Source organism: Photobacterium profundum (assembly GCF_003026285.1).
In the GTDB taxonomy this organism is placed as follows: domain Bacteria; phylum Pseudomonadota; class Gammaproteobacteria; order Enterobacterales; family Vibrionaceae; genus Photobacterium; species Photobacterium profundum.
The window spans coordinates 1-95,018 of record NZ_PYOD01000018.1; the positions used below are offsets into that span (position 1 = coordinate 1).

A 95,018-nucleotide genomic window follows, 5' to 3' on the forward strand; every position below is an offset into this window, starting at 1 on the left:
ATATAAAGATGTCTACATATCTGTTTTAATTCAATTTTTATTTATTCTGTGTTAAGCTTTTGATATGTTTGATAAATTCATGATGTCAATATATTGACTTGAAAGGTCAGGTTAGAAAGTGTTACTTTACGCCGGTGAATGGTTATTCCATTGGAAGAAATAACGCATGACTTATTCAAGGATGGGCATAACAAAATAGGAACAAGTGTGGAAATATCTCGCAATCAATTGAAGCAGACGTTAGATGTATTGAGCCAAGGTTATGTATGTTTAGATGAAAATCTAAGACAGGGTGTATTGGTTTATATAGAAAGTCAGTTGATAGAGCAAACGGTTGAAAGAGATAAGTACTTGTCTTTAGAATGCTTTCATTGTGAGTATCCATATGCGCGTATGGGCTCTGCAACAGATATTGATTTCTTCGACGGTCAGGCTATGACGAAAAATGATCAAACGCCTATTAACGATCGTTTCAAAACAATCGATATACGCATTTGTTCTGTTGTTGGAACTCACCATTCAAAACCTATTTACCGCTGGAAAACTATCGGTCGCTTTCAAGAAAATGAGATATTAGAGGCAATCAATGCTTTGATAGTATCGTTAGGCTCTGATGAATATTTTAGTTACTGCGCAAGCTGTCACGAAGTTAAACCGACTGGTCATTTAAATAATAATGCTTGTGAGTGTGGTGTTGAAACAGTGCAAAACATCACTGATTTTAAAGCCAGTAATTTAAGCGCTGTGTATTAACTTGCTACGTTCCCTTTATCTTTCTGAAAGAAAAGCTCTCTGCTCTTTTGTATAAATGATCTAGCAGAGATCTTTTTTTTCTTTGATATTTATATTCAAGCTACCTTAAGATAATCAGTAATTAGTAAGACGTTCTGCTAATAAGTCGACAAAACCTTGACGGTTCACATCAAACAGCACCGTTGTATTGATTGGGTTATCGGTTAACTGATAGCGATCGACGACTGTCATACCTAATGTATGGTTTCCTTGTGTTTCAATACCTACCCAACAATTAATAGATGCAAACAGTTCTGGTTCTAATAACCAAGCAATAGTACAAGGATCGTGCAAAGGCGCCCCTTCAAATCCCCATTTTGGATCGCGATGATAAATCATAAAGAAATCAAGTAATTCAGCAGTCACTTGAGCAACTGGATTGTTTATCTTACGAATTCTCTCGATATCTTCATCCATGATTTGTGCTCTGTGGGTAACATCTAAGCCACACATCGCGATGGGAATACCCGATTTAAACACAATATCGGCCGCTTCGGGATCAACGTAAATATTAAATTCAGCGGCTGGGGTCCAATTGCCGACTTCCGCAGCCCCTCCCATTAATACAATACTATCAATCTGGCTGTGCAGTTCACGATGGGTTGCTAGTAACAAGGCAATATTAGTCAGTGGGCCTGTTGGTACAAGCGTTACGGGTTCTGTCGCTTCTTTCAGTATTTTAGCCATTAGCTCAACGGCGTGACAAGGCTGTGGGTCAAATGCAGGCTCGGGCAGTACAGGTCCATCTAATCCTGTTTCACCGTGTACGTTATCTGCAATGATCAATTCACGAGAAAGAGGTTGTAGAGCGCCACCTGCGACAGGAATATCAGTTCTGCCAACTAACGTGAGAATGCGTAATGCATTATGCAGGGTTTTTTCTGGCGTTTGATTACCAGCGCTGGTAGTAACCGCTTTTATATCAAGCTCTGGACTAGCACAAGCAAGAATAAGTGCGATCGCATCGTCATGACCAGGATCACAATCGATAATGATAGGGCGAGACATGTTATTTTCCTTTTTAAAGCGAAACCACAAATAAATTCTCACATCACTATATCGAGAATAATTAAATCTACTGTGATCCCATTGGCAATAACACATCTTTTAAATCATGGGGTTAGAGTGATAGTTCGATTCTGTGTATTGTAATGCATTTCACAAAAACTGATAAAGAACACAATAGCTCGTATTATATATTACAGAAAAATACTAAATCTTATTCATTTGCCCTATCACTTTTCTATATTCCGTCTCTGTTGCAACATCGAGTTTGTCTGCTCGATCAAGAAAGACAATACCATTTAAATGATCGAGCTCGTGTTGGAATATTCTCGCAATAAAATCAGTGAATTCAGTTTCAATGACATCACCTAAGACATTGAGATAACTAACTCGGATGTGTGTGTAACGATTTATCTTTGCCCTAATACCCGGAATACTTAAACAACCTTCCCAGTCTTTTTCCATTAAATCACTGTGCCACAATAGTTCAGGGTTTATCATGATGGTTGGCTCCATCAGTGGTGCATGTGGGTAACGATCATTAGGGCGAGAAGCGACAATAAAAGCACGAAGTGACTCACCAACTTGTGGTGCAGCAATGCCAACGCCTTGGTGTGAAAGCATAATCTGTTCAAGTGATGCAAGCAGAGGTAATGTAACGTTAATTTGTGTGGTTGATAAGGCTTCGGCCGGAACGCGTAAAAGTGGATTGCCGAGTTGAATGATTTCGAGAGATGCCTGCATGCTCTTATCCTATTTATAAGCGAGTCTATGACGACAAGTTACCGTGTATTTTCTAGTGATAGCAAGCAAAGAAAAGGGGAATGCAGTAGAAGTAGCAGCGGTAGCCTGTGTCTTTTTATGTGTAAAGAAGACTATATTAGTACCGCTGTACTTGGATCAGACCGTTAAGCTGATTGAAGTAATATTTGACCAAGGTGGTTTACTACAAAGGCGGCATCTTGTGCTGCTGCATTGACTTTGGCGATGATTTTTTGAGCGCGCTCATCGTCACCTTGAAGACTAGCGACTACTTTTTGATTCATGGCTTCAGCCATATCTGCTTTTTTCTTACAGTCGTTAAATAGCGCAGAAACAAATGAAACTTCTACTTCACCACCTTTGGTAAATAGCTCACCTGCAATGTTGTAAACAGTGTGAAATTTCTTTGCCATATCCTTTTTATCTGATTGAACATCTTTAGCCCAATCAGCCGCCCAGCCTTTGAAAATTACTGCAATTTGTGAGTTAGGTGCAATGTTAATTTGTTTCATCGAGTGTTTGTCCTTGGGTTTTCAGAGTAGGCATAATAAAGTAGCGATGAGGCTGTTTAAAGCAATACTATATTCAGGCTATTTAGGTGGTTGAAAAACAAACAGCATAACTTCAAATCAGAGATTTAAGAATATCTTCTCCCCATTAAACATCAATATTGCGAACTAACTTTTTAAGTAGACCGAGCATTTGTTCTTGCTCTTCACTATCTAGAGAGGACAGCATTGATTCATTTATATCAACAGGGATATGGATTAGTGTACTTTGTAACGCACGCCCTTCATCGGTTAGATAAATACGAAATGAACGGCGGCTTTGTGGATCATCACGGCGTTCGACGAGGTGAAGTCGCTCAAGCTTGTCGATAGTGCGTGTCGTTGTCGAGCTTTCAACTTTAGATTTGATAGCTATTTCTCGTTGAGTTACGCCTTCTTCTTCCCATAAACACATAAGAGTCGGCCACAGCGCGATGGTTAAACCATGCTTTTTGAGTTCAGTATCAAAATCATTTTTTAGTTTATTGGCAACGACATTAATAAGCCAACCAAGGCTTGATTGACGATCGAATGATGTACTCATTATTATGTTCTATCTTCTGAGTTATAGGTGAAACCACTACCTGTACTATAAGGAATAAGTGGATGATAAGCCATATTAAATGCTATGTGTTACTACATGATCCCCGTCATTTTTAACAACGAATACACTATGCCTACACAGATTAAAAAGCAGTAGAAGGCTAGCCTATTTTGTTTAAATGCAACCATATGTGAACTTGTTACTTGGGCTGAATTGGTTGTCTTGCTAAGATCTGTGCTGGTTGATTGCTTTCCTGTAAACATGGCTTTGACTAAAGGAACATGTTTTAGCTTATAAGAAATGATTGCTAGTAAATGTAAGCCTATTAGAGCAATCAGTAAACGAGCCGTTAATGCATGAACAATCCCTATCAAGTCACTATCAGCTAAGAAAGACGACTCATTTATCCATATGTCGAAGACACCCATCAAAATAAAACCCGTTAGGCTTTGAATTAATAGGCAGGTTAGTAGGGTGACAACCATCCAGCCGCCGGCGGGGTTGTGACCGATCGTATGTTTAATTTTACCTGTTAGGTAATACCATACTGTAAGTGGTGAACGTAAGAAGTGGCTGAATCGACTCGTATCACTACCGATAACTCCCCAGCATAAACGCCATAAGATTAAAATAAGCAGCGCTATACCTATAATCTCATGTGGACCATTTCCACTAAAACCTGAAGTTAATAACCCTAAGCATAGTAGCGCCTGAAGCCAATGGTATAAGCGTGTTGGTAAATCCCATACTTTCATAAAATTGTTCCGATAATGAATTTCTGGTTAATTTACACTGCAACTATTGCGCATGCAACTATTGCAGTGTAAATTAAGTGTAAATCGAAGGATTAACCAATCGTTGCTAATACATGCACAGATGATTGACAAAAAGAGGATAAAAAAATGTCTACTCAAACAATAGCGAAGCGCCTGCCGATAAGTATCAAATTTTTATTCGCTATGGTACTGGGAAGTATCAGTGCGGCTGCAATCGCTAATAGTGAAGAAAGTAAGAAGCAAGTAATCGAAGCTCGTCAGCAGAATTTTAAAACGATAGATCAAAATATGAAGCCGTTGAATAGCGCTTTAAATGCCGACCTTATTGATTGGAGCCAAGTAAACACATTAGCTGCTACGAGTCATCAAGCTGCAATCGAGCTACAAATCGCGTTTCCAAAAGGGAGTGATGCTGGTAGCCGCGCCAAATCATCAATATGGAGTAAGCCCGCAAAGTTTAATACCTTGATGACGCAGATGGAGCAGGGGTACGCCGATATGCTTGAGGGGGTTGAACGTGAAGATACAGCGTTAGTAAAACGAGGCTTAAAGCAAGTAAATGGAACGTGTAAAGGTTGCCATAGGCAATATCGCTCAGCTTGGTAAGGTTTATTTCAATTTATTTTAAGCGTCGTACTAAGGTTTACATTAAGGCAAAACAGTAAGGGGATGTGATGAATAGGGTAATAATGAAACGTATACATAAAACAGCAGCGATCATAGCTTTTCTTCTAATCGTTTCCTTTTTTTCAAGTAGCCTTTTAACCGATATATTTGGTGATTATGACGCTATTTCGCAAGTGAAAAATACTATTTTATACAGTGTTGGGTTATTAGTTATCGCAATGATGACGACGGGAATAACTGCGAACAAACTGTATGGCGCAAAAGCTCAAGGGGCTTTAGCGGTTAAGCAAAAAAGAATGAAAGTTGCGGCTGCTAATGGTGTAGTTATTCTTATACCTGCTGCGATATTTTTAGCGCGTTGGTCGGCAGCTGGTCAGTTTGATTCGGTGTATTGGACGGTACAGGCCATTGAATTAATTGCTGGAGCGACGAATGCCATTTTATTAGGGTTAAATATTCGTGATGGTATTCGGTTATCATATGCAAAACCTCGATAATATACATTTTCCACGTAGAATCTCTGGTTCATTTAAATCTCGTTGAAATGAACACCTTTAAGTGATTGAAGTATTTGTATCGACAAATTGTTAATAAAAATAGCTCTATCTAATTATTAACATAGAAGCATGATAAGATTTTTGGCATACAGTTTAGGGAAGAGCTGATGCTCTGCTTCTTCGATAGATTACGGAGAAATATAATGTTCCAAAGGTGGGTGTTCGTATTATTCATTTCAGTGTTTGTTTTTTCGCATAACGCTACAGCAGGCAATAACTTTGAGATTGTAACCTTGGGTGATCGTGGCGGTATTCAAGATGGTAACTTAACCGCATTTTTGCTGAAAGCGTCAAAAGATAAAAACTATGTCACGCTTGATGCGGGTACGTTGGTGAATGGACTTATCGTCGCAGAACAAAAGGGTACGTTTGAACACGTTAAAGTACCTGATAGCTCACCGTATAATAAAGTGGGTTACCTTCTAAAAGAACGAGTGAAAGGCTATTTTATTTCACATGCGCATCTCGACCACGTTGCAGGAATGATCATTGCGTCACCTGATGACAGTGGTAAGTCTATCTACGGTTTGGCATCAGTTAATCAGGCATTATCATCAAGCTATTTTAATTGGGTTTCATGGCCAAATTTTGGTGACCGAGGGGATGGATTTCAACTGAAAAAATACAAATATAACGATATGCCACCTAAAAAATGGTTGGATGTAAAAGGTACATCGTTACGAGTTAAAGCCTTCCCTCTTAGCCATTCAGGTATTGAATCAACGGCCTTTTTGTTCAGTAATGAAGATGCAGCAATGGTTTATTTGGGGGATACCGGCCCTGATAAAGTGGAAAAAAGTGATTCACTTAATCAAGTATGGACATCGTTGGTGCCTTATATTCAAGCGGGAAATTTAAAAGGTATTATGATTGAAGTCTCTTTTACTAATGCAGTAAAAGACACAATGTTATTTGGTCATTTAACACCAGATTGGCTAATAACAGAATTAAAACAGTTAGAAAGAAAAGCGGGTGGTAAAGGTTCACTTGAAGATTTAAAAATCGTGATTAGTCATGTGAAATACAGCCTGAAAAAAGGAGAAGACCCGAAAGTGGTTATAAAACGTCAGCTAAAAGAAAAGAATGATTTAGGTGTCGAGTTTATTTTTCCTGTTCAAGGTGAAGGGCTAATTTTATAAGGTAGCAATGCTACTAGATGTTACGGCTAACTATTTACAAAAAAGAAAAGGCAGGTGGGGGAACCTGCCTTTGAATATTGTCTAACGTTATTTCCTATCAGGAATCACTGATGTTTAATATTACTCTCAGCCTTAGCCTCAGGGTTTATGCATTTGCCACTACTGCTGAATCACTTTTAGCTTGAGCTAGATTAGCTCGAATTAGTTGCTCTGCATTATTCATTGCTTCTTTGGTTTTTGTATCGACAATATGCATGCCATCAAAGCGTTGAATCTCTTTAATCGCAACATCATGAGCAAAGATAACCAGCTCTGCATTCGCGACATCTTTTGCGGTTAATCTGTTTACAATACCATTAGCACCTTGGGTTTCGACTTTAATTTTAATGCCTAGCTTACTTGCTGCTTTTTCTAAACTTTTTGCTGCAAGGAAGGTGTGTGCAACACCTGATGGGCATGATGTAATAGCAAGTACCTGTGCTACACCTTCTTCAGAAATTGATTCAACAGGCGTGTAATTCATTGTTTCGCTGTCATCTTCTTCAGTAACAGGTTTCTTCAGTAAGTTAACGATAAGTGCAGTAACAACAGCACCTGCAATCGTACCTACAATATAGCCAATTTTACCGTCTACAACGGGTAGTACAATCCAGCCACCCCAAGGTGCGTGGTTCAATACGTTAAACATGAAGCCAGTGACGTTACCCACAATACCACCTACAACAATGGCAGGAATAACACGTATTGGGTCTGCTGCTGCAAATGGAATCGCACCTTCGGTAATACCAATCATACCCATGATAGCAGCGGCTTTACCTGCTTCACGTTCATCTTTCTTATAGCGTTTAGGTGATAAAATAGTCGCAAGTGCCATGCCTAGCGGTGGAACACAAATTGCGATGCCTACACCACCCATTAACCATGGCTGTGTATCAACTTGAGTTTGCGCAAACAGTGTTGCAACTTTATTGATTGGGCCGCCCATATCAAATGCTGTCATACCACCAAGTATTGCACCGAGTAGTACCTTACCGCTGCCAGCCATGCCTGCTAGCCATTCATTCATTGATGTCATCATGTGTGCAATGGGTTCACCAATGCCCCACATTACGATACTACATACGATGAATGTACCAATCAGTGGGTAGATAAATATCGATCCAAGTGACGTCATACTATCAGGCAGCTTAATACGTTTAAGTTGCTGCACAACAAAGCCTGCGATAAAGCCGACGACTATGGCTCCTAAGAATCCGGTATTGTATTGTTGAACTGCAATCCATGAACCAATCATTCCGGGTGCTAAACCTGGTTTATCAGCAATTGAGTAAGCAATATAGCCACCCAAAATAGCGGTAAATAAGGTTAACCCTGCAATACCCATTTCAGCGATGTCTTTTAATACACCGGTTTCTGGTACTGCACCTTTACCTGAAATCATTACTGATAAAGAAAGTAAAACACCACCGGCAACAATGAATGGAATCATATGTGATGTACCAAACAACAAGTGTTGTTTCATTCGGCCCAGTGATGCTTTAAAAGAAGAGGTAGGTACTTCAGGCTGTGTAGGTTGCATAGTTGGTTGTGCTTTTTTCTGTGGTGTTATTTGCGTTAATAACGTGACGGCTTCTTCTGCGGTTTTTGCTGCACGAAGTTTATCTGTGAATCCATCTTCAATTAATTTACTAGAAATTTGTGCTAATACTTCAATGTGGTGATTATCGCCACCATCGGGTGATGCAATCATAAAGAATATATTAGACAGTTCACCATCATCTGCGCCGTACTCTATGCCAGCACGGCTAATACCGACAGCAACAGCGGGTTTAATAACGGCTGAACTCTTTGCATGAGGAATTGCGATACCATCTTCAAAGCCTGTGCTACTAATGTTTTCTCGTGCCCATACATCTGATAAATAAGTGTTTTTATCAGAGATGCATTGAGTGTTCTCAAGAAGAGTAGCCATTTCTATCAATACATCTTTCTTATTTGTTGCTTTCAGATCTAAGCAAATTAATTGATTGGTTATTAGGGATTCAATCTTCATGATAATTCTCCGTATTAGTCATGCTTGTCTATATATTGAGGCAAAATCTAGAACTCAGATATAGGATAATTCATGCATATACTGGATTTTCGTACCCACAAAATTAAAGTGTGATTGAAGCCCTAAATCGTTTAATAGTTAATCGCCAAAAGGCAGGTGTGCTTTTTTATCGAATAAAGTGACTCGTAACTAAAAGTGCGACAGTGTTCTATAAAATATTATGACTTTACATAAGTTGAATACATTTGTTCTTTTGATTATTAAAACGTATCTTGTCATCAATGGGTGCTTTGAAAGCATAATTTGCAGAACGAATACTTTTTCGATTATTAACTGACTTGTCTTGTAGAATGTATGGATGAGTCGTTTAAATGGAGAGAACAAATGACAATTGAAGTTTGGTTAACCTTTTTGCTTGCAGCCATAGTGTTGAGTGTTTCGCCGGGTGCAGGGGCAGTGAATACGATGGCAAATACAATGAAGTATGGTTTCAAAGCAAGTTTAATCGCAAATTTAGGCTTACAAGTGGGCAGTGCATTTAATATCGTGATGGTTGGTTTGGGGTTAGGTGCATTGCTTGCACAGTCAGAACTGGCGTTTTCGGTTATTAAGTGGGTAGGTGTCGCTTATCTTATTTTTTTGGGTTATCAAAAGTTTAATGAAGTTAGCAAACTCGATTTAGGTGAAGTGAAAGCGCAAAAACCTGAACCATTAAAGTTGTTTACTAAATCCGTTATTGTGAATATAACTAATCCTAAAAGTATTGTTTTTTTGGTCGCATTATTACCGCAATTCATGAATACCAACGAACCTCAAATTAATCAAATTATGCTGTTGGGAACGACAATGTTAGTGGTGGATACAATGGTAATGATTGGCTACTCCTTACTGGCAACGCGTTTATCACACTTAATTAAAAATGAGCATCATGTGCGAATTCAAAATAGAATTTTTGGTAGTATGTTTATGGGCGCCGGATCTTTATTAGCTGTTGCAAGCCATAACTAATACATCGTTTACTATTAGCTGTTTTTAATATGAACCACACCGAGCATCTTGAGGTAACCAGGGTATTATACTCGGTGTAATTTTATTTAATTATCGAATGTACATTCGCTAGGTATCGCCTCGGAAATAATGGTTGATTCCAAAATATCAATAGCACCATTAAAGTCGATGGCGAATCCACCTTTAGGCTGCTCTACATGCTCAGCGGTGATCTCAACATAAACAGGCTGGTACGATTCATTACGCGCATTTTGTAGTGCGATTGACAAGGCTTTCATTGGTTCTACAATAGCCGAGTTTTGTATTACCCAATAATAATTAGCAGAATCACAAGGTTGAAAGCTGCGTATGCCATCTCCCCAAGTATAGATACCTTTATAGTTAACGATGTCACCTGTTTGTGGTTCAGTGCTACACCCAATTAAACCCGTAGCTAAAAGCATGGTAAATACTCGTTTTGCAAGGCGAGCAGAAAACATCATCAATTTCTCTATTAATTATTTTTTGTGACTAAATAATACCAGAGCCTCAGTTTGTGTCGTATTGATAGTGTCAATTTTTCTCATTCTTTTTAGGTATTTTTCAAAAGAATTACCGTTTCTATTCTGTTATGAGCAAAGATTAACCAAACCATTGTTTTCTGACGAAACATATTCACGTTTAGGTAACATTTATGATGTATATCAATGTCTAGAGTACGAATAAACTTGCGCGCTACCCTGTAACGTACTACTGTGGTTATAACCAGTATGTTTGGGAGGTACTTATGATTAAAGTTAACTTCGAACTGGCAAAGCAAGCCTACGCCAAGGTGTTAAAATATCCTTATGGCGGTGAAATAGAGCAATACGAATATATGACACTCCGTGTATTTCGTTGGGATTTAGCTCGAGCTGGAATGCCTATTGATAAAGCATTCGACTTACGATTAGTTGCTTCTGGCTACCGCAAGATTATGGCGCCTGCAGCAAAGGCGCACCGACCTCTTCCTGAGTGTGTTACAAATCAAATGAGCACGAGTTGGAAACATGAACATGGCTATCGTTAGCGTTTCTTTCGAATGATATATACGGCGCTTATTATTTATAAAAGGTCTTGGTAGAGGCCTTTTTGAGTATTGTGTTATTTGCGATTGGATAAGCGTCATCCATTATCATTGGTGATATTTATATATGATTAAATTCAATACCATTGACCGTAACAGTACGGTTCTTATTTATTTGTTCTAGCAAAACATTCGCTGCTGCTAAATGAGAATATGTTATGCGAGAACCGTTAGTACAGTATTGATTTGCATGATAAAGATCACCGTCATGATTGAGTGACACTTTTTGAGATGAAGGGCTACATTCTTTATTCGTTTCTATTAATCCAAATATACCTTTAGTCTCATTGAAAAATAAAGCGCTGCTATTATCTTTAGATTCTATCTGCATCGAATTGTTATTTATTGTGTCAACAAAATTGACTGATGCACTAGCGATACTTGATGTAAGTACAAATACGGCAATAAGTGGTTTCTTATACATAATAATCATACCTTCAGTAATGAATTTAAATCAGAGCAGCCAAAATATTTCAGGCTAGAGACAGTAAATATACGTGTTTTTTGTCTGTTCATAATATCAACATGTGCTGAATCATTACTGAATGTTATGATTTATTATTTAAACATACGTCCGGTCTACTCGTTAAGTACATTATTAATCTTGAGGTCGCTTGGATATTGAAAATAAAAAAGCCAGTGCGATTGCACTGGCTTTCTTGTTGCTTGTGTAAGTCAAACGTTACTGATCTTAACTATGACTTCACACGTGCTTCTTTCATTGTTTCAGGGTGCCATGCACCATCTAACTCTTCTAATTCAGGGAACTTAGAGCGATCAAATTCTGGTATTTTCCCAGCTTTAAGCTGTGTTTCGTAGTCTTTGATAACTTTGAATGCCAACTTAGAGAGTAGAAGCAATGCCACAATATTAATCAGTGCCATCATGCCCATTGACGCATCAGCTAGATTCCATACCACAGGTAGAGAAGCGACAGAGCCAAACATAACCATACCAAGAACAGCTAAACGGAAGATAAATAGACCTTTCTTCGTATTACCGTTCAAAAACATGATGTTCGTTTCTGCGTAGCTGTAGTTAGCTATAATAGATGAGAAGCAGAAAAGAATTATTGCTGCTGCCATGAAGTAAGTTGTCCAGCCACCTAGCTCACTCGTTAGTGCTTGTTGTAGTAGACCAATACCAGAAGCTGCATCAGGTTGATCCATTACGCCTGAAAGCATAATCATTGCAGCTGAAGCCGTACAAATAACGATAGTATCGGCAAATACGCCTAGCATTTGAACGAAACCCTGTGATGCAGGGTGGTTAGGATTTGGTGTTGCACTTGCTGCGATGTTTGCAGCAGAACCCATACCCGCTTCGTTAGAGAATAGACCACGAGCGATACCACTCTGCATTGCTTGAGCAATTGTATAAGCAACACCACCTGCGGCAGCTTCCTGCCAACCAAATGCGCTCTTAACAATTAATGTTAGTGCCGCTGGTAATTCAGTGATGTTCATTACAACAACAAGTGCTGCAACAGCTAAGTAGCCTACAGCCATTACAGGAACGATACGAGCAGAGGCTTTAGCAATTTTAGTTAAGCCACCCATGATGAAGAAAGCAGAGGCAATAACAATAATGATGCCCATTGTTGTTTCATCAAAACCAAATGAATGGTTCAGCGCATCTGTAATTGTGTTTGCTTGAACAGCGTTGAAGACTAAACCGAATGCAATGATAAGGAATACAGAGAATAGGGAACCCATCCAGCGCTGACCTAAACCTTTCTCCATGTAATAAGCAGGGCCGCCACGGTATTGACCGTCGACGTCTTTTACTTTGTATACTTGGGCAAGGGTTGATTCAACAAAAGCGGTTGCCATTCCGAATAGGGCAATAACCCACATCCAGAAGATTGCACCAGGGCCACCGACTGTTAGTGCAACTGCTACACCTGCCATGTTACCAGTACCGACACGAGCAGCCATTGATGTACAAAACACTTGGTAAGAACTAATACCTGTTTCGGTATTCTTACCACTTTTAAGCACGCCAACAGCGTGTTTGAATTGACGAATTTGGATGAAGCCTAAACGTACAGTAAAGTAAACACCGACACCTACAAGTAGGTAAATAAGTACTTGGCCCCACAAAACACCGTTAACCGCGTTGATAACCGTCATTAGACCGTCATTCATTGATGTTAAAACACTCATAAAATTATCCTGTAACTAAGTCTCATTCAACGGACGTTGATGAGCGAACTGAAACATCCATTTCAGTTATTGTTCATGAATACGATTCTTAATTTATATTTTTTATTTTCCACTATTGCATGGTGTTGAAACCAGTTGCATTTACAATTGTGAAACATTGAATCGATAGCATTACCCTAATAAGGCGCTGAAATTTAGCATGAAATTCCAAAATATCAGCGTGATGTAGATCACGTTTTATGAATGATTTATATGAGATGTGGGTATATGGTATTATGTTCTGTTTAATTTTTAATTATATAACAATGATTTAGGTAATCCTCGTATTGTTTTAACGAGACTGGTAAAGTACGGTGTACAATTGTAAATAAACAGATATTTAACCTACTGTTAACGTTTAATGTGGTTAATAAAGCTGCATTTCTGGTTATATTTGACTTCATGTTTGTAACAAACACGTAATAACATTATTTTATTGTGGATTTTTTAGCAGGGTATCTGAATAAAGAGTGAATCAACACAATGCTCTTTCGGGTTGAAAAAGTTGATACCAATATTAGGTACTTAAATGTGTCGTTCAATAGACATAATTTATAGCGTGGTCAGATGAAGTTTGATTATGGGAAGTTAAAACTCCCCAAAGGGAGTTTTAGAATTATCTACAGTAAACTGTGAATGCCAGTGCCTAGTCTTAATTTTTATATTATGCAGAGAAGTGTTAAACCTCAAAGGAGTTGGCGCTGTTGTTGCTCTTAGTGAATCTGATAAGAATCTTCTTTCTGATAATTCATTAAATCATGGTGTACATCATTACTTTCTAGGGTCGATTCTGTAATTTTGATCTCATGTCCACATATACAAATGTATTTGTTTTCATGGCTAACCAAATATTCATCAGATTGCCCGCATTTGTTACATGTAGGGTATATTTCCATTTTTGTCTCCTCAAGGAATCTGTTTAATGTTACTACGAGTATTTTTGGTTTGTCTCTAATGTAAAAATAGAAATGAGATTCATAGTTGATTTTTTTTACCTTACGCCAAATTACCAGTTGTTGTACTTGCTTAGAGGTTAGTTATCGACCAGATTCTTCTATATGGATCAAACTGTTACAATTACCTTGAAAACGGCTGCTTTTCGGTGCTCTTTCTAACTGGCTTAACAAGTTGTCACTAGGGTTAAAATCTCGTTCTAGGTTTAATTGAACTTCTGTTAGATAACGACCTTTACTGCACGATAAGCGTATGCGATTAACCGCATTGGTGCCTAGTGTTTGCGTCAGTTGATTTTTGAACTCAGAAACAGAGACTGTTTTTCCAATGTTTTGCTCTATATAAAGGCCAATAGGGGACGAATTTACTTTTTTCACTAGGTCAATCGCTGTTAAAAAATAGTCATCATCGTTTAAATTCTGACATGCGCCATGTTTTTTCCATTGATACTCACCAAAGCTATTTTGATAAAAAAAGTTAGGCATCCACGGCGAGATTGTTTTGATTGTTGCAGATGATAGGTTAAGTGTTGCCTGACTATCGCAGTAACCATAGTTAATGCCACAGCTTCTTTTATTTGGCCACAGGCCATGAAGCGTTAAATGTGATATCGTTTTTTCCCCACTGTTAATAGCATTGCACTCGGGTTTACGCCCTTTATAGTTAGCATGCTCGCAAAAGCCTGGTTGCCACGTAACAGCTAACACATAAGAGTCAAAATCATTGGGAATTTGGCAGCTATTTGGATTCTTTGTATTGTTTGCTGCATTACTGTTAAGTTTAAAATCTGCAGTACCACAGTCTTTGTTAACCCAACGAACAGCTGGAGATGCGCCAGGAATACGAAGCTGAATCCACTGCCCGTTTATTTTATTTATCGATAATGCTTCATAGCGTCGGTTACTGATCAATTGGATATTATCTGGATTTGTTTCTTTTCGAAAAGATTGAAAGGCAGGGCAGGTAGCCGATGCTGTAAAATTACCAGAAACAGGAATGGATCCAAATGCTGAGAAACTGGTTATTCCGACTAAAAGCAAGAATACACGAATGGTGGATACACAAAACTGATGATGTTGAGTCTGTTGAATGATAAACGTGGCAGTTTGTTGTAAGTGCAAATGAGCTTTTAGATACAGTGGCATGAGGGGAAATTCTGAGATGTAATCGATGATATTATTATAGTCTATTGAAAACAAAGAATAATAATAATTGTCAAAAAAGAATAAATTGTTTAAAATTGCGTATCTGTTACTTTTGAGTGTATTATTAGACTAAGTGTTTGTTGTTAACTTAATGCATTTATTAGGTTGCACCTATGTAGTGGTTGCTTGGTTATGTTGAATCATAAAAGGCAGTAGACGAACATATTTGGCGATATATTTAGGCTAATTATTCTGTAAAGATAAATTTATGTTCACATAGATGCTTTCTACAGGTATATTTAACATTCAAGTCGTCATCTATGACATCTAAATCGCGAATTTCAATTATAATTAAACTATCCAAGTATCATTCTTGGTGTGTTAGTTGGTAGAACTGATTTCAATCTCGTCTTTCAGATGGGTTGCTAATTGTATGCAACCTACGTAATGAACGAATGACCTATACAGAAATTTTTCTTGTATGGGAATTATTGTTAATACAATCCCCTGAGTTTTACCAAGCTCAGTGATTGATTCGTAAGATCTCCTGAGGTAATTCATGGATAGTTTTGCAGCTGCAGAAAAAGCGCTGAGTGAAATGTTAAAAGGTGTTGAATCTGGCACAACTGTTGTTGATTCAAGCACTATTATTAAAGAACCACAAAAAAACGTTAAAAGTGAAGAGCGTTTTGATTATCGTCAAGCATTGACTGACTTTGCTGATGAAGTACCAGGTCGTCAAAAAGCTGTAATTAAACGTATGCCTCTTTATAAGATCAATAACCTTATTGCTGTATTACATGAATTTAAAGAAGAAGCACGTCTTGTTCGTATGAATGAGATATTGGCACTAATGGAAAAAGATGGCGTTCATCCTGAAGAGTTAATGGGAAAGGATATCGTTTCAGAAGACGATGTTGCGGAATAATTTATCATAAACTTCTGATTATTAAGACATCTCACGAAAAACAACCCTTAGGGTTGGTTTAAGTATTCCTGACGTCAGCAATTGAATGTTATCGATTGCTGATTGAAATTCTATGTTTATAGTAATATTATTTGCCTAATTTAATATACATACCAGCCTGACTATTTTGTGTAACTATATATGTGATTGATACAAAATTTAAGTCAACATTTTCACTATTTCGAACTCGTTTTTAAGTGGAACTATTAACTGTCGTTATTTAAATTAGGTTTATAATTTAGTAAGCACTATCGACCGCCTTTCTGAATATTGAGGAAGTGCGGTTGTATCCTTTTGGCTCCATACCCTGTAATCCTTCCTTATAAACACTTTATTGCTCATAACATTCCTTATCCTTTTTTAATTGTAGTTCTGGCTAATTCGTTTTGGCCATATCATTCATATGTCTTTGCTTCAGTGGCGTAGCTCTATTCATTCTAATATTTTGCGAATTGAATCAATGATACATGCGATGAAGCTTGGCATTTCATTGTGTTGGTGTTATATATCACTATAACAGTGAGTGCGATGAGTAAGTGATCGGTGAATGACTGGAATGATGAGTTACCAATATATAAACAGTTGAGCCAGCGAATTATTGAGCAGATAGCTGATGGCACATGGCTAGAGGGTACGGCATTACCATCGGTAAGGGCTGTTGCCGCTGATTTGAAAATTAACCATTTAACCGTAATGAAAGGCTATCAGTTATTGGTTGAACAGGGGTTAATTGAAAAGAAGCGAGGTCAAGGAATGTATGTGTTACCTGGTGCTATGGATGTTATTCAAGAAAACCAGAGATCATACTTCTTACATAAAGAGTTACCTGAACTTGTAGATAAGTTAAATAGAATTGGTTTGTCGATTGATGAGCTTGTTATTGAATTAGAAAAGAATGGTAGAGTGAAAAGTGGAAGTATTGATTAAAGCTGAAAAGCTAAGTAAGTCTTATCGCCAGCAAAAAGCTTTATCGAATATAAGTTTCGAACTTAAAGCAGGGCAAGTTTTAGGTTTACTCGGTCATAATGGTGCGGGCAAATCGACATTGATTAAATCTATTCTTGGTGCCCAAAATTATATGGGTGAAATGAGTGTTTTTGGATTAAATCCACAAAAAGATCGTGCACAAATAGTTTCACAACTTGCATATATTTCTGATGTGGCAGTATTGCCCGAGTGGATGAAAGTCTCTCAACTTATTAAATATACAGCGGGTGTTCATCCTCATTTTGATCGAAAAAAAATGGATGAATTTTTATCAAAAACAGACATAAAGAATAAAAGTAAAATCGGCAGTCTTTCAAAGGGCATGAAAGTACAGTTGCACCTTGCATTGGTGATGTCGACTGATACGAGAATACTGATTTTAGATGAGCCAACGTTAGGTCTTGATTTGATTTACCGCGATACATTTTATCGTTATTTAATGGAGTGGTTTCATGATGGTGACCGAGCATTAATTATTGCGAGTCATGAAGTGTCTGAAATTCAGCACCTGTTAACAGATGTATTAATGCTTCGAAAAGGTGAAGTAGTATTACAAGCTCCATTAGCTGATATTGAAGATAACTATACAGCTGTAACTGTTGAGCAAGCGAATTTGTCTTCAGCAGAGGCATTATTTCCTATTTATGAAAAGTCAGGATTAGGGCAACATTATTTATTATTTGAAAATATTGAACGGGAGTTACTTGTACCATTAGGTAAGTTATCCCAGCCTAATCTAGCCGACATTTTCATTGCAAAGCAACAGGAGGGGCAGCTATGAGCCCTGTTATCTACATGCTTGAGAAAGAATTCTTAGAGCATAAATTGGTTACACGTTTGCCCTTGTTCTTGGCTATTTTTGCCGTTGTTAATTTTATGCTTGTGATGAGTGGTGGTGATAATTTAAATATCAGCTATCAAATTTCAGGTATGGATGAGTGGGCTGGTTTTTCTAATGTGACGGGTTATGCGGGTATTATAGGAAAGTTAAATATTATTGTAGCTGGTATTGTCGCAACAATTACCTTCTTTTCTTATGTACCGAAAACACTACGTAAAGAACGCCAAGAAGGAAGTTTGATGTTTTGGCGTTCAATGCCAGTATCAGATAACCTTGCGATAGCCGTGAAATTGATTTTTGCATTAGTAGTTATTCCTTTAGTTGCTTCTGTATTATTGCTGTTTTCTGATGTTATTGTTTGGGTATTGGCTAGTTGGTTTATGCCTGCTGATATGCTGGCGACATCATCAATCAGTTTTGCTAGCTTGATTATGCATTGGTTTGATTTTTTAGGACGTATGGTATTAGTGAGCCTAGCATTATTACCCGTTGCTTGTTTGTTGATGGTTCTGTCGCAAATCACAAATCACCCGTTAGTGACCTTATTTATTGCGGTCGTTATGATTAAATTAATGACTTATATGGTATTTGGTAGCAGCGTAGTAGGGGATTGGATTAGCCAGATTTATAATCTGCCGTTTAAGATTTTAACCAGTGATAGCCCAGTTACAGTCTTTTTTAGTCTGGGAATAGTGACATTAATCGCTTTATTAGCGGCAAGTATTGGACTCTTTTGGATGTGTGCGAAGCTACGTTCGTCAGATGACTTTGCTAGAAAGTTAGGTATGAATAGTTAATTAGACACTACCTAGAACTTTTACCTTAGAGTTATTGTTAATATAGAAAACGGAGAGCATAAGCTCTCCGTTTTTTTAAACTCAATTCGACATTTAAGCTGCAGCAACGTTCGTTATGTAATGAACTTCACTTTTGTACTTACGTACATTACGAGACAAAGTGCCTTTCGGTAGTTCAAAACGTTTTTCTGCTTCATAGCTTGATAATCCATCAAAGATTACTGCTGCAACGGCAGAACGTTGCTCTTCAGATTTAAAGATACGTTGAGCAATTAACTTAAATTGGGAATGTGTCATAACTCTACTCACTATTTTCTCTAAACTCAGATCCAATAGACTTACTATCTATTGAACTTGGTAAAAATGATTTATATGAGCTTATGATAACAACATTTACCCTAACGAAAGCTTAACCGATGAGCCTTAATCCTGTTGGAAGTGCATCACCGAACACTCGCTTAGTTTCTGCTTCTGTTAATACTTTTACTTCAGATACCATTTGAATCCAACTTTCAGGTGCTTTACTTGCTTTCAGTTTGTTAACGACTTTGGTTCTATTTGCGTCATTAATATCGAGCGTACGGTCGCCAGTCATTCGGCTCATCATTACTGCGGCAAAACCAATATTAGGATCTTTGCGCCAATCAAACTCCATGAGTTCTGGTAAACAGTATGAAATATGTTCTGACGATAGCAAGTTATGCGTACTACCATAGAAAGGGCTACGTGTGCCTATACGTCCAAGAGCCCACCAATGTGCCTGTGAGTATTGCGGTTTTTGTAAGCGGCCAAATAACGATTCGATTAGTTGTAGCTTGTTTTCGAACGGTAAATGCTCAAGAGATGCTGCTAAACGTACCATATCTTCGTAACTGCGTTCTTGCATTTCTTTGCTTAGTTTACTGTTACGCGTTGCATTCGGACTAATATATTTAGCGATATCTTTAAAAATAATAAGCTGCTGATCTTGGGTTAGCCCACCAGCGATGCGACGCCAAAATGTCCACCAATCGCTCCATGTTTGCGTATTGGAATCAAATTGTACACCGTGTTGATATAATGCCCAGATTTGTTCCATACGGAATTCATCTGCTGGGTAGCCAAAACCAGGGCGCATTGTGAAACCAGTCAGTTTCAACCAATTACGCTCATGTATATCAGAACGACGTCGGCGTTTACGACTGTCGATTAAGGTATCAGCTAATTCACGTAAACAAGGTACGTCCCAGTTATCACGCTTACCAATCATTTTTTCTAGATCACTACGCAGCGTTTTGATGGCTTTACCGCTGTTGATCGCTTGGTTATTCGTATTTTTACTGCCGCCATAAACAAGTTTAATGGCAGATTTTGCTTCATCGATACGATTAGGCAATAATTGCTCAGCAAGTGTTGAATTATCTTTATCTCGATTAAGGCGTGCTAAATTCTTACGAATCGCGAATTCGACTTTCCAACGTTTAGTTTCATCTGTCACGCTGACACATTCAATTTGTAGCGTACCCACTTCTGTTAGTTGGCAAGCTAGCGTCACTTCTTCGCGATCTTTTTGGTTTGCGGCTAATTCTGAACGATCTCGTTCACTGTCTAGCGTTGCAATAAACGGAGGAAGATCAACATAATTTCCTTCGTTATTCTCTTCATCAATTGTTAATAATCCTCCCGCTTCAATCTGGCTATCATCAGTTGATGAAATAAGATTGAAACGAACAGGTTCACCCAGAGTTAGAGCAAATTTACGTTGGGTTAAGCGAACTTCAGTACCTTCTTCAATACCTTTAGGTAGTAAACAAATACCTTGTTGGTTTGTCTTTTTATCACCCAGCATTAGGAAGAAAGAACGCGCTGAGCCACCACCAATTTTTAACTGCGCCCCATGTCGTGCTTTTGCATACGCAACGGCACCATAAGCAACGGCTAAATCAGGGTGGGGGTTACTTAACTCCGTGACACTGTCACCACGCCAATGTGAGAAAATATCAAGTGCTCGGTTGGTCAATAATGGACTATTGAATACGCCACCGTTCAGCAATACAGCTGACGGAATAATTGGCTGACCATCGATGATGTCAATCTTTGTCTCTGCATGTTGATTATGAGTCAGTAATGCATCGCGACAAACACTGTCGTGCAGATCTATAAATTGCGCAAGGTGTTTACTAATAGCAGGATCTGCCGCATACGGTAAGCCAAATTCAACAACCGCCGCTTGTCTATGACTCGGTTGGTCGTCAAATTCTGTTTCAGGAAAGAAACCGTTTAAGGCAATGTCGTGCACTTCTTGTCGCGTTAGTTCTATTGTTTTGGCTCCACCGATTAAACGTGAACCACTACCCAGTAACGTGACTTTTGCAGTATCAGGTGCGTTGCCAGACAACAGCTGTTCTTTTACTTTTCGTGTTTGCTGAATCAGCTTAGATAAACCTGCTGCACTTAATTTTTTAGTGTCACCGTGTAAACGTTGTTCTGCTTTATGGGCGAGGGCTAAATCAAGGTTATCACCCCCTAGCATAAGGTGATCACCTACACCTATACGGTTAAGGGATAACTTGCCTTTTTCAGTTCCGACTTTGATTAAACTTAGATCGGTTGTACCACCACCCACATCACACACCATTAATAATGGAATGTTTTGGAGTAGTGTTTCTGCGTTCTCTTTATTTTGAGCATACCAGTCGTAACAAACGGCTTGTGGCTCTTCTAATAAAAGTACATTGGGTAAGCCTGCCATAGCAGCAGCTTCGATAGTTAATGCGCGAGCACCTTCATCAAAGGATGCAGGTACAGTGATCACCACTTCTTGGTGGCATAATTTGCTGTCAGGGTGGTGATAATCCCATGCTTGGCGTACATGATTTAAATAACTGGCACTAGCAACAACAGGTGAAACTTTTTCAATATTACCGGTAGAAGCAATAGAAGATTGGCGGCTTGAAGACCAAGGAAGAATTGCTTCACTGCGATCAACACCAGTGTGGGATAGCCAACTTTTAGCACTAACAACTTGGCGACCTTCAACTTTTGCACCTAAATCGCGTGCGAATTCGCCAATAATAGCGTTGCTGACTTCGCCTTCGACAGGCTGAATGTCCCAAGGTAGAACAAGTTCAGCTTCATTCATTTCCCCTGGTGCTGGGTGGTAACGAAAAGATGGCAATAAGGCTTTACGCGCCACTTCACCGGGGGCAATTAGCTGATCAATTTCAAATATTTGTATCGGGCTTGATTCCAGTCGCTGTGTTTTTTCGGCAAGAAATGCAGTTTTATCTTGCGCATGATCTGATGAATGCGGTTCAGAATCTTGGGGAATTGGCGAGTAAGCAACAACTGTGTGTGTCGTACCTAAATCGATACCGACAAGAAAGCGAGGTGAAGAGGGTGAAGACATTTTTTGCTCCAGAGTCAGTCCTGAGATCATTGCACAATAGTGTGATGAAATTGAAATAAGCAATGAGAATGTTCAGGAAATATTGTGTTATAGGACAACTGGTTCAATACCATTTGATTTAAATTGATGATCAGATGTTTATTTGAAGATCAGCTATTCGTATAGAGTGGTATATAGAGACCTAAAATTACGGCGCATCGTATGATGCGCCGTATGTGTAGGGTTTTAAGCTTCGCGAACGTCGAATTCAACTTGCCATTTCTGGCCGCCATCGCTTGGAATTGCTTCTAAGCAAAGCGTGCCTAATTCTGTAACACGAGAGGCTAAGCGTACGGGAACAATCTCGCCAACACTACGACCATCAGAAACAGGAAGTGTTACCTGAATCGCGGGTAGTTCTTCTAATTCTTCTGGTTGCCACCAATCTAAGTGAGTACCAGCTGGATCTTCACGACGAACGGTTGAACCGAAGAATTTAAATTGTACTGGCTGACCAATAACAAGCCCGAACTCTTGGCTAGGTACTTCAGCATGAGAGCCTTCTTCCATACCAAATGGTGCTACACACAATGCTTCTAGTGGTGGCTCCATTCCTGGAATTGCAGGCATAGAACTTTCGATACCCACATAGTAGCTACTTGCGATACCACCACGAATACGTACACCTTGGCCTTTACGAACTGAGCCATAGTAAGACGCGCCACTTGCAACCGCTAGATCAAGATCTAATCCTTCAAGTAATTTAGCTTCTTCACTACCAGCCGTTGTTAGCCAGTTATTCATGATAGAAAGTAAGCGTTCTGAAATCAGCGATGATTTAAGTACACCACCGTTGAATAAAATCGCAGTCGGGCGAATAAAACCATCGTGAAGTTGGTCGTACTTCTCAAATAACTCATCAACCGCAGTAGACTGACGGCTTAAGAAGTGCGCTACATGGCGAGTAACCGCGGCATCTTGTGCATATGGTAGGCCCATTTGCGTTAGTGCACCACGTGCAGTTTGTACTGGGTGCTCTTCTACGCTTGTGCGAGGGAAGAAGCCTTCAACCAGTGTTTGTTGCACTTCTTCTTGTGTTAGTTCGGTTTGAAGGGTGCCACCAAGCAGTTTAGAGCCGCGGCTAGGTACAACAATTGGTACTGCACTTAATTCAGCATCGCTTAATAATGCTTCTTTAGCATCACGACAAGCATGAGTAATGGCTTGTATTTGCCAAGGTTGTAACTGTTTACCATCTTGAGCGAGTTTCATCTTTAAACGATAAGCGAGGGCAAGGTCCATGTTGTCGCCACCCAGTAAGATATGGTCACCAACTGCAACACGGTTAAGTGTTAGGTTTCCATCTTCTTCAGTTACAGCAACTAATGAAAGGTCAGTTGTACCGCCACCAATATCGACAACAAGAATAATATCGCCAACATTGACTTGGTCACGCCATGTAGCATCGTTGTTCTTGATCCAGCTATATACTGCTGCTTGAGGTTCTTCAAGCAATGTAAGGTGTTTAAGACCAATGCTGCGTGCAGCATCAGCCGTTAAATCACGTGCTGCAGGGTCGAAAGATGCAGGAACAGTAATCGTGACATCTTGATCACACAGTGGGGTGTCAGGGCGTTGATTATTCCACGCGTCAGCCAAGTGCGACAAATACGCACAGGTCGCATCAACAGGGGATACTTTTGCTACTTCTTCTGGGCTATTTAGCGGCAAGAATGCATCGCGACGGTTTACACCACCGTGGCAAAGCCAGCTTTTAGCGCTAGAGATTAAGCGAATAGGGGTTTTGCTACCTAGCGTGCGCGCCATTGCACCGACAATAGCATTAGGCTGGCTATTCCAAGGTAATGAAGTATCACCTGATGCAAGCTCAGACTCGTGTGCTTGGTACATAAATGAAGAAAGTTGATCTTTCTCTTCAACATTACCTGGCGTAGTTAGTTGAGGGATTGGCATTACTTGAACGCTTGCGTCTTCATCGTGCAAATCAACATAAGACAATACGCAGTGCGTGGTACCCAAGTCGATACCAACGCTAAATTGATGTTCTTGATTATCTTGCATTATAATTCTACCTCAGCGGCTGCTACGATACGTACATCGTGACCTTCTGCTAGTTTAGGCAGTTTAACATCAGTCACTTTCCAACCACGGTGGATTAGAGTGCCATTGAATGGAGCCTCGCCAACTACGTTACCAGTAAGGCGTACTTCTGACGCATTAAAGCCAGCAGGTAGTGAGATACGGCTCTCTTCGTCTTCTGAACGGATTGGGGCAAAACTAAAGTATTCGTTTAGTACTTTATGGCCGCCTTCGTGAATAACACGGGCAGCAGCACCGATTTCAGCATCGGCGAAGCCTTTAAGGTCTTCTTGCATAAAGTCAATAAAGCGAGCTTCTTGTTGAAGCAGTGAAAGCAACTGAAGTGCAGCGTCAGGTGCCGATGTTTTTAGTTTTGGTTCAACTTCAACAATCTTTTCCACTTCAACGATTTTTTCTACTGGGATTTCGACGATCTTCTCAACAATCTTTTCGACAGGTTTTTCAACCTCTACGATTTTCTCTACTTCGACTTGCTTTTCAACAATCTTTTCCACTTCTACTGGCTTGCCTTTTTTAGCAATATACAGCACCAATAAAACCAAAACTAAACCACCTAACCAAGCATGACCTAAGTCAATCGTGGTTGGCATCGTTGACAGATCAACAGTCATACTAGAAAAATCAAAAGCCATAATTCGTTTACTCTTAACAGTGAAAAATCGATTCACTATGAACAATTTGGGATAAATACTACCATAACAGCATTGCATTACATCTAATCGAACAGCAATTTTTGTCCCAAAACTAATAAGAATCGGTGTCTTAGTCTATTTTACAACCAATCACGAGATTGACATAACTATGTCATAGCTTGATGTTGATTTTGTTAGACTTCTAAACCCAATAAAAAGCCAAGTGATATGCGTGTTTATTATTCATTTTTAGGCTCAATGTTGGTTACTTTTTAATATATTTGATACGCCATTTCTATTTGTGTCTGTGACTATCTCCATATCCTTGTGACTTCTGTATTGCACTACTACCCGTGTCAGTGTTTCAATGGGTATATTACTGGTTAGTGTGAATGCATTTCAGGTGCTGTTTTTGATGAGTATTGCTAAAAACAGTGATTTGAATTTATGCTAAATAGAGCTGATTAAAGAAATACAGGTTGAGATATGTCGTCTGATCATTATGGCACAAGTGCCAGCTATGCTCGTAAAGAGCAAGGTTACCGAGAAAAAGCACTGAAAATTTACCCTTGGGTATGTGGGCGTTGTTCTCGTGAATTTGTTTATTCTAACTTGCGTGAATTAACGGTTCACCACATGGATCATGATCATACCAATAATCCTCAAGATGGTAGTAACTGGGAATTATTGTGTCTTTTCTGTCACGATCATGAACATGAAAAATACACTGAACATGATCAACAAAGTGGCAGTGTTATTGTGGCGGGTGAAGATGATCACCAAGCTGCGACGTTTAATCCATTTGCTGATTTAAAAGCAATGATGAACAAGAAAAAATAAATTAAGCCGTAATATCGAGCGATTAGATACTTGATGTTAACGATACAGTAAAGACAAAAAGAGCGGGGCTTATACAAGCACCGCTCTTTTTTTAGGACGGAACAACAATGTTGAAGCGCTCTTATTTTATCGTTCCGCTCTAAGTGCCAAGAATCTGCATTGGTAATCGTAGTAGCTCATCACCTGTGCTCGCGAAGTACCATATAATGCCAATAAGCGAACTTACTAAGCCAACATACCAAGCGAACGAGAAGATTTGGCCATAACGATCTAATGGCAATAAATGACTCTGATGGCGGTGTTTCCATTCAAATAGAATTTCAACACAGCCCATAATCAATAAGAAACCGAATAATGTTAAGCCTAATGTATAGCTTAATACCACGCCCCCAATCGCAGCAGATAGGCATAAAGCGATACCCACTTTACTGTTCATCGAAAAGCTGATGCTTTTAAGTACATGCCCACCATCTAAAGGTAGGATCGGTAACAGGTTGAACAGGTTTAATAGGGCATTAAAAACAGCAAGCCCAGCAAAGAACATGTTTCCGGTTACCCAATAGGCAATGACGCAGGCAATTGACATGATTAAGCCAAACAGTGGCCCCATAATCGAGATAACAACATCTTGCCAACGTGTATTAATTTTTTCATCACTTAATGCTAAACCTCCCAAGAATGGGATTAAGTAAATGCCTTTCGTTTTCATGCCAAAGTACTTCATCGCACGAATATGACCGTATTCGTGAAACACTAAACAAGCCAGTAATGCTAAGGCGAACTGAATTGAGAATAACCATGAATAAGCAGCAAGACTGGCAGAAGCCAATACCACTTTAATTAACTTCGCACTTTTTAGTGCTTTCATTCCTAACGATGCAAGACCTATTAAGCTGAAACGGCGTTCTGCTTTAGGTGCAACTTGTGGGGTCTGTTGTTCAATGTCTTTTTCATTACGCGAGCCGTCAGCAACGAGCTGATCATTTACAGTCGCTTTATATTCAACCAAAAAAGGTTGCCAGCTAAGATTCACCTCTACACTGCATTTAATGATTTCATCGCCATTAGTCAGTTCAAATTCATGCAGGTGCTTATCGTTATGGTCGGTATTTGCGTTAAGTTGTGAAACTAAGGTGTTATTCCAAAATAGTTGTTGCCAGCCAGCCATAGAGCCTTCTATGCGTAAAGGCTGGCCAAGAAAATCAATTGATAGTAATTCCAAGAGTCATTCCGTTTGTCGAAGATAAATCGATGAGGATTATTGCGCGTAATTATGCCGAGGTGATGTAAAGGCGTAAAGATAAATGATGAACGAGCGTGCTTTATGGGTAATCTAACGCTGATTTAATATCGGTTAAGTTCTCTTTAATCCATTGCTTATTAATGGCACCCCAGTTGGTTATTGTGTAGTGGCCACTGTGGTTTCGCTCTCCTTTTGTTTGCTGAAAGACACATTCGATGTCTAATTCAGCAAGGCTTTTTATCGTATCTTGTGCTGTACGACGCGGCATACCCGTGTACTCAATAAGTGCTGGCACACTGGCTATACCTGTTTCTATTAAATGTGCAACGTACAGGCGGCGATAATAACTGGATTTTGTCTTACTGATTGTCATGAGAATTTAACGTCCTTTTAGAATGTTTGCTTTGAATATTAAGAGCAAAAATCCCTATATATCTGAATGGTATGTACAAATAATAGCATTAATTATCTTTCGCTTGTATTGGCAATTATTTCAATTTATGTCGTTCAAATTGTATTGATTGTTCAACTATTCGTTTTCTTAGTAATGATAAGCAGACAGTTATTGCGAATATTTTTTCACTTACTTATCAAAATTCTCATCTATGACTAGAGTTAACAGTAACTCAATGAACATGGAGTAGGCGTATGGAACACGAAAACCAACGTCGCATCGAACTAAAAGCCTTTATTTTTATCACTGTTATTTTATTTCCAACCTTGGCTTTTGCTGCTGTTGGTGGCTATGGCTTCTTTGTGTGGTTCCTACAAGTTGTAACGGGGTGAGGGGATGTAATACAGCCTGTACACAGATGCCATTAATGAAGTAATAAACGAGTAACGCTGGAGAAGTAATAATGAAAGTTTCTCGACGGAAGTTTATTAAAGCACAGGCTTTTGCCTCGGCAGCTGCTGCGGCAGGTATGTCGATACCAATAAGTGCTAGTAATGTTGTGACTGATGCTTCACTAACAAAGTTAACCTGGGAGAAAGCACCTTGTCGTTTTTGTGGAACAGGTTGTTCGGTTAACGTGGGCACGAAAGAAGGTAAAGTAGTTGCCACACATGGTGACATTAAATCACCTGTTAATCGTGGATTGAATTGCGTGAAAGGCTATTTTTTATCAAAAATCATGTATGGGCAAGACCGCCTGACTCAGCCACTGTTAAGAATGACTGATGGTAAGTATGATAAAAACGGTGAGTTTTCCCCAATCAGCTGGGATCAAGCATTTGATATCATGGCTGAAAAATGGAAGAAAACATTAAAAGAAAAAGGACCAGAAGCGATAGGCATGTTTGGTTCTGGTCAGTGGACGATTTATGAAGGCTACGCGGCTTCTAAGTTAATGAAAGCAGGTTTTCGTTCAAATAACCTTGAACCGAATGCTCGGCACTGTATGGCGTCAGCGGTTGTTGGTTTTATTCGGACCTTTGGTATTGATGAACCTATGGGCTGTTACGATGATATAGAAGCAGCCGATGCGTTTGTTTTATGGGGGTCAAATATGGCAGAAATGCACCCCATCTTATGGACACGAATAACCGATCGTCGCTTATCAGTACCTGATGTGAAGGTGTCTGTGTTATCCACGTTCGAGCACCGTAGTTTCGAGTTGGCTGATCTTCCTATTATCTTTACTCCCCAATCTGATTTAGCCATTCTTAATTATATTGCCAATTACATTATTACCAACGATAAGGTCAACAAAGACTTTACCTCTAAACATGTAAATTTCAGACGTGGAGCAACTGATATTGGTTATGGGCTACGCCCTGAAAACCCACTACAGCAAGCGGCGAAGAACCCAGATAGTGGTGATTCAACATCAATGACGTTTGAAGAATTCAAAGAATTTGTGTCGGAATATACCGTTGAAAAAGCCAGTGAACTTTCTGGTGTTAAACCAGAGAAGTTGATTGAACTTGCCGAGCTTTATGCGAATCCAGAGATCAAAGTTACCTCGTTCTGGACTATGGGATTCAATCAACATACGCGTGGCGTATGGTGTAATAATTTGATTTACAATATTCACTTATTAACTGGGAAGATATCCACACCGGGTAACAGTCCATTCTCACTAACGGGTCAGCCTTCAGCGTGTGGCACAGCACGAGAGGTGGGCACTTTTGCCCATCGATTACCCGCCGATCTAGTGGTTGCTAACCCTGAGCATCGTAAAACGGCAGAAAAAATCTGGAAACTACCCGATGGAACAATACCTGGCAAAGTAGGGGCGCATGCGGTATTACAATCTCGGATGCTAAAAGACAGTAAGATCAATGCGTACTGGATCCAAGTGAATAATAACCTGCAAGCGGGTGCCAACATAAACGAAGAAACCTTACCGGGCTACCGTAATCCAGATAATTTCATTGTGGTTTCTGAAGCCTATCCAACCGTCACATCACAAGCTGCTGATTTAATTTTGCCGACAGCAATGTGGGTAGAAAAAGAAGGTGGGTACGGTAATGCTGAACGTAGAACACAACTTTGGCATCAAATGGTGGAAGCACCTGGAGAATCAGAATCAGATCTTTGGCAGTTGATGGAGTTTTCAAAACGCTTTAAAACCGATGAAGTTTGGCCTAAAGAATTGCTTGATGCCAATCCCGATTACAAAGGCAAAACGTTATTCGATGTTCTGTATGTTAACGGTAAAGTGAACAAATACCCGCTTAGCGATCTTGCTGAAGGGAAGTTGAACGACGAAGCTAACTATTATGGATTCTATGTTCAAAAAGGTTTATTTGAAGAATATGCCGAGTTTGGTCGTGGCCATGGGCATGATTTAGCACCTTTCGATATGTATCACGAAACACGCGGTCTACGTTGGCCAGTTGTTGATGGTAAAGAAACCTTGTGGCGTTATCGTGAAGGGGCTGATCCTTATGTGAAAGAAGGGGCTGGTTTTGAGTTTTACGGCAAACCTGATGGTAAGGCGGTTATCTTCGCATTGCCGTATGAACCGCCTGCAGAAAGCCCAGATGAAGAATATGACATGTGGTTAAGTACGGGGCGTGTTATTGAGCACTGGCATTCAGGTTCAATGACACAACGTGTGCCTGAATTGTTTAAAGCCTACCCCGATGCACAAGTATTTATGCACCCTGAAGATGCAAAATCACGAGGGTTACGTCGTGGTGATGCGGTAAAAGTGGTGTCTCGCCGTGGTGAGATTATTACACGGGTAGAAACGCGAGGCAGAAATAAGCCACCAATAGGTTTGGTGTTTGTTCCATGGTTTGATGCTAGCCAGCTCATCAACAAGGTGACATTGGATGCAACCGATCCGTTGTCTAAGCAAACTGACTTCAAGAAATGTGCAGTCAAGATTGTGAAGGCATAAGGGGGAATGAAAATGAAACGATTAATGTCGGCGGTTTTATTCGCGGCGGTAGTGATTGTAGGAATAACGGTAAGTGTGGCCGCTACCGTTGATTCTGATTTAGCGACGCTCAGAAAAGCCCCGCTAAATAAAGAGCCAACCCCGCCGCCCATGACCAAGACACTCAACACAGACATAATACCTGCGCGTAGCTATCCAATGCAGCCTCCACTTATTCCTCACAAAATCGATAACTATCAGGTCGATATAAAGGCGAATAAGTGCATGTCTTGTCATGCAAGAAGTCGTGTGGCAGACACGCAAGCAACCATGATCAGCGTAACCCATTTCATGGATCGTGATGGTAATTTTTTGGCAGAGCTTTCACCTAGACGTTATTTTTGTCAACAATGCCATGTAACGCAATCAGATGCCAAATTGCTGGTGGATACTGATTTTACCGATCTTGACTCGTTAATAGGTCAAGAGCAGTGAGGGAGAAACCAGTATGTGGAATTGGATTAAAAAATGGTGGAGTGTTATCAGGCAACCCCCTAAATATTTTAGCCTTGGTTTTTTAACATTAGGCGGATTTATTGCGGGTATTATTTTTTGGGGCGCATTTAATACAGGAATGGAGTTAACCAATACTGAAAAATTCTGTGCCAGTTGTCACCAGAATGATGTGTACCAAGAAATACAAAGTACGATTCACTTTACGAACCGTACTGGTGTACGTGCTATTTGTTCTAATTGTCATGTACCACATGATTGGACAGATAAAATGGCGCGTAAGATGCAAGCTTCTAAAGAAGTGTTTGCTTGGCTTACTGGGGCAATATCGACACCTGAAAAATTTGAAGCCCGTCGGCGTGAAATGGCTGAACGGGAATGGACTAGGATGAAAAAGAATGATTCATTAGAGTGTCGTAATTGCCATGAGTTTGTTTATATGGATTTCACTCGTCAATCAACGCGTGCATCAAAGCAGCATTCAACGGCGCTCGCCGATGGCAGTAAAACGTGCATAGACTGTCATAAAGGTATTGCGCACCATTTACCAGAAATGAAAGGGGTTGAAGGCTTTTAAAATAAAAATCGTGTTTTAGTGGAAACCAAAATTGAAATGAAACGAGCTATGATTGTTCATGGCTCGTTTTTTATATTGCAAATCAGAGCCTGTAAATCAATCAGTGTAATTTGCTTAATTTTTATCATAAAGTGTGCTCTTTTCGCCACAAAGTGACGCCTTCATTGCACTTCATGTAACTAACGGCTGCTATTTCTTCCACAATACAAATATTGGTAATACAATGCTGAGCGTCAAAAAAAAACAGCTTGGGTGCTTGTCTGTTGCATACCAAATAACAAATATAACTAGGTTTCACTTTTTTATTTATGAGTAATTTTACGCCTCCCACATTTACAAAAGCGCTTTTACATCCACGTTATTGGCCAACATTATTTTTTGTTGGGCTTATGTATTTAATTAGCTGGTTACCTTATTTCATTCAATATCGGATGGGGCAAGGGGTAGGGCGTTTAGCATTACGCTTTATGAAAAAACGCCGTAGAACCATTGATCGCAATTTAGAGCTTTGCTTCCCGAATATGTCGAAAGACGAACGTGAGGTGATGATCAAGAAAAATATAGATAATACTGGTCTCGCGCTATTCGAATCCGGTATGGCTTGGTTTTGGCCTGATGTACGTGTTAACCGTCACGTTGATATCAAAGGTTTAGAGCACATGCAAAAATTGGAAGCTGAAGGGAAAGGGGCATTACTCGTTGCTGTACACTCAATGAACCTTGAGCTAGGTGCACGTGCCTTTGGTATTAAAATGTCAGGTACTGGTGTTTACCGCCCAAACAGTAATCCGTGTTATGACTTTTTTCAGTATCGAGGTCGAGCACGTTCAAACCGTACATTGATTGATCGAAAAGACGTGAAAGGTATGTTGCGTTCTCTTCGCCGTGGTGAGCGTGTTTGGTATGCACCTGATCATGATTACGGACGCCGTCGTTCAACGTTTGCCCCTTTATTTGCCGTTGATAATGCATGTACAACAACAGGCACGAGTTTATTAGTGGATGCGACAGATTGTGCCGTTGTCCCTTTTACTATGGTACGAGACAGCGCTTCTGGTAAGTATACGTTAACCATGTACCCGCCAGTTGAAGGTTTCCCTCATAAAAATCCTGAAGAAGGTGCAGCTTTTATCAATAAGATTGTAGAAAACTCAATTATGCAGGCACCAGAACAGTATATGTGGCTACATCGACGCTTTAAAACTCGCCCAGAAGGCGAAACGTGCTTATATGCACAATAATTTTAATCTGTTATCACTACGTTAGATATTTTAAAGCCCACTAGAGTGGGCTTTTTTATAGCAACTTTTAATTAACGTGCCGTTTTGATAGTTTTGCCGTGTTTGGTCTATTTCAAATCATTCTCATATAGCAGTGTATCATTTCGTTAGTTCTATTTATTATTTCGAGCTTCAGCGAGTTTGTTTTGCATTTGGATATAGCTACCTAAATGCATTGACGCAGGTTTACCACGAAGAATATATGGAAGCTCTGTTTCAGTTCTTGCATAGTTTGCTGGGCGCATTCTTACAAAAAGTGTACCCAGCATATTTTTTGCGACGGCTTGGCAACAACTATCTACCCATGATAAAAAACGACCAAACAATCCGATTTTTACCCACAATACGAATTGGCTAAATCCAAACATGGCAGCTAAAGACCAATGTACTTCAATCATTCTACATACTTCCCTTACAGTTTTTCTCATCTGTGTGAGATAAAAGGCTGAATAAACTAAGTAGTAATATGCCTATAAAAGAATGAAGATGAAGCCTCATGGTGTAACTGAATCTAACTTTAATTGACCGTAATATAACCAATATGGCCATTTTCGAAATCAAAGATTTCATTTTCGGTTGTCATGGTAGAGTGAAACAGTAACGCAACATTATCGTCTGTATTCATACTAAGTAATTGATATTTTGATATGGAAATGCATTGCGGAACGAGTAGTTGCAACGGTTTGATAACATGGCTGCCCGTGATTTAGCATTATGTTGATTCAGATCAAGGGTGTCAGTTTTAATTTTTAATAACAGATAGATATAATGTTTTACAAATATAAATACAAAGATAGGGGACGTTTAACATTAATATGGATATATTTACGATGACTAAAAGCCCACGGCAGTGGGCTTTTAGTGTCAATCATCAATTAACGTGCCGTTTTGATAATCCTGAATGGTTTGGTTTATTTCATCCATTGTATTCATCACGAAAGGTCCATAGTGCACAATAGGCTCGTCAATTGGGATGCCTGAAAGTAGCAATACGCCACTGTCTTCTAAGGCTGAAAGCGCTAACCCTTCTCCCTGTTCTAAAATCGCCATTTGCCCAGCAATAACGGTTGTGCCTTCCACTTCAATCATTCCTTTATATACATATAGCATGGCTTGGAAGTCAGGGTTTAAACAGCTGCCGAAGGTTTCGCCACTACCAGCTTGCCAATCTGCAATTGTGGTTGGCACACCTGTTTGTTGTAATGGACCAGTTAGGGTTTCCCCTTTAATGGTTAAATCACCGGCAATAACACGAATAAGGTTTTGTTCATTAAATGCTTTTTCTGTTATCTCTTCTGGCTGAAAATCATGATATTGCGCGGGTAGCATTTTTTTTGTTGCCGGAAGGTTTATCCAAAGTTGAAAGCCATGCAGCTTTCCGTCTGACATAACTGGCATTTCACTATGAATAACTCCGCGACCTGCCGACATCCATTGTGCCCCGCCATCACGTAACTCACCTGTGTTACCCATATGATCTTTATGCTGAAAGTGACCTTGCAGCATATAGGTTAACGTTTCAATTCCTCGGTGAGGGTGTGATGGAAAGCCGCCAATATAATCATCTGGAGTGTCAGATTTAAGTTCATCAAGCATTAGGAATGGAGAGAATAATCCGTTATCAAAGCCATGAATGCGCTGAATTTTAACGCCATCACCATCAGATGATGGGTGTGATTGAAGAATCTGTTTAATACGTCTAATCGCCATAAGGCCTCCGAACTGATACTCAGGTTTTGAATTCAACTGAGTGATGCAATCAGTGTAGAGCGGCGATGGAGCAGTTAACAGACAGTAGAGGTGAACAGCTTATTAGAAAAATTCGAATGAGTTGTATGCTTAAACGAACTAGATATTCAAATGTTCTTGTATTCTTTGCCATGCTTCACAAATTATTCTGAATTGATGCGCATCGCCATTAGGTCTATCTGGGTGCCACCGCAATGCAAGTTTACGCCACTGACGACGAATCTCGTTAGGCTTTGCGTTGATAGTTAGTTCTAACGTCATTAAATCTTGTTGATTGATGGTGTGAAAATTGTGTCGTGAACTTGATGGATTCTGTGCTGATTTTTTTGAAGAGTGGATGCCAATATGATCTTGATAACGATGCCAAAAAGAAGACAGTAAATTTTGAATAGTTACAGTATCAGCATCATAATTCTTCCAATTTAAATAGTATTCACGCAGTGGGTCGTTGAACGCTATTTGATTATTGTTCGAGCTAAGGTTATGAGAGAGCTGAATGTCCATTGCTTGTGCTTGCAGCCATTGCTCTGGCAGCAACATTTCTTGCAATTGGTATAGTGCGTTCATCAATAGAAAATTACGCTTAAAAAGGTCTTTTTCTGGCTCACTATCCAGCGTTGATAGTATCCCTCGTTGTTTTAATTCTTCTGAAAGGGTATGGATCATCCAACCTGTTGGTTGCTCTTTTAATAGCGTAATGATGGGCCAAATAAGCGGATTATCGTGGTGTGATTGGCAATATGATTGCTCACTATTCATTTGCATATAAAGGTCACGTCCTTGATTGCTACATTCGCAATGAATAAAGCTTATCTATTGTTTACTATAGTGAAAATTTAGAGTAATTCAATCGATTAATCAGCAGATGATATGTGAAATGATTGGCAGGTTCGTGAACGTAGACATCAAAAAGTAGGGGGAATAAATAAAAACGAGACCTTAACAAAGTCTATTTTGTTATCGATCTCGCTATGTTTTTCTAGGTACTTACGCAGTATTAGTCGCGGAAGTTATCAAACTGGAAGGGTTGGCCTAGTTCTTCATTATTACGAACTAACGCCATTGTTGCTTGTAGATCATCACGCTTTTTAGCGGTTACGCGCACTTTGTCACCTTGAATAGATGCTTGAACCTTAAGTTTTGCATCTTTAATTGCTTTCACAACTTTTTTCGCAGTGCCAGATTCAATGCCTTGCTTGAATTCAACATTACACGCCCACGCCTTACCTGTACGTACTGTGTCTTTTTGCGTCATTGATTGTGCATCAACTTCGCGTTTAGCTAGGTTTCCACGAAGAATAGACACAAGCTGCGTTAGCTGGAAGTCAGATTCAGTCGTGATTTTTACGATTTCTTTTTCAAACGTGATGCTTGCTTCAACATTTTTAAAATCAAAACGTGTTTTTAGTTCACGCGCTGAGTTATCTACAGCATTTCGAACTTCTACAAAATCGACTTCAGAAACAATATCAAAAGATGGCATGTGTTCAACCTTAGTTGTGATGTCAAAGGGTAAGTTAACCAATGTATATCAACCTAATGACAGTATATATGACACTTTACGAAAAATGCACTGTCATTAAACGGGTTAATATCGCCTTATATCAGACGTGTTGTTGGTACTAAACTTTGGTTTGGTTTTAGTCGCTAAATCTAATGGTTTAGCTTTGGCAATGCAGTATTTTAACAGAAAATAGATACAGTATTTGAGTAACTGTACCTATTTATCTGATTTTATTTACGTGTTTTGATCGCGTCAGCAAGCATATCTAGCATCGTGATGGTATCTTCCCAGTTTACACAAGGGTCTGTAATAGACTGACCGTAAACAAGTTCTTTTTCTTTACCAGCAACAACAGGTTGGTTGCCTTCAATAATAAAGCTTTCAGCCATAATACCCGCAATGTAATTGCTGCCTTCACGAATTTGAGTACAAATATCAGCTGCAACATCAAGTTGACGACGGTGTTGCTTTTGGCAGTTGCCGTGGCTGAAGTCAATAACAAGGCGTGTTGGTAAATCAAATTCAGCCAGTGTATTACATGATGTTTCAACGTCAGCTTGGTGGTAATTTGGCATTTTACCGCCACGTAAAATTACATGACCGTGCGGGTTACCTGCTGTGCGGTAAATTGTCATTTGACCGTTTTTCGCTGGTGAACAAAATAGGTGAGATTCACGTGTTGCACGAATGGCATCAATGGCTATTTTGATATTTCCGTCAGTACCGTTTTTGAAACCAACAGGACAAGAAAGGGCAGAAGCCATTTCACGGTGAATTTGAGACTCAGTTGTACGCGCGCCAATTGCTCCCCATGTGATTAGGTCAGCAAGATACTGTCCTGTAATCATATCAAGGAATTCAGTAGCAGTAGCCAAACCTAAAGCATTCACATCAACTAATAATTTACGTGCTTTATGTAAACCTGCGACAAAATCTAAGCTGCCGTCAAGATGTGGATCTGAAATTAACCCTTTCCAGCCTACAACGGTACGAGGCTTTTCAAAATATGTACGCATAACAATACAAAGCTCATCTCTGTATTGTTCCTGAACAGCAACAAGGCGTTTAGCATAATCCATTGCTGCATCTGTATCGTGAACAGAACATGGTCCTACGACAACTAAAAGTCGAGAATCCTTACCCGTTAGGATGTCTTCAACTTGACGGCGAGAATCAGCAACGTGCGCTGCAATTTCGTCAGTAATAGGAGAGACAGCTTCAATTTCTGCCGGAGTTGGCATTAACCCTAGGCTAACGGTGCGGAGTTCATCAGTTTTCATTGGCATAATACGTTTGCCTACCTTGGTATATCAAAAAATAACGACGCGTTAAGATAGCCCAAAAGCCATCAGGAATAAACCAAACTTGTGATATGGCTTATATTTTTCATTGTTGAATGCTGTTTTTTTAGCAATACCTGCTGGATTGTTAGTCAATAGTAAGCTATGACCATAAAATGACTATATGGGGTGATGTGTTAGCTGCTATAGAAACGCCTAAATACACAGAAAGATAATTACTCATGATTTATTTGTTTTTATTCTTATTTTTTGAATATTTTTTCAATTTCGTATTTTAAATACTTGCTACATGAATCATGAAACAGTAATGTCGAATAAAGTAATGAAACATGATTAACAGTCACTTACCTATTTTCTTCTGGAATGTTTTCTCTCTTGGTAAAGGTGATGGATAACAGTTGATATTGCATGTTTAATGCATGATTTTAGTGATTTATTTTAAGGGACGTACATCTAATACCGTTTTAATGGAAGTATCCTGATGACGTGATAGAAGATGATGTGTCATTAAGATAGGGCTGTTTTGTGTTTATATTGTTTATAAATGGCTTTGACAAACTTAAGCTTCTTAAATGAGGGCGATGTCATCAATGGATGATAACGACGCCTCGCGCACTTTTTAACATGGTTGTATTGGTGCCTTATGACAAATGAAAATCAGACTGAATTGAATTACTCAGAGTTACTGACAAATACCGCTCAATTAGCGAACGATGAATGTTCCATTGGTTTAGTATCGTTAGATGCTTTGAGTCAGTCACTTATCGGTATTCATCCTTATGCAGTCGTTGATACACACAAGCTGGACGACAAAAAGCAACAGGAAGTACTTGGTCTCGCGGGGGTGCATGGCGCACTTTCTGAATACTATGTCTCTGAATTGACCAACGCGTTAGTTAACGCAGCTCAAAAGATGAAGGGTAAGCCATTAAAGGTAAAACTGTCAGGGGCTGATTCGCATACACGCAGTGAGTTATTGGGCAGTGAATTAGAAAGTAAAGAAATAAACCCTGTGATTGGTTTACGTGGTGTTTCTCGTTTTGCAGAGAAGATGCATCGAGGTAGCTTTGAACTTGAGTGTGAAATTATTAAACGCGCTCGCAATGCTGAAGGTATGGCCAATATTGAATTGGTTATTCCGTTCGTTCGTACGTTAAGTGAATCTGCAACCATTATTGATCTATTAGCCGAGCAAGGTTTGTGTCGTGGTGCTGATGGTTTGAAAGTGCACATTATGTGTGAGTTACCGGGTAATGCATTGTTAGCCGAAAAATTTTTACAGTACTTCGATGGTATGGTGATTGATATTGATCAGTTGGGTCAGTTTACTTTGGGTCTCGATCAAAGTAATGCTTCATTGAGTTATTTGCATGATGATCAAAATGAAGCGGTTTTATCATTAGTGCAGCAAGCCCTTAAATCGGCATCCAATGCTGGTAAACCTTGTGATGTGATCACACATTTCATTCATCAAGCACCGAAGTTACAGCGTTGGTTGCTTGAGCATGATGTTGATACGGTTATTTGTCAGTAATCAGCGTATTTAACCGATAAATCGGCGTTAATACTTTTTAAGTAATAACATCGAATATATAGATATAGAAAAACGGCATCTTTAAAGCTTTTAGTGTAGTAAAAGCAAGATGCCGTTTTTATGTCTAGAGATAAAGACGTGATCAATCGTTATCGTAGTAATACACGCTTAAGCGGTGTTAGCTCAATCAACCATATCAATACCATCGAGATGATAAAGGTAAGAGGGATGATAGTGAGATCCCTGATTAGATCGTCGATGTTGATCATACGCGCAATGTTCAAAATATAAATAATGACTAATAGGTGGCATAAATACACCCCTAGTACATCTTTACTCCAACGAGATACGCGTGGGCAGTCACCAAATGTCGGGTTAGCTTGAAGTAAAAAGAAAATGCCTAGTACCCAAACAGGTGTACCCACCAAAAAGTCATGAATATTAAAATCTACCCCTTTAGACATTAAGAAATATGCTTCGGCTAAGTGCAGTGACATTCCCCCTAATAACAGCGACAGAGCGATAGGCTGCGAGATTGTCAGCTTATGTCGACGAATTTCAAAACCAAGCGCCACAATTAAGGTACTAAAGAAAGGACCATTACGTGTTAATAACGGCGATTCGATACCAAAAATTGGCTCATAACTACCTGCAATTAATCCAAAAATATAAAGTGCAAAGGCGATAGGAAGAATGCACTTTTCTTGTTTAATCGAGATTAACGCTGCGAGTATTGCTACGGCACTTAGTAGTGCGGGAATGTACCACAAATGCACTAAACCACCCTCAAACAGCGTGTTCAGAGGGTTTTGCAATAAGTAATTCCAATAGCCTGAACGTTCGGCTAAATATCCTTTTTCTGCTACCGTCTGTAAGTTAAACGGGGTTAGTAGATAAATAATACTCCATGCAGCCCACACTTTGAGCAAAGGAAAACTGTACCGTTTAAGTGTTTGAAAAGGGGCAGCTATTAATCGAGGCTGAACAAGAAAACCCGCTAAAATGAAAAACAAAGGTACAGCAAACCGACTTACCTGGTTAACGAGCAAACCAACCCATGGTAAATCATCAATGATTGGCATTGTCATGAATGGCTTTGCATGAATCGCGATAACGGCAAATAGGGCAATTATTCGTCCCCATTCAAAGCTAGAGATTTGTTTCATAGTCATTACTTATCGATTCGCATTTAACATCATCAAAGTTGTATTGTGACGTTTTTCAAATTGGGTAGGGAATTTAACAGGCAGGGAATTGTTGTAAATAGAGCGGTAGTAATAATTCTCTTTTTTATGATGGGGAATTGATGAATCGTGAAGCGTGTCGCACTATGAAATGGATGAATCATTTGCTTAATGATTTTTATATTAGTAACCATCAAATGTAGTTATTTCATGGTTACTAACTGTAACAGGGCGTTTGGATTATTTAGTAATCTTAAGTGTTAAGAAGAACAGCTAATTTCCAGTTTTTTTCCCCAATATGGCGGTTTATCTGCAAACTGATTAAATTCAGGATGTTCATCAAAGGGGGATGATAGCACCTGTAATAACTCATCTATCATGGCGAAATCACCATCTTCTGCTTTATCAATCGCTTGCTGAGCAAGGTAGTTTCGCAATATGTATTTTGGATTATGTTGCTTCATCCATTCTAGCCGTGATTCATCGTCGTCTTTTTCGAAATTCAGACGAACAGCGTATGCCTTAAGCCATTTTTTTAGTGGTTGGGTGCACGAGAATAAATCGTCAAAACGTTCAATGCTATTAGGTAATGCACTCACAGATAAATCAGTAGCTGAAATACTTGATAGTGTTCTGAAGAAAAGCGTGTAATCCACCATTTGTGATTGAAGTAACTCAAACAGGCTCGAAAAGAGCACAGTATCTTCTTCTCGTTTTTCGGCTAGGCCCAATTTATTACGCATTCTTGCGCTGTAATCACGCTGTAGTGTGAGGTGGTAGCTATCTAATATCGCATCAACATCTTCCTTGTCGATCAAAGGGGTGAGTGCATAGCCCAACGCTGATAAGTTCCACAAAGCAATGGAAGGTTGCTGATTAAACGCGTAGCGGCCACTGTAATCAGAATGGTTACAAATGTAGTCGGGATTATAATCATCAAGGAAGCCAAAAGGACCATAATCAAAAGTGAGCCCTAATACCGACATGTTGTCTGTATTCATTACACCGTGCGCAAAGCCTACCGATTGCCACCCTGCAATTAGCCGGGCTGTTAATTTTACAATACGCGTTAACATGCTGGCATAGATATTATGGTGCTGATTAGCTGATACTGTTTGTTTATCTTCTTGCCCACCTTCAGTCGTAAGTAAATCGGGAAAGTGATGCTTTATTAAATAGTCTGCAAGCAGTTTAAGTTCGCAGTGCTGGTGGGTATAAAACAAATACTCGAAATGACCAAAACGTAAATGGCTTTCAGCCACACGAATTAAGGTTGCACCACGCTCCATTTTTTCGCGAAAAACCAGTGTTGTGCTACCTAATAGTGCCAACGCATGGGTGGTTTTAATGCCCAGCCCATTAAGTGCTGCACTACCTAGGTATTCGCGAATACTCGAACGTAATACTGCACGACCATCACCTTGGCGAGAATAGGGCGTTTTACCTGAGCCTTTTAAATGAATATCCCATTTAGTATTCGTCGATGTTAATACTTCACCCAACAACAAGCCACGACCATCCCCAAGGTCAGGATTGTAATGTCCAAACTGATGCCCTGTATATTTCATTGCTAGCGGCGTTGTACCTGCCAACTCTTCATTGCCAGTAAAGGTGTCAATAAAGAGGCGTGTTTTTGCTTCTAGCGGGTCTAACTCAAGCATTTCAGCAACTTGTGGATTAACGCTTACCAAAAAAGGGTCAGATAGCGGCTGAGGTATTACAGCTGTACCAAAGGTTGTAGGTAATTCACTGTAAGTATTGTTGAACACAAGTTGGGACAGGGTTTTCATTGACTGCTCACTTATCAAAAGCATGATTATTTCGAGTAACTCTTCTTAAAGAGTAACAAGTTAATGCTGACTAACAAGAGACAAAAAGTAGGGGTATTACAAGCTAAGTAAGAACTAAGCCTCTCAATAACATGATTTTCTTCATTATTGACTTAGGTCTAACCATTTAAAGTGTGTTTTAGAGGGCGCTTAGCGACAAGTTGTAGTTTATTCGATAATATTCACACCAATTAGAATAACAGGCTAAATTGATATGAAAATTTCCGTTGATGGTGGATCTTTTAAAGTTGCAATTGATACTGAATATGAAGGTGTAATTGCTGAGGCAACAGATATCTTTCAAGAAACCTTAAAGCAAGCTAAATCAAATGATAAGGCTATCTTACGGTTTCTACAGATAATTATTGAACACCGCGAAAGTGATGATGCGATTGGCTATGCTGTACTAGGCTTGCTTGGCTGGTATAACGAGGTTATTAGTTCAGTTGAAGATAAAGATATCGAGCTAAATTTACCTAAGATTTTGCCTCATCTCATTAATCCGGCAGGTGATCTTACTGCAACTAGTGAAACTGAAACGAATACTTTCAAGCACTAGTTAACCATGTTTGGAGCTGTTCTGACATAAAAGTGTGAACCTGATTACGGCGATATAATCAGGTTTCTCTTATTCTTTTTGTCCTCCAGAAATGAGCATCTTGAGGTGATTTGAGTATATATAGTAATTACTTTGTCATATTGAGTGATATTGTATTATTTGAAAAATAGCTATTGGTTGTTTTATGCCGATTGATAGTTGTGAGCTCAGAGGCATCTATTTTATATTCTGATGCGTAATCTCGAAGATCGCATTTATTTCTGAGTTGACAGCCACATTCAAGACAACGTTTGGCTTCAGTTATAGCTGATTGATTTGTAAACCCTGTTTCGACTTCACTAAAATTTAATCGTCGCTGATCAACGGTTAGTTCAGGCATTGTCACTCGTAATATATGTTTCATGGCATCAGAAAAGTTAAGTTCTTTTTGTTCTGATGTCTGCCCTCGAGCTAGAGATCTCATGACTTGTGTTACGTTCGTTAAATGTGACGGATTAACAAACTGCATTTTTGAGTCATTGTTAAAGTTGAATGAGTTGCTTTGCAGGCTTTTCATATTGCCATTTAAGTAACAATCAATTGCTTTAGCTGCGGCTCTACCGTCAGCTACCGCTTCTACCGCAGTGGCAGGACCACGGCGAAAATCACCAATACCAAATATATTACGGACACCACTGTGCATTGTTGTTTCATCGCAATCGATAGTATTCCAGCGGGTTAATGGTATGTCGATATTGTCGTTATCAAGAAAACTGAGGTCTGGGGCTTGTGACACGGCAGCAATAACAGTATCAAACTCTTGGGTAATATATTCGCCAGTTGGTTCTGGACGCGAACGTCCTGATGAGTCAGGTGTGCCAAGCGCCATTTTTTCTAGGCAGACCTTATTTACCCTGTTGTGTTCATCGCCAATATTTTCTACAGGATTAGTCAAAAAGCTAAACTTGACGCCTTCCTGTTCGGCTTCATCAACTTCATAGGCTTCTGCTGGCATTTCTGCTCGAGTACGGCGATAGATCAGCGTCGTATTAGCTCCTGCTCTTACAGCAGTACGAGCGCAGTCAATTGCGGTATTTCCACCACCGATTACTGCTACTCTTTTCCCAGTTATGTATTGTTGCTCTGTTACAAAATCTTTGAGGTAATCAACCCCAAGGTAACACCCTTTTAAATCACTACCTGGGTAGCTCATACCAACGGCTTTTGATGCGCCTACTGCCATACAGACAGCATCATACTTCTCGCTTAGTTCAGATAAAGTAAGTTCTTCACCAAGTTTACAGGAGGTTTTAATCTCCATACCGTTTCGACACATTACTTCAATTTCTTTATCAAGAATAGCTTTGGGTAAACGGTATTCAGGAATGCCGTAACGAAGCCAGCCTCCGGGATTGGGCATTGCTTCAAACACGGTAACATCATAACCCTCATTGCTAAGGTAATAGCCGCAGGTTAGTCCACCAGGACCACTACCGATAATAGCGATGGATTTATCTTTATGAGGTTTTCGAGCTGGAACATAAGACTCTAGAGCAGCAAGATCTATGTCAGCTGTATGTCGTTTCAATTGACGGATTGCAAGTGGTTCATCAATTAATCGACGTCGGCAGCCTGCTTCACAGAATGCAGGACATACACGACCAATTGATAATGGCATAGGCAATGTCTGCTTAATGACTTCTATTGCTTTCTTGTGATCATTTTTCGAAATATGATAAAGATAAGACTGAATGTCGACACCTGCAGGGCAAGCCGTTTGACAAGGAGCTTCGCAGTATTCAGCTTTGTGTTCAGACAGTATTCGAATAAGCGCTTTTTTTCTACGCTTTGATAATTGTTCAGATTCTGTGATTACTGACATGCCGTCAAATGGCGTTATTTTGCACGCTTTTTTTATACCAAAACCATCAACTTCGATTTCACAAAGGTCACAGAGGTTTTTTTTTCCATTAGTATCTGAATCACAGAGTGAAGGGATATGGATGCTATGGTGTCTGGTGATAGTAAGCAGGGTTTGATTTTTATCGACCTCAAACAGTTGTCCATTTATGGTGATGCTGATCATTATTTCCTCGATATTATGTTACTTCTTGCCCATGAATTTAAATTATTCACTTTTATGGGACGAGTAGCATAAGGTATTCCTCGTCGGATAAATTTGCCCTTGCTCTTGTTTTTATTACTTTTGGAATGACATTAACCGAACTGCACTAAACCTTAAAGCAAGCTAAATCAAATGATAAGCCTATCTGACCATAGACTTATCCATGATGGTATTAGGTAGGTTTTAAAGTCGTTATTGAATTTAATATCAAAAAAAAGCCACTGAGGAGTAATTTCGGTGGCTTTTTATATTATGCGTTATCGTATATACGTAAGGCTGTGATTATGTACGAAACTGATTTAGTTCCGTACGTAATGTAGTCGCCGTATCAGCCAATTGTTCCGACAAGGTAGACGATGCATTCATGCTATCCACTACATCATTGGCGGTTTCGTTGATGATCACTACGTTGCGGTTGATCTCTTCGGTGACCAAACTTTGCTCTTCTGCGGCAGATGCAATCTGGTTGTTCATATCGTTGACCACGTTAATCGCGGCATTGATTTCTTCTAATGCAGCTTGAGCTGAATCTGTTTCAGTACGGGTTGAGAGGGCTTGTTGTTGACTCTCGGCCATCAAAACTACGATCGATTGGGTTTCGTTTTCGAGGCGAGATAACATGCCACGGATTTCTTCGGTTGATCCTTGTGTGCGATTTGCCAAGCTACGAACTTCGTCGGCAACGACGGCAAAGCCACGGCCAAATTCACCTGCACGGGCAGCTTCAATCGCGGCATTAAGAGCGAGTAAATTAGTTTGATCCGCAATACCGCCAATTTCAGACAAGATGTTCTGAATCGCGGCACTGGATTCAGCCAAGTTCTGGATTTGCGCTTGTGCATTGTTAATACGTTCTGCTAATTCGGTGACGGAACAGGCGGCGTAATCCATTTTCGCAATGCCTTCTTGGCTACTCACTTGCACCTGACTCGCTGCGGTGGCTGCCTGAACAGCAGAGCTTGCCACTTCATTGGCTGTGGCACTCATTTCATTCATAGCGGTGGCTAATGAGTTCACTTCAGCCAACTGTATCGCCAGTTTCGTTTTCGCGTCGTCTGATTTTTCGGTACCGGCAACGGCATTGCGATCCACGGCTTCCGCGGTTTCGGTCGCGTGACGCAGGGTTTCTTGCATACGTGCTACGAACGTATTGAACCAGTGCGCGAGTTGACCCGTTTCGTCTTTGCTGTGAATTTCAATACGGTGGGTTAAATCACCTTCACCTTCGGCAATATCACGCATGCGCTCAACTAACTGCATCATGATTTTGCCGATGTTGTTTGCCAGTAAAATCATGGCTACAATACCCACGATGGCTGCGAATAAGCCCGCTAACACACCATTTGTGATGGCTTGGTCGTTTTGCTCTGTGCTCCAATCGGTGAAAGCATTCACGTCTTTGGTTAACACGTTAGAAGGAATTGATACCAACACAATCCATGGTTTGCCTGTGGTATTAACTGATGATACTGCCATGATGTCGTTACCGATCGTCAGCAGTGTTTGATTGTTACTTAAGGCGAGCTGTTGAATATCGCCCCAACGTTGTGAAATATCACCAGAAACAGCCTTACCCACATCGGCAGGTGCTTTGCTGTGCGCCATCACATTACCTTGCCATGAGGTAATCATGATGTCGCCTTGGCCGTCATACAGCTCGCTAGCAAGTTGTTGGCTTTGACCTTGAAATTCAGCCAACGACCAGTCAAAACCTAATGAACCAACGATTTTTCCGTTAACTTTCAATGGTTGGCTGATAGTAGTGATCAGCTCTTTGTTGCCACGCACGTCGTAATAATACGGTTCCATAACAAACGTATTGCCCGTTTCATACGGCGCGAGATGCCACTCGTCAATACGTTCTCCATTGCTATTAAGCGATTGGTTTCGGAAGGAATCCATTGCTGTAGGTTCAAAGCCACCAGCCGAGGTAGGGGAAAAAAATGGGGCTAGGTAACCCGCTTTATTTAATGAAGCAAGGCCTTCTTGCGTGACTGGTGCAGCCCAAGGTGAGAATTCCCATACCATGTAACCGGCAAAAACACTTTTGTTTTGATTTTTAAGGCTAGCAATAAACTGTTGAACTAAAAGATCGGCGCTGCCTTGTTGTGATGCCGTTAATTCGAGCATGGTACGTAATTGGTCAAGATTAGCCAAAACCGGAGCCAGTTGGTTATTTAGCGTGTTGCTTTGCTCGTTAGCTGCAGCGATGAGGTTATTGTCTGTTGCTGTTTTTAATTGTTCAGTAACACGGTTGGTAATTTGATGCTGAACGGAAGTGAATGATTGCGTGGTAAACCACATTGCAATAGCAAGCGTGAATATCATTGCTACGCCAGAGCTGACTGCAATGCGTGTTTTAATAGATGCAAACACGTGCTGATCCCTCGTTAATATAAAAAAGATAAATAGAAAATGGTTAGATTTATTATAAAAATAGTTATTTTTGGAACCAGAGGAATTATAAAGCAAAGATAAAAACAGAAGATGTGCAGATGTAGTTAATCATTAAAGATAATGAATAGGTTATTAATGCATCAGAGGTCATCGCTAAATGGCCCTAAACAGGCATAACAAAATAGGATAGGCACAATTAACCATCTTGTCGTGCAAGATGATATTTTAATTTATGAGTACCTGCCTTTAAATACAGTCAATAAAAAGGTGAAGGCAATCCATTGAACGTCAATGATTGAAGGTAACTCTTTATTAAAACAGGTATAACATTCCAATGCTTGCTAGGTTTACTGACGAATCATAAAAGTTAATATCACTATCTTCTTCAAACCAGACCACACCAGCATTGGCAAGCCAGCCTTCCCAGCCAAAAGGTTTGTTATAGAAGGCTGTAAAGCTGGCACCATATCGATTACTGTCTGCTTTTTTACTGTAAACTGGGTTGGCCTCATCGTATTCCAAAGTTGCATAATTGGCATTGGTGACAAATTTCCAGCGATTAACTGAGTAAATATAGTTTATATTAAAAGACAGTCCATCATAGGCTACGGCGTCGCCGTCAAGATCTTGATCAATATAGGCTATAGCAGGGGTAACTCGATGTTTATTCTCGTCCCAGTTAAAAGAGTATTGAACAGAGAAGCGATTTCTATCGCCGTTACGATCCAGCAGAGCGCGATCAGCAGTAGATAACCCCAGATCTTCACCACTTCGTTCCTTATCGATATCAACTTCCCGTGCAGAGTAGCGAAGCTCTAGTCCGGTTCCGTATATTTTATCCCAGATGAGTCGATAGCCGTTGCTGGAGCGATCGGTGTTTATACGATTGGTGCCAGTAACAAAGGGATCTTCCCACACTTCGGTCGCAAGCGGCGTATGTAAAAAGCTAACACCGATTACACCTGCATTACCTATTTCTTGCCGTACACCAGCAAGGGCGGCAAAGTCGAAACGGATATAGTCTTCAAGTTGGTTACCAAAAAATACCTGGGTACGGGTGCTGGCAAAAGTGTAGGCGATCTCCAGACCGAGTACAGGTAGACCGGAGGTTTCACTATCAGGTGAGTTAGTGAGAGTGTCGATGCTTTTGTTACCAAGGTCGACACTGCCGAACTTTGCCAGCGTGTTGGATTCGACGTTGGTAACACCAGCTCCGAGATTGATAAAACCACTGAAGCCACTTTGCGGGGGAATTGGCTTCATAGCGTAAGCGGATGACACCATGGTAGTGCTGAAGACAAGAAAACTCAGGTAACGCATAGAAAATCTCATTGACTAATTAATATTAATATCAACAATAGTCATATTTCCGGTCTGGAATTTTATTAATGATAAGAAATACACTAAAAGCTTTCCAGTTAGGCTAGATCAGAAGATTAATGGATGTGGTGGAACCTGTCAGCTTAGGTTACGAACTGGCACTGACAGATTGAACTTTGGCTAAGCCATATTCCACTGCGATTTGTTATTTTTCAGGAGTGACCATTTCCATTACTTCTATATCAACAATGCGAGAACGATTCATGATGATCTTCCATCGTTGAATACGTACCGTATCGTCTTCATCTGTTTCTTTGGTGATTAAGTTAATTAAGTGGCGTTTTTCAACCGACTCCTTGGTAACCTGCCCATCATTGAGTTGGTAAATTCGCTGTGACCCTTTTTCCATTAAGCGGGTAAATACACGTAAATCAAGCATGATGGATTCAAGTGTTTGTTCATAACCACTTAAAAACTTAGTGGGTGACATACGAGTGGTACTTTTGTAGTGCAATATCGTTTCTTCACGTTGCGATACTTGGTGTTTACGCACCTTTTTAATATCGCTTTCTAATGCGTCGTAGTTGGTATACTCCAGCCATTCCAGTTGTCGACCTGTTAGGTGGCCTGTATTTGCATCGAAGAATTGTTTACGCCACTTTGCTTTACCTTTGCGCAATAGGCGCCATAACATTATTTTTAAATCGTCTTTAAATACTTCACGAGCCGCATAGATCAAAGAAAGTACCAAGATGAAAGAGGCTGTAATATCACCTAAGAAACCGCGTGCTTTAATCAGCATGATGGTAACGAAAATCATCACGATACCTGCAGCCAAACCGGTCACAATTTTCTTGGTATTTTTACCCAGTTCAATGGTTTTTTCTTTCATTGTTACTGGGTATTCAATCAAGCGCCGCAGTAAACGCATTTTGTTAGACATACGCGTTTGATCTTGCATTGCTTTTGAAGAGTTATAGTCGTGCTTAGTACGGTGCTCTGATTCTGTTTTGCAGGTTTCTAACAGCATTTCCTTTATTTCTGGATATTCTTTGCTGCGAGGTAGATGCGATACTAATGCAAGGCAACGTTGTTCGGTAAACCACGATAAGTAATTATCGATATTTTCGTAGTATTTCAGCAGTTTTTTATCAGTAGGACGACTTCTACGTAAGCGCTTTAGAATACGTACACAAAGTTGGGCAACTTCGGCGACTTCTTCTAAATCACGTTCTTGTTTATCATCTAATAATTGCTGAGCTGATTTCTCGAGCGCAAGCGCATACTGATAGGCGTATAAACTCAAACTTAAACGATACTGTTCACTGGATAGTTTACCTCGGCTGGCGAGTCGACTGTGTACCAGTGGAAGATGATTAATGTCACTGTAGTAAGTACGTTTGCCTTGAATGGCATTGTGATAAAATTCATCTTCGGTAACGATATTGGAATGTAAGCCAAGTTCACCAGGAACGAAAATATACATATCAAGCTGTCGATTAGTTGTTTCCTGGATGACATGGGAAATCTTTAGTTTATGCCCATCTTTTCTTTCGACAGTGATCACTTCGTTTATATGCCTCTATGCTGGTGGTTATTCGGTGTTTATGGTTATAATTTTAGAGTATTTAAGTGGGTATTATTAGTTGATTCTGCATTGATTTGTGTCAACAGCATGAAATTTAGCCAAATAACCGAAGATAGGTCAGGCAAGCTGAACTAACATCACGTATAATGCGCGACCAAAGTTCGTATTGATACTCGTCTATAGCGTAATGTCTCGCTGTTTGTGACTTAGCTTTACGAAATGTATCATTATTATTTACTCAGAGAGTGTCGGATTCATGATTAAGATTGGACAATACAACACATTAGAAGTCGTCAAGCTAGTTGATTTTGGCGTTTTTCTAGATGGTGGTGAAGACATTGGTAATATTCTTTTGCCAAAGAATTCTGTTCCAGCCGGCACGCAACTGGGTGATGAGCTGAAAGTTTTCATCTATTTTGATTCGCAAGATGACATCATTGCAACCACGACAGAACCATTGGTTCAGGTAGGTGAGTTTGCTAAGCTACGTGTTGTAGGCGTTAGCAGCTTTGGTGCATTTGTTGATTGGGGTTTGGTTAAAGACCTATTAGTTCCATTCAGTGAGCAACGCCGTAAGTTGGAAGAAGGCGACAACGTGATGCTTCGCGTTTATACCGATAAAGCATCGGGTCGTATTGTTGGCTCAACGAAGTTTAACCGTTTCCTTGATAACACACCGGCTAATTACACTGTTGGCCAAGAAGTGAAAGTAACTATTGTCGAAATTACCGACCTTGGCTACAAAGTTGCGATTGAAAATGAGCACTGGGGTCTTATCTTCAAAACAGAGTCTTTTGGTAAACTGTTTGTTGGCAAGAAACTGAGAGCGTTTGTGAAAGAACTTCGTCCAGACGGTAAAATCAGCTTGTCACTACAGAAAGCAGGCCGTGGCAAAGTTGACGATTTGTCAGATAAAGTGTTGAAGTCGCTTGAGCGTAAGGGTGGTTTCATGCCACTAAGCGATAAATCATCACCTGATGAAATTTTCGAAGCGTTCCGTACAAGTAAAGCAACGTTCAAGAAAACAATCGGTGGCTTATACAAGCAAGGTCTGATTGAAATCACTCGTGAAGGTATTCAGCTTAAAGACAACGACTAGTTAGCCTGAAAATATCGAACACCCCCAAAAGCCGATGATAATCATCGGCTTTTTTTGTGACTACTGCCATATATCCCTCATTTTTATCCTTTTATTGCTATGAAACTATTCTTCCAAGAGTATTCTGGGTAAGCAAATAGTTGCATTTTGACAAAACAAAAAGCGCGAGATGGAAGTACGTGCCGTATGTGTTTTGTGTTTTCTAATACCACTCTGAATAAGTGAATGATCAGAGAATTATTTAGATTGGTACCCATGATTAAAAGGATTTGATATGCAAGGCATCAAGAAATCTAAGTTAGCGGCAATGGTTGCTCTTATAGCTGCGGCACCGTTGGTTATTGCCCCCGTTTCAGCTGCAGATGTACCTGCAGGGGTTACGTTAGCAAAGGTTCAAGAGATCGTTCGTGGTAATGGCGATGAAGTGCCAACGCTGGATCCCGCGTATTCATCTGATACTGCGAGCTCTCGTGTTATTCAAGATATGTTTGAGGGGTTAGTGACTCAAGATACTGCTGGCAATATTGTTCCTGCTTTAGCAACAAGTTGGGAAAAGTCAGAAGATGGAAAAGTGTATACCTTTCATTTACGTGATGGGGCTAAGTGGTCGAATGGCGAGCCAATAACAGCGAAAGATTTTGAATATAGCTTTCAGCGTGTGATTGATCCTGCAACAGCTGCACCTTATGCCTGGTATTACACAATGGCAAACATTGTGAATGCTGATGAAATCAACAAAGGCGAGTTATCGACAGATCAGTTAGGTGTGAAAGCGCTGGATGATAAAACGCTTCAAATTACGCTAACGAAACCCGTGCCGTACTTTGCTAAAATGTTAGTACATGAATCGACGTATCCTGTTTATCAAGCTGCGATCGAAAAATACGGTGACGCATGGACGAAGCCAGAGAATATTGTCACAAGCAGCGCTTATAAGCTAAGTAAGTGGGTATTGAACGAGCGTATCGTGTTGGAAAAGAGCCCAACGTATTGGAACAATGAAAAAACACAAGTAACCAAAGTTACTTACCTGCCAATTCAAGATCTAACCGCAGAGTATAACCGCTTCCGTACTGGTGAAATTGATATCACCTCGTCATTTCCTTTAGAGCAATACAATGCGATTAAAAAGCAACGTCCTGACGAGCTATTAACAATGCCATCGTTGGGTACGTATTATTATTTATTCAATATTAATAAAAAGCCGTTTGATGATGTGCGAGTGCGTAAAGCCTTAGCCTATGCCATCGATCGTAATGTTGTAACAGATATCATTTTGGGACAGGGTCAAATTCCGGCTTATGGTGTAACGCCACCTTCAGTATCTGGTTTTGAAGCACCGAAGCTTGCATGGGAATCCATGAGCCAGAAAGAGCGTACTAAGAAAGCTCAAGCGTTATTAAAAGAAGCAGGGTTTGATAAAAAGAACCCGCTTAAGTTCGAGTTGGTTTACAACACCAGTGAATCACATAAGAAATTAGCCATTGTTGTTTCTTCGATGTGGAAGAAAAGTTTAGGTGTTGAAGTCGAACTAGCAAACCAAGAATGGAAAACATTCTTACAAAAACTATCTCAACGTGACTTTGATGTTGCACGTTATGCGTGGGTAGGCGATTACAACGAAGCATCAACGTTTTTATCATACTTTGAAAGTACTGGTATGAACTACGCAAGATGGAGCAATGTTAATTACGATGAGGCGATGAAGCTAGCCATTAAAGCACCAACAGATAGCAAACGTAATGATTATTACCAGCAGGCAGAAGAAGTATTTGCAGACGAGATGCCAGCGGTGCCGTTATATTTCTATACTCGTTCTGTATTGAAGCAAACGAAAGTGGGTGGCTATTCGAAAACGAATGCATCAGAAGGGCGTTATACGCGTGATTTGTATGTAACTCAATAAAATAATATAGATTGTTCAAAATAAAAGCAGAGCACTATTCGTATTACAAACCAGTAATACCGTGCTCTGCTTTTTATTATGATAAATAAGTTATTGTGAGAAATAAGCGGTTCACAATTAGCACGTAATCATTCACTATGAACTCAGTAGCTTATTTGGTGTGGCTTGTTCGGTATGAGTTACTCGCTTATACGACGCTCTATGTACACATGCGCTATATAAACACGTGCTATGTAAACAATAGACGAAAGGGGTTCATGAATGGTTATACAAACATCAAAAAAACGATTTAAGCATGTGCGTGCTTCTGATCTTCGCGGAATGGGGCAGTTGGCTACGCAGGCAACCATGAATGTAACCCGCATTGCTGAAGGTGTTCACCAATCTGTATGGAATACATTGGGAATGCCTGGAGGTAAAAAACCCGGTCGTACAAGAGGTATTACAGGCCTTGTTTATAACAGTATTTATGGCGTAACCCAATTATTGGGAAGCGGTGTAGATAAGGTACTTGAGAAACAACAGCCTTGGTTCGACACCTTAGATAAAGATAAAACAGAAACCAATGAGCGTACGGCAGTTTTGTCTGCATTAAATGGGATTATGGGCGATCAGCTCGTTGAGTCAAATAACCAATTAGCAATCCCGATGACCTTTTACCATCAGCAGCAAGCTTTAAGTTGGAATGATAAAAAGCAAGCACTTGTTATTCCACAAGCGAAGAATAAAGTATTGTTGATGATCCATGGTTTGTGCATGAATGATCGCCAATGGTGTGGTGAGTATGAAGGGACGGAGGTCAATCATGGTGAGCAACTATCATCCACGCTAGGCTATACCCCTGTTTATCTTCGATACAATACTGGCCTCCATGTTTCACTAAATGGAAGGGAGTTGTCTGAGCTGCTTGAACAGTTAGTCGATAGTTGGCCCGTTGAAATAGAAGAGCTGACAGTGGTTGCTCATAGCATGGGAGGTCTAGTAACCCGCAGTGCCGTTCATTATGGTTTTCAGCAATCAAAGCACTGGCCAAATGTGATTAAAAATATTGTTTTCCTTGGTACGCCGCATCACGGAGCGCCATTGGAGCGTGCAGGGAATAAGCTAGGTGCAATATTAAGTGCAATCCCTTATACCGCCCCCTTCAATAGGCTTAGCAATCTTCGCAGTTCAGGGATCACCGATTTGCGTTACGGTTATATTATTGATGAGGATTGGCAAGGGCAAGAACGCTTTGGTAACCATGCTGACGAACGTTTGAGGGTATCGTTACCGCCCCAGGTTGCTTGTTTTACTGTTGCTGCTACAACTGCCAGCCAAAGAAGCCTTTTAGCTGATAGATTAATAGGGGATGGGCTTGTTCCTCTTCACAGCGCTTTGGGTATCCATAAAGTCGAAGATCATCATTTATCGTTTGCTGAGACGTCACAGAAAATTTTCTATGGTATGAATCATATGCAATTGCTAAGTGATCCCGCTGTTAGCCAGCAGCTAGAAGAGTGGTTGAGTTATTAATTTCGGATTTTCATATTAAACAGTTCTCTCATAATCATCGTAATTGAAACCTCTGTAACTTTATCAAGATAAAAAGCAAACGATAACGTTATGTGTGAATTTCTAGCAGCAAGCTGTTGAAAAAATAAGCTAACAGTATTAATTTTTATTTTAATACATTAGTTTTTCTGAAAAAATCACCCGTAGTGATTTTCATTTTTAATTTAACGTATTGATAATAATAGTATTAATTTTCAATTATTATTAAGTTGGAGTTTTTCACGAATTTGCACTCATAAGGTGAGGTTGATCACTAATTGTAGGGCGGTACAATGCGCGTCCTTTTTGAATTTACATTCTGGTTTAAACCATGATTGCAATTTTTGGTATTATTGTTCTGCTTTTTCTTGCGTGGCTAATTTCGGTTGATAGAAAAAGAATTCCATTGAAAATGGTGTCAGTCGCCTTTTTGCTCCAAGTACTTTTTGCATTATTGGTTTTATATGTGCCTGCCGGTAAGTCGGCGCTTCAAGCCATTGCTGGTGGCGTTACTTATGTGACAGATTACGGTAATGAAGGGTTATCATTTCTTTTTGGTGGCTTAGCAACAGGCAGCGTTGGCTTTGTATTTGCGGTTAACGTGCTAGGTATTATTGTCTTTTTCTCTGCTCTTATTTCGATGCTGTACCATATTGGTATTATGCAAAAAGTGATCGATGTGTTGGGTGGGGCTCTACAACGTGTACTTGGCACGGGTAGAGCAGAATCGCTCTCTGCGACAGCCAATATTTTCGTTGGCATGTCTGAAGTGCCGCTGGTAATTAAACCTTACTTAAAGAAGATGGACGACTCCCAACTTTTTGCCGTGATGACATGTGGTATGGCATCTGTTGCGGGTAGTACCATGGTGGGTTATGCAGCTGTTGGTGTCGACCTTCAATACCTTATTGCAGCTTCGTTCATGTCTGCACCTGCTGGCTTATTAATGTCGAAGGTGATTGTGCCGCCATCGGTTGATAAGCTACAAGACGACGAGATTTCTTCTGTTGTTATTCCTCGAGCAACGAATATTGTTGAAGCACTTGCCGACGGCGCAATGTCGGGTATGCGCATGGCTGTCACAATTGGTGCCACATTATTGGCATTTATCAGCGTAATCGCATTGTTAAATGGCATGCTGGGTGATGCGGGTGCTTATTTTGGTATCGAGAACCTAAGTTTTGAATTAATCATTGGCTATTTATTCGCGCCTATTGCGTTGCTTATTGGTGTGCCTTGGGTTGATGCTGTAACAGCGGGGTCATTGATTGGTCAGAAAGTCGTTATGAATGAGTTTGTGGCATTTATCGACCTAATGAGCTTAAAAGATACGATGCAAGAACACAGTGTTGTTGTGGTGACATTTGCACTATGTGGTTTTGCCAACGTAACAACACTAGCTATTCTGATTGGCGGTATGGGCAGTTTGATTCCTGAACGTCGCCCGTTTATCGCTGAATATGGTATTCGTGCAGTCATGGCTGGCGTATTAGCTAACCTAATGAGTGCGGCTATCGTTAGTATCATTCTATTACTTTAGGTTTATACACCTAGTAACAGCAAACTAAAAAAGCGCAGTCTTCGTTTGAAGATATGCGCTTTTTTGCGTTGAAGAGCTGCTGGTATACTTACCCAGAATACTATTAGCTACACACTGAACAGTTAGCTTGTTTACCTAACTTCATTTCTCGCCAACTCATCGACATGGCATCTAGCATTAAAATCTTACCTGTTAATGCTGTACCCATGTTTGCCACTACCTTAATGGCTTCCATTGCCTGTACTGCACCCACAATACCGACCACTGGCGACATAATACCAGCTTCTACGCAGCTTAATGTTTGTTGACCGAATAGGGCACTCAAACATTGGTAACATGGTTCGTTATCTTGATAGGTATACACGCTAATTTGCCCTTCCATACGAATCGCAGCACCTGATATTAACGGTGTTTTCGTTTGGTGACATAAACGGTTTAATTGATTACGTGTTTCAACATTGTCGCTGCAATCAAGCACAATTGTGTGTTGCTGAATCAGCGGCAATAATTCATCGTCACTTAGGCGTTGTGCAATCGTATCAATGCTTGTGTAAGGATTGATGGTGGTTAACGCTTGTTTCGCTGATTCAACTTTTAACTGACCAATTGTATTATCGTTATGTAATACCTGACGCTGTAAGTTTGATACTTCAACCTTATCATCATCAATTAAAGTCAGCTTTCCCACACCTGCTGCTGCTAGGTATTGTGTGGAAGCACAGCCTAAGCCGCCAGCCCCTAGAATGAGCATGGAAGCGTCTTTTAATGCTTCTTGTCCGTCAAAGTCAAACTGACGAAGAATGATTTGGCGGTTATAACGAAGCATTTCTGCATCAGACAGTTCTGCCACAATGTATTCCTGTTTTGTAGAGAGTGGAAGGATGTGAAAAGCGAGATATCAATAATATCTCGCTTTTCTGTTCTACGTATTTAAGCGGGCGCTTTGTATATCAAAAGCTCGGTATATCTAATGCCTAATCAATTCAATGTTTAGTACATTGAGTGATTAAACAATTCGATAGTCACATCTTCACCTGGAGAAACGCGGCCACGTTCTTGTTCAAGTACAACAAAGCAGTTAGCTTGATGCATAGAGCTGAATGCACCTGAACCTTGATTACCTGTTGTGGCGACTTCAAGTTGTCCTTGTGGGTTAATTTGATAGATACCACGTTGGAAATCAGTACGCCCAGGACGTTTCTTAAAGAGCGTTGTCGCCTTCGCTGTTATGCGTTGTGGTGGCTGGTACTGAGAATGACCAGATAACTGCGCCAGCATCGGCTGAACAAGCTGGTACAGCGTTAGCATTGCAGAAACAGGGTTACCCGGTAAACCACAGAACCACGTATTATCAATCGTGCCAAACGCGAATGGCTTTCCTGGTTTCATGGCTATTTTCCAGAAACCTATTTCACCTTGCTCTTCAAGAATGTCTTTAGTGTAGTCAGCTTCACCTACGCTAACACCACCTGATGTAACCAGTACGTCAGCTTCTGATGTTGCTTTCTTGAATGCTTCACGTAGTTTTTCAGGGCAATCTGGAATGATGCCTAAATCTAATACATCACAACCAAACTTTTCAAGTAATGCTCGAATACCATAACGGTTGCTGTCGTAAATCTGACCTGCTGCTAATGGTTCGCCAACAGGGCGTAATTCATCACCCGTTGAAAAGAATGCCGCGACAGGTCGTGCAAAAACTGAAAATTCAGCAATACCCAAAGAGGCGAGTAGTGGCATTTCACGCGCTGTAATACGTGTTCCTTTAGCAACAACGGTATCACCTTGATGTACATCGTCACCAATAGGGCGAACGTTGTCATGGGCTTCTGGTTTGATTAGGAAGCTAACGTTATCACCTTTGACTTCCGTTTCTTCTTGCATGATGACAACGTCAGTGCCTTCTGGCATTTGAGCGCCAGTCATAATACGAATGCATTGGCCCGCTTCGCATACACCTTCAAAAGGAACACCAGCAAATGATTTGCCAGATAAAACAAGGGTATCGTTATCTTTTAGATCGTTAGCGCGAAGGGCATAACCGTCCATCGCCGAATTAGCAAAGGGTGGTACATTGATTGGAGAAAGAATATCTTCAGCAAGAACACGTCCCATTGCATCAGAAAGTGCAACAGTCATTACTGAATCCAGTGGCTTAACGTCAGCCAAAATTTTATCTAAAGCCGTTTCTACAGGCATTAAACCTGGTGCGTCACAACATCCCATATTGGTGTCCGTCGTTAGTTATAAGTCATAGGCTTGAATACTAATCAAGTAAGATTGAAACTCGCTCAATATTCTTGATTAGTATTTGCTTGAATGATTATTATGACAAAAAAAAGGTGTTTCAACTATTCACTTATCATTTACGTGGTGTAATTGTTTTTATTTACAGGTATCCTTCGGTCAGATTTAGCTCTGGAAGTATGTTTGTAGGCAATTTCTACACATGAATTTGTAGACGTTTTTAGTACAAACATGACACGTTGGGCTTGTTCCCGCATTAAAGCCCAGGCCAGTTGGAGGGGGAAAGAATGACAGCATTAAGCGAATCTGCATTGATGGTACGCGCGGCACTTGAAGAGCGTGGGCTTGAAACACCCATGACGAGTAAAGTGGTTAGCCGCGAAGAGAAAAAAGAAAAGATCGAATATCACATGCGTGAGATCTTAGAGTTATTGTCGTTAGATTTAACCGACGATAGCTTAATGGAGACTCCGCATCGCATCGCTAAGATGTATGTTGATGAAGTCTTTTCTGGTTTAGATTATGCGAACTTCCCAAAAATTACCGTAATCGAAAACAAAATGAAATGTGATGAAATGGTACGTGTAAAAGGCATTACGCTGACCAGTACTTGTGAACATCACCTTGTTACGATTGATGGTAAAGCGACGGTAGCGTACATTCCGCGTGGTAAAATCATTGGTTTATCAAAGATTAATCGCATCGTTCGTTTCTTTGCTCAGCGCCCTCAGGTGCAAGAGCGAATGACACAGCAAATTTTGGTTGCGCTGCAAACATTGCTTGAAAGTGATGATGTAGCAGTAACAATTGATGCGACTCACTACTGCGTGAAAGCACGTGGTGTTATGGATGCAACCAGTGAAACAACAACGACTGCACTTGGCGGTATCTTTAAAAGGATTCCTGCAACGCGTGCTGAGTTTTTCCACGGTATTCGCTAAGTAAAAATGATTTATCGGAAGCCGCGATTTTTCGCGGCTTTTTTGTCTGTAAAATTAACGCTTTGCCTAGATTCCAATAAATCCTCGCTGAAATGAGTACCTTGAGAAAATTGGCTATAGTATTTCAGTAGGCAGAGTGTTGTAAGTTTCACGGTAAGTTGAAGCTTTAAATTGAATGGGTTATGAATAGAGCGATATGGATCTTATAAAGCTTTCTCGAATTAGCATGAAACATTTGATCACCCTGCATGTCATGTTAGACACATTAAGTGTAACGGGCAGTGCAGAGCGTCTTTGTGTTAGCCCTTCATCTGTCAGTAAAACATTAAGTCAATTACGTGATAGCTTGAATGATGAGCTGTTTTACCGTCATGGTAATAAGCTTGTTGCAACGCCACTTGCACGAAGACTTGGTCCAAGTGTTCATCAGATGATTAACGACATGAACCAAATTATGACGCAAGAGGCTTTCGATCCTTCGCGTTATGAAGGTGGTTTTTCATTAGCAATGCGAGAAAGTACTTTTGAGTTAATAGCGGCAAAGTTAAGCACCCATGTTTTAAATCTTGCACCAAATATTCGCTTAGATATTTGGTCGAAAGATAGCTTAGGTTTTGATGCGCTAGCCAAAGGTAAGCTTGATTTTGTAATATTACCGCATGATAGAAGCCAGCCACCGAGCACTCAAAATAACCTTATCTGGGAAACCTTAATCGACGATGACATGGTGTGTTTGATGAATCCATCGCACCCCTTAGCCGATCAAACATTGAGTATCGATAACTACCTAAGTTATGGGCACATCGGTATTATGGATACTGATTTAAATGTCCCTTTCTTTGAGATGCAATTAGCACAACAGCATAAGAAAAGAAAAATCACCGTAACCGTGTCTGATTTTGGTAGTGCGGCATTGATGTGCCATCATAGCGATTTACTGTTTACCTGTTCTCGTCGTTGGGCAAATATTGCCTTTCAAGCTAAAGGTCTGATCAATAAGCCTTTACCGTTTAATTACGGTGATGTGGCTTATAGCTTGGTGTGGCATCAACCAAGTATGAATGATCCGGCTCACCGTTGGATGTATGAACAAATAAAAACGTGCTGTAAAGATATAGACATGTAACCTAGATAGGTTACATGTCTGTAGCTGTAGCTGCATTTGTATCTGCAAATAGCGAAGTACGAAGTGTAATGGGCTATTCAGTCGCTTTATAGATATACAGACGGTACTACAATATTTGTTACATCACGCTCTGTAAGCTGATTAGCTAAATGGGTAATATCACTTTCTTGGCACGTTTCCCATGTTAATGCTTCGCTTGTTACACCATGATGCTGAAATGCATTAAGCTTAATGCGTGTGTCTTTAGGTAATTGGGTTAAATAACTCGCAAGTTCATCAACTTCTGCATCAAAATCTGTCTTTCCTGGGATGTGTAACAACCGCACTTCGTACAACTTATTGTGTTGTACTAATAATTCAATACTTTGAAAAACACGATGATGTTGCCGCCCAGTTAGCCATAAATGGGTTTCTTCTTGCCATGCTTTTAAATCAATCATTACACCGTCTGTAAAAGGGAGTAGCTTAGCCCAGCTTGTGGTGCGTAAACTTCCATTACTATCAATCATGCAGGTTAAGTGTTGTAAATCAGACGATGATTTAATCGCACTGAATAATCCCTTAATAAAGCCCAATTGCAGTGTTGCTTCTCCTCCCGTAACAGTGATACCTGATATGAAAAAGAGGTTGTTACGTATAACATCCAGCATTTCTGCCACGGTATATTGTTGTGTTTTGGGACTAGATTGCTTCGGGCATACAGCTAAGCAATTATCACAATGGGAGCACAACGACGCATCCCAAATGACTTTGCTAGAAATTAACGTCAATGCATTCGTTGGACAAGTTTCGACACAATCACCGCAGTGATTACACATATCGATGGTCTGTGGATTATGGCAGCTTTTACACTGATAGTTGCACCCCTGTAAGAAGATCACCAGCCTGTTACCAGGACCATCGACACAAGAGAAATTCAGAATTTTGCTGACTGTCGCTGTTCGCACATTTAAACGTGTAGCAGTGGAAGTTGCAGCGATTGAATCTTCTGCATCTGGTATGCGTAGATTATGCGATTGAAGCGTTTTCTGTCTTTCACTCATGTCGAATATGTCGCTTAATTAGGTGCGTGGCTTTATTAGTAACTAGCTCTTAGTTATTGGTATGAACTGTTATGCTCGCTTTGTTTCTTATTCTGTATACATTGATCCAGTATACTTGGACTCTATATAAACTGGCGATTGCTCATGACAGGCAACACGTGGTTTACGATTCAAGATCCCCGTGTTTTCAGATGCCTCTGCGCCTAACCAAGTCGTATTGGTACGAGAGCCTTTTTCTTTAAATACCGCAACATCAGATAACTTGATCATATAGCCCGTCACACGTACTAGGTCATTAGAAGCAACGTTAGCCGTAAATTCGCGAAAGCCAAGATTTAATGCACCCTTACACAATTGGTACATTGCTTCAGGATTATCTTTAACAGTTTCATCAATCGTCAGAATTTCACTGATACCCGATGTGTAATATTGGTGATGTGCAACCAATGCTTGGATATGCGTAACAGGATCGGGTTCTGTGCCATAAGGAATACGCACGCCAGGTGTTACGCCTTTATCAAGGCTAATGCCACCTTGGGCATGCAATAGGGCACGGTTGTTATAGCCATATTTTACGGGTGTAGATTTAACAATACGATCAAGTGTGGCTGAGATCTGATGCCCTAATTGATTCGCTGTTTCATTATGGCCATATAGATTTACAGCTGTTGTGTGATGGTTTTCTTTATTTGTAGTGCCTTTTTCTAGCGAGTCTTTTTCGATTAAAATATTGACCGCCTCTGCCATACCGTAGATACCAAACATAGGGGCAAAGCGACTCTCTTCAATTAATCCTTCTTGCACCAAAAAACTATCAAAAAAATGTGATTCTTCATGTAGAAACTGCGTGCGCGCTTCAATCAGCTCATACATAACTTGGCAATAATGTGGCAAGGTTTCAGTTAAGAATGATGCTGTGTTTTGGGCTTGTTGCGCGGCTTCTTTTAAATTCATTCGCACCAATGTATTGGCACCACCCGCTAAAGGTAATGAGTTATAACAGCTGATAATTCCAAAGCCTTTTTCATCATAGGTTTTTGCATGAATAGGGTAGTTTGCAATATGAGGCTTGCTGCATTCACATATATTGGTTGTTGCTACGCGCAGTAAATCATCTGGTGTGATTTCTGGATCATACATAAACGTAAGGTTTGGTGCGATTTGCTTCAGCTCGGCATCAATTTTTAAAATAGTTCGACAGATAATGTTGTCAGTAGGACCAACATTCACGTGCATGAATGCATCGGGCAAAGTGCGATCAAGCATGACCCAAAATCTTTTCAATTTTTTGTAAATTTCATCATGTGTCAAATCTTGCACATAATCGATTAAAATATCGTCTAGAGCGCCTAAATACACTGGAATGTTGGTTACAGAAGGAACATGGTGATAAATGATTGTTAGCGCATTTAATGCATCATCAAAATCGGCAGCTGGAACTAACTCTAAATATTCAGAGCCATTTTGAAGAAATTTAGCGTAATCAGGTAAGACATAGCGTGGCTTAAAGGGAGCATGTCCTTCAAACATGTCACAGATAATACCTGCTTTTATTGCAGTATTAACACCTTCTGTTACGGGAACATAGTCAAGACTAGCTTCTGCTTCTAATGAGAGGTAGGTCGACTTTTGTTTAACTGTCAGTGTGTTATCTGTAATTATGTGTCTAAGCTTGTCTTGTAAAGTCATCACAATATATCCATTTAAACTATATGGATATAAATGTAGCGTGAACAATAAGTTTCCAGAAGTGAAAAATATAACGGTGTATATTTCTATTTGGGAAATCGGCTGTTGTCGATCACGTCTATTTAGTTATACGGAGAATAAAATGATTTCAAAGAAAGTGGCAGTATTAGTTGGTGTAGTGACGGCGGCATCATTTTTATCTGCGTGTTCAACAAAAGAGCCTGAGCCAGTAAAGCCTATTGGTATGGCTAATCCAGCTTCTGTTTTCTGTACAGAGCAGGGCGGTAAGCTTGTAATGGAAAAAGATACAGAAGGAAATAGCGTAGGGTATTGCCAGTTATCTGATGGAACAACTGTTGAGCAATGGACTTATTTTCGCGAAAATAAGAAATAATCAGAGTACTTTCTTGTGGGAGTAATAGATAAAATACCAGATTAGACATTTTATCTATGCGTCAAAATAAAGGCATGTAAAGAAATGAACCATTATATGTTTTATTGTTTTTAATCAGTATCTTAAGTGTATTTTTGTTCAGGTTAAGATGCTTATTCAACATTAGTTGAGATAATTAATGATTAAAAATAGAGTTGTTTAATTGTATGGATGGTGTTTTTTTGTCTAAATATAAGAGTATGAACATTATTTAGCGATGATCTAAGTTAGTTTAATACTGTATTACCGCATGATGTAATTTATGTCGTTAATTGGCTTTATCTATTTTTAAACAATAAGGAGCGCTATAACGATGTTTAATCATAAGCGTATTGTTATACAACGTTTCAGCACTCTTGTTGCGGTATCTTTTTTTATTTCTAGCAGTGCCTTTGCGGTAGAGTCGGGCGTTTCTTCGGATCGTTCGTCTGTAAATGCCCCTGACTCTTCAGTAAAACCACTCGCGCCTATTAATGCTAATTTACCCACAAGCAATGTTGAGTGGTCTTATCTTGAGGCTATAACGGTAAATAGCAGTCGACAGCTATGCCCTAATTCAGGGGCAGCAGTCTGTTTTAAGAGGTTGGCAGAGCAAGCCTATACAGATAATCATTTTTATCCTTTGTGGCAAAACCTCAAGCAACGAAGAGAGTTTGAATTACAGTTAAAATCTGTTGTTGATACAGGAATGGTCGTCGGGCTTAAAGATCGTTTAGATGAGCTGTATTTACTTGATAAACGTAATGACCAGCGAGCATACGATTTACTTGCTACAGATAGTTACTTTATTTACCGCAAGTATTTGAATACGATTCAGCGTAATAGAAGTACCTTGTTTACGTTGGAACAGATGAATTTTTCTTTACAGGAAAATACGTTAAGTACAAAGCATTACTTTCCAATGACAATGGATAAGCTGAGTCTTACTCGTCCCGCCAATATTCCTTTTGAGCAAAGCATGTCTGTGATTGAAACATTACAGCAATTGCCGCCCCACAGTTTAACAAACTCAGATCTGAAAGGACTTATCCGCAAAGGTGATGTTATTGTTGCAGGTAAAGATCTTGCTAAGGTGCTATTCGATTTAAATGACATGACGGAAGCTGAGTACGCTTTCATTACACAAATGCCAACGGTAACGAACAGCGGTACAATGTTAGAGGCAATTAAGCGCTTTCAACGGCGTCATGGTTTAGCTGATGATGGACTTATCGGTGCAGCAACGACAGCCCAACTAGTGATGCCGTATACTGATATTGCGCGTCGAATTGCTTTAAATATGCAGCGCTTTCGTAACATCAATATGATTGATAACCAGCCTCATATCTGGGTGAATATTCCTGATTATATGCTGAAGATTTTTGATCAAGGTAATGTGATTTTTGAGTCGAAAGTGATTGTTGGTCGAACAAGCCGTCCAACTAACTTGTTCTCATCAGCAATAAATACCATGGTGGTAAACCCAACATGGAATGTACCTGAAACGATTAAACGAAAAGATGTTATTCCTAAAGTTAAGCATTCTCGCGATTACTTAACTGCGCATAATATGCGTATATTGAATAGCTGGCGTGATCGTACTGAAATTCCGGCAGATCAAATAGATTGGTCCAATGTTAATCCTAAAACGTTTCCTCATGAGTTTCAGCAAGGCCCTGGTCCAAGTAATTCTCTAGGTCGTGTTAAGTTTTTAATGCCAAATGATTATTCTATTTATCTACATGATACGCCCGCACGAGGTTTGTTTAATAAATCTAAGCGGAACCTAAGCTCTGGCTGTGTGCGTGTCGAAAAAGCGTATGATTTAGCCAATTTTATTATCGACTTTCAAAAGCGTAAGAATATTGAGCCGTTTAATGCAATGTTGAACGATGGCGATTTAGACACGGTTAGGCTGTCTCAGCGTTTAGGGGTAGATTTTGTGTATTTGACGGCGTGGGTTGATGAGAAGAACACACTGCAAATGCGTGAAGATATCTACGGATATGATAGCCAGCAAAAAGACGTGATCGATTCTCAATTTATATCCATGAAAAACTATCGTAGATAGTTATAAGATTTTTACTGAAACGAGTATCTGAGGTAACCTGGGTATATATAACAGAGCTATGTACTATCGTATTTTTTGAATAAAATAAAGCCCCTAAAAAGGGGCTAATTTAAAAATGATTCACATGTTAGTGGCTAATTTTAAAAGAGCCAACATGACGGTCTAACGTCTGAGCAAGTTCAGATAAGTTCTGGCTTGATTTTTCCAACTCTTGACTAGCCGTTAGGCCAACTTTTACCGAGCTATCTACAGTGTCCATGTTGAGGTTGATTTCATTGGCAACGCTAGATTGCTCTTCTGTAGCAGTTGCAACTTGCGTATTCATATCAAGTATTGTCATGATCTGTGCAGAAATTTGTTCAAGGGCTTGCTGAGCTTTTTCCGTTGCTAAAGAACCTTCTACAGTTAAAGATTTACTACTATCCATCGCAGTGACAGCATTTTTGGCTTCATTTTGTAGTTGGTCAATCATATTTTGAATTTCATTGGTTGACTGAGCTGTCTTGGTTGCAAGGTTTCTTACTTCATCTGCAACGACAGCAAAACCACGACCAGCTTCACCAGCTCGAGCTGCCTCAATAGCCGCATTTAGCGCTAATAGGTTAGTTTGCTCTGAAATACCTCGAATAACGTCAAGAATCGACCCTATAGATTGTGTTCTTTCTGCTAGGGAAGTAATCACCTCTGACATACTGTGCATTTGAGAAGCTAGATCAGTAATGCTACTGGTCGCCTCTTGTAAGATCTTTTGTCCTTCCTGAGTTTCTACGTTAGCACTCTCGGCAGATTCCGCGGCACTGGCTGCATTTTGAGATATTTCACCAATTGTTGCGATCATTTCATTCATTGAAGTCACGACTAATAAAGATTGTTCGCTTTGTTCGTGACCTCGTGATAATGCTTGCTGAGATTGGCTGTGAAGTTCAGTTGCAGAATTGCCTAGCTCCGTCCCTGTATTGACTACTTGACCAATAATTTCATTGATTTTGCCCACAAAGATATTAAAGGCAGTGGAAATATGGGCGATCTCATCGTTGCCTCGTACGGGCAGTCGAATAGTAAGATCTCCATCGCCTTTAGATATATTTTCTAGGGCATGCTGTAATCCGGAAAGCGGTCTTAACAGTTTGCCTAGTAGCCATATAAGTATACAGCCACAGATAGAGAAGATAGCTAAGATGGCTATTAACTGAGTAATTACAATGCCTTTCGCCGCTTCACTGACTTCCGTGATAGGGATACCAACATCGAAAGTACCGTATAATTCGCCATTAACATAAACAGGCGTCAAAATGTCATAGACCCAAACACCCTGTATATCTGCATACCACTTTGAATGTTGTGCTTTTCCTGTAGTGGCTCCATCAACGGTATAGCTATCGTTATAGGTTTTGTTTAATTTTTCAATATCACTATGAGCAACCGCTTTAACATTTTTGTTAATTACGATGGCGTAGCTAATATCTGAACGAGTTTTGAGTGATTGAACCAAGTCTTGTAAATCATTTAAAGGTTTCGGAGATGTACTTAATATATATTCGACATTTTTAGCTAACAATTCAGCTTGTGCCTGAGATTTCTTTAAAATGATCTTATCAATTTCTTGATGAGATATATAAGAGGTTGAAGTAACACTTGTTATTGCAGCAATTGCAAACATTAGACAGACAACAATTAAGATTATTTTTTTCATAACTCGTACCTTTATGCCATTTTCAGCAAGAAAGACTTAACCAATAAATATGAATGAGCATCACTAGGGTGTCGCTGATAAAATGACAATAATAAACTCATGTATCCTCAGCAACGAAGTGCTGATTTCAATGTGAAATATTACACAAAAGACTTACTGATTATCTGTTGCATAATAAAAAGATAGATACAGCTCTATATATAAATCTTATCTATATAAATCTACCTGTAGAGCAATGCCATACTTGCTTATAATTTAAACACTTTACTATGGCCTTGTATTTAAAGAGGGTAATAAGTGCATGCTAAAGAGTGAGTTTAATGTGGTAATAGGGTTATGAAAGTATTTGTTCGTTTAGTTATAAAAAAGGCTTGCCAATTGGCAAGCCTTTTCAGGTATTAATGTAATTCTTACATCAAGAGTACATGATATTACTGTGTTTGTTCAACGTGATCGCGAGTCTTCCAAAGCGAAGCTACAATGGCCGTTGTTATACTTAATGCAATGACTGCTAAAGATACTGGCGTTGGAATTGCCCATGCAGTTTCCATTAATAGCATCTTGATACCAATGAAGCTAAGAATGAACGCCAGTGCTACACGTAGGTAACAGAAACGTGTCAGCATGCCTTCCAGAACGAAATACAATGAACGTAAGCCTAATAATGCGAACACGTTAGCGGTAAAGACCAAAAACGGTTCTTGAGTGACCGCAAAGATCGCAGGAATTGAATCTAGTGCGAACATAACATCAGTCAATGCAATAACAGCAACCACTATCATTAGCGGTGTTGCAATCCAGCCTTTGCTATCTTTCACCAGCATTTTATTGCCTTTATATTCATCACTTACCCGGAAGAACCGTTTAACTAAACGAACTGGCAAGCTGTTAGAAAAATCTTCTGGTTCCTCTTCACCTTCTTTCCATAACTTGTAACCTGTGTATAGCAGGAAGGCTGCGAAGATATATAGAACCCAGTGGAACTCAGTAAGAAGTTGAGCACCAACGGCGATCATTATGCCGCGCAGAATCAGAGCACCGACAACACCTAACATCAGAATGCGAGGGCGTAAATGTGCAGGTACAGCAAATTGACCAAATATAAGGGCAAAAACAAATAGATTATCGACACTTAACGACTTTTCAAGTAAGTAACCTGTTAAGAATGCAGTGGCAGCTTGACCATTTGTATAGCTACTTTCTGGCGCCATTAATGGCCAGTATAAATAGATAACAATATTGAAAAGTAATGCAAGTGCGACCCAGAAAAGACTCCAGATTGCTGCTTTTTTGATAGTAACTTTACCACCGCGAGTTTGATACAAATCCAGCGCTAGCATAAGTACGGTTAGTATAGCGAAACCTTCATAACTAAAAAGGCTCATAGTTTTTATCCTTCCAATCGAACGCGGAAGGGTATGGATATTAGACGTGACTAATGACCTTCCGCGCATTAAAAACACTACACAAAAGGTGTAGTAAATAATGGCGTTGGTCTCGTCAAAATGGTGCTTACTGTTTTAATGAAATGATTTATATCCGCATAACGTCAATAATCATTTTTCTTTTACAGAAACAAATCCATTCTCGGCTGCCGGAAGCATGGGGCTTCGTGATGACGACAGACGAACAATTGGTGACTACTCCCCAAACAGGGGCATTCTATGCCTACTGAAACAGAGATGCCAGCACTATTTCGCCTGTATTTCTGCTTATTAATAAAAAGCTTTTCTGCGCCAATACGACGGCGTGTGTCTATTCGCTACCGTTATAATAGAGAGTATAAAAAGGGGGGATATGAGACGGGACTATCGAAAAAACGCTCCTGTAAGCCCGATATAATACCGGAATCAGTTACAGACCCCGGATTATTATGTAACTAGAAGAATTAGAACGTTTAACGATTGGTCGAGTGAGATACCGCATTCGCTAAGAGTTCTTTGGCAGTATGTTCACACGGTGGTAACTCAATATCTGTTTGATGAATCGCGGTTGTGCGCTCACCCCACTGAATAAACGTTGCTCCCCAAGTTAAACCGGCACCAAAAGCCGCTGAAAGTATTTTACTTCCTGCTTGAATCCGACCTTGTTCAACCGCTTCACATAGTGCAATAGGCACAGTTGCTGCAGAAGTATTACCGTATTTATGAATGTTAATAAACGCTTTATCTAATGGGATTTTTGCGTGATCACACAATGCTTCAATAATACGTTTGTTGGCCTGATGAGGGATAACAACATCAATATCATTACTGTCTAGTTCTGCACGGCTAAGCACCGTATTTGCCGCTGATCCCATACCACGTACGGCGCTTCGAAAAATATCACGACCAACAAAATCAAAGGCAAAATGGCCTGATTCTGGGTCGTAACGATCCATTGCTGTACCAAATTTAGGAATGGCAAGTACATCACGGCCTTTTGGGTCACAACCTAGTTGTGCTTGGAGTACACCTACAGGTTTATCTGTTTTACTTAATATGACAGCGCCAGCGCCATCACCAAATAAAACAGCGGTATCGCGCTTACTCCAGTCTAAGTACCAAGATAAACGCTCTGCGCCGATCACTAAAGCGTGACGGTAAGCCCCTGCTTGGATCATACGCGTTGCAGTCTCTAATCCGTACAAAAAGCCGGTGCATGCAGCATTCATATCAAAAGCAGCAGCGTTGCTAGCACCGAGTTCTAGCTGAACTTTCGAAGCTATATTAGGAATTAACGTGTCAGGAGAGCAGGTGGCTACAATAATTAAATCAAGTTTGTTGGCATCAATGCCAGCAGCTGCTAATGCCCGTGCGCCAGCAACATGCGCTAGATCGGATGTATTTACATGGCTGATATGACGAGATTCAATACCTGTACGGCTTTTAATCCATTCATCAGATGTTTCAACAAATGTACTGAGTTCATCATTGGTGAGTATTGCTGGTGGTAAACATTTTCCCCAGCCGGTGATTTCAGCGTAATGCAGCATAGTTCCCTTCGCTATCGTAATGGCCTCTCTTTATTCATGCGTATTTTGGCATCAATAGTAGTTGGCGTATTTTTGTGTTTAAGAATTGAATCGTAGAGATCACGTATTTTCAATTGGGTACAGAATTATTTTCTATACTACGTCAGCCGTGTATTAGTGCAAGGCAGAAGCTTATGTTTACCTTCAGTTGGTTAAGTGGATAATAGAACTGTTAACTATGATTGATTTAAACTGATGTAGGGATGAATAATGGTGCGTTTTGGTGTAATTGGAACAAATTGGATCACTGAAAAATTTATCGAAGGGGCACATGCTTCAGGAAAGATGCAGCTTAACGGAGTGTATTCTCGAGAGATGGATCGAGCACAAGAATTTGCGGCTAAATTCAGTGTTGATCATAGTTTTGATAGCCTAGAAGAAATGGCTGCAAGCGATATGATTGATGCCGTATATATTGCTAGCCCTAATTCCTTTCACGCGCCACAAGCTAAGCTGTTTATTGAAAATGGTAAGCATGTTATTGGAGAAAAGCCGCTCGCATCGAATATTCATGAAATTGAATCGTTGATTGCGTTAGCGCAAGAAAAAGAAGTTGTTCTTTTTGAAGCTCTTAAAACGACTTACAACCCAAATTTTAAAATATTGCAGCAAGCACTTCCTAAGCTTGGAAAGCTGCGAAAAGTGCACTTCACTTATTGTCAGCATTCCTCACGTTACCAAAAGTTCTTAAACGGTGAAAACCCGAATACATTTAATCCGAAATTTTCAAACGGATCATTAATGGATATTGGTATTTATCCACTTAGTGCTGCGATTGGCTTATTCGGAGAACCGAAGAGCTTTACGGCGCAAGGCGTATTATTGCATTCTGGGGTTGATGCTCACGGTACATTGGTGTTGCATTATGATGAGTTTGATGCGGTGATTTCTCACTCTAAAGTCAGCAATGGTTATGCGCCAAGTGAACTGCAAGGTGAGCAAGCATCAATTCTGATTGAAAGCATTTCAGAGTGTGAAACGGTATCGATATTACGTCAAGGTGAGCCTGCTGTTGTATTATCACAAGATCAAGGTGTAAATACTATGCAGTATGAAGCTGGCATTTTCGCTGACCTTATTGAAACAAAACAAACAATGCATTCAGGTTTAGATCGTACATGTATTGTGAGTGCCATTATCACACGCGCTCGTGAGATTATTGGTGTTCGATTCCCTGCTGATGAAATCGTGTAATAGCTGATATACAGACGGTGAAAACCATAAAAAAGGTGGTCTACAAGAGACCACCTGAATGGGGGAAGTTGATTATGATTTTAGAATCATTTCAAATAACTGTTACCAGAACATCCATGCAAATGATGTTAGTGCAATAATACAAGCAAGGTTCAAGTAGATACCCACCTTCATCATCTCACTCTGCTTAATATGCCCGGAACCAAAGACGATGGCATTCGGTGGTGTTGCGACTGGCAACATAAAGGCGCATGAAGCGGCAACGGCAATCAGTGCAGAAAGAATAACTGGCGATACACCTAATGCTTCTGCAACCGTTGCAAAAACAGGTACCAGTAGTGCAGCACTTGCCGTGTTACTGGCAAATTCAGTTAGGAATACCACGAAACTTGCAATCACTAAGATAGTAAAGAATAAGCCTGCTTGCTCAAGGAAGCCACTAAGGCTATGTGCTAAGAAAACACTGGTGCCAGTTGCTTTCAGTACGTTACTTAGACAAATACCACCACCAAACAGAATCAACACACCCCAGTCGGTAGATTTTTCGATATCTTTCCATTCAACAACACGTGATACACCAAGCAGAATGATTGCGAATAAAGCGACTAAGGTATCGAACTTGCTAAAGCCACCTAAGAAAGCATTGACTGGTTTGCTGAATATCCATAAAGAGACAGTAAGCGCAAAAATAGCGAGTGTAATTAGTTTACCGTTATCCCATTTAACTGGTGTATGGTCGAGTTCAAATGTATGCGAAAGGTTTGGCTTTAAAATGAAATAAAGTAGCGCCACTGTAATAGGAAGTAGAATCATGGCAATTGGCACACCAAACTCCATCCATTCAGTAAAACTTAAACCAACTTCAGCAGCAGCAATTGCGTTGGGTGGGCTACCAACCACTGTTGCAATACCGCCGATACTTGCACAATAAGCAATACCTAATAGAACGAACACGTAGGTGCCACGTTCACTCTTGGCGTTTACTTTATTAAGCACGCCTAATACTAGCGGTAACATCATTGCTGTTGTGGCTGTATTACTGATCCACATGGAAAGCCCTGCTGTTACACCGAAAAGCATAAAGACAGCAACAGACATTTTACCTTTAGCCAGAATAAGTACTTTATCTGCAATGGCTTTATCAAGCTCTTGCTTATGAAGTGCAGCGGCTAATGCAAACCCACCAAGAAATAAGAATATAATTGGATTTGAAAAGTTGGTTAATGCTTGGGGAGTTTGGAAAATGCCAAAGCCTACCGCGAGTACCGGAACGAGAATAGCGGTAATACTGACATGAACAGCTTCGGTAAGCCAAAGTATCGCGACAAAAGTCAGTATACAAAGCCCGATAACAACATCTTTTTCAAAAGGTAGGGTATTTAGCATGATTGAGAATAATAAGATATTTCCGATGAATATCATGCTGTTTCGATTCAGCAGCCAGTTTTTAAGTGTGAGCGTTAAGGCTGTCATAGACTTTCCTTCCATTGGTTATCGTTGTGTTTAGGAGCTGAACCACAACTGTGTAGTTGCCGGGAATGTTACACCTTATTGATCGTTTGTTAATGCCTTGGCGGTCAGTTGTTGCTCTATTGGCGGGGTAATTACAAAATTTGTGAGGTTATTGATTTCTTATGTGTGGAAATCTACCCATTGAATAGGATGGGTAGAAAACAAGACAAACATGAGAAGGGCGGGTTTTATTGGACTCGATACGGCGTTGCTTATTTTCAACGTAGAACCTTAGGTCTATAAATTAGACCTTTGTGTTTTTAGGTTGTTTGGGGGTATGGCTGTTTTATTATCGTGTAAAAATTTGTTGTTGATTGTTATATTTTGTTCAATTTTGAAATGTATTATTTTACATATAAATAAATTATCAAATGATTAACTATTGATTGATATGTTAGTAGTTATCATGTGTGGGAAATAATGGGTTAAAGAGGTATATACTAAATTTTAAGCCTCAACAAAACGTGATTTATATCGCATAAAATATTTCATTAATTAAAAATACTCGCTCTAACTCAGTGCCTTATGTATCATATGTTTAGGTTCTTTTTATGAATGAGAATCACAAAAATAATACTAAAATAAAGGCTAGGTTAAAATGAGTTCCCAAAATGCACCATTGCGCAAAAGGATACACGCAGAAGCTCAAGAACATATGAGACAAGTTAGAGCTAGGTGTCTTCGTGAATGTAAAAATAACTCAAAGAATGATAGTTGCGATGAATGATTGAAATATATATTCGGGTTTCGAATTTATTTTTCACTAAAAAAGCCAGTATTAATACTGGCTTTTTTAATGCGTTTTAAAATAATTCATACCAACTAACTATATTTAATTGATATTTTCTTTAACGTTTTTGTTATCACTTGTTGCTGGCTCAATCGGCTCTTTAGGGCCAAGAAAGCGTGGCTGAATATCTAGTACATATAAATCGATCACCGCCTTACCACGAGCGAGAACTTCTCGCAGGCGAATTTTAAAACCTGCAAAGCCTCTTGGTTCGGGTACCGCTAAACAAATCGCATCGATGTTATTGCTCTCGGCAATAAACAGTGCACGCTCACAATGGAATTTTTGGGTAATAATAACGAAGTGATCAGCTTCAAATACTTCTTTGGCGCGCACAACAGAATCTAAGGTTCTAAATCCTGCATAATCGAGCACAATATCGCTATCTGGAATGCCTGACTTCAATAAATCGCGTTTCATTGTCCAAGGTTCATTATATGAACGATGGGCATTATCACCACTCAATAAAAAAACGTTAATTTTCCCTTGTTGATAAAGCTCAAGTGCAGCTTCCATACGATAGCTGTAATAAGGGTTTAACGTTTTAGCGATGTATTTACTCGTGCCGAGTACTAACCCAATAGAGCGAGAAGGAATATGAGAAACGTCATAAAAAATACGATCAGAAGTACTCGCAGAAACCCAACGATCGATCAATAAGCTAGTACTAACTAAAATGATACAGAGAACTGCAAAAAAGCGACATATTGTGAGCAGTTTCATAACTATCCAAAGATAAAATAGATTCGATAATATTACCTTAATCTATTAATAATGTTGCGTTAAAAACGTGTCAAAATTGATGTAAATTTTACCTGTTGGTACAAATTTAAGCATAACGAGTACTTGTTTACCATATGAATTATAACTAACAGGTGGTTATTGATTGTAACTTATGCGGTTATCTTTCAATATATTAAAAAGCCCGCTCGAAGCGGGCTTGATGTTTCATTTCTGCGAAATTACGTATTAGAAAGAAGTACGTTTGTAATTACGGTAATCTGACTGCCAGAAGTTAGCATCGATTTTCTCAAGGATACGATCATCAGAGTTCTTCGGCGCTTTACCTTGTTCAATGGCTTTTTTCGCAACAGCAAATGCGATCTTACGTGATACTTTTTGAATATCTTCAAGTGGTGGAAGCAATGCCCCCTGACCGTTGATTGCAAGCGGAGAACACTCTGCCAATGCACGGCTACTTTCCATGAGCATTTCATCTGTAACACGGCGAGCATTTACTGCTAGTACGCCTAGACCAATACCAGGGAAGATGTAGCTGTTGTTACACTGTGCAATTGGGTATGTTTTACCGTTATGTACAACAGGTTCGAATGGTGAGCCTGTTGCTACCAATGCGTTACCGTCAGTCCAACGAATGATGTCGGCTGGTGTTGCTTCGACACGGCTAGTTGGGTTAGATAACGGGAATATGATAGGGCGCTCGCAGTGGGCATGCATTTCACGGATCACTTCTTCACTAAATAGACCCGGTACGCCAGATACGCCAATTAGTACGGTTGGTTTCGCATTGCGCATTACATCAAGCAATGAAACATTGTTGTCTGCTAGATCCCAATCATTCACAGTATCGCGTTTCTGAACCAGTGCCTGTTGGAAGTTAAGCAGGTTTGGCATGTCGTTAATCAGCAAGCCCCAACGGTCGACCATGAATACTTGGCTGCGTGCTTGCGCTTCAGAAATACCTTCAGATACCATTTGTGCAACAATCGCTTCAGCAATACCACAACCTGCTGAACCAGCACCCAAGAAAGAAATTCGCTGTTCAGACAGTTTACTCTTCGCCGCTTTACACGCCGCAAGTAATGAACCTACAGTAACAGCAGCTGTACCTTGAATGTCATCGTTGAAACAGCAGACTTTGTTTTTGTAACGCTCAAGCAATGGCATAGCATTCTTTTGTGCGAAATCTTCAAATTGAATTAACGCATCTGGCCAACGTTGCTTAACTGCTTGAATGAACTCATCAACAAACTTGTCGTATTCCTGTCCAGAAATACGAGTATGACGCCAGCCCATGTACATAGGGTCAGATAAACGTTGCGGGTTGTTAGTACCAACATCTAGTACAACGGGTAGAGTATATGCAGGGCTTATACCACCACAAGCGGTGTAAAGTGCTAGCTTACCAATGGGAATACCCATGCCGCCGATACCCTGATCGCCAAGACCAAGAATACGCTCGCCATCGGTTACAACAATAACTTTTACGTTTTGACGAGAGGCATTGTTTAGCATGTCTTCAATGCGGTCACGGTTCGGGTACGAGATAAACAGACCACGACCACGACGATAAATGTTAGAGAAATCTTCACAAGCCGCGCCAACGGTTGGCGTATAAATAATCGGCATCATTTCTGTGATGTGATTTTCAACCAAACGGTAGAATAAGGTTTCGTTTGTATCTTGGATATTACGAAGATAGATGTGCTTATCCATATCTTTATCAAACTTTTGGTATTGTTGATAAGCACGTTCTGTTTGTTCTTCTATAGATTCAATTGCTTCAGGAAGCAGACCTTCCAAGTTGAAGAACATACGTTCTTCTATAGAGAATGCACTACCTTTATTTAGCAGAGGTGTTTCAAGTAAAGCAGGACCGGCGTAGGGGATGTATAAAGGTCTTTTATCGTTGTTCATGCAATAGACTCTGTTTATGTTTAGAAGAAGGCATAAATGAAAATTTTAGTATAACTTTCATTTAGGGCGTCAATCGTAGAGCGTCGAGGCGCGTAATTCAAAGGATGATGACATAAATTTCGCGAACGAGATCATGTTTTTGTATATTTGTGGGGATTTTCCCCGATCCTTATTCATTAAGCGTTAAAAACAATATGCTAAGGTAATTAATAAGTTAGCTAGTAACACTAATTGTGTGATTCTACATAGTGTTTTGTAACGAAGTATACGGTTGCTGTATGACAATATAATGTTCGTATTTAAACATAAAACCCGCTGTTAGCGGGATTTATGTTATTCATTCTAGCGCAGGGAGGATGGATTAACTACTGTGAGAGCTCAAACCGTATTTTTTGATTTTTCGGTATAACGTTGCAATACCAATCCCGAGTTCATCTGCAACTAACTTCCGGTTGCTTAACCGACTAATTGCTTCTTCAATTCGAATCTTTTCCATCTCTTCTAAGCTCATAATGCTGTCATCAATAACCAGTTGATCACTTTTATGTTCTAGCACTGTGCCTTCAAAGTAGGGAGGTAATAGATCGACATCGATAGCATCACCTTCTGGTACCACATTGACGAGGTATTCAATAAGATTGCTCAACTCACGCACATTGCCTGGCCAATGGTATGCATTCAGCCGTGACATAACGGCAGGTGTAATACCCGGATAGCTAACACCGATTTTACGGGTGTGAATATCAAGAAAGAAGTGGATTAGCAGCTCAACATCTTTTCCGCGTTCTTTTAAAGTGGGTAAATGAATGGGAATGACGTTTAAACGGTAATATAAATCCTCTCTGAACTTGTTGGTGGCGATCATTTCAGAGAAATTACGGTTTGTTGCTGAAATCACGCGAATATTGACGGGAATAGCCGTATTTGAGCCAATCGGCATGACTTCTCGTTCTTCTAATACCCTTAATAATTTCGCTTGTAGCGTCATCGACATATCACCGATTTCATCAAGAAATAGGGTACCTTGATTTGCGGCTTGAATTAGCCCTGTTTTTCCTTTGCTTGATGCACCAGTAAATGCACCTTTTACGTAGCCAAACAGTTCACTTTCTAATAATTGGTCTGGGATTGCAGCACAGTTAATGGCAATAAAAGGCTTGCTGGCACGATCGCTCATATTATGAACCGCATGTGCGATAACTTCTTTACCTGTGCCGCTATCACCATTAATTAATACACTTGAAGGGCTGCTGGCAATACGAGAAATAAGCACCTTGAGTTGCTGCATTTTTTTACACTCACCAATCACACTTGTAAATTGTGCCTTCGGTACTTCGCTAATCGAGAAAGATGTATTTGGTTGATAGAAAGCCATAATAAAGAGTTGGTGCCCTTGAATATCATGGAACTGACCAACCACTAATTCTTGGCGTTTACCTAAAGAAATTATGTGCTGTTGATGACCTTTAAGGTCGTTATTGTGAATAGATAAAGGTTGGATGTTTACTTCTACCCGTACTAATTCTTCTTTTTCTATATTCAAATTAGTGAGGGCTGGCGTATTCCCATATTGAACTCGGTTATGTTCATCGAGTACTAATACACCTTGATCCATATTTTCGATAAGACTAGTAAACACTTTATCTAGCCCATGCTCTGAGTCGTTTATGTCCAAAACTTTTGAGACAAACAGCTCTGAAATGTGCCGAATATAGTCGGAAAATAGCTGAGCATTTTCTTTGATTTTTTCACGCGACTCGATATTAAATGCCACTAAGCTGATCACACCGATACAACGGTCTTCAATCATAATGGGGACGCCAAGAAAAGCAGTTTCACGACAGCTCGTTTTGTTCGTACATCCATCGCACAATGGATCGGTACGTGATTTAACGACGACTTTTTCTTGGTGTGTTTCCAAAATATAGCGAAATATTCTGGAACTTGTATTTAACTTCTTACCAAAAAATTTACTGTAAGGACCAGTACCCGCAATACGTACTAAATTGGCATCAACCACTTCTGCATCCAGTTGAAGTACGGCAGAAAGCATCTGGGTGAAGCGCAGAATGGTTGGTTGCAATTGCATTAATTCTGATTGATGTGTGGTGTTCAACATAATTCAGTTCTATCCCTAAATAATACGCCTCCAACTTAATCAAGTATTGCTTGCATCAATTTGATGTGAATCAGGCTTTTATCGTCGAGCGTTAATACGCAATAGGAATTGCTACAGGGGTCACACCTGAATATCAATATGATAATTGACACTGTGATCACTATCATTTTGGTCACTATCACTGATAGCCGATGATAGTGATAATTTGGCTATAAATATTAAGTAACTTTCCCTGTGTAAATGTAAGCTGTTGTTTTTTAATGTGTTAAATCTATTTTAGTTAATTGTTTTTTAATTGGCACAGTTATTGGATTAAGAGAACCAGAAGCTTGTTAACACCCACAAGCATTTACAGCCTCGCGCTCTTACAAATTTAATAACTGGATATACACCAATAACGAATTCATAACTGGGAAGAATAAAATGAAAAGCATTAATGAACTGATCAAGGAAATCAATGAACTAAAGTCTGAACTGCATGATAAAGATTTCTTATTAACGTGGGAGCAGAGCCCAGAAGAACTAGAGCGTGTATTAAAAACAGCGCAAGTTTTAAAAGCGATGCGCCAAGAGAATATTGCAACCAATGTATTTAATAACGGCTTAGGTATCTCTCTGTTCCGCGATAACTCAACGCGTACCCGTTTCTCTTATGCTTCAGCGATTAATATGTTGGGTTTGGCTCAGCAAGATCTTGATGAAGGTAAATCTCAAATCGCACATGGCGAAACCGTACGTGAAACAGCAAACATGATTTCATTTTGTGCCGATGCGATTGGTATCCGTGATGATATGTATTTAGGCGCGGGTAATGCCTACATGCGTGAAGTGGGTGCTGCACTAGATGAAGGCGTAAAAGAAGGTGTTTTACCGAGCCGCCCTGCATTAGTTAATCTTCAATGTGACATTGACCACCCGACTCAATCAATGGCAGATCTTGCATGGCTAGAAGAGCACTTTGGTGACTTGAATCAGCTTAAAGGCAAGAAACTTGCGATGACATGGGCGTACTCTCCAAGCTACGGCAAACCACTTTCTGTGCCACAAGGGATTATTGGTTTAATGACCCGCTTTGGCATGGACGTGACATTAGCGCATCCAGAAGGTTACGACCTTATTCCTGAAGTGGTTGAGCAAGCGCGTCAGAACGCTGAAGCATCTGGTGGTAGTTTTACTCAAGTAACGTCGATGGAAGAAGCGTTCGACGGTGCAGATATTGTTTACCCTAAATCATGGGCACCGTATCAAGTGATGGAGCGTCGTACCGAGCTGCTTCGCGCACAAGACCATGATGGATTAAAGGCCCTTGAGCAAGAGTGCCTAGCACAAAATGCGAACTTCAAAGATTGGCATTGTACTGAAGAAATGATGACGAAAACCAAGGGCGGTGAAGCTTTATACATGCACTGTCTACCAGCTGATATTACCGGTGTTTCTTGTAAAGAAGGCGAAGTGGAAGAGGCTGTATTCGAGAAGTACCGTATTGCCACTTACAAAGAAGCAAGTTGGAAGCCGTACGTCATTGCATCGATGATCATGAACCGTAAATACCAAGAACCTGGTTTGGTATTACAGCAACTGCTTGATGAGTATAAAACTCGCGTTAAATAAGCTTTTATCCTTTCGCGGGGTAGTGTGTTCTTCGTTATCCCGCATTTCTTTTTATTCACATCAATGAGGTCTGATCGTGTCTATATTCTCTCTAAAAATGGAGGTAGCAGATAACCGTCACTATAACGGTCAGCTGTCTTCTTTGTTCACCATTGATGAAGCGGAAAAAGCCCGTGCCTTCCATCAAAAAGTTGAAGGTTATCAACCAACACCGCTGCAATCTCTCGACTGTCTAGCCAAAGAGATAGGCGTTGGCAAAATTCTTGTAAAAGATGAATCTCACCGTTTCGATTTATGCGCATTCAAAATGTTAGGTGGGGCATATGCTATTGCTCGCTTGCTATGTGATGAATACCAACTTGATATTAATGTCTTTGATTTCGATACGCTCAAAAATGACATTAAAGAAAAGATGACATTCGCAACAGCAACCGATGGTAACCATGGACGCGGCGTGGCATGGGCAGCGAATAAGCTGGGTCAAAATGCAGTTGTGTATATGCCAAAAGGTGCGGCTGATGAACGCGTAAATAACATTCGCGCTTTAGGTGCTGAATGTATCGTTACCGACATGAACTACGACGATACCGTGCGATTAGCTATTAAGACAGCAGAAGAAAGCGGATGGAAAGTGGTTCAAGACACGGCATGGGAAGGTTACACCAAAATCCCAACATGGATTATGCAAGGTTATACAACATTAGCGGCAGAAGCCGTTGATCAAATGAAAGCCCACGCTGTTGCTAAACCAACACACGTGTTCTTACAAGCCGGTGTCGGTGCATTAGCGGGCGGCGTATTGGGTTACTTATGTGACCAATATGGCGCTGAAAATCTGCATTCTGTCGTCATTGAGCCCGACCAAGCAGACTGTATTTACCGTTCAGGTATCAGCGCTGACGGCGGCATGGTGAATGTTGGCGGAGACATGGCAACCATTATGGTGGGGCTGGCGTGTGGTGAACCAAATCCATTAGGTTGGCCAGTATTGCGTGATTGTGCAACCCAATTTGTTTCTTGCCAAGATAGCGTAGCAGCACTCGGAATGCGCGTATTGGGTAACCCGTTAGGTGATGATCCTCGTGTGATATCTGGGGAATCAGGTGCAGTAGGTGCTGGCTTATTAGTTGCTGCTCATTACCATCCAGATCGTGAAGCATTAATGGCGAAGTTGGGGCTGAATGAAGACTCTATTGTGCTGCTAATCAATACCGAGGGTGATACCGATCCGGTGCATTACCGTGAAGTGGTATGGCAGGGCAAGCACCCGACGCTTTGATTGTTATTTTTGCTAATTAGCTTCAATAAAAAGCAAAGGTTACATAAATATATATTAAGAAAATTAATTAGCGTCCTGTGTGTGTCATCAAAAGTGCAGGGTGCCTTGAAAATAGATCATGTCGGGTGTGATGACCACCACTCGACCCAAGGAGAATTACAATGACAATGAATATTCCTTTCAACACTGTTGTAGAAAAAGCTGAAGAATACCGCGCAGATATGACACGTTTCTTACGCGACATGATTGCGATTCCAAGCGAAAGCTGTGACGAAGAAAAAGTAGTGTTGAGAATCAAAGAAGAAATGGAAAAAGTAGGTTTCGACAAAGTTGAAATCGACCCAATGGGTAACGTATTAGGGTGGATTGGTCATGGTCCACATCTGATTGCGATGGATGCACACATTGATACTGTTGGTGTCGGCAACATGGACAACTGGGAATTTGACCCATACCAAGGCATGGAAAACGACGAAATTATCGGTGGTCGTGGTGCATCAGATCAAGAAGGCGGCATGGCTTCAATGGTTTATGCTGGCAAGATTATAAAAGATCTTGGTCTTGAAGATGAATACACGTTGTTAGTTACCGGTACTGTACAAGAAGAAGATTGTGATGGTCTTTGCTGGCAGTACATCATCGAAGAAAGCAATATTCGTCCAGAGTTTGTGGTTTCTACCGAGCCAACAGATTGCCAGATCTACCGTGGCCAGCGTGGACGTATGGAAATTCGTGTTGATGTAGCAGGGGTGAGCTGCCATGGCTCTGCACCAGAGCGCGGCGATAACGCTATCTTCAAAATGGGTCCAATTCTAAACCAACTTGAAGGGCTATCTCATAACCTAAAAGATGACCCATTCCTAGGCAAAGGCACACTGACTGTCTCTGAAATATTCTTTACCTCACCAAGCCGTTGTGCAGTTGCAGATAGCTGTGCTGTATCTATTGACCGTCGCTTAACATGGGGCGAAACATGGGAAGGTGCACTTGACGAAATTCGTGCACTACCGGCAGTACAAGAGGCACAAGGTGTGGTGTCTATGTATGAATACAACCGCCCAGCTTACACAGGTTTGGTTTACCCAACAGAGTGTTATTTCCCAACGTGGGTGATCGATGAAGAGCATGTCGCGACTAAGACACTAGAAGCTTCTTACGAATTATTATTCGACAAGAAACCAAAGGTTGATAAGTGGACGTTCTCTACCAACGGCGTTTCTATCATGGGTCGTTACGGTATTCCTGTTATTGGGTTTGGCCCAGGTAAAGAGCCTGAAGCACACGCGCCAAACGAAAAAACGTGGAAAGATCACCTAGTAACCTGTGCAGCAATGTATGCCGTGATCCCACAGATGTATTTGAAGGAACTAGAAAAATAGAACCCTGATTTCAGGTACTGCTTTAGATTGATGTAACTGCGCAATGTCGGATGATGTTTTCTTCTAACAATAAGCGTTAAACGACATTGATACCGACTTCCGTCCCGAGGGTGTCAGTTCACTCTGCCTTAGAGAACTGACCACATATCCCCCTCGGGATGGCTTTATCGTTTGAGCTAGCGAATGCAACATAGAATCAGTCGATAAAAAATAACAAAATAGTGTAATAAATGGATTTGATACGAAAAGGACAACGTGATGAAACAGAGCATTCATTCTTCAAACCGTCCAGCCGACAACGATGGTCGTCCAACTTTGATCGTTAACGGTATTGTTGTAGACGCTCATAGCGAAAGTAAAAAACAGATTTTAATTATTGATGGCAAGGTAGCCAAGGTTGCTCATACCATCAATGATTATCCCAAAGGCACCAAAGTGATTGATGCCGTGGGATTATACGTGATGCCAGGTGGTATTGATGTACATACCCATTTCAATATTGATGCAGGGTTTACCCGTAGCATCGATGATTTCTATACAGGTACCCGATCGGCAGCTTGTGGTGGTACAACCATGGTTATCGATCACATGGGGTTTGGACCTAAAGGGTGTAACCTGCATCATCAACTTAGTGTTTATAAAGACTATGCTGGTAATAATGCCGTTATTGATTACAGTTTTCATGGCGTTATTCAGCATATAAATGACGAGATTCTTGCCGAAATGGCATCTATGGTCGAAGAAGAGGGTATTTCGAGCTTCAAGCTCTATCTTACTTATGGCTATAAATTAGATGATGATTCAGTACTGCGCGCATTAACGCAGTTAAATAAAGTGAATGCGCTAACAACTGTTCATCCAGAAAACGATGCTGCAATTGCATTACGTCGTACTCAACTGTTGGAAGCCGGTAAAACCGCCCCGAAATATCACGCCATAAGCCGTCCACTAGAATGCGAAGCAGAAGCTATCGGTCGAATGATAAATCTTGCACGATTAGCCGATAATGCACCGTTATATATCGTCCACTTATCCAATGGATTAGGGTTGGACTACATTCGCTTAGCCCGCCAAAACAAACAACCGGTATGGGCGGAAACCTGCCCTCAGTATTTGTTACTGGATGAACGTTGTTACGAACGTGACGATGCATTGAAATTCATTTTAAGTCCACCATTACGACCAGTCGCAGAACGTGAAAAATTATGGCAAGGCCTTATGGATGGCAGTATTGATACCGTTGCGACCGATCATTGCTCGTTTACTTATCATGAGCAAAAACAACGCGGGAAAGACAATTTTAGTGCCTGTCCAAACGGAATGCCTGGCGTCGAAACGCGTATGCCATTGCTCTTCTCTGAGGGTGTGATGGCAGGGCGAATTACGCCAAGCCGTTTTGTGGAACTAACCAGTTATATGCCAGCAAAGCTGTTTGGATTATATCCACAGAAAGGCAGTTTTGATATTGGTGCTGACGCTGACATTGTGCTGTTTGATCCGAAAGAGAATGTCACAATCACACACGATTTATTGCACGACAATACCGATTACACCCCGTTTGAATCAATAGAAAGCCATGGCTGGCCAGTTATGACGTTAAGCCGTGGCAATGTAGTGGCGTGCATGGGTGAATTTATGGGGAAAGCTGGGAATGGCCGCTTTGTTCACCGCAAACCTTTCTCAACGCATCAAGCCGCAAAACATCACGGTGTAGAGAAAGAGTAAAACGGCAACTTCCCTTTAAAATTTTTGAACCTCAAGGAGGTAATATGAAACCCATAGCTGTAGTCGCCCTTGGCGGTAATGCATTACTGCGTCGTGGCGATGCACCCAGTTTTGACAACCAACTCGCGAACATCAAAGTCGCGGCAAAAGCCATTGCTGAAATAGCCAAAGAATACCAAGTTGCTATTGTTCATGGTAATGGCCCGCAAGTCGGTTTATTAGCGTTACAAAACCTAGCGTATGACAAAGTATCACCATACCCACTCGATGTGTTGGGTGCAGAAAGTGAAGGTATGATTGGCTATATGTTGGCGCAAGAGCTGCAAAATCTAATGCCTGAAACACAAGTGGCGAGTTTGTTAACCCGTATTGAAGTCGATGCCAACGATCCAAGCATGTTGGATCCTTCTAAGTTTGTTGGGCCTGTCTACAACGAAGAAGAAGCAGGTATCCTTGCAGAAGCCAATAATTGGATTATGAAACGAGATGGCGAATTTGTACGTCGTGTAGTGCCGTCACCCAAACCAATCAATATATTAGATAAGGTGTCTATCGATACCTTACTTGCGGCTGGGCAGGTCGTGATTTGTTGTGGTGGTGGAGGCATTCCTGTTTGCCGTGCAGAGGTGGGTTACCAAGGTGTAGAAGGCGTGATCGACAAAGATCTTTCAGCCACGTTATTAGCAAAGCAACTCAATGCCGATAAATTATTGATCTTAACCGATGCCGACGCTGTGTATTTAGATTGGGGTACTAATAACCAACGAGCACTGCGTAAGGCAACGCCTACAGAACTGAATGAATATGATTTTCCCGCCGGGTCAATGGGGCCAAAAGTCGAAGCAGCGACTGATTTTGCCACATTCGGTGGACGTGCCTATATAGGGGCGCTTGAAGAAGGATTAGAAGTATTGGCCGAACGCGCAGGTACATGCGTGAGTATGTAGGCCAAGTGCAGTGATGAGGAAAAGAGGTGGATATTGGCACCGTGCTTAACGTAGCTAATAAGCCTAATTCTTTCACATCACTGCTTTTCATGATCTGCGCCCACTCAAATTATTACCTCCAAGGGCGCATTTTTTTACCGTCAAAAAGGTAGAATATGATGAGCAATTGTTCTAAGGATATGACCTTACCCCCAGATCTTAAACTTAAAAAAGGGTCAGGGGCCATACGTACAAAATTCCCTATCTATTCCAATTCCCTACCACCTTGTAATCACGCCTGTCCTACCGGGAGTAATATACAAGAATGGCTATCCCTCGCTCAGTCAGAGCGATATGAAGATGCCTTCCAAGCATTAATCAAAAATAACCCAATGCCAGCGATCCATGGTCGTGTGTGTTACCACCCGTGCGAATCGGCGTGTAACCGTACCAACGTGGATCAAGCGGTGAGTATTCATGCCGTTGAACGTTATTTGGGTGACCAAGCGTTAGTCAATAATTGGCAAGTGCGTTTTCAGGCCGAGCCAACCGGTAAACGGGTATTAGTTGTCGGTGCGGGTCCTAGTGGTTTAGCGACAGCGTATCACCTCAAGCGTAAAGGGCATGAGGTTGAAATACGCGATGCAGCACCAATGGCGGGTGGCATGATGCACTTTGGTATTCCTGCTTACCGTTTGCCGCGTGATATTTTAGAGAATGAAATTGCACGCATCGAAGCCATGGGTATCAAGATTGTCTTGAATCACAAAGTGGAAGATTTACTGGCCGAGAAAGTGAAAGGGCAGTTTGATGCGGTTTTCCTAGCAATTGGCGCACACGTAGGTCGTGGTGTTGACATTCCGAACGATGAGCCTGAAAAAGTCAATGATGCGGTATCGTACTTACGCGATATTGAAATGGGCACTGCACCAGTATTAGGCAAACGTGTTGTTGTTTATGGCGGCGGGAATACCGCGATGGATGCAGCTCGAACTGCACGTCGTATGGGAGGCGATGTGATGGTGGTTTACCGCCGTGATCGTGCACATATGCCAGCCCATGATTTTGAATGCGTCGAAGCGATGGAAGAAGGTGTGACTTTCCATTGGCAACGAACCATCAAAGAAATAGATGGCACGACGTTTACACTGGAAAAAATGGCGATTGATGACAGTGGTTGTCCGCAACCGACGGGTGAATTTGAAACGGTGGAAGCGGATTCATTGATTCTAGCGCTGGGTCAGAATATTGATACCAAACTGACCGAATCGATACCCTGTGTTGAACACAAACACGATGGAACCGTGATCGTAAATGAACAAATGATGACGGGTTACAAAGGGTTGTTTGCAGGCGGAGATATGGTACCGAGCGACCGCACCGTTACCATTGCGGTGGGGCACGGTAAGAAAGCGGCAGCGCACATTGATGCCTTCCTTAACCACCGTAGTTTTAATAAGGTCAGCAAGCAACCGCTGATCCGCTTTGATAAGTTACACCTGTGGTACAAAACTGATGCCGAGCAGAGTGAGCAGCCCGCGATTCCAGTGATCCAGCGTGCAACTTCATTTGATGAAGTAGTGGGTGGGTTAACCGAAGAAGAAGCCTTATACGAAGCGCAGCGTTGTTATTCTTGCGGTAACTGCTTTGAATGTAATGGTTGTTTGGGGGCTTGTCCGCATGGTGCAATTACCTATCTAGGGAAAAGTAAAGGCTACAAGGTGGATTACGACAAGTGCACTGGCTGTGAAGCCTGCTATTCCCAATGTCCTTGTCATGCGATTGAAATGGTCGCGGCACTAACGGAATAGGAGCTTATCATGACAACGAACAATGATCTTATGACTAAAAATGTATCGACAGAACCTGTTATGCACACCTGTGACGGTAACGAAGCCACGGCACATATTGCTTATCGTGTTAGTGAAGTGTGTGCTATTTACCCAATAACCCCATCTTCGACCATGGCGGAATTTGCCGATCAATGGGCAGCCGAAGATAAGCGTAATATTTGGGGTAATATTCCTCTTATTGCTGAAATGCAGAGTGAAGGTGGCGCAGCTGGTACCGTTCATGGCGCGCTACAAAGTGGAGCATTAACCACAACATTTACCGCCTCTCAAGGCTTAATGTTAATGCTGCCGAACATGTATAAAATTGCAGGGGAACTTACTTCTGCGGTATTCCATGTTGCTGCCCGTTCGTTAGCTGCACAGGGTTTATCTATCTTTGGTGACCATCAAGATATTATGGCTGCTCGAGGTACCGGTTTTGCGTTATTGGCGTCATCGTCGGTACAAGAAGCCCATGATATGGCGCTGGTGGCTCATGCCGCTACTCTGGATTCTCGTATTCCCTTTATTCACTTTTTTGATGGTTTTAGAACATCGCATGAAGTGAATAAAATCGAGGTGATTTCAGATGCCCATATCAGAGAAATGATCTCAGATAAGTTAGTTCGCGAACATCGGGAGAGAGGCTTAAGGCCCGATAAACCGTTTATTCGTGGTACGGCACAAAACCCAGATGTTTACTTCCAAGGTCGTGAAACGGTTAATCCGTTTTATGCTCAAACACCTGCGATCGTGCAGCAATGCATGGATAAACTGGGAGAGCTAACAGGGCGTCATTATAAGTTACTGGAATTCCATGGCGCATCAGATGCTGAACATGTCGTGATTGCGATGGGATCTGGTGTTGAAACCATTAAAGAAACTGTCGAATATTTAGTGGCGCAAGGCAAAAAAGTGGGTGTATTACAAGTACGCCTCTATCGTCCTTTATCTGCGGAACATCTGTTGGCTGCATTGCCTGAAACAGTAATGAAAATTACGGTGCTTGATCGCACCAAAGAGCCGGGTGCCAATGCTGACCCGCTGTATCAAGATGTATTGACTGCTTTGATGGATAATCAAGATGTGTATAGCACTAAGTCTAACCAGATTATGCCGCGATTAGTGGCAGGTCGTTATGGATTATCCAGCAAAGAATTTACACCCGCGATGGTTAAAGCTATTTTCGATAACCTCGCACAAGATAAACCAAAGCATCATTTTACGGTCGGTATTATTGATGATGTGATGAACTCGCACCTTGAATACGATCCCGCTTTCGATATTGAATCAAACGACGTTGTTCGCGCTATGTTCTATGGGCTTGGTGCCGATGGCACGGTTGGGGCCAATAAGAATACCATCAAGATCATCGGGGACGATCCTGATTATTTCGCGCAAGGTTACTTTGTGTATGACTCTAAAAAGTCAGGATCGCAAACAGAGTCACACCTGCGTTTTGGTCATCACCCAATTAATAGCCCGTATTTGATTCAATCGGCGAACTTTGTGGCGTGTCACCAATCAACGTTTGTTGAGAGCACAGACATGTTGGCGAAAGCCGCTGATAAGGCAACGTTCTTACTCAATACCACGGTTCCAGCAGACAAGGTGTGGGATAGTTTACCTGCCAGAATGCAGCAACAATTAATTGAGCGCCATATGAGCCTGCATGTTATCGATGCCTACAAAGTCGGACGTGATACGGGTATGGGAACGCGCATTAATACGATCATGCAAACCTGCTTTTTTGCGCTGTCTGGTGTGTTAGATAAAGACGTCGCCATTGCGAAAATTAAAAAAGCGATCGAAAAAACCTATGCGCGTAAAGGCCCTGAAGTGGTACAGAAAAATTTCGCGGCGGTAGATCATACTTTGGCGCATTTATACCAAGTAGACGTTCAGCAGAAAGTAACAGCAACCAGCCAGCCTAAACCAGTTGTGTCAGAGCTGGCACCTGAATTTGTGCAGCAAGTGACAGCACAGATGATGGCAGGGAAAGGAGATTTAATTCCTGTTTCTATGCTCCCTGTCGATGGTACTTATCCGTCGGGTACTACTCAGTGGGAAAAACGTAACATTGCTCAGAAAATACCAGTTTGGGAGTCGCAAGAGTGTATTCAGTGCGGTAACTGTAGCATTGTCTGCCCACATGCTGCGATTCGTGCCAAGTTCTACGATAAGTCGATACTTGAGCAGGCTCCGGAAGGATTCAAATCGGCAGGTATTACTGCCCGTGGTTTCCCAGATACTCGCTATACCTTGCAGGTGTATGCCGAAGATTGTACCGGATGTACGTTATGTGTTGATGCTTGCCCAATGGTGATCGAAGAAGCGAGCGACGGGAAACCTGAACGCAAAGCGATAAACATGGAAATTAAATCGCCGTATATGGAGCAAGAAAAGCAGAACCTTAGTTTCTTTGAAACCATTGCTTATAACGATCGCTCTCGTATTGATTTCTCTAATGTGCGTGGCGCGCAGTTCTTGCAGCCGTTATTTGAATTTTCGGGGGCGTGTTCAGGTTGTGGAGAAACCCCTTACCTTAAATTGATGTCTCAGTTATTTGGTGATCGCTTAATGATTGCTAATGCGACAGGGTGTTCGTCAATTTATGGGGGTAACTTACCCACCACACCATGGTCGAAAAATACGGATGGTCGTGGCCCTGCGTGGGCAAACTCTTTGTTTGAAGATAATGCCGAATTTGGTTTTGGTTTCCGATTAGCGGCGGTCAAGCAGCACGAGATGGCAGAGCAATTGCTGGTGGAAAATAAGAAATCGCTCGATTCTCAATTAGTCGATCAGCTTCTGCATGCCGATCAGCTTACCGAAAGCGATATTCAGAACCAAATTAAACGGGTTGATAAGCTAAAAGCACAGCTTAAAGCACTGGGTACAGAATCAGCCTTAAATCTAATATCGGTAGCCGACCAGCTTATTCGTCGCTCTATCTGGATTGTTGGTGGTGATGGTTGGGCATATGATATTGGCTCAAGTGGTTTAGATCATGTATTAGCCAGTGGCGCCGATGTTAACGTGTTGGTGATGGATACCGAGGTGTATTCAAACACAGGCGGCCAGATGTCGAAATCGACACCGTTAGGTGCGGTAGCAAAATTTGCCACTGCAGGTAAGCAAGCCACCAAAAAAGACGTCGCGATGCAGGCTATTTCTTACAACAATGTGTATGTTGCTCGAGTTGCCTTAGGTGCTGATCCACAGCAGGTGTTGTTAGCGATGCGAGAAGCAGAGGCGTATCGTGGTCCTTCTATTATTATTGCCTACAGCCACTGTATTGCGCATGGCATTAATATGGAAGAGGGATTACATCAGCAGCAATTAGCGGTGAAGTCAGGGCACTGGCCGTTGTTCCGTTATAATCCGGACTTACGAGATGTTGATGAAAACCCATTCTCATTAGATACATTACGCCCGAGTATTCCATTGGCAGAGTATCGTTATAATGAAGCGCGTTATCAAATTCTTCGGAGGACGCACCCTGAAGTCGCTGCTGATATTACAGCCCGCGCACAGAAGGTGGCAGAGCGTAAATGGCAACTCTATGAGGAATTAGCGACTCGAAAACAAGGGTCAATTGCCCCTCATGTTGAGTTAGAAAATAATGACTAGATGTAAAGAGTAACTGCTTTTGCTTGCAAAGCCTGATGTTAGATTACATGTCTAACTATCAGGCTTTTTTATTTGGGGTAAACAAAGTAAATCAAAATGATAGTATTGAAAAAAGTGACTATCAATTTGATAAATTTAAAATGAAAGGTGAAATAGTCTAAGACAATACACTTGTTAGTGCAGAACTGCGATTACTGCGTTTTGATTAACGATTGATACGCATCTGGCGTATCAATATCTAAATATATTTCATCACATTTTAGACCGAGATACTTCACAGTATGCGCCATAATTAAGGGCTTCATTTTGCTGGTAATCGGTGCGTTTTTTATTATATTAATCATGTTTTTGGGTAATAAAACAGGGTGTCCAGGCTTGTTTAACGTACCGGGAAAGACGGTACATTGCCCCTTAAGTGCCCATACTTGCTGATAGATATTTGCGGGAATACATGGCATATCACCATGACAAATAAAAAAATGTTCACTTTCTACATGTTCAATACCTACTTGAATGGAACTGAACATACCTTGTTGATAATGAGGGTTTACCACGACCAATACATTATCGTGATGACAATAATGTCTGACTAACTCTTCATGTCGATGACCCGCGACAACGATCACACGCGAACAAAAATGGAGTGCGTTTTCGATACTCTCATCAAGGATTGTATGCTGGCGGTAAGGTAGCATTAATTTCCAGTCACCCATTCGTGACGATAATCCAGCGGCTGGCATTACACAATCTAGATGCTTCTGTTTCATTGTCATTCAGTGCTCGTAATTAAAGTTATATAGCCATTAAGCGAAGTAAAGGTGTTGTTATGACCCCAAATAGTCTTTTTGCTCAGCCTTCGCCCCCTTTTGTTATTGCCTTAGTGGGTGGGGGCGGTAAAACATCAACAGCATTTTGGTTAGCGCAAGAATATAAAAAACGTGGGCATTGCGTATTCGTTAGTACAACCACCAAAATGTATTTACCAGAGAGGCATCAGGCCGACTGTTTTATTAGTCGTGCCGATTTGTTTAATAAAGATAGAGTCTTAAGAGCTGATAAATCAAACAATCAAATTGATAGCCTGCCTATTAACTGCTCTTTACCCTTAAATCTTGAATCGCCTAAAAATGTGATGGAAACACCTTTACTATTATCACGACGTCAACCAAAAAAATCAGAGCCTTCTATCACTTTTTGTTATCAAGAAATAATAAATGAGACATCAGCAGCGGATAAAAAAAAGGTAGCAGGGATCACGCCAGAATGGATCGATAAACTAAAAAATGATTCGCCTTTCACAGTTTTTATTATTGAAGCTGATGGTGCTAAGTGTTTGCCAATAAAGGCACCTTCTGGGCATGAGCCTTGCATTCCTCTTAGTTCAGATATGGTAATTGGCGTTACAGGTGCAGAGGTTATTCATACTCAGGCAAGCCCCGAGAGAGTTCATAGATGGAACGTATTCTCTGCACTGACTCAATGCTCGGAAGGTGATGATATGGATCACCGAGTATTTAGTCATTTGATTGCAGATCCACAAGGAATGTTTAAGCAAGCGCCTAAACATGCCATCAAGATTTGGTTAATAAATAAAGTAGACCTTGCGTGTTCTTATTCCACTGTAAAACAGTTGGCGGAAAGGGTCATAACAGACAACCAAAAACTTGATGAAATTTGGCTTGCAGCGATGTGTGATCACTCGCCAATAAGAGAGATTGTAACGAGGTAGTCGTATGGACCTCTTACAGATAATTAGAGGTTATATTTCATGAACATTTTTTCGCAGGCAGCTCAGTTAGAACAACAGAATACTCCATTCGCTCTTACAAACATTATTGATACCAAAGGCTCTGCTCCCCGCCATTCAGGGCAGATGATTGTTAAAGCGGATGGGTCAATCATAGGCACTGTTGGTGGCGGTATGATTGAACGTTACGTTATAGAGCAAGCCATAGAAGCACTACAAGAACGCAAGCCGCGTGTTGTTAAAGGCAGGATGACCCGTTCTGGTCCCGAAGCGATGGGAATGGATTGCGGTGGTGCAATGACAGTCTTCATTGATGTATTCGGATTACGCCCTGCGTTGTTATTAATTGGTGCTGGGCATGTAAACCGTGCTGTTGCCCATGCTGCCCATGTTTTGGGGTTTGATATTACCGTTGCCGATGCGTATGAAGAAAGCCTGTCAGAAGAACATTTCCCCGAAGGTACAAAGCGTGTTTTGGGTAAAACGATGGATGATGCCATCGACCAACTCACGATTGATAAAAACAGCTTTGTAGTGATAGCCACCAATCATCAAGACCAAGATGCGATCACGAAAGTGGTGGGGTGTGACACCCAATATATAGGTTTAATGGCAAGCCGTCGCAAAGTACAAACTCTATTTACCCACCTACGTAAAAGCAATGTAAGCGAAGCCCATATTCAAGCAATTCATTCTCCTATTGGATTTAATATCGGTGCAGAAACGCCAGATGAAATTGCCATTAGTATTATGGCTGAAGTGTTAAAAGTTCAACACCAGTCAGCGGGTGGATTAATGAAAGATGATACCCGCGTGAATCGTAATAAATTAGTGCTAATTCGTGGTGCGGGAGACATTGCTACAGGCGTAGCTGTGCGTTTACACAATTCTGGTTTCAAAGTGGTGATGACGGATATTGCTCAGCCTACGGTTATTCGCTGTACCGTTTCTTTTGCTCAATGTTTATATGGTGATCCGGTAGAGGTCGAAGGTATTACAGCTCAGAAAGCACGGAGTTGTGAAGAGGTTTTTACAGCCCTAGAGCAGGGATATATCCCTGTAATGGTGGATCAAGAATGTTGCTCACTTAATAACCTTAAACCTACCTTTGTTGTTGATGCGATTTTGGCGAAACGAAATCTTGGTACAACCAAAGATATGGCTCCCGTCACGATAGCGTTAGGCCCTGGTTTCAATGCTGGTGTTGATTGCGATGCAGTAATTGAAACTAACCGTGGGCATTACTTGGGGCGCGTGATTTATCACGGTGAAACTCAGGCTAATACGGGTATACCGGGTAATATTGCGGGTTATACCCATCAACGGGTTCTTCGTGCACCTTGCAACGGTATTATGCACAACCATGTATCACTGGGTGACATTGTTGAAGAAGGTGAAGTTATCGCACATGTTGCAGATAGCCCTGTAGTGTCTCCATTAAGTGGCATGGTAAGAGGGTTGTTGAACGAAGGACTAACCGTAACAGAAGGATTCAAAATTGGTGATATCGACCCTCGTGGTATAGAGGCAGATTTCACGACGGTTTCAGATAAAGCACGTGCCATTGGTGGCAGTGTACTGGAAGCCATGTTGCACCTAGAGCAGACGACATTGAGTTAGCACAAGGTGAGTAAGGGTACTCACTTTAGCAAAATTTTTTGAAGAAGAGGGCGACGTTATGAAAACCAAAGGATATGTTCATCGCTTCATTACTTGTTACGTATTTTTTATGGTGGCAGCTATTGCTTTAAAAGGCTTTTTTATGCCTGAACACACAGGTGTACTGCTCATTGATACAGGGCTAATATCAGCAATGTATGTTGAACCCATAACGTTCGCTTTTCCTTTTGCGTTAACTGTCTGTGCATTGCTTGCGTATGTTGACATAGTGAGTCTTAAACCTACTATTTTTTGCCTTGCTTTATATACATTTTTAGCAGGGTTAGCAATTCAACAAGGACTAAATCTAGACTGTAATTGCTATGTGGCAGGTTCATTAGAATCAGCCGTTTATCGAGAGTTAGAACCTCAGTTTTATATTCTATTACTCGTTATTATTGTTACCAGTGCTTTGCATATATTCAATACACGACATTCGACACAGAACCAGCCTTATATGGTGTAATTCCTATTTTACAATAACTTAGAAGGTATCGTTATGCATATTCATAAATACTCGTCTGCACCTTGCCGTCGTGGCTTTTGGTTAAATGTTTTCATTCTTGGTTCGGCGATATTGTTGTTATTGTTTTAGTGAGAGAATTTGTATCTCTAACCGTTTTGTCTTTTGCCCAAGTAGCGCTGAAGAAAATATAACTAAGGTGATTGATTCAACTAACTCAGAGGGGTTTGAAGAGAGGGGGGGGTCTGCTGCAGACTGAAATGATTGCTGTACTCGTTGACAATGTGTCATGGCGACCTTTCTCATTTCTAAGCTATAGTACGTAAGTGAGTTTTAGCTTTAAATGGCTAATTCAGTACCCAGTACTTCTTCATTAATTTGTGACGCACCCCCCAC

76 protein-coding genes and 1 pseudogene are annotated in these 95,018 nt (G+C 40.6%); 37 read left to right on the top strand and 40 right to left on the bottom strand.

From position 1 onward, the window contains the following. The first annotated feature begins 207 nt into the window (after positions 1–207). Positions 208–753 (top strand): hypothetical protein, encoded by a 546-nt coding sequence (locus tag C9J48_RS23570; RefSeq protein ID WP_006232082.1) that lies wholly within the window; start codon positions 208–210, stop codon positions 751–753. 114 nt (positions 754–867) lie between these two features. Here C9J48_RS23570 and rihA read toward each other — a convergent pair whose 3' ends face one another. From rihA to C9J48_RS23595, 5 genes are all read right to left on the bottom strand, one after another. Next, the gene (rihA, locus tag C9J48_RS23575; protein ID WP_006232081.1) at positions 868–1,800 is read right to left on the bottom strand and encodes a pyrimidine-specific ribonucleoside hydrolase RihA; all 933 of its coding nucleotides are present in this window, start codon (positions 1,798–1,800) and stop codon (positions 868–870) included. Positions 1,801–2,004: 204 nt separating this feature from the next. Then, positions 2,005–2,541 (bottom strand): peptide deformylase, encoded by a 537-nt coding sequence (gene def, locus C9J48_RS23580; protein ID WP_006232080.1) that lies wholly within the window; start codon positions 2,539–2,541, stop codon positions 2,005–2,007. A gap of 164 nt (positions 2,542–2,705) precedes the next feature. Continuing rightward, positions 2,706–3,071 carry a hypothetical protein gene (locus C9J48_RS23585; protein WP_006232079.1) on the bottom strand — a complete coding sequence of 122 codons (366 nt, stop codon included), beginning with the start codon at positions 3,069–3,071 and terminating at the stop codon, positions 2,706–2,708. Between the two features lie 145 nt (positions 3,072–3,216). Further along, on the bottom strand, positions 3,217–3,651 hold the full coding sequence (locus tag C9J48_RS23590; RefSeq protein WP_006232078.1) for a MarR family winged helix-turn-helix transcriptional regulator: 435 nt from the start codon (positions 3,649–3,651) through the stop codon (positions 3,217–3,219). Between the two features lie 92 nt (positions 3,652–3,743). Beyond that, a complete protein-coding gene (locus tag C9J48_RS23595; protein WP_006232077.1) occupies positions 3,744–4,406 on the bottom strand; it encodes a cytochrome b/b6 domain-containing protein in 663 nt (220 codons plus the stop codon). Positions 4,407–4,553: 147 nt separating this feature from the next. Between C9J48_RS23595 and C9J48_RS23600 the strand changes: the two genes are divergently transcribed. From C9J48_RS23600 to C9J48_RS23610, 3 genes are all read left to right on the top strand, one after another. Then, positions 4,554–5,033 carry a c-type cytochrome gene (locus tag C9J48_RS23600; protein WP_006232076.1) on the top strand — a complete coding sequence of 160 codons (480 nt, stop codon included), beginning with the start codon at positions 4,554–4,556 and terminating at the stop codon, positions 5,031–5,033. A gap of 83 nt (positions 5,034–5,116) precedes the next feature. Further along, a complete protein-coding gene (locus tag C9J48_RS23605; RefSeq protein ID WP_006232075.1) occupies positions 5,117–5,551 on the top strand; it encodes a hypothetical protein in 435 nt (144 codons plus the stop codon). Positions 5,552–5,754: 203 nt separating this feature from the next. Beyond that, entirely contained in the window at positions 5,755–6,750 is a 996-nt protein-coding gene (locus C9J48_RS23610) for an MBL fold metallo-hydrolase (protein WP_006232074.1), read from the top strand. Between the two features lie 145 nt (positions 6,751–6,895). Here the strand turns inward: C9J48_RS23610 and C9J48_RS23615 are convergent, their stop codons facing one another. Then, the gene (locus C9J48_RS23615) at positions 6,896–8,803 is read right to left on the bottom strand and encodes a PTS fructose transporter subunit EIIC (protein WP_006232073.1); all 1,908 of its coding nucleotides are present in this window, start codon (positions 8,801–8,803) and stop codon (positions 6,896–6,898) included. A gap of 384 nt (positions 8,804–9,187) precedes the next feature. Between C9J48_RS23615 and rhtB the strand changes: the two genes are divergently transcribed. Continuing rightward, on the top strand, positions 9,188–9,811 hold the full coding sequence (rhtB, locus tag C9J48_RS23620; protein ID WP_006232072.1) for a homoserine/homoserine lactone efflux protein: 624 nt from the start codon (positions 9,188–9,190) through the stop codon (positions 9,809–9,811). Between the two features lie 86 nt (positions 9,812–9,897). Here rhtB and C9J48_RS23625 read toward each other — a convergent pair whose 3' ends face one another. After that, complete coding sequence (locus C9J48_RS23625) at positions 9,898–10,293, bottom strand: hypothetical protein (RefSeq protein WP_242610845.1); 396 nt, start codon at positions 10,291–10,293, stop codon at positions 9,898–9,900. A gap of 284 nt (positions 10,294–10,577) precedes the next feature. On the opposite strand from C9J48_RS23625, the gene C9J48_RS23630 reads away from it, so the two are divergent. Next, positions 10,578–10,859, top strand: coding sequence for a hypothetical protein (locus C9J48_RS23630; protein WP_006232070.1), 282 nt, complete (start codon positions 10,578–10,580; stop codon positions 10,857–10,859). A gap of 118 nt (positions 10,860–10,977) precedes the next feature. Here C9J48_RS23630 and C9J48_RS23635 read toward each other — a convergent pair whose 3' ends face one another. The 4 genes from C9J48_RS23635 to C9J48_RS23645 all read right to left on the bottom strand — a co-directional run bounded on the left by C9J48_RS23635 (position 10,978) and on the right by C9J48_RS23645 (position 15,219). Beyond that, positions 10,978–11,340, bottom strand: coding sequence for a hypothetical protein (locus tag C9J48_RS23635; RefSeq protein ID WP_006232068.1), 363 nt, complete (start codon positions 11,338–11,340; stop codon positions 10,978–10,980). A gap of 271 nt (positions 11,341–11,611) precedes the next feature. Continuing rightward, the gene (locus tag C9J48_RS23640) at positions 11,612–13,081 is read right to left on the bottom strand and encodes an alanine/glycine:cation symporter family protein (RefSeq protein ID WP_006232066.1); all 1,470 of its coding nucleotides are present in this window, start codon (positions 13,079–13,081) and stop codon (positions 11,612–11,614) included. Between the two features lie 752 nt (positions 13,082–13,833). After that, complete coding sequence (locus tag C9J48_RS27740) at positions 13,834–14,016, bottom strand: hypothetical protein (RefSeq protein ID WP_006232065.1); 183 nt, start codon at positions 14,014–14,016, stop codon at positions 13,834–13,836. A gap of 141 nt (positions 14,017–14,157) precedes the next feature. Then, entirely contained in the window at positions 14,158–15,219 is a 1,062-nt protein-coding gene (locus C9J48_RS23645) for a ribonuclease T2 family protein (protein ID WP_006232064.1), read from the bottom strand. 559 nt (positions 15,220–15,778) lie between these two features. Between C9J48_RS23645 and C9J48_RS23650 the strand changes: the two genes are divergently transcribed. The 4 genes from C9J48_RS23650 (at position 15,779) to C9J48_RS23665 (ending at position 18,811) form a co-directional block, all read left to right on the top strand. After that, the gene (locus tag C9J48_RS23650; protein WP_006232063.1) at positions 15,779–16,147 is read left to right on the top strand and encodes a hypothetical protein; all 369 of its coding nucleotides are present in this window, start codon (positions 15,779–15,781) and stop codon (positions 16,145–16,147) included. A 582-nt stretch (positions 16,148–16,729) separates the two neighbouring features. After that, on the top strand, positions 16,730–17,113 hold the full coding sequence (locus C9J48_RS23655; protein ID WP_006232062.1) for a GntR family transcriptional regulator: 384 nt from the start codon (positions 16,730–16,732) through the stop codon (positions 17,111–17,113). Beyond that, complete coding sequence (locus C9J48_RS23660; RefSeq protein ID WP_006232061.1) at positions 17,097–17,954, top strand: ABC transporter ATP-binding protein; 858 nt, start codon at positions 17,097–17,099, stop codon at positions 17,952–17,954. Before C9J48_RS23655 ends, C9J48_RS23660 begins: the two co-directional genes overlap by 17 nt. Then, complete coding sequence (locus C9J48_RS23665; protein WP_006232060.1) at positions 17,951–18,811, top strand: hypothetical protein; 861 nt, start codon at positions 17,951–17,953, stop codon at positions 18,809–18,811. The genes C9J48_RS23660 and C9J48_RS23665 overlap by 4 nt, the downstream gene beginning before the upstream one ends. A 93-nt stretch (positions 18,812–18,904) precedes the next feature. On the opposite strand, the gene C9J48_RS23670 is transcribed toward C9J48_RS23665, so the two are convergent. The 4 genes from C9J48_RS23670 to C9J48_RS23685 form a co-directional block, all read right to left on the bottom strand. Beyond that, on the bottom strand, positions 18,905–19,108 hold the full coding sequence (locus C9J48_RS23670) for a hypothetical protein (RefSeq protein ID WP_006232059.1): 204 nt from the start codon (positions 19,106–19,108) through the stop codon (positions 18,905–18,907). Between the two features lie 112 nt (positions 19,109–19,220). Next, positions 19,221–22,199, bottom strand: a complete 2,979-nt coding sequence (locus C9J48_RS23675) for an Hsp70 family protein (protein WP_006232058.1) — start codon at positions 22,197–22,199, stop codon at positions 19,221–19,223. A 225-nt stretch (positions 22,200–22,424) separates the two neighbouring features. Beyond that, a complete protein-coding gene (locus tag C9J48_RS23680; RefSeq protein ID WP_006232057.1) occupies positions 22,425–24,260 on the bottom strand; it encodes an Hsp70 family protein in 1,836 nt (611 codons plus the stop codon). Further along, the gene (locus C9J48_RS23685) at positions 24,260–24,910 is read right to left on the bottom strand and encodes a DUF2760 domain-containing protein (RefSeq protein WP_036803727.1); all 651 of its coding nucleotides are present in this window, start codon (positions 24,908–24,910) and stop codon (positions 24,260–24,262) included. Before C9J48_RS23685 ends, C9J48_RS23680 begins: the two co-directional genes overlap by 1 nt. Positions 24,911–25,417: 507 nt before the next feature. Between C9J48_RS23685 and C9J48_RS23690 the strand changes: the two genes are divergently transcribed. Continuing rightward, entirely contained in the window at positions 25,418–25,771 is a 354-nt protein-coding gene (locus tag C9J48_RS23690) for a YajD family HNH nuclease (RefSeq protein ID WP_006232055.1), read from the top strand. 139 nt (positions 25,772–25,910) lie between these two features. Here C9J48_RS23690 and C9J48_RS23695 read toward each other — a convergent pair whose 3' ends face one another. Both C9J48_RS23695 and C9J48_RS23700 read right to left on the bottom strand, forming a co-directional pair. Further along, entirely contained in the window at positions 25,911–26,993 is a 1,083-nt protein-coding gene (locus C9J48_RS23695) for a site-2 protease family protein (RefSeq protein WP_006232054.1), read from the bottom strand. A gap of 100 nt (positions 26,994–27,093) precedes the next feature. Then, positions 27,094–27,387 (bottom strand): winged helix-turn-helix domain-containing protein, encoded by a 294-nt coding sequence (locus C9J48_RS23700; protein WP_006232053.1) that lies wholly within the window; start codon positions 27,385–27,387, stop codon positions 27,094–27,096. Between the two features lie 275 nt (positions 27,388–27,662). On the opposite strand from C9J48_RS23700, the gene C9J48_RS23705 reads away from it, so the two are divergent. The 5 genes from C9J48_RS23705 to lpxL all read left to right on the top strand — a co-directional run bounded on the left by C9J48_RS23705 (position 27,663) and on the right by lpxL (position 32,674). Beyond that, entirely contained in the window at positions 27,663–27,800 is a 138-nt protein-coding gene (locus tag C9J48_RS23705) for a periplasmic nitrate reductase, NapE protein (RefSeq protein WP_006232052.1), read from the top strand. 71 nt (positions 27,801–27,871) lie between these two features. Beyond that, positions 27,872–30,364 carry a nitrate reductase catalytic subunit NapA gene (gene napA / locus C9J48_RS23710; protein WP_006232051.1) on the top strand — a complete coding sequence of 831 codons (2,493 nt, stop codon included), beginning with the start codon at positions 27,872–27,874 and terminating at the stop codon, positions 30,362–30,364. 12 nt (positions 30,365–30,376) lie between these two features. Next, positions 30,377–30,838: a nitrate reductase cytochrome c-type subunit gene (locus C9J48_RS23715; protein ID WP_006232050.1), complete on the top strand. Its 462-nt coding sequence runs from the start codon at positions 30,377–30,379 to the stop codon at positions 30,836–30,838. 13 nt (positions 30,839–30,851) lie between these two features. After that, complete coding sequence (locus C9J48_RS23720; protein ID WP_006232049.1) at positions 30,852–31,433, top strand: NapC/NirT family cytochrome c; 582 nt, start codon at positions 30,852–30,854, stop codon at positions 31,431–31,433. Positions 31,434–31,741: 308 nt separating this feature from the next. Further along, complete coding sequence (gene lpxL, locus C9J48_RS23725) at positions 31,742–32,674, top strand: LpxL/LpxP family Kdo(2)-lipid IV(A) lauroyl/palmitoleoyl acyltransferase (protein WP_006232048.1); 933 nt, start codon at positions 31,742–31,744, stop codon at positions 32,672–32,674. Between the two features lie 152 nt (positions 32,675–32,826). On the opposite strand, the gene C9J48_RS23730 is transcribed toward lpxL, so the two are convergent. The 5 genes from C9J48_RS23730 to C9J48_RS23750 all read right to left on the bottom strand — a co-directional run bounded on the left by C9J48_RS23730 (position 32,827) and on the right by C9J48_RS23750 (position 37,252). Next, positions 32,827–33,111, bottom strand: a complete 285-nt coding sequence (locus C9J48_RS23730; RefSeq protein WP_006232047.1) for a hypothetical protein — start codon at positions 33,109–33,111, stop codon at positions 32,827–32,829. Positions 33,112–33,577: 466 nt separating this feature from the next. After that, positions 33,578–34,423 carry a pirin family protein gene (locus C9J48_RS23735; RefSeq protein ID WP_006232045.1) on the bottom strand — a complete coding sequence of 282 codons (846 nt, stop codon included), beginning with the start codon at positions 34,421–34,423 and terminating at the stop codon, positions 33,578–33,580. A gap of 138 nt (positions 34,424–34,561) precedes the next feature. Next, positions 34,562–35,227 carry a DNA-J related domain-containing protein gene (locus tag C9J48_RS23740; RefSeq protein ID WP_006232044.1) on the bottom strand — a complete coding sequence of 222 codons (666 nt, stop codon included), beginning with the start codon at positions 35,225–35,227 and terminating at the stop codon, positions 34,562–34,564. Positions 35,228–35,459: 232 nt separating this feature from the next. Continuing rightward, positions 35,460–35,945 carry a YajQ family cyclic di-GMP-binding protein gene (locus tag C9J48_RS23745; RefSeq protein WP_006232043.1) on the bottom strand — a complete coding sequence of 162 codons (486 nt, stop codon included), beginning with the start codon at positions 35,943–35,945 and terminating at the stop codon, positions 35,460–35,462. A gap of 251 nt (positions 35,946–36,196) precedes the next feature. Further along, positions 36,197–37,252 (bottom strand): 3-deoxy-7-phosphoheptulonate synthase, encoded by a 1,056-nt coding sequence (locus C9J48_RS23750; RefSeq protein WP_006232042.1) that lies wholly within the window; start codon positions 37,250–37,252, stop codon positions 36,197–36,199. 658 nt (positions 37,253–37,910) lie between these two features. Between C9J48_RS23750 and C9J48_RS23755 the strand changes: the two genes are divergently transcribed. Beyond that, a complete protein-coding gene (locus C9J48_RS23755; RefSeq protein WP_006232041.1) occupies positions 37,911–38,801 on the top strand; it encodes a putative PEP-binding protein in 891 nt (296 codons plus the stop codon). Positions 38,802–38,950: 149 nt separating this feature from the next. Here C9J48_RS23755 and C9J48_RS23760 read toward each other — a convergent pair whose 3' ends face one another. Both C9J48_RS23760 and C9J48_RS23765 read right to left on the bottom strand, forming a co-directional pair. Next, on the bottom strand, positions 38,951–39,967 hold the full coding sequence (locus C9J48_RS23760) for an acyltransferase (protein ID WP_006232040.1): 1,017 nt from the start codon (positions 39,965–39,967) through the stop codon (positions 38,951–38,953). Between the two features lie 278 nt (positions 39,968–40,245). Next, a complete protein-coding gene (locus C9J48_RS23765; protein ID WP_006232039.1) occupies positions 40,246–41,775 on the bottom strand; it encodes a protein adenylyltransferase SelO in 1,530 nt (509 codons plus the stop codon). Between the two features lie 253 nt (positions 41,776–42,028). Between C9J48_RS23765 and C9J48_RS23770 the strand changes: the two genes are divergently transcribed. After that, entirely contained in the window at positions 42,029–42,373 is a 345-nt protein-coding gene (locus C9J48_RS23770) for a hypothetical protein (RefSeq protein ID WP_006232038.1), read from the top strand. A 181-nt stretch (positions 42,374–42,554) separates the two neighbouring features. On the opposite strand, the pseudogene C9J48_RS23775 reads toward C9J48_RS23770, so the two are convergent. From C9J48_RS23775 to C9J48_RS23790, 4 genes and pseudogenes are all read right to left on the bottom strand, one after another. Next, a pseudogene (locus C9J48_RS23775) lies at positions 42,555–44,438 on the bottom strand (FAD-dependent oxidoreductase); the annotation flags it as partial. A 321-nt stretch (positions 44,439–44,759) separates the two neighbouring features. Next, the gene (locus C9J48_RS23780) at positions 44,760–46,853 is read right to left on the bottom strand and encodes a methyl-accepting chemotaxis protein (RefSeq protein WP_006232036.1); all 2,094 of its coding nucleotides are present in this window, start codon (positions 46,851–46,853) and stop codon (positions 44,760–44,762) included. 333 nt (positions 46,854–47,186) lie between these two features. Beyond that, positions 47,187–48,194, bottom strand: a complete 1,008-nt coding sequence (locus C9J48_RS23785; protein ID WP_006232034.1) for a DUF2860 domain-containing protein — start codon at positions 48,192–48,194, stop codon at positions 47,187–47,189. 205 nt (positions 48,195–48,399) lie between these two features. Next, positions 48,400–49,761, bottom strand: a complete 1,362-nt coding sequence (locus C9J48_RS23790) for a hypothetical protein (protein WP_036803397.1) — start codon at positions 49,759–49,761, stop codon at positions 48,400–48,402. A gap of 277 nt (positions 49,762–50,038) precedes the next feature. Here C9J48_RS23790 and C9J48_RS23795 point away from each other — a divergent pair, with 277 nt between their 5' ends. The 4 genes from C9J48_RS23795 (at position 50,039) to C9J48_RS23810 (ending at position 55,860) form a co-directional block, all read left to right on the top strand. After that, on the top strand, positions 50,039–50,881 hold the full coding sequence (locus tag C9J48_RS23795; protein ID WP_006232031.1) for a CvfB family protein: 843 nt from the start codon (positions 50,039–50,041) through the stop codon (positions 50,879–50,881). 274 nt (positions 50,882–51,155) lie between these two features. Beyond that, positions 51,156–52,787 (top strand): peptide ABC transporter substrate-binding protein, encoded by a 1,632-nt coding sequence (locus C9J48_RS23800; protein ID WP_006232030.1) that lies wholly within the window; start codon positions 51,156–51,158, stop codon positions 52,785–52,787. 261 nt (positions 52,788–53,048) lie between these two features. Further along, positions 53,049–54,302, top strand: coding sequence for a PGAP1-like alpha/beta domain-containing protein (locus C9J48_RS23805; protein ID WP_006232029.1), 1,254 nt, complete (start codon positions 53,049–53,051; stop codon positions 54,300–54,302). Between the two features lie 349 nt (positions 54,303–54,651). Further along, positions 54,652–55,860 carry a NupC/NupG family nucleoside CNT transporter gene (locus tag C9J48_RS23810; RefSeq protein ID WP_006232028.1) on the top strand — a complete coding sequence of 403 codons (1,209 nt, stop codon included), beginning with the start codon at positions 54,652–54,654 and terminating at the stop codon, positions 55,858–55,860. Between the two features lie 103 nt (positions 55,861–55,963). Here the strand turns inward: C9J48_RS23810 and moeB are convergent, their stop codons facing one another. Both moeB and moeA read right to left on the bottom strand, forming a co-directional pair. Beyond that, positions 55,964–56,710 carry a molybdopterin-synthase adenylyltransferase MoeB gene (moeB, locus tag C9J48_RS23815; RefSeq protein WP_006232027.1) on the bottom strand — a complete coding sequence of 249 codons (747 nt, stop codon included), beginning with the start codon at positions 56,708–56,710 and terminating at the stop codon, positions 55,964–55,966. Positions 56,711–56,850: 140 nt separating this feature from the next. After that, positions 56,851–58,086 (bottom strand): molybdopterin molybdotransferase MoeA, encoded by a 1,236-nt coding sequence (gene moeA / locus C9J48_RS23820; RefSeq protein ID WP_006232025.1) that lies wholly within the window; start codon positions 58,084–58,086, stop codon positions 56,851–56,853. Positions 58,087–58,394: 308 nt separating this feature from the next. Here moeA and folE point away from each other — a divergent pair, with 308 nt between their 5' ends. Together folE and C9J48_RS23830 are read left to right on the top strand one after the other, a co-directional pair. Next, on the top strand, positions 58,395–59,048 hold the full coding sequence (gene folE, locus C9J48_RS23825) for a GTP cyclohydrolase I FolE (protein ID WP_006232024.1): 654 nt from the start codon (positions 58,395–58,397) through the stop codon (positions 59,046–59,048). A 196-nt stretch (positions 59,049–59,244) separates the two neighbouring features. Next, a complete protein-coding gene (locus tag C9J48_RS23830) occupies positions 59,245–60,174 on the top strand; it encodes a LysR family transcriptional regulator (protein WP_006232023.1) in 930 nt (309 codons plus the stop codon). Between the two features lie 86 nt (positions 60,175–60,260). Here the strand turns inward: C9J48_RS23830 and C9J48_RS23835 are convergent, their stop codons facing one another. Together C9J48_RS23835 and C9J48_RS23840 are read right to left on the bottom strand one after the other, a co-directional pair. Next, positions 60,261–61,217 carry a YjjW family glycine radical enzyme activase gene (locus C9J48_RS23835; RefSeq protein ID WP_006232022.1) on the bottom strand — a complete coding sequence of 319 codons (957 nt, stop codon included), beginning with the start codon at positions 61,215–61,217 and terminating at the stop codon, positions 60,261–60,263. An 87-nt stretch (positions 61,218–61,304) separates the two neighbouring features. Continuing rightward, positions 61,305–62,906, bottom strand: a complete 1,602-nt coding sequence (locus C9J48_RS23840) for a YjjI family glycine radical enzyme (RefSeq protein WP_006232021.1) — start codon at positions 62,904–62,906, stop codon at positions 61,305–61,307. Between the two features lie 142 nt (positions 62,907–63,048). On the opposite strand from C9J48_RS23840, the gene C9J48_RS23845 reads away from it, so the two are divergent. Together C9J48_RS23845 and C9J48_RS23850 are read left to right on the top strand one after the other, a co-directional pair. After that, positions 63,049–63,300 (top strand): putative hemolysin, encoded by a 252-nt coding sequence (locus C9J48_RS23845; protein WP_006232020.1) that lies wholly within the window; start codon positions 63,049–63,051, stop codon positions 63,298–63,300. A gap of 352 nt (positions 63,301–63,652) precedes the next feature. Continuing rightward, entirely contained in the window at positions 63,653–65,389 is a 1,737-nt protein-coding gene (locus C9J48_RS23850) for a L,D-transpeptidase family protein (RefSeq protein ID WP_006232019.1), read from the top strand. Positions 65,390–65,516: 127 nt separating this feature from the next. Here the strand turns inward: C9J48_RS23850 and C9J48_RS23855 are convergent, their stop codons facing one another. The 3 genes from C9J48_RS23855 to C9J48_RS23865 form a co-directional block, all read right to left on the bottom strand. Beyond that, positions 65,517–67,082 (bottom strand): methyl-accepting chemotaxis protein, encoded by a 1,566-nt coding sequence (locus tag C9J48_RS23855; RefSeq protein WP_006232018.1) that lies wholly within the window; start codon positions 67,080–67,082, stop codon positions 65,517–65,519. A gap of 431 nt (positions 67,083–67,513) precedes the next feature. Then, positions 67,514–68,467, bottom strand: coding sequence for a TerC family protein (locus C9J48_RS23860; protein WP_006232017.1), 954 nt, complete (start codon positions 68,465–68,467; stop codon positions 67,514–67,516). Positions 68,468–68,979: 512 nt separating this feature from the next. Then, the gene (locus C9J48_RS23865; RefSeq protein WP_006232016.1) at positions 68,980–70,056 is read right to left on the bottom strand and encodes a ketoacyl-ACP synthase III; all 1,077 of its coding nucleotides are present in this window, start codon (positions 70,054–70,056) and stop codon (positions 68,980–68,982) included. Between the two features lie 249 nt (positions 70,057–70,305). Between C9J48_RS23865 and C9J48_RS23870 the strand changes: the two genes are divergently transcribed. Beyond that, positions 70,306–71,289, top strand: a complete 984-nt coding sequence (locus C9J48_RS23870) for a Gfo/Idh/MocA family protein (RefSeq protein WP_006232015.1) — start codon at positions 70,306–70,308, stop codon at positions 71,287–71,289. Between the two features lie 102 nt (positions 71,290–71,391). Here the strand turns inward: C9J48_RS23870 and C9J48_RS23875 are convergent, their stop codons facing one another. The 4 genes from C9J48_RS23875 to C9J48_RS23890 all read right to left on the bottom strand — a co-directional run bounded on the left by C9J48_RS23875 (position 71,392) and on the right by C9J48_RS23890 (position 78,368). Continuing rightward, on the bottom strand, positions 71,392–72,762 hold the full coding sequence (locus C9J48_RS23875) for an SLC13 family permease (RefSeq protein ID WP_006232013.1): 1,371 nt from the start codon (positions 72,760–72,762) through the stop codon (positions 71,392–71,394). Positions 72,763–73,633: 871 nt separating this feature from the next. Beyond that, a complete protein-coding gene (locus C9J48_RS23880) occupies positions 73,634–74,314 on the bottom strand; it encodes a SanA/YdcF family protein (RefSeq protein ID WP_006232012.1) in 681 nt (226 codons plus the stop codon). Between the two features lie 246 nt (positions 74,315–74,560). Further along, positions 74,561–76,249: an NAD-dependent malic enzyme gene (locus C9J48_RS23885; protein WP_006232011.1), complete on the bottom strand. Its 1,689-nt coding sequence runs from the start codon at positions 76,247–76,249 to the stop codon at positions 74,561–74,563. A gap of 361 nt (positions 76,250–76,610) precedes the next feature. Continuing rightward, positions 76,611–78,368, bottom strand: a complete 1,758-nt coding sequence (locus C9J48_RS23890) for a sigma 54-interacting transcriptional regulator (protein ID WP_006232010.1) — start codon at positions 78,366–78,368, stop codon at positions 76,611–76,613. Between the two features lie 423 nt (positions 78,369–78,791). Between C9J48_RS23890 and ygeW the strand changes: the two genes are divergently transcribed. The 7 genes from ygeW (at position 78,792) to nifJ (ending at position 90,753) form a co-directional block, all read left to right on the top strand. Then, complete coding sequence (gene ygeW, locus C9J48_RS23895; RefSeq protein WP_006232009.1) at positions 78,792–79,979, top strand: knotted carbamoyltransferase YgeW; 1,188 nt, start codon at positions 78,792–78,794, stop codon at positions 79,977–79,979. Positions 79,980–80,055: 76 nt separating this feature from the next. Next, entirely contained in the window at positions 80,056–81,258 is a 1,203-nt protein-coding gene (gene dpaL, locus C9J48_RS23900) for a diaminopropionate ammonia-lyase (RefSeq protein WP_006232008.1), read from the top strand. Positions 81,259–81,419: 161 nt separating this feature from the next. Next, a complete protein-coding gene (locus tag C9J48_RS23905; RefSeq protein WP_006232007.1) occupies positions 81,420–82,637 on the top strand; it encodes a YgeY family selenium metabolism-linked hydrolase in 1,218 nt (405 codons plus the stop codon). A 258-nt stretch (positions 82,638–82,895) separates the two neighbouring features. Next, a complete protein-coding gene (gene hydA / locus C9J48_RS23910) occupies positions 82,896–84,362 on the top strand; it encodes a dihydropyrimidinase (protein WP_006232006.1) in 1,467 nt (488 codons plus the stop codon). A 44-nt stretch (positions 84,363–84,406) separates the two neighbouring features. Next, positions 84,407–85,309: a carbamate kinase gene (gene arcC, locus C9J48_RS23915; protein ID WP_006232005.1), complete on the top strand. Its 903-nt coding sequence runs from the start codon at positions 84,407–84,409 to the stop codon at positions 85,307–85,309. A gap of 155 nt (positions 85,310–85,464) precedes the next feature. Beyond that, positions 85,465–87,099 carry an NAD(P)-binding protein gene (locus C9J48_RS23920; RefSeq protein ID WP_036803396.1) on the top strand — a complete coding sequence of 545 codons (1,635 nt, stop codon included), beginning with the start codon at positions 85,465–85,467 and terminating at the stop codon, positions 87,097–87,099. Between the two features lie 9 nt (positions 87,100–87,108). Next, complete coding sequence (nifJ, locus tag C9J48_RS23925; protein ID WP_006232003.1) at positions 87,109–90,753, top strand: pyruvate:ferredoxin (flavodoxin) oxidoreductase; 3,645 nt, start codon at positions 87,109–87,111, stop codon at positions 90,751–90,753. Between the two features lie 191 nt (positions 90,754–90,944). On the opposite strand, the gene mocA is transcribed toward nifJ, so the two are convergent. Continuing rightward, on the bottom strand, positions 90,945–91,526 hold the full coding sequence (mocA, locus tag C9J48_RS23930) for a molybdenum cofactor cytidylyltransferase (protein WP_006232001.1): 582 nt from the start codon (positions 91,524–91,526) through the stop codon (positions 90,945–90,947). A gap of 53 nt (positions 91,527–91,579) precedes the next feature. On the opposite strand from mocA, the gene yqeC reads away from it, so the two are divergent. From yqeC to C9J48_RS23945, 3 genes are read left to right on the top strand one after another with little or no spacing between them, the layout of a single operon-like run. After that, positions 91,580–92,482, top strand: coding sequence for a selenium cofactor biosynthesis protein YqeC (gene yqeC / locus C9J48_RS23935; protein ID WP_006232000.1), 903 nt, complete (start codon positions 91,580–91,582; stop codon positions 92,480–92,482). A gap of 39 nt (positions 92,483–92,521) precedes the next feature. Next, entirely contained in the window at positions 92,522–94,120 is a 1,599-nt protein-coding gene (gene yqeB, locus C9J48_RS23940) for a selenium-dependent molybdenum cofactor biosynthesis protein YqeB (protein WP_006231999.1), read from the top strand. 58 nt (positions 94,121–94,178) lie between these two features. Beyond that, a complete protein-coding gene (locus C9J48_RS23945; protein WP_006231998.1) occupies positions 94,179–94,625 on the top strand; it encodes a MauE/DoxX family redox-associated membrane protein in 447 nt (148 codons plus the stop codon). Positions 94,626–95,018: the final 393 nt, after the last annotated feature.

Bases quoted from the DNA above. Each gene is read 5' to 3' on its own strand.
- C9J48_RS23920 (WP_036803396.1), top strand. From the start codon at position 85,465: ATGATGAGCAATTGTTCTAAGGATATGACCTTACCCCCAGATCTTAAA.
- lpxL (WP_006232048.1), top strand. From the start codon at position 31,742: ATGAGTAATTTTACGCCTCCCACATTTACAAAAGCGCTTTTACATCCA.
- C9J48_RS23665 (WP_006232060.1), top strand. From the start codon at position 17,951: ATGAGCCCTGTTATCTACATGCTTGAGAAAGAATTCTTAGAGCATAAA.
- C9J48_RS23785 (WP_006232034.1), bottom strand. From the start codon at position 48,194: ATGCGTTACCTGAGTTTTCTTGTCTTCAGCACTACCATGGTGTCATCC.
- C9J48_RS23690 (WP_006232055.1), top strand. From the start codon at position 25,418: ATGTCGTCTGATCATTATGGCACAAGTGCCAGCTATGCTCGTAAAGAG.
- C9J48_RS23630 (WP_006232070.1), top strand. From the start codon at position 10,578: ATGATTAAAGTTAACTTCGAACTGGCAAAGCAAGCCTACGCCAAGGTG.
- C9J48_RS23810 (WP_006232028.1), top strand. From the start codon at position 54,652: ATGATTGCAATTTTTGGTATTATTGTTCTGCTTTTTCTTGCGTGGCTA.
- hydA (WP_006232006.1), top strand. From the start codon at position 82,896: ATGAAACAGAGCATTCATTCTTCAAACCGTCCAGCCGACAACGATGGT.
- C9J48_RS23890 (WP_006232010.1), bottom strand. From the start codon at position 78,368: ATGTTGAACACCACACATCAATCAGAATTAATGCAATTGCAACCAACC.
- C9J48_RS23835 (WP_006232022.1), bottom strand. From the start codon at position 61,217: ATGAGTGAAAGACAGAAAACGCTTCAATCGCATAATCTACGCATACCA.
- C9J48_RS23635 (WP_006232068.1), bottom strand. From the start codon at position 11,340: ATGTATAAGAAACCACTTATTGCCGTATTTGTACTTACATCAAGTATC.
- C9J48_RS23645 (WP_006232064.1), bottom strand. From the start codon at position 15,219: ATGCCACTGTATCTAAAAGCTCATTTGCACTTACAACAAACTGCCACG.
- C9J48_RS23800 (WP_006232030.1), top strand. From the start codon at position 51,156: ATGCAAGGCATCAAGAAATCTAAGTTAGCGGCAATGGTTGCTCTTATA.
- C9J48_RS23705 (WP_006232052.1), top strand. From the start codon at position 27,663: ATGGAACACGAAAACCAACGTCGCATCGAACTAAAAGCCTTTATTTTT.
- C9J48_RS23760 (WP_006232040.1), bottom strand. From the start codon at position 39,967: ATGAAACAAATCTCTAGCTTTGAATGGGGACGAATAATTGCCCTATTT.
- C9J48_RS23840 (WP_006232021.1), bottom strand. From the start codon at position 62,906: ATGACTTTACAAGACAAGCTTAGACACATAATTACAGATAACACACTG.
- C9J48_RS23745 (WP_006232043.1), bottom strand. From the start codon at position 35,945: ATGCCATCTTTTGATATTGTTTCTGAAGTCGATTTTGTAGAAGTTCGA.
- C9J48_RS23610 (WP_006232074.1), top strand. From the start codon at position 5,755: ATGTTCCAAAGGTGGGTGTTCGTATTATTCATTTCAGTGTTTGTTTTT.
- C9J48_RS23585 (WP_006232079.1), bottom strand. From the start codon at position 3,071: ATGAAACAAATTAACATTGCACCTAACTCACAAATTGCAGTAATTTTC.
- C9J48_RS23685 (WP_036803727.1), bottom strand. From the start codon at position 24,910: ATGACTGTTGATCTGTCAACGATGCCAACCACGATTGACTTAGGTCAT.
- C9J48_RS23905 (WP_006232007.1), top strand. From the start codon at position 81,420: ATGACAATGAATATTCCTTTCAACACTGTTGTAGAAAAAGCTGAAGAA.
- C9J48_RS23770 (WP_006232038.1), top strand. From the start codon at position 42,029: ATGAAAATTTCCGTTGATGGTGGATCTTTTAAAGTTGCAATTGATACT.
- mocA (WP_006232001.1), bottom strand. From the start codon at position 91,526: ATGACAATGAAACAGAAGCATCTAGATTGTGTAATGCCAGCCGCTGGA.
- C9J48_RS23730 (WP_006232047.1), bottom strand. From the start codon at position 33,111: ATGATTGAAGTACATTGGTCTTTAGCTGCCATGTTTGGATTTAGCCAA.
- C9J48_RS23600 (WP_006232076.1), top strand. From the start codon at position 4,554: ATGTCTACTCAAACAATAGCGAAGCGCCTGCCGATAAGTATCAAATTT.
- C9J48_RS23865 (WP_006232016.1), bottom strand. From the start codon at position 70,056: ATGCTGCATTACGCTGAAATCACCGGCTGGGGAAAATGTTTACCACCA.
- C9J48_RS23875 (WP_006232013.1), bottom strand. From the start codon at position 72,762: ATGACAGCCTTAACGCTCACACTTAAAAACTGGCTGCTGAATCGAAAC.
- napA (WP_006232051.1), top strand. From the start codon at position 27,872: ATGAAAGTTTCTCGACGGAAGTTTATTAAAGCACAGGCTTTTGCCTCG.
- C9J48_RS23860 (WP_006232017.1), bottom strand. From the start codon at position 68,467: ATGAGCCTTTTTAGTTATGAAGGTTTCGCTATACTAACCGTACTTATG.
- C9J48_RS23650 (WP_006232063.1), top strand. From the start codon at position 15,779: ATGGATAGTTTTGCAGCTGCAGAAAAAGCGCTGAGTGAAATGTTAAAA.
- C9J48_RS23625 (WP_242610845.1), bottom strand. From the start codon at position 10,293: ATGATGTTTTCTGCTCGCCTTGCAAAACGAGTATTTACCATGCTTTTA.
- yqeC (WP_006232000.1), top strand. From the start codon at position 91,580: ATGACCCCAAATAGTCTTTTTGCTCAGCCTTCGCCCCCTTTTGTTATT.
- C9J48_RS23830 (WP_006232023.1), top strand. From the start codon at position 59,245: ATGGATCTTATAAAGCTTTCTCGAATTAGCATGAAACATTTGATCACC.
- C9J48_RS23720 (WP_006232049.1), top strand. From the start codon at position 30,852: ATGTGGAATTGGATTAAAAAATGGTGGAGTGTTATCAGGCAACCCCCT.
- folE (WP_006232024.1), top strand. From the start codon at position 58,395: ATGACAGCATTAAGCGAATCTGCATTGATGGTACGCGCGGCACTTGAA.
- C9J48_RS23615 (WP_006232073.1), bottom strand. From the start codon at position 8,803: ATGAAGATTGAATCCCTAATAACCAATCAATTAATTTGCTTAGATCTG.
- C9J48_RS23750 (WP_006232042.1), bottom strand. From the start codon at position 37,252: ATGCCAATGAAAACTGATGAACTCCGCACCGTTAGCCTAGGGTTAATG.
- C9J48_RS27740 (WP_006232065.1), bottom strand. From the start codon at position 14,016: ATGGAAATATACCCTACATGTAACAAATGCGGGCAATCTGATGAATAT.
- C9J48_RS23680 (WP_006232057.1), bottom strand. From the start codon at position 24,260: ATGCAAGATAATCAAGAACATCAATTTAGCGTTGGTATCGACTTGGGT.
- C9J48_RS23740 (WP_006232044.1), bottom strand. From the start codon at position 35,227: ATGCAAATGAATAGTGAGCAATCATATTGCCAATCACACCACGATAAT.
- C9J48_RS23945 (WP_006231998.1), top strand. From the start codon at position 94,179: ATGAAAACCAAAGGATATGTTCATCGCTTCATTACTTGTTACGTATTT.
- C9J48_RS23755 (WP_006232041.1), top strand. From the start codon at position 37,911: ATGACAAATGAAAATCAGACTGAATTGAATTACTCAGAGTTACTGACA.
- C9J48_RS23855 (WP_006232018.1), bottom strand. From the start codon at position 67,082: ATGAAAAAAATAATCTTAATTGTTGTCTGTCTAATGTTTGCAATTGCT.
- C9J48_RS23885 (WP_006232011.1), bottom strand. From the start codon at position 76,249: ATGAACAACGATAAAAGACCTTTATACATCCCCTACGCCGGTCCTGCT.
- C9J48_RS23850 (WP_006232019.1), top strand. From the start codon at position 63,653: ATGTTTAATCATAAGCGTATTGTTATACAACGTTTCAGCACTCTTGTT.
- C9J48_RS23805 (WP_006232029.1), top strand. From the start codon at position 53,049: ATGGTTATACAAACATCAAAAAAACGATTTAAGCATGTGCGTGCTTCT.
- C9J48_RS23870 (WP_006232015.1), top strand. From the start codon at position 70,306: ATGGTGCGTTTTGGTGTAATTGGAACAAATTGGATCACTGAAAAATTT.
- C9J48_RS23735 (WP_006232045.1), bottom strand. From the start codon at position 34,423: ATGGCGATTAGACGTATTAAACAGATTCTTCAATCACACCCATCATCT.
- C9J48_RS23670 (WP_006232059.1), bottom strand. From the start codon at position 19,108: ATGACACATTCCCAATTTAAGTTAATTGCTCAACGTATCTTTAAATCT.
- nifJ (WP_006232003.1), top strand. From the start codon at position 87,109: ATGACAACGAACAATGATCTTATGACTAAAAATGTATCGACAGAACCT.
- C9J48_RS23605 (WP_006232075.1), top strand. From the start codon at position 5,117: ATGAAACGTATACATAAAACAGCAGCGATCATAGCTTTTCTTCTAATC.
- rhtB (WP_006232072.1), top strand. From the start codon at position 9,188: ATGACAATTGAAGTTTGGTTAACCTTTTTGCTTGCAGCCATAGTGTTG.
- def (WP_006232080.1), bottom strand. From the start codon at position 2,541: ATGCAGGCATCTCTCGAAATCATTCAACTCGGCAATCCACTTTTACGC.
- C9J48_RS23715 (WP_006232050.1), top strand. From the start codon at position 30,377: ATGAAACGATTAATGTCGGCGGTTTTATTCGCGGCGGTAGTGATTGTA.
- C9J48_RS23845 (WP_006232020.1), top strand. From the start codon at position 63,049: ATGATTTCAAAGAAAGTGGCAGTATTAGTTGGTGTAGTGACGGCGGCA.
- C9J48_RS23765 (WP_006232039.1), bottom strand. From the start codon at position 41,775: ATGAAAACCCTGTCCCAACTTGTGTTCAACAATACTTACAGTGAATTA.
- C9J48_RS23640 (WP_006232066.1), bottom strand. From the start codon at position 13,081: ATGAGTGTTTTAACATCAATGAATGACGGTCTAATGACGGTTATCAAC.
- C9J48_RS23795 (WP_006232031.1), top strand. From the start codon at position 50,039: ATGATTAAGATTGGACAATACAACACATTAGAAGTCGTCAAGCTAGTT.
- C9J48_RS23675 (WP_006232058.1), bottom strand. From the start codon at position 22,199: ATGTCTTCACCCTCTTCACCTCGCTTTCTTGTCGGTATCGATTTAGGT.
- arcC (WP_006232005.1), top strand. From the start codon at position 84,407: ATGAAACCCATAGCTGTAGTCGCCCTTGGCGGTAATGCATTACTGCGT.
- yqeB (WP_006231999.1), top strand. From the start codon at position 92,522: ATGAACATTTTTTCGCAGGCAGCTCAGTTAGAACAACAGAATACTCCA.
- C9J48_RS23700 (WP_006232053.1), bottom strand. From the start codon at position 27,387: ATGACAATCAGTAAGACAAAATCCAGTTATTATCGCCGCCTGTACGTT.
- ygeW (WP_006232009.1), top strand. From the start codon at position 78,792: ATGAAAAGCATTAATGAACTGATCAAGGAAATCAATGAACTAAAGTCT.
- C9J48_RS23595 (WP_006232077.1), bottom strand. From the start codon at position 4,406: ATGAAAGTATGGGATTTACCAACACGCTTATACCATTGGCTTCAGGCG.
- moeA (WP_006232025.1), bottom strand. From the start codon at position 58,086: ATGGGATGTTGTGACGCACCAGGTTTAATGCCTGTAGAAACGGCTTTA.
- rihA (WP_006232081.1), bottom strand. From the start codon at position 1,800: ATGTCTCGCCCTATCATTATCGATTGTGATCCTGGTCATGACGATGCG.
- C9J48_RS23590 (WP_006232078.1), bottom strand. From the start codon at position 3,651: ATGAGTACATCATTCGATCGTCAATCAAGCCTTGGTTGGCTTATTAAT.
- C9J48_RS23880 (WP_006232012.1), bottom strand. From the start codon at position 74,314: ATGAAACTGCTCACAATATGTCGCTTTTTTGCAGTTCTCTGTATCATT.